Genomic DNA, 111,401 nt, shown 5'->3' on the forward strand with positions numbered 1-111,401 from the left:
GGTCAGGAAGGCGTCCCGTTCGGCGACCTCCAGCAGGCCGTAAAGGATCGCCTCCGCGAGCGATCCGCCGAGGGCGCAGCCGTTGGAACACTCGTAGGCGAAGCCCCGGTCGGGCCGCGCGCCGAAGTAGACGGACGTCTCCGGCACCAGCACCGGCCCGCCCCGCCGGAACGAGTGCCCCCAGACCCAGGCGGTCTCCCGCGCCGGGTCGAACCGGGTGAACCAGAAGCCGGGCCGGTCGTACCAGTCGTCCGGATACAGCCCCAGGAGGCGCGGGTCGAGCGCCTGGCCGGCGATGTCGTCGTAAGCGGCCCTGACGGTGGTCCGCCGCCCTCGCGGGGAGAACCCGGCCAGCCGTTCGAGCGCCTCGGCGACGGCGGTCGCCTTCGCGGCGGGCACGTCCTCGCACCGCCCGAACCCGTGGTGGCTCTCGTGGGCGGCTCGCGCGGGGTTCAGCCGCGCCACGGCGACCGCGCCGTCCCGCGCGTCGGCCTCCACCGACCGCACGACACCGGTCTCCCGGTCGACGTAGCGGCGTTCGAGCTCGGCGAGATCGAGTGTGCCGACCCGGAACCCCGACACCTTCGGCTGCGGTGTGAAGACGACGGGCCGCGGCCCGTCGGGCGGCCGGTCGCCGCAGACCGGGCAGAACGGGTCGGGCAGGAAGGGGTGGCGTGCCAGCGTGCCGGTCAGCACCGGCATCCGCAGCATCGCGCCGCTCGTCAGCGCCGTCGACGGGTCGGCCAGCAGGTGCTCGACCTCGTCGGCCACCAGTTCGCCGACCGTGCCGGCCACGAGGGAGGTGAGGAGGGCAGGCCGGTCGCGCAGGCGTACCGAAAAGTGCTCCCGGTTCCCGGCCCGCCGCCGCTCCACGCAGGTGGGACAGCCCGGCCGCCCGGGAAACGCGGCAGGACCGATCACGACATGTCCGGCTTCGGTGTGCACGGGCAACCACGGGGACCCGTAACGCCGCCGCCCGATGTCGTCGGCGTCACTGGCGACCACCACGACCCCGCTCGACCGCACCCGCGCCCTGACCGCCTCGAACAGCCGCCCCGACCCCACCACGTCGGTGATCACGACATCACCCGCGCCACGAACGCCGGCCCGTCGACGGGCAGCGAGACGGCGGCCCCGCCGACCGGAAACCCGTCACTCGCCCACCGCACGGGCGGTGTGAGCCCGGTCTGCGCCCGCAGCAACACCCGCTCCAGCCCGTCGTGCAACCCGAGCGCCACGAGGGGCGGCCGGCCCGCCACCTCGAACCGCAGCACCGCCGACCCCGGCACCTCCCGCACGACCGGCACCTCCCCGGCCGCCACCACCTGCCGCCAGAGCGGCTCGTCGTCCGGCACGGCCACCTCACCGCCCGCCGCCGATCCCGCCGCCTCGGCCTCGAGCCGCTGCCGGTGCGCCGCGGATACGGCGTCCTCCCAGGTCAGACCCGCTCCGATGAAACCGTCGCCGACCGCGAACACCGCCAGCAGACACCGCAACCGCGCCGTGTCGTGATCCGCCCCCCACCCGACGACCTCACGGTCCCCCACGAGCGCCCGCATGACGGAGAGGGGCCCCTGCGGATAGCCACCTTCGTCCAGTACCGAGATGACCCCCATGCGCGGATCCACCAGATCACGACAGAGCCCGAAAAACCGTTCCCGAACGCCCGCCTCACCCGAGACCCCGGACCCGCCAACCCCCGCCGCACCGGGGCGCTCCGAGCTCCCCTCGCCAGTACCAAAGCCCTCGCTGCCCGCCGACCTCCGCGAGGTGGAGACCGGTCCGGACACCTCTGCGTCCCTCCGCGAGGTGAGTGCTGGTCCCGGCATCTCCACGTCCCTTTGCCGACCGGGGGCCGGTTCGGACACCTCCACATCCCGCCGCGAGGCGGAGGTTGGTCCTGAAACCTCAGCTTCTCTCGGTGATGCGGGGGCGGGGGCTGATGCCGAAACCCCCACGTCTTTCCGCGAGGCGGGGATCGGTTGGGATGCCTGTGCGTCCTTCCGCGAAATGGGGGCCGGTTCCGCCACCTGCGCATCCCTTCGCGAGGCAGGGACCGGTCCGGATATCTGTGTGTCCCTCTGCGAGGCGGGATCTCGGCTGGACACTTCTGCCGGGTTCCAGCGCAGGCCCGCGAAACGGTGGATCGTGCTGTCCAGGGTGCGCAGATCAACGCGGGTGAACGCCCGTCGCGCCGCCACGAGCCCTGTCACCGCCGCGAAGACCCCCAAGGCCACCTGGGACGCCACCACGCGGGGGACCGCGCCGCGCAACCAGTCGCCTCGTGTTCCCTCGCGGAGGGACAACCGCTTCCACCCGGTGGCCGCGTCGGTCTCGCCGGGCGGTCCCGCTGAGGTCAGCCAGGCCTCGTCGTCACGGATCAGCACCTGCGCCAGCACCACGTCGGCGGGGCAGGCGAGCGCCTCGGCCAGCAGTTCGTCCCGGGAGGTGCTGACCTGCACCAGGACGTCCTCGCCCGAGGTCACCACCTCGCGCCAGCCCACCGACCGGAGACACTCGACCAGCGCCGGGACCAGCGCCGGGACCAGCACCCCGGTGCCCGTCACGCGCAGGGCCGAGTTCCGCACCCGGGCGAACCGGCCCGGATGGCCGGCGAACGCGATCTCGGCCGCGTAGGTCTCCAGGTCCTCGGCGGACAGCCCGTGATCGGCGGCCCCGGTGTCGTCGACGACGAAGCGCAGTTCGGCCAGGCGTCCGACGAGGCCGGTGACCAGCTCGCGCTGGGTCGCGGGCAGGCCCGAGGTCAGTTCGCCCAGGGTCTGGGCTCCGTCGAGGCGTGGCGCCAGCCGTTCGAGCAGGGCCAGCGCGTGGGGTCCGCGCAGTGTCGCCGCCCCGTGATCCCCGTGAACGTGAACCCCACCGGGGCACTCGACCCACCGCACGTCAGCGCGTAATCGGGGCCGAATCATCTCCATATTGAGTGGGAGCGCTCCCATATGCTCAGAATACCGCCGACCGAATTACCTCACAAGGCCCTTGTTTCAGTTTATGACAATCTCGCCGACTGCGGGTGATCTGCTCTAACGTCTGACGTGGCCTTTTCCGGCGAAACGCCACCTCTTCATCCGCCCGAGGAAATGGCCTATCCGAAATTGGCGCGAATAGGAATTGACAAAGCCGGTCCCGCTCGTTACCGCTCCAGCTCTGGAAACCCATTCACCGCGCGAGCTGCCGAGGCCGCTGATCGCCTATTCGAAGGGCCACCCTGACGTGGGGATCGGATCGCGAACGATGAAGCACGGGTGGATCCCCGCCACCCAGTCGACGGACAACCGGGCCCGGAGGCGTCGACGAGCGCCATCAGGTCATGACGCCGATTCTCGCGCTTCCCCGGGGGCCGATCGCCACCGCATCGTGTCGTCCCAGATGATGGGGTTCATGCCCTTCTCTGATCTCCCGTTGCCCCAGGTGCGCCACTACACCTCCACCGTCCCCGAGCCCGACGACTTCGACGACTTCTGGGCCGCGACGCTCTCCGAGACCCGCTCCCACGAGCTCGCCCCCGTCTTCTCTCCCGTCGTCACCGGGCTGACCACGGTCGACGTCTACGACGTGGTGTTCCAGGGGTGGGCCGGGCAGCCGGTCCGTGCGTGGTTCCTCGTTCCGGCAGGCGCCGAGGCGCCGCTTCCGTGTGTGGTGCAGTACCAGGGGTACGGCGGCGGCCGGGGGCTGCCGCACCAGTGGCTCTACTGGCCGAGCGCCGGCTACGCCCTCCTCGTCATGGACACCCGCGGCCAGGGGAGCGGCTGGTCGCTCGGCGACACCCCCGACCCCGAGGGCTCGGGACCGGCCCACCCGGGGTACATGACCCGGGGCATCGGCGACCCGGCGACCTACTACTACCGGCGCGTGTTCAGCGACGCGGTCAGGGCGGTCGAGACGGTGCGGCAGCATCCGCTCGTCGACCCGGCCAAGGTCGCGGTCAAGGGCGCCAGCCAGGGCGGCGGGATCACCCTCGCGGTGGCGGGGCTGCTCCCCGACGTGGTGGCGGCCATGCCGGACGTGCCGTTCCTGTGCGACTTCCCGAGGTCGATCCGGGTGACGCCGAAGGACCCGTACACGGAGATCGCCCGCTACCTGAAGGTCCACCGCGCCGAGGTCGCGACGGTCGAGCGGACGCTGTCCTACTTCGACGGCGTCGCCTTCGCCAGGCGTGCCGCCGCCCCGGCGCTGTTCTCGGTCGGGCTGATGGACGAGATCTGCCTCCCCTCGACCGTCTACGGCGCCTACAACGCCTACGCCGGCGCGGCCAAGCACATGGAGGAGTACGAGTTCAACAACCACGAAGGCGGCGACGAGGCGCACCTGCCGGTGCAGTTGGCCTGGCTGAAGTCCTGGGCGTAGTCAGCCCAGCAGCGCCGCCGTCTCGGCGGAGACGGGCGTGGCCAGCACCGACGCCACGACGTCGATCACGTGGCTGGTGAACAGGCGCTCGTCCCTTCCCTCGCTGGTCTCGGCCCGCCGGGCCAGTTCGCTGTACGTCATCCGGATCGCCGTGAGCCGCCGGTGCAGGCGGGTCACGGCGATCTCGGGCAGCAGCGGCCCGACCATCTCCCGCCACCGGTTGACGCTGGTCGGCTGCGCCGTCGAGGCCCGCAGCGCCGAGGGCGACGCCCGGCGGACCACCTGGTCGAGCAGGCGCAGATACCGCCGCCCCTCCACGTCGGCGAGCTTGGCGGCCAGCGGCCGGACGAACGCCCCCGCCAGCGCCCGCAGCGGCTCGGCGGGCGGAGCGGCCTCGAAGGCGTCGAGGAGCGCGTGGCGGGCGTACTCGACCGGCGGATCGTGCCGGGCGAGCACCGCGCGGAGCAGGCCGTCGCGGTCGCCGAAGTGATACTGCAGCGCCGAGGCGTTCCGCTGCCCCGCGGCGGCGTTGATCTCCCGGAGCGAGACCGCGTCGACGCCCCGGTCGGCGAACAGCTCCTCGGCGGCCAGGACCAGCCGCAGACGTCCATCGGCCGCCACGGAATCTCCCTCTGTTAAAAGTTAAGGCGTTCGCATTAATATTACGCGTATGGCCATCGACTTCACGCTCGATCCCGAGCACGAGGAGATCCGCCGCCGGGTCCGCGCGTTCGTCCAGGACGTCGTCGTCCCGGCGAAGACCGAGGGCCTGTCCCGCGACGACTACCTCCGCACGATCTTCGCCCTGCGCGAGAAGGCCAAGGCCGAAGGGCTCTGGCTGCCCCACATGCCCAAGGAGGTCGGCGGCATGGGCCTCGGCCACGTCGCGCTGGCCATGGTCCAGTCGGAGGCGGCCAAGACGCGGCTCGGCCCGTGGGTGCTCAACTGCCAGGCCCCCGACGAGGGCAACATGCACACGCTGCACCACTGGGCCGACGAGGCGCAGAAGGAGAAGTACCTCACGCCGCTGCTCCAGGGCCGGGTCATGTCGTGCTTCGCGATGACCGAGCCCGAGGTGGCCGGCTCCGACCCGACGCTGATCCGGACGACCGCCGTCCAGGACGGCGACGAATGGGTGGTCAACGGCCACAAGTGGTTCATCTCCAACGCCCGCCGGGCGAACTTCGCGATCCTCATCGCCCGCACCGAACCCGACGTCCCGGAAGGACAGCGCGGCGCGACCACGGCCTTCCTCGTCGACATCCCCTCTCCGGGCTGGACGGACGTGCGGGAGGTCGAGACGATGCACGGCTCGACCGGCCACAGCGAGATCGTGATCGAGGACCTGCGCCTTCCATCGAGCCAGATCCTCGGCGGCCGGGGCAACGGCCATCGCCTGGGCCAGTACCGCCTCGGTCCCGCCCGGCTGGCCCACTGCATGCGCTGGATCTCCCAGGCCGAGACGGCGCTCGACATGATGGTCGACCGGGCCCTCAACCGCTACAGCCACGGCTCGCTGCTGGCCGACAAACAGGGCATCCAGTGGCTGATCGCCGACTCGGCGATGGAGCTCTACCAGTGCAAGCTCATGGTCCTGCACGCCGCCTCGAAGATCGACAAAGGCGACGACTTCCGCACCGAGGTCTCCATGGCCAAGCACTTCGTCGCGGGCAGTCTGAACCGCATCGTCGACCGGGCCATCCAGGTCCACGGCGCGCTGGGCTACTCGACCGACACCCCGCTCGCGAGCATGTTCCAGCACGCCCGCTGGGCCAGGTTCGCCGACGGCGCCGACGAGATCCACCAGATGCGCATCGCCGAACGCACCATCGCCGCCTATCGTGACACCGGCTCCACCAGGGCCGCGACCGGAGGACTGCCGCTGTGAGGATCGCTTTGGTCACCGGAGGAAGCAGCGGCATCGGCGCCGGCGTCGCCCGCCGCCTGCGGGAGTCGGGCACGACCGTCGTCGTCGCGGACGTCGCCGAGCCCGCCGACGTCCACTGCGACGTCTCCCGCCTGGAGGACAACCTCAGGGCCGTCGACCACGTGATGGACCGCCACGGCCGCCTCGACCTGGTCTTCCTCAACGCGGGCGTGGCCTCCGGCTGCGGGGTCGGCGACGACTTCGACCCGGCCCTCTACCGCCGCGCGATGGGCGTCAACCTCGACGGCGTCGTCTTCGGCGTGCACGCCGCCCTCCCCGCCCTGAAGGCCTCCGGCGGCGGCACCATCGTCGCGACCGCCTCGATGGCCGGCATCGTCGGCATCCCCGTCGACCCGATCTACGCCGCGAACAAGCACGCCGTCGTCGGCCTGGTCCGCTCGCTCGGCGTGTCCCTGGAACCCGACAACATCAGGGTCCAGGCCCTCTGCCCGTCCTTCGCCGACACCGCGATCCTGGGCGACAGCCGCGTGATGCTCGAAGCCGAGGGCTTCCCGATCATGGAGGTCGCCGACGTCGTCGACGCCTTCGAGAAACTCCTCGCCGGCGAGGGCACCGGCGAGTGCTGGTTCGTCGTCTCCGGCCGCGAGAGCGAACCCTTCACCTTCCGCCGCGCCCCGGGGCCACGTCAAAAGCCATGAGCTTCTTCCGTTACGGCTCACGCCTACCCCGGCCCCGGCCGCCGTCTCCGGCGAGCACCGTATCCGGCGCTCACCACCCGCTCCCGCCTCTCCCCGTCACGGGGTGATCCCTCGGTATGCCCCGGAAAACCATGTGCGCCGGTTCGTGGGGGTTCGTTAGGGTGCGGGCATGACCTGGCGACATTGATCCACACCTGAGTCCCGTTTCGCCCGGCGTCTCTACGCCCTGGCGTTCTTCGAGGAGTTCGTCCTCCTCTATCCCGTCTACGCGCTCCTCTTCGCCGACCACGGGCTCTCCGCGGGCCAGATCTCGACGCTGTTCGTCATCTGGTCGCTGACGTCGTTCCTGCTGGAGATCCCCTCCGGCGCGTGGGCCGACGCCTTCTCGCGCCGCCGCCTGCTGGTGCTGTCGCCCCTGCTCACCGCGGCGGGCTTCGGGCTGTGGACGTTCCTGCCGGGCTACTGGTCGTTCGTGGCCGGGTTCGTGCTCTGGGGCGTCGCGACCGCGATCAGCTCGGGCACGTCGGAAGCCCTGGTGTACGAGGAACTCGCCCGCCTCGACGCCTCCGGCGCCTACCCCCGGATCACCGGCCGCGCCGAGGCCGTCGGCACCACCGCCATGATGATCGCCAGCGCCGTCGCGGGCCCCGCCATGGCGTTCGGCGGCTACCAGGCGGTCGGCGTCGCCTCCATGGCCACCCTCGTGGCCGCCGCCCTGATCGCCCGCACCCTCCCCGAGACCCGCGAGCAGCCCGAGGAGGCCGACGGCTACCTCGACGTGCTCAGAGCCGGGTTCCGCGAGGTCAGCAGGTCGAAGACGCTGCTGCGGCGGCTGGCGCTGGTCTCGGCGGTGACCGGGCTGTCGGCGTTTGACGAGTATCTGCCGCTGCTCGCCCAGGGCACCGGCGTCGGCGACGAGGCGGTGCCGCCGCTGATGGTCCTGGTCTCGGCCGGGTTCGCGATCGGCGGGTTCCTGGCCGGGCGCGGGCTGCGCTGGGCCGGTCCGATCACCTGCGCGGGCGGCCTGGCGCTGATCGCGGGAGCGGCCGTCCGGAGCCCATGGGGGTTCGTGCTGGTCGCCGCCGCGTTCGGGGCGATCCAGTGGGCCATCGCGGCGGCCGACGCCCGCCTCCAGGACGGGCTGTCGGACCGCTCACGCGCGACCGTGACCTCGATGTCGGGCCTGGGCACCGAGGTCATGGCGGTCCTGACCTTCGCCTTCTACGGCCTCGGGTCGGAGCTGGCCCCGTCGTGGGTGCTGTTCGCGGCGCTCGCGGCGCCGTACACGATCATCGGGGCCTTTCAGGGCCGCAGCGCCGAGAAGAGCACCTGATCGTGCCACGCGCCCTCCCGCCACTGCGCCCGGCGCAGCACCCCCTCGCGGACGAACCCGGCCTTCTCCAGCGCCCGCTGCTCGGCCACGTTCTCGGCGTCGGTGAACGACTGGATCCGCTCGGCGCGGGTGTGCGCGAACAGGTAGGCGGCGAGCTGGACCTGCGCCTGCGTGCCGATGCCCTTGCCGCGATAGCCGGAGAACACGCAGATCCCCGTCGACCAGCACCAGGAGGTCAGATCGGGCCCCCACGAGTTCATCCACCACGTCACCCACCCGACCACGACCCCGTCGCCCTCGATCGTGAGCCGCCCCGAGTCGGGACTGAGGAACCCGTTCTCGGCGAACTCCCGGAGGAACGGCTGCGGCGAGCGGTGCCCGAACCACTGGTACTGGCCGGTGCCCTCCCGATCGGAGCGTTCCCGCTCGAAGAGATCGAGATCCTTGGCCCGGACCGGGCGAAGTGTGACCTCCATGGGGACTCCTTTCATGCGGGTATGACGCAATCTTCCTCTTATCGGGCCCGGGTTAGGGTGGAATCCTGCCCGCCATCGAACCGGAGGGGGCCACATGTTCGAGGACACCCGGGCTTTCAGCGGGTTCTCCGTCGTCGACATCGGCGCCGCCAGGAAGTTCTACGAGGAGACCCTCGGCCTGCGCGTCTCGGAGAGCAACGGGATGCTCCGCCTGCACATCGCCGGCGGCCACGACATCCTCGTCTACCCGAAGCCCAACCACGTCCCGGCCGAGTTCACCGTGCTGAACTTCCCGGTGCCGGACATCGAGGCGGCCGTCGACGAACTCCGCGAGCGGGGCGTGGAGTTCCTCGTGTACGGCGGCACCGACGAGAAGGGCATCTACCGCCAGAACGGCCCATTGATCGCCTGGTTCACCGACCCGGCCGGGAACGTCCTGTCGGTGCTCCAGGACGGCTGAGGCCCGGAAAGATTCGTACGGAAACGGAAACCCCCGGTCCACCGGCCCCACTCTGGCAGGGATGGACCGATCCCCGCGCGAGCGCGCCTTCACCGCGATCTACGACCGGCAGGTCCGGGGGGTCGCCGCCTGCCGCTGCGGCCAGGTGGACGTCGAGGACCTCCACGAGAACCTGATCGCCGCCTACCACGACCACGCCCCCTGGGCGCCGTGGGCGGACCATGTGGGCTGCGTGCCGCTCGGGGGCCCTTCGGACGAGCAGGTCCGCCGCCTGCTGGACCGGGTGGCGGCCGGGCTGCCGTCCCGGGACCGGCGTCTCTACGACCTGGTCTTCCGCCGGGGCGCCGACTGCCGCGAGGTTGCCGAGACCTGCTGCGTGGACCTGCCGAGGGCGGGGTCGATGCTGCGCGACCTGCGCCGGGCGGTGACGGGCGGCTTCCGGCTCCTGGTGCTGGCCAGGGAGGCGCCCGAATGCCTGGTCAGGGCCGGAACGGCCGTCGAACGGCACGTGCGGGCCTGCCACGAGTGCGAGAAGAGGGCCGAGGAGGCGCTGCGGCCCTACCTTCCGGCGCTGGTGCCGGTGCTCCTGCCGGGGATGCGTGAGGAGATGCTCGCCAGGATCGCCCGGCCCGCCCGCGGACTCCGGCCGGTCTGGCAGCAGGCGGGCGCGGTCGTGCTGGTGGTGGCGGCGCTGGTGCTGCTGGCGGCATGGGCGGGGGCGGCGGTGTGACGACCGCGCCGGACCGGGTCCCCCTGTTGGCCGCCCTGTCGACTCCTGATCGCCGCGCGGCCCTCAGCCGCCGATCCGGTCGGCGTGGTCGCGGGCGAACTCCGGGAAGGTGCGGCCCGGCCGGCCCGTCACCTCGGTGAACGTCGGGGTGGTGTAGTCGCCCCAGCCCGCGTCGTAGGCCCGCAGGTACTCCGTCGTGACGGCGGCGTCCCACTCCTTCATCCCGGCGTTCAGCAGCACGGGGTAGGCGTCGTCGGGGCGCACCGGCTGGAAGGCGAGTCTGCCGCCGGCCACCTCGGACAGGGTGCCGGTCACGTCGCGCAGCCGGACCGACTCCGGGCCGGTGATCGTGTAGGTCTGCCCGTGGTGCGGCGCGGGGTCGCGGAGCACGGCGGCGGCGAAGTCGGCGATGTCCCGCACGTCGATCATGCCGACGCGGCCCTCGCCGGGAGCGCCGTAGAAGGTGCCGCCGCTGACCGAGCCGAGGACGTTCTGCATGAAGTAGGCCGGGCGGACGACGGTCCAGCCGAGGCCGGAGGCGGCGAGTTCGAGGTCCGACAGGGCGTGCAGCCGTCCGTTGCGGGTCGGGGCGTCGTGGCCGGCGCCGATGGCCGACATGCGGACGACGTGGCGCACCCCCGCCTGCCGGGCGGCCCAGACCGCGTTGCTGCTGGCGTGGGTGGCGTCGGGGCCCATGGCGGTGAGCAGCCAGACCTTGTCGACGCCCTTGAACGCCTGGTCGAGCGTCTCGGGGTGGTGCAGGTCGCCGACCGCCACCTCGACGCCCGCGGGCGCCTTGGCCCGGTCGCGCACCAGCACCCGCAGATCCTCGGTGCCCCGAAGCGAGTTCAGCACCTCCCTGGAGACGGTGCCGTTGGCTCCGGTGATGAGAATGGTCATCGCGATGTCCCCTTTTCCGGTGATCGTGTACGCCCCGACGATATAGTAAGAAATAGTGACAGTCAAAATTAGTGACTAAATGGAGGTCGGCCATGCGACGGAGCGAGCGCAAGCGGGAGCGGCCCGACCTGGGGATCCTGTCCGGCCGCACGCTGTTCAGCCTGCAGAAGGAGCTGTTCACGCGCCTGTCGGAGCTGGGCCACGCCGACGTCAGGCCCCGGCACGGCGCGGTGCTGGCCTACCTCGACGCCGAGGGCAGCCGGGCCTCCGACCTGGCCGCCCAGTCGGGCCAGCACAAACAGGTGATCGGCACCCTGGTCGACGAACTGGTCGCCCTCGGGTACGTCGAACGCCGCCCCGACCCGGCCGACCGCCGGGCCAAACTCGTGGTGCCCACCGAGCGGGGCCTCGACCACATGGAGAAGTCGGACGCCGTCCTCGTGGAGATGGAGGCCGAGCACGCGCGCGCGGTCGGCGAGGAGGCGTACGCGGAGTTCAAGCGGGTCTTCCAGCTGGTCGCCGAACGGTCCGCCGGACCGGCCTGAGCCCTGGTCAGACGTCGAGTTCGAGCCGCGACAGCGGCTCGACCAGCTCCTCCTCCTCGTACGCCAGGTGCGACAGCAGCGCCTCCGACAGCGCCGTGACCTGACCACGCACGACGTCGAGCCCCGATGGCTCGGTCACCATCGCCACCAGCGCCGCGTCGAGCCCGGTCAGCAGGCCGGCGATGACCTCGTGCTCGGCCTCCAGCCGCTCGATCACCGGCGCCAGCGACTCCTGCGCCGCCACCAGCCCGGGGAACATGTGGGCGTCCTCGATCGAGTGGTGGACGGTCAGCACGCGGCAGTACGACGCGCAGAAACTCCCCAGCGTCCAGTAGTTCTGCCGCATGGTCAGCTCGTTGATCAGCGACCGCACCGCCCCCGCCTCGGCCCGCCCCTCGGCGACCTGCTCCACGGCCTCGACGATGCGGGCCAGCTCCTGCCGCAGATGATCGTGGATGAGGACGAGCCGGTGGCCGATCTGCCGCTGCCGGGGCGAGAGCGCGGCCAGATCCCGCTTGGGCGACCGGGGCCGGGACGCGTCGTCGATGACGGTGGCCGTCGTGGGGGGCTTCATCGGTTCAGGACTCTCCCGGCGCGGATAATTGGGGTCCAACGCTACCAAGAGAGCAGGTCAGGTCATGTCGGTGCTCGTCGCGTTCAGCGTCACCCCCATCGGCGCGGGCGAGGAGGTGGGGGAGTACGTCGCCGAGGCCGTCCGCGTGGTCCGCGCCTCCGGCCTCCCGAACCGCACCGACTCGATGTTCACCACGATCGAGGGCGAGACCTGGGACCAGGTGATGGCGGTCGTGCAGGCGGCGGTGGCCGCCGTCGAGGCTCGCTGCGACCGCGTGAGCCTGGTCCTGAAGGCCGACATCCGCACGGGCGAGCCGGGCAGGATGACGGAGAAGGTGGCGTCCGTCGAACGCCACCTGTCCTGACCGCCTGGGACTATCCCTCGATGGTCCGGCGAAGTGCTCTCCAGGTGGCCAGTTCCCTGTTCTGGGCGATGGCGAACAGCAGGCGTCCTTCCGTGGCGACGTCGAGAGGAGAGACCGCGTTGCGTTCGAGGCCGGCCGCGTAAGCTCGTCGGATTCGCACCAGCGACTCACCTTCCGGCGGCTGCTTGAAAACGCCGACGAATATCGAGCGCCCGCTCGATCCCAGAGATGACCACTCGCCGCGGATGGGAACTCCGGCGAGGAAATGATTCTCGGGGAGAGGCTCCGGCGCGGACCAGAACAGGGGATCGTCGCGATACTCCCGCAAGGTCACCTCAGTCAGGTTCCTGGCCACGTCCTCCCACTCGCGATCGAGCACCGCCGGCTCGGGAGGAAGGATGACGTCCGGGGGCTCTGCCACCAGGCGCTCGCTGTAGGCGGGTTGATGGTCCTGGCGATCCTCGGGAACGGGCTCCACATCCTTGTCGGGATCCGTGTGAAACAGACTGACAATGGTCTTGTCTTCGAGTATCGACGCCCAGCTCAGTGCGAGGGGACACCCTTCGTATTCACTGGATGACGTCCATGCGTGTAATTTCTTCAGGAATTTCCGCTTGTCTTGGGTGATGCGTTCCGAACCGTTCCGTCGGCCTTTCGCCTCACCGACCAGGAGGCGGCCGTCCGGCAGGTTGATCAATAGGTCCGGCCTGGAGTTCCCGCCGCTCGGACCTTTCGGGGTCGTGGCCGGCATCAGGTCGAAATGCTGCACCTGGAACGGTTCGAGCCGCTCTTGGATGATCAGGCTTTCCAGGCTCGCCGTCAGCAGCCCGAGACCCGCACTCGTGATGACGAACGACTTGATGTGCAGGGACGAGCAGTCGAACGCCCTGCTTCTGCGCAAGGAGTGAACGCCGCCTGTTTCGGTGTTGTCAAGCGCGGTGGCCAGCAATTGGGATTCGAGCATCAGCGAGAAAAAGGATCCGCTTATGCTCCCGGCATGGGAGGCGCGCCCGTTGACCACCACGACCCGGGCCAGGCTGATCGCCAGATCCAATTTCTCGCCTGGCCTGATCGGATCACGCGGGCCCAGGGTGGGGGTCCATTCATGCCTGACGAACGTGACGATTCCCATGCCGGGGATGATAGTGCCAGGTCATGACGCTCCAACGGAGGAAAAGTGTTCTCCACCGGCGTCAGGCCGAGACCATCTTCACCACGTCGAGGGCGCAGCCCCAGCTCATGCTGACCCCCACGCCGCCGTGCCCGTAGTTGTGGATCAGCCGGCCCTGGTCCACCTGCTGCTCCTCCAGCCGGATCGACGGGCGCCCCGGACGCAGCCCCACGTCCACCTTGATCACGCGGGCGTCGGCCAGGCGCGGCTCGATCTCGGCGCAGCGCTTGACGATGTCGGCCGTCTGCCGGTCGTCCGGCTCCAGGTTCCAGTCGCCCCGGCGCGCGTTGCCGCCCAGGACCACGCGGTCGCCGTGCGGGAAGAAGCCGGTCCAGTCGTCGTCGGGGCCGACCTCGTAGAAGAACTCGGTCAGGCCGGGGTTCTCCACGACCACGTGCTGGCCGCGCACGGGGGTCACCGAGTCGTCGCAGGCCAGGGTCCCGCCGGCCACGCCGGCGCAGTTGATCACCACGGGGGCGGCCGAGGTCGGCTGTTCGAGGGAGGCCACGGTGCACACCTCGATGTCGCCGCCCGACTTGCACAGCCGGTCGACCAGGTAGTCGAGGTAACAGGGCATGTCCGCGACGGGGCTGGTCATCCAGAAGCCCGCCGGATATCCGGCCAGCTCCTCGGGGGAGCACTCGGCGAAGCCGGGCAGGCCGGGGGCCCAGTCGGGGGGCTGCGGTCCGCGCCGGGAGACCATGCGGCCACGGGCGGCGGTGACGCCCGTGTGCGGGCGGGTCGCCAGCTCGTCGAAGATCTCCAGGCTGACCTGCCGCCACCGCACCGCGTCCTCGTGGGGCTCCGCCGTGACGGGGCCGCCGAGGAGGGCGCCCGCGACGGCCGAGGTGGTCCGGCGGGGGACCTCGGCGGTCCAGACGACGGTCCGGAGACCGGCCTCGTTCAGGGCGATCGCCGTTGTGAGGCCGACGACGCCTCCACCCACCACCACGACATCGGTCATCTGGAAAACCCCCTTGAGAGCGGATGGATCGGGCACTTCCCGTAAAAAGGCCCCGCATGCACGAGTCCCGCCCCTCACGTCGAGGGGCGGGACTGTGGTGCCTTTCAGTGATCGGCCGGGGCGGCCAGCCGATCGGCTTCCCAGTGGAGGGCCTCCACGAGGACGAGCTCCAAACGGAGATCCTCGTCCAGGAGGTTGTCCAGGACTTCCATTCGGGCCTCCCTTGCCAGACAGGACGCCTCAGGTGTCACTGAGGTTCACCCGCGTTGAACCTTCGTTATCCGCCCCGCGTATCCCCGAGCGTGCTGACTGTTTCGCGCCATGCCGCCCTTGCCGTCGCCGCCCTGGCCGTCGTGTCGCTGTCCGCCTGTTCGGGTGGCGACTCGCCCGCGGGGGTGGCCTACCAGGAATCCGACCCGCTTCCGGCCGCGGCCGCCAAGGTGGACGCGGGGCCCGCGCCGACCGTCGAGGAGCTCGCCGAGAAGGTCGGGTGCAAAGTGAAGATCCAGGTCGACGCCGAGGACCTCCGGACCGGGGCCTGCTCGACCAAGGCCGGGGAGTTCTTCGTCAACACCTTCGCCACCGAGAAGGGCAAGGACGCCTGGATGGACCAGGCGCCCGAGTACAACCCGCATCTCGTGGGGCGGCTCTGGACCGTGCTCGGGACCCGGGAGACGCTCGACAAGCTGCGGCCCGACCTGGGCGGGGACCTGCATCTCAGCGACCACCGGGTGACGCCGAAGGCGGTGCCGTCGTCCCCGGCCGCGTACTGAAATGATCTTGTGATTGAGTTCGGTGCGTGGCATTCCTCGTCCTTGCCCTGGTGGGGGTCGCGACGGGGATCGTGAGCACCGTCGTCTCGCTCGCGTCGATCGTCTCCTACCCGGCCCTGCTCGCCTTCGGGCTGCCGCCGCTGGCCGCCAACGTCACCAACACCGTCGCGCTCACCTTCACCGGGCTCGGGTCGGCGGTCGCGTCGCGGCCGGAGCTCAAGGGGCAGGCGCCGCTGGTGTGGCGGCTGCTGACCGCGACGGCGCTCGGCGGCGCGACCGGGGCCGCGCTGCTGCTGCTCACGCCGCCGCGCGCGTTCGAACTGGTCGCGCCCGTGCTGGTCGCGGGCGCGTCGCTGCTGCTGCTCCGGGCGCCCAGGTCCGCGGCCCTCCACGGGGCGAGCCTCTATGCGGGCGTGTACGCCGTCGCGATCTACACCGGCTATTTCGGGGCGGCCGGCGGGGTGATCATGTTCGCCATCCTGGCGGCGGCGCTCGACCAGAGCCCGGCCCACGTCAACGCGGTGAAGAACGTCATCGCCATGGGGTCCAACGGCGTCGCGGCCGTCGGGTTCGTCCTCTTCGGGCCGGTGCGGTGGGACGTGGTCGTGCCGCTGGCCCTCGGGATGATCGTCGGCGGCTGGATCGGGCCCTTCATCGCCCGGCGGCTGCCGGGCCAGTCGCTGCGGATCCTGACCGCCGTGGCCGGGCTGGCCGTGGCGGTCAAGCTCGCCCTCGACACCTACACCTAACGGCCCAAACCGGCTTCGCGGGCCTGGACGATCGCCTGGGCGCGGTCGGCGACCTGGAGCTTGGCGAACACGTTCGACACGTTGTTGCGGACCGTCTTCGGGGCCAGGCAGAGGCGCTCGGCGATCTGCCGGTTCGACAGGCCCGCCGCGATCAGCTCCAGGACCTCCCGCTCGCGCGCGGTGAGCTGGGGGAACGGCTCCGCCGGGAGGCGGGCGAAGAACCGGGTCACCCGGGAGGCCAGCGCCGGGCCGAAGATCACCTCACCGCCCGCGACGGCTTTGACCGCGCGCAGGATCTCGGTCTGGTCGGCGCCCTTGACCAGGTAGCCGCGGGCCCCGGCCCGCATCGCCGAGAAGACGCTCTCGTCGTCGTCGTGCATGGTCAGCACCAGCACGCCGGCCTGGGGGAGCTCGGCCACGATCCGCTGGGTCGCGGTCACGCCGTCCATGACGGGCATCTGGAGGTCCATCACGACGACGTCCGGGCGCAGGTCGAGAGCTTTGGCGACCGCCTCGCCGCCGTCGGCGGCGGTGCCGACCACGTCGACCTCGCCGGTGGAGGCCAGCAGCATGCGCAGCCCGTCGCGGTAGACGGGGTGGTCGTCGGCGATCAGCACCCGGGTCACGCGGGCACCGCCAGGGGCAGCACCGCGTGCACCCTCGTCCCGGCCGGACCGGCGGTGATCGTGCACCGGCCGCCCAGTTCCTCGGCGCGTTCGCGCATGGCCAGCAAGCCCACCCCGGTCCCTTCTCCCGTGCGCGCGTCTCCGGGGCGCAGGCCGCGCCCGTCGTCCACGATCTCGACCTCCAGCGTGCCGCCGGTCGCGGTCAGCCGCACCTCGCAGCGGGCCGCCCGCGCGTGCCGGGTCACGTTCACCATCGCCTCACACCCGATCCGGTACGCCGCCACCTCCGCCGCCGCCGGGAGCCCGGACAGGTCGCCGTCGGCGGACACCACGATCGGCACCGTGCCCTCGCCGAAGCGCTCGGCCGCCTGGCGCAGGGCCCCGGCCAGGCCGAACTGGTCGAGCGCCGGGGGACGCAGGTCGTGGACCAGCCGCCGGACGTCGGCCAGCACCGTCGACAGGTCGCCGCGCACCTGGCCCAGCGCCTCCCGGGCCAGCGCCGGGTCGCGGTCCATCAGGTTCCCGGCCGCCTCGACCTTCAGCGCCGCCGCCGCCAGCGTCGGGCCGAGGCCGTCGTGGAGGTCGCGGCGCAGCCGCCTGCGCTCCTCCTCGACCCCGCCGACCAGGCGTTCGCGGCTCTGCTGGAGCTCCTCGGTGAGCGCGGTGGCCCGCACGGCCGCCGCCGCCTGCCTGACCACGTCGGCCAGCAGCCGCTGGTCGGCCTCGGCCAGCCGGGTCCCGGCCCGGGGGACCAGGGTCAGCCTGCCGATCTCGACGTCGCGGTAGGCGAACGGCAGCACGACCACCCCGTCGTCGCGCCGCGCGCCGTGCTCGACGGCCATGACCCCGCCGCCCGCGCGGTCGAGCTCCACCCGTACATAAGGGGACCGGAAGGCCGACGCCACGGCGGTGGCCACCGCGAGCAGCAGCTCCTCCGGGCCCGCGCTCTCCTCCAGGCGGCGGGCCAGCGCCGACACCACGTCATAGGGCTCGCCGCGCAGCAGCCCGCCGACCCTGCGCTGGATCCAGGTGCGCAGCGGGGCGTAGAGCACCGCGACCACCCCGGCCGCCAGCACCGCCGCCGCGGGCTCCTCGACCAGGACGCTGAGGCCCGCGAAGACCGCCACGTCGATGCCGACCACGGTGGCGGCCAGGGCGCCGTACACGAGGGTCCAGCCCAGGACCGGGTCGATGTCGTAGAGCCGGTAGCGGCCGACCGCGACCAGCACCGCGGCGGCCAGCGCCACGGTCGTCGCCACGAACACCGCGTCGGCCGGCAGCCACCCCGCCACCAGGGGCGCGGCCAGCAGCAGCGCGTTGAGCAGCCCGGCCAGCAGCATCCAGCGCAGCTGCGCCCGCCGCATCCGGCCGGCGCCCCGGAACCGGGCCGCGAACGCCGCCACCGACACCACCAGCGTCACCGCGATCAGGACCGGCGCGAACCCCAGCAGCACCCGCCACACGTCGTCGGGCAGGCGCGCGATCGCGACGTCGAGCCCCGGCCACGACGCCCCCGGCTCCACGACCCGCCACGGGACGGCCAGGAACACCAGCACCGCGAACCCGGTCCCGGCCAGGCTCAGCCGGGCCGGCCACCGCCACCGCGCCGACGGCAGCCGCCCGTCGGGGAAGAACAGCAGGACGAGCACCGGCACCAGGTTCATGAACGGCCCGAGCCGCGCCCCCGCGTAGAAGGCGGGCGCGGTCAGCGGCAGCGCGCCGCCGTGCCGGGTGATCGACCAGGCCGCGTACGCCGCCCCCACCCCGTTCAGCGCGGTGGTCAGCCCGCCCGCGAGCAGGATCCAGGTCATCGCGTGGCGGGGCAGCCGCAGCGCCAGCACCGCCCCCGCGACCGCCAGCGCCACCCCGGGCACCGTCGACGACCACGAGGTGAACGCGATCGGGCCGGGCCGGGCCGCGTCCCCCGTGAGGAGGTCCGCCCACGTCGCCGACACCGCCGCGACCAGGCAGAACGCCGAGATCGCCAGGGCGGCCAGGGCGCGGCGCGAGACGGAGGGGAGCATCCGGAAAGCGTGCCACACGACCGGACATTCCCGGCAGGGACCGGAGTCCCGGAAAGGACGGGACACCCGCTCCCTGGCCGCCCGGGACGGGAGATCGCCAATGTGTGCCCCATGAACTCCACTCTCACCGCGCAGGTCCGCCCGGCCGGCCTGCTCCTCGCCTTCGGCGCCACCGCGTGGGCGATCGGCACGCTGATCGTCGGCGACAGGATCTACGAGGGCATCCAGACCCTCGACACCGTCACCGGCATGCTCTTCGTCGTCGGCGTGCTCGCCTGGATCGTGGTCGTGGCCCGGCTGCGGCTGGCGGGCGACGGGGTGACCCGCTTCCTCCCGTACGTCCTGATGGCCACGCTGACCGGCGCGTTCGTGCTCAACGCCCTGTCGTTCGGCTACGCCACCCACGACGAGTTCCCGCTCTGGCTGGCCGTGGTCGACGCCTGCTGGCCGCTCAGCCAGCTGCTCCTGCTGGTGCTCGGGATCGTCATGGCGGTCCAGAAGCGCCTGGAGGGGGCGCTGCGCTGGCTGCCGCTGCTGGCCGGGGCGTGGTTCCCGGTCACGATGGCCGCCTCGATCCTGGGCGGCGACACCTTCAGCGTGATCGTCAGCGCTGTCTGGCTGGTCGGCACGTTCGGGGTGCTGGGCGTCCTCGTCGCCGCCCAGCCCCACCGTCTGCGCTAGAGGGTCCGCCTCGCCATCAGCGTGGACAGCCCGATGAGCTCGGCCGCCGGGCGGGGCGCGCAGCCCGCGTCCGCCAGGTGGGCGGCGGCCCGCGCGAGCAGGCCGTCGGCGGTCTCGCGGCACCAGTCGCGGCCACCGGCCCGCTCCACCAGGTCGGCGGCCCTGGCCAGCTCGGCCTCCGACAGGACCGCGGCCGACCGGTAGATCTCGGCCAGCTCCACGGCCTCGTCGGTCGTGGACGTGAGCGCGGCCACCACCGGCAGCGACTTCTTCCGGTTGGCCAGGTCGGAGAAGACCGGCTTGCCGGTCACCGCCGGGTCGCCCCAGATGCCCAGCAGGTCGTCGGCCAGCTGGAACGCCAGCCCGAGCTCGGCCCCGAAGGCCCGCAGGTGCCCGACGGCCGTGGCGTCTGCGCCCCCGTAGAGGGCGCCGAGCGCGCAGGCGCACGCGATCAGCGCGCCGGTCTTCGACCCGGCCATCCGCATGCACTCGGGCAGGGTCACGTCGGCCCGGTCCTCGAACCCGACGTCGGCGCTCTGGCCGTCGAGCAGGTCGAGCACCGTGGCGTTCAGCAGCCCGGCCCCCTCGTGGGCCAGCGGATGACCGCTCTCGGCCAGCCGCGCGAACGCCAGCGACACCAGCGCGTCCCCGGCCAGGATCGCCTGGCTCACCCCGAACACCCGCCACGCCGTCGGTCGGTGCCGCCGCGTCGCGTCGCCGTCCATCACGTCGTCGTGCAGCAGCGAGAAGTCGTGGACGAGCTCGACCGCCACCGCCGCCGGCAGCGCCCCCTCCGCCGATCCGCCTGCCGCCTCGGCGGCCAGCAGGGCCAGCGCGGGGCGGACCGACTTGCCGGAACCGGTGGTGATCGGGCGGCCCCGCTCGTCCCACCAGCCCATGTGGTAGCCGGAGATGTGCCGCATCGACGCGGGCAGCGAGTCGACCGCCGCCCGGAGCGCCGGCCGCACCAGGTCACGGCTCCACGCGAGCACCTCCGCGACGTCGCGAGCCCCCGTCTCGGTCGTCGTCATCGGTGCCCTAGCTCGACGTTCTCCAGGACGCCCAGCGCGTCGGGGATGAGGATCGCGGCGGAGTAGTAGGCGCTGACCAGGTAGTTGATCACCGCGCGGTCGTCGATGCCCATGAACCGCACGTTCAGGCCCGGCTGGTATTCGTCGGGGATGCCGGTCTGGTGCAGGCCCACCACGCCTTGGTTGTCCTCGCCCAGGCGCATGGCCATGATCGAGGTGGTCCGGGCCTCGCTGATCGGCAGCTTGTTGCACGGCAGGATCGGCACGCCCCGCCAGGCCGTCAGCCGGACCCCCTCCACCTCGACGCCGGTCGGGTAGACGCCGCGTTTGGTGCACTCACGGCCGAACGCGGCGATGGCCTGGGGGTGGGCCACGAAGTACTGCGTCTTGCGGCGGCGGCAGAGCAGGTCGTCCATGTCGTCGGGGGTGGGCGGGCCCGACCGCGAAGGGAGGCGCTGCTTCAGGTCGGCGTTGGCGAGCAGCCCGAACTCGCGGTTGTTGACGATCTCGTGCTCCTGGCGCTCGCGCAGCGCCTCGATGGTGAGCCGGAGCTGCTGCTCGACCTGGTCCATCGGGTCGTTGTAGAGGTCGGCGACGCGCGAGTGCACCCGCAGGACCGTCTGGGCGACGCTCAGCTCGTATTCACGGGGTGAGGTCTCGTAGTCGACGAACGTGCCCGGTAGCGCGGCCTCGCCGTGGTGGCCGGCCGCGAGCGCGATCTCCGCCTGGCCGTGGCGGTCCTGCGGCCTCTCCGGGCTGTTCCGGTAGGCCTCCACATGGGCCTGGAGCGTCTCGTAGCGGTCGGTCAGTTCCTGGAACGCGCGCCGGTCGAGCGTCAGCACCGTGCCCGCCGTCGTGGCCTTCACGGTGAAGTCCCACGTGCCGGGGGCGAGCAGGGCGTGGTCGCCGACGTGGTCGCCGTCGCCGAGCAGGCCGAGCGCGGTCTCCCCGCCGTAGGCGCCGGCGCCGACCTTGGTGAGCTTGCCGTGGGCGACCAGGATCACCTCGTCGGCCTGGTCGCCCTGCCCGGCGATGACGTCGCCGGCGGCGAAGTCACGCTGGGCGAAACGGCCCGCGAGCGCCTCCAGCGCCTCGGGGTCGTCGAAACCGCGAAGGAGGGGGAGTTCGGTGAGCTCGGCCGGGATGACCCGGACCTGGCCTGACTGGACGGTGAAGGTGACCCGGCCGTCGCCGACGGCGTAGGACAGGCGGCGGTTGACGCGGTAGGCGCCGCCGGAGACCTGGACCCAGGGCAGGACCTTGAGCAGCCACCGGCTGCTGATGCCCTGCATCTGGGGGACGGTTTTGGTGGTGGTGGCCAGTTTTCTGGCCGCCGCCGTGCCCAGGCTCAGTTGATCGTTCACGCCACTCCCTTGCTGATGGTAAACAAAAAGGGCGGCCCGAGGAATTCACGCACGGGCCGCCCTGGGGGAACCATTTGTTAATGACCGACTTCGACGTTCTCCAGAATTCCGACGGCGTCGGGGACGAGGATCGCGGCCGAATAGTAGGCGCTCACCAGATATTTGATGATGGCCTTCTCGTCGATGCCCATGAAGCGCACCGACAGCGACGGCTGGTATTCGTCGGGGATGCCGACCTGGTGGAGGCCGACCACCCCCTGCTTCTCCTCGCCGAGCCGCATCACGACCATCGAGGAGGTGCGGGTCTCGGTCACCGGAAGCTTGTTGCAGGGCAGGATCGGCACCCCGCGCCACGACGGGAAGTGGTGCCCCCCGACGTCGACGCTGGCCGGGTAGACCCCGCGGGCGCTGCACTCGCGGCCGAAGGCCGAGATCGCGAGCGGGTGGGCCAGGATGTACGACGGCTCCCGCCACACCAGCGACAGCAACTCGTCGACGTCGTCGGGGGTGGGCGGGCCCGATCGGGTGTGGGTGCGCTGCTTGAGGTCGGCGTTGGCGAGCAGGCCGAACTCGCGGTTGTTGACGATCTCGTGTTCCTGGCGCTCGCGCAGCGCCTCGATGGTGAGCCGGAGCTGCTGCTCGATCTGGTCCATCGGGTCGTTGTAGAGGTCGGCCACCCGCGAGTGCACCCGGAGCACGGTCTGGGCGACGCTCAGCTCGTATTCGCGGGGTGAGGTCTCGTAGTCGACGAACGTGCCCGGCAGGGCGGTCTCGCCGTGGTGGCCGGAGGACAGCTCGATGGCGTGCTCGCCGTATTCGTCCTGCGGCCGGCCGGAGCCGGCCTGGTAGGACTCGACGTGGGCGCGCAGGGTGTCGGACTGCTCGACGAGCCGCTCGAACTCACTGCGGGGGAGGGTCAGCAGGGTGCCGGCCGTGGTGGCCTTGACCGTGTAGTCCCAGGTGCCGGAGGCCAGCAGGGTGTGGTCGCCGAGATGGTCGCCGTCGGCCAGCAGGCCCAGCGCCACCTGGTCGCCGTAGGGGCCGGTGCCGATCTTGGTGAGCTTGCCGTGGGCGACCAGGATCACCTGGTCGGCGGGCCGGCCGGCCTCCACGATGACGTCGCCGGGGGAGAACTCGCGCTGGGTGAAGCGTTCGGACAGGGCGGTCAGGGTGTCGGGGTCGTCGAAACCGCGGAGCAGGGGGAGTTCGGTCAGTTCGGCCGGGATGACCCGGACCTGGCCTGACTGGACGGTGAAGGTGACCCGGCCGTCGCCGACGGCGTAGGACAGGCGGCGGTTGACGCGGTAGGCGCCGCCGGAGACCTGGACCCAGGGCAGGACCTTGAGCAGCCACCGGCTGCTGATGCCCTGCATCTGGGGCACGGTTTTGGTGGTGGTGGCCAGTTTCCTGGCCGCCGCCGTGCCCAGGCTCAATTGCTCGTTCTCAACGGTCAACTCGTCTCCTGTTCCTGCCGCGAAGCGAAAACAATTCAGGGGGCCCGCGCGAGAAACCTCATTGGGCTGGCCGAACGGATCAATAATGCAGGGGCGATCTTCGGAGTGTCAATTACGAGTTTGCATTCGAATGACTCGACCACAAAATAGGGAAATAGCCCGTGATTCTCCGTAGTGGGTCCGTTACCCTTTTTGGGAGATTCTTCCCGTGTTAACCTCTGAGCGGGTCGCGTCTGTGGGGTCGGGGCCCGGTAGGAGGCGAGGGCCGTGCAGCAGCGTGCACTGGCGACCCGTGAACGGCTGCTCCGCGCGGCCGCCGAGATCTTCGCGGCCAACGGGTACGCCGGTACCAGCCTGACCGAGATCCACGAGCGGGCCGGCGTGACCAAGGGGGCGATCTACTTCCACTACCCCAACAAGGAGTCGGTGGCCGAGGCGATCGTCGAGCGCCAGCTCGAACGCTGGCCCGCCCTGGTCCGGCGCTTCTGCACCGAGGAGTCCGACCCGGTCGTCATCGTGGTCGCGCTGACCTTCGCCATCACCAGGGCGTTCCGCGACGAGCCGGTCATGCGGGCCGGCGCCCGGCTGGCCCTCGACCGCAACGTGGGCGCCTGGGAGATCGCGTTCACCGAGGTTTTCGAGGCGGCCGAGCGGGCCGGCGAGCTCGCCGAGGGCGTCACCGCCGAGGAGGCCGCGCGCGTCGTCGTCGGCTCCTTCTTCGGCGTCTTCCAGGTCAGCGACACCATGGGCCGCGCCGACACCGAGGAGCGGCTGCGCGAGATGTGGCGCGTCGTGCTCTTCGGGATCCAGGCCGAACCCTCGCCCCGGACCACCGTGCGCCGGGCCGAGGCGCTCGCCCTCACCTGACGGACAGGATCTCCTGTCCCCCCTTCAGTTCGCCCCGAGTCGGCCCTATAAAAATACATTCCGGTCGGTTTTTTTCGGGGACGTCACTGAAGGGGCCGTCATGGAACGGATCGGCACGCTGGCCAAAGCCATGATCGTCCTGCGCACTCTGGCGACCTCGCCGGAGCCGGTCAGCCTCACCACCCTGGCACGCCAGGTCCAGATGCCCAAGTCCACGGTGCACCGGCTGCTGGCCGCGCTGGAGGCGGACGACCTCGTCGGCCGCACCGGCGCCGACTACCGCGTCGCGGCCACCCTGCGCACCTACGCCCAGCCCGAGCGGGTCCGCCAGTTCCAGTGGCTGCGCCGCATGGCCACCCCCCACCTGCTGGAGCTGTACGACCACACCCACCAGATCGTCTCCATCGCGGTCCTGACCGACCGCCAGGCGGAGTACGTGATGACCCTCTACCCCCGGACCCACTCCAGGGCCCTGTGGCGGACCGCCGAGCTCGCGCCGGTCCACTGCACGGCGGCCGGCAAGGTGCTGCTGGCCTACCAGGGCGGCCCGCCCGACCTCCGGGTGCCGCTGCGCCGCCACACCGACCGCACCATCACCGACCCCGGCGTCCTGGAACGCCAGCTCGCGGTGGTCCGCCGCCAGGGCGTGGCGTGGTGCGTCGAGGAGTACGTCCAGGGGCTGAGCGCGATCGCGGTGCCGGTGCTGGGCGTGCCGAACTTCGGCGTGGTCGCGGTGGGGGTCTCGGGCCCGATCAGGGTCCTGCAGAACGGCTCGGCCGAGGCGGAGGTCCGGCGCGCGGGCCACGAGCTGGCGGTGACCCTCCGGGCGGCCCGCCTGGCAGGCTAAGGGCCCATTTGTTCCAATATTTGGAACCAGTCGTGGCTCCCCGATTCGCCCCGTCCTACGCTCACGGTCCCAGAGCACGCCCCCCTCGGATCGAGGAGCGCCCCATGCCTCCGCAGCGGATCTGCGCCGCCGTCCCGCACCCCCGGCTCCTGTCCGGGCTCGCCCCGAATCCTCCACGCGGCCGGGCATCCGCGCGGCCGGGTGAGTCCGGGCAGGACACTCCCGCGCCGGACGCGCGGGACGCCCGGGTGATCGACGCGCGCACCGACGACGTCTACTACGGGCCCGTGCTGCGGCGGGCCGTCCAGCGCGTCACGCTGCGGCTGGCCCGGCTGCCCCAGGGGCTGCTGATGCTGGCCGCGCCCGCCACGGCCGAGGTGATCGTCACCTACCTGGCCGCGCTGCGCTCGGGGCGTCCGGTGGCGCCGGTCGATCCACGGCTCGTCCGGTCCCGCGCGGCCGAGCTCGTGACCCGGTTCGCGCCGGCCGCCCTGCTCGGGGCGCCGGGGGCGCCACCGCCCGGATACCGCGTCGACGGGCGCGCCTGGGTGCGCACGGACCCCGGCGCCCCGGTCCACCCGGATCTGGCGGTGGTGCTCCTGGACGGGCCCGGCGGGATGCGCCTGTCCCGCCGGGCCGTGCAGGCCGAGGGGGAGGCGGTGGCGCGGGCGCTGCGCATCCGCTCCGGCGAGGCCACCCTGACCAGCCCGCCCCTGTACACCGGCGCGGGCCTGGCGCTGCTCAACGCCCACCTCGCCGCCGGGGCGGCCGTCGTCGCGGCCGAGGGCTCGGTGGCGGGCGCGGAGTTCTGGGCCGCCGCCGAACGCTGGGCGTGCGGGTCGTTCGCCGCCTCGCCGCGCGTCTTCGCGCTGCTGCGCCGCCTCGGCTGGGCCCCCGTCCGGTCGCTGCGGAACCTCACCATGATCGGCGGCGCGCCGCCGGAGGGCTTCTCCTCCCTCCTGTACGGCGTCGCCGCCACCCCGCCCGGCCGGTCCCGCCCCGGTTCCGTGGGCCCGGCGCTGCCCGGCGGACGGCTGTCCATCGTGCGCGGCGAGGTCGTCTACGAGGGCGACACCGTCGGCATGGGCTCCGTCCGCTCGGCGGCCGACCTGGCCAGGGGCGACGACCTGCGCGGCGTGCTGCGCACCGGGGAACGGGGGCGTCTCGACGCCGACGGCTACCTCCACCTCGCCCGCGACCACGACTACGGCGACCTGTTCGACGCCGTCGTCCTGGACCCGGGGGCCTGACCGCGTCAGGTCAGCAGCCGCACCAGGTCGACGCGGGAGCGGATGTCGAGCTTGGCGAAGATGTTGCGCAGATGGTGTTCCACCGTCCGGGGGCTCAGGTAGAGCTGGGCCGCGACCTCCCGGTTCGTCGCCCCGTCGGCGACCATCCGGGCGATCTGGAACTGCTGGGCGGTCAGTTCCTCCGCCGCCTTCGGCCGGGTCGTCCTGACCGCCTCGCCAGCCGCGCGCAGCTCGCTCCGAGCCTGGTCGACCCAGAGCCGGGCCCCGTACCGCTCGAAGGTGTCGAGGGCGCTGTACAGGTGCTCGCGGGCCGCGCCCGGCCGCCGGTCGCGGCGCAGGGCGGAGCCGTACAGCAGCTCGGTCCTGGCCGTCTCGAACTCGGAGAAGCCCTGGTGGTGCAGGTCGAGGGCGGTGCGGAACAGTTCGTCGGCGGCGCCGGTCGGGGCGAGCAGGGCGCGGCAGCGCACGGCGAGCGCCCGCCGGTCGGGGCTGCCGGTGCTCTCGGCCCAGCGCTCGAAGACGCGCGAGGCGCGGGCGGCCTGGTCGCGCTCGCCGGTGCGGGCGGCGGCCTCGACGAAGTGAGGGGTCGCGCTGACCTGCACGACCAGATGGGTGTTGCGCACGTCGGCCCGCGCGGTCGGCCGCAGCCGGTGGACCGCCGCCGCCGGGCGGCCCGAGGCCAGGTCGATCTGGGCGAGCGCCCAGTTGCCGAGGGCTCCGGCGATGCTCACCCCGTGGGCCCCGGCGACCTCGATCGCGGCGCGGGCCCGCGTCTGGACGGTCTCCTCGTCGCCCTGCACCGCCGCCATCATCGACAGCCACCCGAGGTGCTGCCCGGCGCTGCCGCGCTGGCCGGTCTCCTGCGCCAGCCGCAGCCCCTCCGAGGCGTTGGCGGCGGCCGAGGCGTACCGGCCGAGCCAGTACTCGCTGTTGATCGCGAACTCCAGCACCTGCGGCACGGTCGCCACCGCGCCCAGCGCGCGGGCCGTCTCGACCGCCCGGGTGGAGAGCCGGAACGCCTGCGCGTCGTCGCCCAGCATCAGGCTCGACACGGCCGCCCACACCAGCACGGACGGGCTGTGCACCAGCGGCGCGAGCTCGACGACCCGGCGCAGCGGGCCCGCCGCCTCGGCGTGGCGGCCCCGGAACGACTCGGCCATGCCGGTCAGGTACTCGAACATCAGCCGGATCGCGGGCGGGTCGTCGTCGCGCCGCAGCGTCAGGGCGTCGCGGGCGATGACGACGAACCGCTGGTGGTCCCCGGCCAGGTAGCTGGCCTCGGCGGCGCGGACCAGCGCGCGCACCGCCATCGTGCGGTCGCGTTCGAGCAGGGAGGCGGCGACCGCGAGGAGCTCGTCGCGGGCGAAGCTGGTCTCGCCGCCGCGTAACTCCAGCCGGGCGCGGATGCTCTCGGCCTGCTGGCGGAGCTCGGCGGAGATGGTGCCGCTGCGGAGCCGGTCGAGCAGGGCGTGCGCCCGGTGCGGGCGGCCTTCGAGCCGGGCGTACTGCGCGGCGGCGGCCAGCCGGGTGGCCTTGGTGTCGTCGCGGGTGCTCAGCTCGGCGGCCCGTTCGTAGGCGAGCGACAGTTCGGGGAACGGGCAGGGCGCGCCGGTCGCGGTGGCGGCGGCCTCCAGTTCGTCGGCCAGTTCCTCGGGCGGCCCGTCGAGCGCGGCGGCCCGGTGCCAGGCCCGCCGGAGCCGGTGGTGGGCCAGTGCCCCGGCGAGCGACCGGTGCGCGGCGCGCCGGGCCAGCAGGGAGGCGTTGTGGTAGACGACCGGCCCGGCCGCCGGGTCGCGGAACCGGAACCGCTCCCCGCTGACCTCGACGATCCCGGCCCGCTCGGCCGCCTCCAGCGCGGTGAACGGATCGCCGTCGAAGGCCTTCAGCAGCGTGGCCGGGTCGAGCCGGGGGTCGGCGGCCAGCAGGAGCAGCAGGTCCCGCGTCGGGCCGGGCAGGTTCGCGATCTGGTTCGCGTACGTCCGCCACAGCCGCCCCTCGCGCGGCAGCGTCGCCGGAGGGGCGGCCGTCCCGGCGAGCTGCTCGGGCGTGAGGGCGAGGGCGAGTTCGGTGAGCGCCAGCGGGTTCCCGCGCGCGATCTGGTCGAGCGCGGCCCGCACCTCGTCGGGCAGGCCGCCGCTGACCAGGTCGTCGGTGAGCTCGTGGGCGGCCCGTTCGTCCAGGCACTCCACCGCCCTGACCGGCACCGCCCCGGCCCAGACGTCGGCCCGCGCGCCCAGCAGGAGCGCCACCGGTTCACCGGCCAGGCGCCGGGCGGTGAACAGCAGCGCCTCGCGGCTGGGCGCGTCGAAGTGGTGCAGGTCGTCGACGACCGCGACCACCGGCCGTTCGGCCGCCGCCAGGGACAGCAGCGTGAGCACCGCCGCCGGGACGACCAGCCGCCCCGTCGGCGTCCCCAGGTCGAGCGCCTCGGTCAGCGCCTCGCCCTGGGCGGCCGGCAGCGCGGCGAGCCGGTCGCGGAGGGGCCGCAGCAGGCCGTGCAGCCCGGCGTAGGGGAGTTCGCGTTCGCACGCCACCCCCCGCGCGCGCAGGACCAGCAGGTCGGCGGCCTCGGCGGCGCAGACGTCGAGCAGCGCCGACTTGCCCGTGCCCGCCGCGCCGACCAGCAGCAGGGCGCCCCCCGACCCGGCCCGCGCCCCGGCGAGCAGCCCCCGGAGGGCGGTCAGTTCGGCGTCGCGGCCCCGCAGCGGCGGGAGCCCGGGGGCGGATGAGGCGGGGAGGGCTGCTGACATCACCCCAGTGTCACGGTCACCTGTCATCCCTGAAAGAGAGATGTGCAAGGAATGTCACGATTTGTTCTGACACCGGTCTCCACCTGCGGTGAAACTTTCGATGACCGGCCGAGACTGGTGATTTCACCGATGCGCGACGGGGCCGCCGCTGCCAAGACTCATGCACCGCTCCGTAGGGGGCTCAGTGAGAAGAGGGTGCGCATGCTGGAGATCGGGCGGCTGACCGTGCGGTTCGGCGGCGTCACCGCGCTCGACGCCGTCGGCCTGGTCGCCGGCCAGGGCGAACTGGTCGGCCTGATCGGCCCGAACGGCGCCGGCAAGAGCACCCTGTTCGACTGCGTGACGCGCCGCCGCGACCCCGACGACGGGATGGTCCTGGTCGCTGGTCAGGACGTGCTAGGCCTGCCGCCGCACCGGGTGGCGGCGTGCGGCATCGCGCGGACCTTCCAGCACCCGGCCGTCTTCCCCCGCCTGTCGGTGCGGGAGAACGTGATGACCGGCGCGCACCGGTTCGGGGCCGGGGGGTTCTGGCGGGCGGCGTTCGCGTGGGAGCGGGAACGGCGGCTCCGCGCCCGCGCCGACGAGGTGCTCGACCTGTTCGGCCTGCTCCCCCTGGGCGACCACCCCGCCGACGGGCTGCCCTACGGGGTGCTGAAACGGGTGGAGATCGCCCGCGCGGTCGCCGCAGAGCCCCGGTTGCTGCTGCTCGACGAACCGGCCGGCGGGCTGGGCCCGGAGGAGGCGCTGGCGCTGGCGGGCCTGATCCGCGACCTGCACCGGGCGACCGGGATGACGGTCGTGGTGGTCGAGCACCACATGGAGTTCGTGCTGGGCCTGTGCGAACGCCTCGTCTGCCTGGACGTGGGCCACAAGATCGCCGACGGGCCGACGTACCTGGTGCGCCGCGACCCGGCCGTGATCGCGGCCTGCCTGGGGGCGCGGTGAGCGGGCTGGAGGTCGCCGGGCTGCGGGCCGGCTACGGCGCGGCGCGGGTGCTGCACGGCGTGGACCTCGTGGCGGCAGAGCGGGAGATCGTCGTCGTCCTCGGGCCCAACGGGGCCGGGAAGACGACCCTGCTCAGGGCCCTGTCGGGGCTGGTGGCCGCCCGGGGCGCGGTGCGGGTCGGCGGGGTGCCGGTGCTGGGGCTCGCGCCGGAGGAGATCGCCCGGCGGGGGCTCGGGCACGTCACCGAGGAGCGCGGCGTGTTCGCCCCGCTGACCGTGGAGGAGAACCTGCGGGCCGGGGCGTTCGCGCGTCCGTGGCCGCGCCGGGGCGTCGACGACGACCTGGCGCGCGTGTTCACCTACTTCCCGGTCCTCCAGGCCCACCTCCGGCAGCCCGCCGGGACCCTCAGCGGCGGCGAGCAGGGGATGCTCGCCATCGGGCGCGCGCTCATGGGACGGCCCCGGGTGCTGCTGCTCGACGAGCCCTCGCGCGGGCTGTCGCCGGGGCTGACCGCGCGGCTGTTCCAGACCCTCGCGGCCATCGCCGGGCGCGAGGGCGGCACGATCGTCGTCGCCGAGCAGAACGCCCGCGCCGCCACCCAGGTCGCCCACCGCGTGCGCACCCTCGACGCCGGGCGGCTGGTCGCGTGATCGGCCAGGTCTTCCACGGGTTCGGGACCGGCGCGGTCTACGCCGCGCTGGCGCTGGCCCTCGTGCTCGTCCACCGCTTCACCGGCGTCGTCAACTTCGCCCAGGGCGAGCTGGCCATGGTGTCGGCCTACGTCGCGTGGCAGCTCGTCGACGCCGGGCTGTCCTACTGGGTGGCGCTCCCGCTCACCGTCGCGGTCGCGTTCGGCGCGGGCGCGCTGGCCCAGCGGCTCGTCATGCGGCACGCCGGGGACGCGGCGCTCATCATGACCATCGGCCTGTACGTCTTCGTCCACGCCCTGGCCGCGCAGATCTGGTCCTCGGCCCTGCGCACCTTCCCCAACCCCTTCCCCGGCGGCCCACTCGGGATCGTCGGCCCGCTGGGCGTGGTGGCCGCCGTGCTCGCGCTGCTCTACCTGGTCATCCGGCACAGCGGGGCGGGCCTGACGCTCCGCGCGGTCGCGGCCGACCCGCGCGCGGCCCGCCTGTCGGGGATCAGGGTCGGCCGGGTGCACGCCCTCGGCTGGGGCCTGGCCGCCGCGACGGGCGCGGTGTCGGGCGTGCTGATCGCGCCGGTCGTGTTCCTGGAGCCGGGGATGATGGGCGGCGTCCTCGTGTCGGCGCTGGCCGCCGCCGCGGTCGGCGGGTTCGTCAACCCCGTGGGCGCGGTCGCGGGCGGGCTGCTGATCGGGGTGGCCGAGACGCTGGCCGGCACCTACCTGTGGGCCGACCTGCGGGTCGTGGTGCCGCTCGCGATCATGCTGGTGGTGCCGGCCGTCCGGCTGAGCGCCTTCTCGCGGGTGCGGGCATGAGCGCCGTCACCGGGCATCCCACCGGGCACCCCACCGGGCATAGGCGCCCGGCCGTGGGGGAGCTGGCCGGAGACCGGCGGCGGTCGTGGCCCTATCCCCGCACGACGCTCGGCGTGGCCGCCGCCGCGGCCGTCCTGGTGCCGTTCGTGCTGCCGCCCTACCCCCTCTACCAGGTCACGCTGGTCCTGGTGTACGTCGTGGCGCTGCTGGGGCTCGATCTGGTGGCCGGGCACGGCGGGCAGGTCTCGCTGGGCCACGGCGCGTTCTTCGGGATCGGGGCCTACGCGGCGGCGATCCTCCTGTGGCTCGGCGTGCCCTATCCGGTGACGCTGCCGGTCGCCGGGCTGGTCGCCTACGGGCTCGGGCACGCCTTCGGACGGCCCGCGGTCCGGCTGAGCGGGGTCTACCTGGCCGTGGTGACGTTCGCGGTGGCGGTGGCCGTACCGCCCCTGATCAGGCGGTTCGCCCCCGGCGGCGCGATGGGGCTGCCGGTGCGGACCCCGGGCGCGCCCTCCTTCACCGGCCTGGCCGACGACCAGTGGGTCTACCTGCTGGTCCTCGCCGTCGCGGCGGCGGCGTTCGCGGTGATGCGGTCGGTGGTGCGCTCACGCGCCGGGCGGTCGCTGGCGGCGCTGCGGGCCGACCCCGGCGCGGCCGAGCTGCTCGGCATCCGGCCCGCCGCCACGCGCGCCCACGCGTTCGCGGGGTCGGCCATGTACGCCGGCCTGGCGGGGTGCCTGTTCACCTGGACGACCGGGTTCGTGGCGCCCGAGTCGTTCACGGTGAACCTGTCGATCACGCTGCTGGCCGGGATCGTGATCGGCGGTCTCGGCACCGTGTCGGGCGCGGTCGTCGGGGCGGTCGTGGTGACGTTCCTGCCCGCTCCCGGGCTGGTCTCGGGGCTGGCGCTGATCCTCGTGCTCGCCGTCGCGCCGGGCGGCGTGACCGGCCTGGCCCGTCGGGCGCCGGCGCTGTTCAGGAAGGACGGGCCGTGAGACGACTGGCGCTCGTGGCGCTGCTGCTGGTGTCGGCGTGCCGCCTGACCTCGGCCGACGTGGTCCTGAGCAGTCCGGCCGAGTGCGCCGGGCAGCGGGCCGACGGCCTGTCGCCGGACCGGGTCGTGGTCGGCGGGATCTATCCGCTGTCGGGCCCCGCCTCGGCCTACGCGGCGGTCGCGCAGGGCGTCTCGGCCTATTTCGCCTGGGCCAACGCGCGCGGCGGGGTGGCCGGCCGCCAGGTGGAGTTCCTGGTCCGCGACGACGGCTACCAGCCCGCCCGCGCCGTCGAGGAGGCCCGGCGGCTGGTCGACTCCGACCGCGTCTTCGCGCTGTTCCAGACGCTCGGCACCCCCTCCACCGCCGCCGTGCGCGGCTACGCCGACCGGCGCGGCGTGCCGCAGCTCTTCGTCGCCTCCGGCGCGTCGGACTGGGGAGACGCCTCCTACCCGTGGACGATCGGCTTCCAGCCCACCTACGCGGCCGAGGCCCGCGTCTACGCCGAGCACCTCCTCAGGACCCGCCCCCACGCCACCGTCGCGGTGCTCTACCAGAACGACGACTTCGGCCACGAACTCCTCACCGCCTTCGAGGAGGCCGTCGCCGGGACGGGCGTCGAGGTGGTGGCGCGGCGCAGCTACGAGGTGATGGACGCCGACGTCCAGGCCCAGATGGCCGACCTGGCCGGGTCGGGGGCGGGCGTCTTCCTCAACGTCGGCACGCCCAAGTTCGCCGCCCAGGCCCTGGCCGCCGACGCCGCGATGACCGGCTGGAACCCCCTCCACCTGCTCAACGGCGTCGCCAACACCCCTTCGCTGATCGCCGCCGTCGGCCCCGCGGCCCTGCGCGGCGTGCTGACCACGAACTTCTACAAGGACCCGGCCGCCTGGCCCGACGACCCGGCCGTCAGGACCTACCTGGGCGCGGTCGGCAAGTACGTCCCGGAGGCCGACCCGTCGAGCTCCCAGGTGATGTTCGGCTGGACGTCCGCCGCCGCGTTCGCCGCCACGATGGAGCGGATGGAGTGCCCGTCCCGCGAGGGCCTGATGGCCGCCGCCCGGCACCTGCGCGGCGTGGAGCTCGGCACCCTGCTCCCCGGCATCACCCTCTCCACCTCACCGGACGATCCCTATCCCGTGGAGGAGCTGCGGGTGTTCCGGTTCGCCGACTCGCGGTGGGAAGCGGTTTAATCTGGCACTTGTGAGTCACATTCACGTTGACCGGAAGGTCCTGGAGGCGGGCGCGGTCTACCGCAACCTGCTGGTGGCCTCGACCGGCCTGGTGCCCGACGAGCCGACCGTCGTGACGACCGGCTGCGGCGTCGAGGCGCCCTACGCGCAGACCTCGATCCGCCCCGAGAGCGTGACCTGCCTGCCCTGCCGGGAACACGCCGCCGCGGAGCACCTCCGCTACGCCGACCAGGTGAGCCGGCTCGCCCGGATGACCGGCTCGGTCGTCAGCGCCGAGGAGGCCGGCGAGGCCGCCCGCTGGGCCCGGGAGACGGCCGCGAAATTCGCCGGCTGATTCCGCCGCCGACAGCGCCATGACGCCCTGACATCTGGTGATCATGGGATGATCAGCGGGGATTCGGGGAGACGTGGTGGTTGAACGGTTGCTGCTCGACATCGATCTCGATGGCGACGGGCGGACGACTCTGACGGTGGGGCCCGCGGGGAAACCCGCCGTTTTCGCCTGCCCGCCCGACCCGCCCGACCTCCGGTGGTACCTGGAGGACTACCTCCGCGCCCCCTACGGCCTCGACTCCAGCCGGGGCCTCGCCGAGGCCGCCCGCCTGGCCGAATGGGGCGAGGCCCTGTTCGAGGCCGTCTTCGGCCCGGCCGACCGGCACGCCGCCTACGAGGCGGCGCGGGCCGGGGAGGAGCCCGTCGAGCTGGTGATCCGGTCGTCGGCGGACTGCCCCGACCTGCCGTGGGAGCTCCTGCGCGATCCCGGGCGCGGGCGGTTCCTGGCCCTCGACGGCGTCGCGGTGGTCCGCGGCGAGCCCGGCGCCGACCCTGGCGCCGACCCTGGCGAGCCCGTGCCCGGGGCGGGGGAGCGGCTGCGGGTGCTGGTCGTGCTCTCCGGGGGAGATCGCCCGATGATCGCCCGGCCGCTCCTGGAACGGCTGGGCGAGGCCGTCGACCTCGTCGTCCTGCGGCCCGCCACCGTGGCGCGGCTCCGCGAGACGCGGGCGGAGGACTTCCAGGTCGTCCACTTCGACGGCCCCCCGGACCCGCACCTGGTCGCGGCGCTGCCGGACGTGCCGCTGGTGATCGCCGACGCCGCTCTGCCCGAGGTGGGAGCCGGGTCGGTGGTGGCCCTGCCCCACCGGATCGACGCGACGGCCGGGGCCGACTTCCTGGCCTGCCTGTACACGCGGCTCATCGCGGGGGACACCGTCACCGCCGCCGTGGCCGCCGGACGCGCCCGGCTGGCCGACCGGCCCGACCGCCCGAGCCCCCGGGGACCGCTGCCGCTGAGCGACTGGATGATCCCCGTCCACCACCTCCGGCGCGACACGTGGTTCCCCGGCCTCGCCGGAGGCACGCCCGAGTCCGCCCCGACCCGCTTCGTGGGCCGCGACGACCTCTTCCACGAGCTGGAGGAGGTCGTCCACCACCACAGGGCCGCCCTCCTGCACGGCCCGGCCGGAATCGGGAAGACCGAGCTGGCCCGCGCGTTCGCCCGCTGGTGGCGCGCCACCGGCGGAGCCGACGAGCTGCTCTGGCACACCGTCCGGCCCGGCTCCGGCCCCGACGAGGTGATCGCCGCCGTCGGCGCCCCCTTCCTCGGCCGGGAGTTCACCCGCGCCGACCGCGCCGAACGCCGCGAGATGGTGCGGGGGCTGCTGGCCGGGCGGCGGCTGCTCGTCGTCCTCGACGACGCCACCCCCGAGGTCGTCGGCGCGGTGACCGGCGCGGTGACCGGCGCGGTGACCGGCGCGGTGACCGGCTCGGAGGGCAGCGCGGTCCTGCTCGTGTCCCGCACCTCCGAGATGGGCGGCCTGCCCCGCGTCGAGGTGCCCGGCCTGACCGCCGAGGAGGCGAACAGGTACGCCGACGACCTGCTCCGGGGCCGCCCGGCGGCCGTGCCGCGCCGCCAGCGGTGGCTGTTCAACGACCTGATGACGGCCCTGGACGGGCACCCCCTCGCCCTGCGGCTGATCCTGCCCCGGCTGGAGGACACCGAGCCCGAGGACCTGCTGGCCGCCCTGCGCGACGACGGCAAGACCCCTCTCGACGCCGCCGCCCTCTCCACCGTCGCCCGGCTGTCGCCGGACGACCGGCGGCGGCTGGGCGCGGCGTCCCTGTTCCCGGGGGTGGTGATCGCCGACGTCCTCGGCATGATGTCCCACTTCTGGTCGGCCCCCGGCGCCCTCCTCGGCCTCGACGCCCCCGCCTGGCGCGCGGTCCTCGACCGCGCCGTCGCGGCCGGTCTGCTCACCCGGGTCCACGTCGACACCGACACCGGCCCCGGCCTCAGCACCGGCGCGGCGCTGGCCATGGCCCTGGGCCTGTACGACCTCCACCCGGCCCTGCGCCCTTTCCTGGCCGACGGCTGGCGGGCCGTGGACCCGCGCGACTTCGAGCGCCAGTACGCCGCGACCCGCTTCTCGCTCCTGGAGGCCACCGCCGGGTTCGCCGACCGGCTCCGCCACCAGCTCACCGAGGGCGACACCGAGATGGCGACCCGGGTCCTGCGCGTCCAGTACGACAGCCTGGCCGGGCTGTTCGGCGCCGCCCTCGACGCCCGCCAGTGGCACAGCGCCCTGCGGATCGCGGCCGTCCTCACCGCGCGCTGGTCCGGCGACCTCGACGAGGAGGGCCGCGAGTGGACCGCCCGCGCCCGCCGCACCCTGGAGTTCGCCGGCGGCATCGCCCCCGCCGTCGACGGCCCGGCGGGCGAACTGTGGTTCTTCCTGGTCGCCGGGGACGCCGAACGCCACCTCGCCGCCGGACGCCTCACCGACGCCGGCGAGGCCTACCAGGCCCTCCTGCGCGCGCTCCCGCAGCGCCCGGTCAGCGCGTCCCTGGTCGCCGTCCAGCACCAGCTCGGCCGGGTGGCCGAGGAGCGGGAACGCTGGGACGAGGCCGAGACCTGGTACCGCACCGCCCTGACCGGCAGCGAGGAACTCGACTACCGCCCGGTGATGGCGAGCAGCCGCCACGGCCTGGGCCGGGTCGCCCACGAGCGGGGCCGGTTCGACGAGGCCGAGTCGTGGTACCGCACCTCGCTCGACGTCGACGGCGCCCTCGGCGACCGGCGCGTGTCGGCGGCCACCTACCGCCAGCTGGTCCGGCTCGCCGAGGACCAGAACTCACCGGAGCGCGCTCTCGAGTGGATCCTGCGCTGCACCGGGCTCACCGGCCGCGACCCGGCCGAGATCGGCGACCGGTGGCGCGAGCTCACCGGCACACCCCTGCCGTCCTCGGTCCGCGACCACCTCGAATGGGCGCGGCCGGGCGGGGACGACCCCGCCCGGCCGGGCCCCTGATCTACGCGGGCGGCGGGACCTGGTAGGTCTTGGCCAGGTCGGAGATCGCGTGGTCCTTGAAGATGACCGCGCCGCCGATCGCCTCCTTGTCCGGCTTCACGATGTACGACGACAGCGACGCCGGCTTGTCGTACACGGAGAAGTCCATCGGCGTCCCGCCGAAGCCGCCCTCCCAGGCGTTCTGCGCGCGGTGGGCCTTGATGATGCCCTCCCGCGAGAGGTCCTTGGCGGTGCAGGCGGCCTTGAGGGAGTCGCCGATGATGACGGCCTGCGTGTACCCCGACGCCACGCCCGAGTCGAGCGGCTGCCCGGCGAACTTGGCCTCGTAGTCCTTGATGAGCTTCTCGTACACCGGCAGCGGGGCGGAGATCGGCGCCCCGGCCGTCACCACGTAGTAGTCCTTGAGCAGGGCCGGCGCGGCGGGCGTGTCGAGGAGCAGCGGGCTGTACGCGGAGTTGCTCCCCACGAACGGCACGTCGAGGCCGGAGGCGAGGGACACGCCGACCAGCGAGGCCGCCTGGCGGGGCCCGACCGACACCAGGATCGCCTTCACGCCGGCCTTCTTGAACGCCGTCGCCTGCGCGGTCATGTCCTGGTCGGTGGCCTTGATCTTCTGCTCGACCAGGGTCAGGCCGTTCTTCTCCGCGGCGAACTTCGACCCGTTCAGGGCGCTCTCGCCGTAGTCGCCCTCGAAGTAGAGGTGGCCGACCTTGTCGCCCGACTTGATGCCCTTCTCCTTCATCAGGAAGTCGACGCCGTTGATCATGTCGACGTCGTAGGTCGTCCCGGTCACCTGGATCGCGTCGCTGCCCAGCAGCGACGTCGCCCAGGCGTTCGGGATCGTCAGGATCTTGTCGGCGGTGATCTTCTCCTTGAGCGCCGTCACCATCGGGGAGCCGATGAACTGCGGGATCGCCGCCGTCCGGGGCGCGACCTCCGCGTAGGCGGCCATCGCCTTCTGGACGTCGTAGCCGTGGTCGCGGACCACCGTCTCGATGGTCCGGCCGCAGATGCCGCCGGCGGCGTTGAGCTGCTCGAAGTACATCTGCTGGGCCTGCGTGACGCTCTTGCCGAGCGAGGCGTAGGGGCCGGTCAGGTCGGTGAGGAGGGACAGGGTGATGGTCGTCTCGGTCACGCCGGGACCGGTCTTCACCCCGTCGCCGCCGGTCGCGGTGGCCGGGGCCGCCCCGCCGGTGGCCTTGTCGCTGGCGCAGGCCGACGCGGCGAGCGCCAGGGCCGCGACGACGACCGCGGCCTTCCTGTTACGGGACATGCGGACTCCTGGTTTCTGGTGAGGGGGAAGGGGAGGAGAGGGGCAGCCGCAGGCGCGGCGGTCTGAGGCGGATCTTCCTGAAGAGCCCCAGAAGGCCGCCCGGCAGGAAGAGGACGACCGTGACGACGGCCGCGCCGTAGAGGATGCGGGCGGCCTCGGCGGGGGAGACACCCCCCGGTGTCCCCGGGGCGGCCACCAGCGGGATCGAGTCGCTGTACTTGGTGAGCAGTTGCGGGAGCAGGGAGACGAACATCGCGCCGACGACCGCGCCGCCGACCGACCCCAGTCCGCCGATGACGATCATGGCCAGGTAGTCGAGGGACAGCAGCACGCCGAAGTACTCCGGCACGGTCCGCTGGAAGACCAGTGCCAGCAGGACGCCGGCGAGGCCCCCGTACATGCTGGACAGGACGAAGACCCCGGCCCGGTAGCGCGCGACCGGCACCCCCATCACGCCGGCCGCGATCTCGTGGTCGCGGATGGTGTTCATGGCCCGCCCGGGACGGCCCTTCAGCACGCCCTGGGCGAAGACCATCGCCAGCGCGACCAGGACCAGCCCGAGGAACCACAGGCGCTCCAGCGTCCCGAAGGGCACCTGGAGGACGATCAGCGACGGCGTGTCGCCGAAGGAGAGGCCGAACAGGTTCAGCTCCGGCACCGCCCGGCCGTTGAAGCCGCCGGTGAGGTGCTCGGCGTTGAACAGGACGTGCTGGCCCCCGAAGATCAGCGCGAACGTGGCGATGCCCAGGTAGGCCCCCTTGAGGCGGCCGGCGATGGGGCTGAACAGCCCTCCGGCGACCCCGGCGACCAGCACCGCCAGCACGGCGGCCACCCCCGTCGGCAGGCCCATCCCGCTCAGCCGGGCGGTCGGCTCGGCGGAGAAGAACACGTAGGCGTAGGCCCCGACCGCGAGGAAGAACGCGTGGCCCATCGAGAGCTGGCCGGTCGCCCCGGTGAGCAGGTTGATGCCGATCGCCCCGATCGCCGCCGACATCGCGAACAGGCCGGTCTGGAGCCAGAAGCCGTCGAGGTAGAAGGGCACCAGGGCGAGCACGACCACCACGCCGGTCCAGGCGAGAAACCTATACACGCGCCAGCTCCTTCGTCCCGAACAGCCCGGCGGGCCGGATGAGCAGGATCACGAGCATCACCAGGAACGGCGCCACGTCGCCGATGCCGCGGCCGAGGAAGGCCATGTCGTTCTGGTAGCCGCTCATCATCGACTCGGTCACGCCGATGACCAGGCCGCCGACCAGCGCCCCCGTGGTCGAGTCGAGCCCGCCGAGGATCGCCGCCGGGAACGCCTTCAGCGCCACCAGCGACGTGCTCCGGTCGAGGCCCGGCGTCGGGAAGACGCACAGGAACAGCGCGGCCACCGCCGCCAGCGCGCCCGCGACGGCCCACGCGCTCATCGACACCCGGCCGAGCCGCACGCCCATCAGCGCGGCCGTCTCGGCGTCCTCGGCGGCGGCGCGCATCGCGACGCCCCAGCCGGTGTACTTGAACGCCAGCAGGAACGCGGTGATCAGCAGCGCGGCCGTCACCAGCGCCACGATGCGGGTCTCGGCGAGGGTCACCCCGCCGAACCGGACGACCTGGCTGCCCCACGGGTCGCCCATGGCCAGCACGTCGGTGCCGATCTGCCGGGTCAGCTCGGTCGTGATCACGATGTCCACGCCGATCGTGACGATCGCCAGCACGCTGTGCGAGGCCACATTGGCCCGGCGGATCACCAGGAACTCGATGGCCGCGGCGACCAGCGCCGCCGCCGCGATCCCGATCAGCAGCGCCGCCCAGAAGCCCACGACGGGCCACAGCCGCGCCACCAGATAGCCGCCCGCCAGGAGCAGCGAGGCGTGCGCGAAGTTCACCACCTCGGTCGCCTTGAAGATGATCACGAAGCCGAGCGCGATGAGCGCGTACACGGCTCCGATGGAGATCCCGTTGACGAGCAGCTCCACGAACGTGGTCACGTGCCCTCCGTCCCGAGGTAGGCGCCGATGACGGCGGGGTCGGCCTGCACCTCGGCGGGGGTCCCGTCGGCGATGCGCCTGCCGAAGTCGAGCACGGTGACCCGGTCGGCCAGCCGCATGACCATGCCCATGTCGTGTTCGACGAGCAGGATCGAGATGCCGAGGCTGTCGCGCACCGACAGGATCAGCTCGGCCATCTCCTGGCGTTCGCCGCTGTTCATCCCGGCCACCGGCTCGTCGAGGAGCAGGAGCCGGGGTTCCATGCAGAGCGCGCGGGCCAGTTCGACCCGTTTCTGCACGCCGTAGGGCAGCAGCCCCACCGGGGACGCGAGCCGTTCGGTCAGCCCCACGAACTCGGCGATCTCGGCGACCCTCGCCGCGTGCCTGGCGGCCTCGCGCCGGGCGTTCGGGAGCCGCAGCCCCGCCGAGACGAACCCCGACGAGGTGAGCCGGTGGCGGCCCAGCAGCAGGTTGTCGTGCACCGGCAGCCGGGGTGACAGGGCGATGTTCTGGAACGTCCGGGCGACGCCGAGCGCCGCGATCCGGTGCGGCTTCAGCGCGGTGAGCTCGGCCTGGCCGAACCTGACCGAGCCGGAGGTCGCCTTGTAGACGCCCGACAGCACGTTGAAGCAGGTCGACTTCCCGGCCCCGTTGGGCCCGATGACGGCGTGCACGGTCCCCGGCGCGACGGTGAAGCTGACGGCGTCGAGCGCGGTGAGCCCGGCGAACCTGACGGTCACGTCGCGGACTTCGAGGGGTTCCATACCGTCCGGTTGGTATGCAGCGGTCATGTCACGACCACCTGGAGAGGGTGCGCGTCCGGAGCGTGCCCTCCACGGCGTCGGCGATGCCGAGGTAGCGTCGGCGCACCTCGTCGCTCGCCCTGAGCTCGGCGGCGGTCCCTTCGAGGACCACCTCGCCGACCTCCAGGACGTACGCGTGCGACGCCAGCGACAGGGCCATCGCCACGTTCTGCTCCACGAGCAGGACCGAGGTGCCCAAACTGTTGATCTCCTTGATCGTCTCGGTGATGCGGGCCGCCATCAGCGGCGCCAGCCCCAAGGTGGGTTCGTCGAGCAGCAGCGTCGTCGGCCCGGCCATCAGCGCCCGCCCGATGGCGAGCATCTGCTGCTCGCCGCCCGACAGCAGCCCGGCCCGCTGCCTGGCCCGGTCGGCGAGCACCGGGAAGAGTTCGACGACCTGGTCGTGGGCCTTCGCGTACTCGCGGCGCGGCCGTCCCAGGCCGCCCGCCCGCAGGTTCTCCTCGACCGTCATCCGGGCGAACACCCGGCGTCCCTCCGGCACCTGGACGACCCCGCGCGCCACCACGGAGGCGGCGGCCAGCCCGGTCAGCCGCTGGTCGCCCAGCGTCACGGCGCCCTGGCAGCTGCCCCGGTGGAACCTCAGCGTGCCGGAGATGGCCCGGAGCAGGGTCGACTTGCCCGCGCCGTTCGCGCCGAGCACGGCGACGATCGACCCGGACGGCACCCGCATGGACACCCCACGCAGCGCCCGGACCGGCCCGTAGCCCACCACCAGATCGCTGACAGCGAGATCGGCCATGCGTGATTCCTCCAAGAGCGTCGGTGGTGCACACCAAACCCCGCGCGTGCACCGTCGTCCAGATGCCCCGGTGAAGTCGCGACCCCTGCCCACTCATGACGTGACGCCGTTGTGCAACCGCACAACGGCGTGTCACGAAACGAAACCGAACCTTGTTCCGGAAGGAGGCGGGTGGCAGGTTGGGGAGATGCGCTCCCCCACGCAGTCCCACCATGACGCGGAGGTCCGTGAGCTGCTGCGCGGCGCGGCCGAGGCCATGCTGGACCGGCTCCCGGAGCTGACCGACGAGCTGGTGACGCGGGTGCGCGGCGGCGACGAGGCCTACTGCACGTTCGTGCCCGCCGACGACCACTGGCAGAGCACCCTCGAAGGGCTCCGGATCGGCATCTCCTCGATCCTCCAGGCCCGGCACGAACGCCGCGACCTCCCCTTCACCGAGTCGATGGCCCGCCGCCGCGCCGAGCAGGGGCTGCCGGTCGACTCCCTGATGCGCATGTACCGGCTGGCCGCCCAGGTGATGTGGTCGGCGATCGTCGACTACGTGGAGAAGGAGCGGCCCGACCGCATCGGCGTGCTGGCCCGGGTGCCCACCCACGTCTGGCACGCCATCGACCGCCAGGCGCTGGTGGCCGGGAACATGTACCGCAGAAGGGAGCAGGAACTGCTCAGGCGCAACCACGAACGCGTGAACGCCCTGCTCGACGCGCTGCTCGACGGCACCTCCGACGCCGGGGTGGTGCACGGCGCCTCGGCCGCGCTCGACCTCCCCGAGCGGGCCCGCTTCGCGGTGGTGACGGTGCGTTTCCCCATCCGTCACGACCACGAGAGCACCCGCCTGCCGGAGAAGATCGGCCGGATGCGGCTGATGTGGCGGATGCGCACCGGCCACGAGGTCGGCGTCGTCGCCCTCGGCGACGCCTCGCTCGACGACCTGACCGAGGGCCTGCGCCTGGTGGTCAGCGGGGTGGCCGGGGTGAGCCCGGTCGTGGAGAGCCTGGTCGACCTCGGCGACGCCCACCGGCTGGCCGAACTCGCGATGCGGACCTGCGTCGACAGCGGCCCCGAGATCGCCCGCCTCGACCAGCGGCTGCCCGCCGTGCTGGTCATCTGCCAGCCCGAGATCTCGGGCCACCTGGTCGGGGGAGTGCTCGGCCCGCTGCTCGCCCTGGAGGGCGCCGACCGGGAGGTGCTGCTGACGACGCTGGAGACCTGGCTCCAGTGCGAGGGGTCGGCGGCCCGCGCGGCCGGGCGGCTCTACTGCCACCGCAACACGATCATCAACCGGATCCGCCGCATCGAGCAGCTCACCGGCCGGTCCCTGTCGCGCCCGCGCGACATCGTCGACCTCACCCTCGCCCTGGACGCCGTCCGCCTCTTACCCCTCTGATGGAGAGCGCTCTCCGCTAAAGTGGCGGTCATGAGGGAAGATCGGGTGGCCTCACCCACGCTGGAGGACGTGGCACGGGCCGCCGGGGTCTCCCGGGCGACGGTATCGCGCGTGATCAACGGCATCCGCAACGTCGACCCGTCGATCCAGGAGGCGGTCCGCCGGGCCATCGCCGAGGTCGGGTACGTCCCCAACCGGGCCGCCCGGCAACTGGTCACCGGGAAGACCGGGTCGATCGCGCTGATCGTCTCCGGCGCGGGCCAGTTCTTCGCCCGCGTCTTCACCGACCCCTTCTTCGGCCGCGTCGTCGAGGGCATCAGCGGCCACCTGCGGCCGCTCGGCGTGCACCTGGTCCTGATGCTGGCTGAGGCCGCCGACGCGCGGACCCAGGTCGTCGACTACGTCCGCGAGGGCCACGTCGACGGCGCGATCCTGGTCACCACCCACGCCGACGACCCCCTCCCGGCGATGCTGGCCGAGTCGGGCACCCCCGTCGTCCTGTTCGCCCGCCCCGACCAGCCGATCCCCATCTCCTACGTCGACCTCGCCCACGGCGCCGGCGCGCGCATGGCCGCCGACCACCTGGTCGCGCGCGGCTGCGAACGGGTCGCGACCATCTCCGGCCCGCTCGACGTGCTCGCCTCGATGGAGCGCCAGTCGGGCTTCCGCGAGGCGATGGCCCGCCACGGCCACGCCTACGTGCCGAGCGTGGCCGGCAACTTCACCAAGGAGAGCGGCGAGACGGCCATGGCCCGGCTGCTCGACGACCACCCGAACATCGACGGCCTGTTCGTCGCCAACGACCTGATGGCCCAAGGCGCGCTGGAGGTCGCCGCCGCGCGGGGCCTGCGCATCCCGGCCGACCTCAAGGTCGTCGGCTTCGACGACAGCACGGCCGCGCTGGCCTGCCGCCCGCCGCTGACGACCATAAGGCACCCCGTCGAGGACATGTCGGCCGAGATGTCCAGGCTGCTGCTGGCCCAGATCGAAGACCCGGCCCGGCGCCCGAAGTCGGTCATCTTCGAGCCCGAGCTGGTCGTGCGCGAGTCGGCCTAGCGGAACAGCCGGGCCGGGACCGCGTCGGCGATGGCCCGGTAGCCGGCCGGGTTGAAGTGCAGGTGGTCGCCGGTGTCGTAGGCGGGCAGCATCCGGCGCGGGTCGGCCGGGTCGCGGGTCACCCGGTCGAGGTCGACGACGGCGTCGAACCCGCCGCCCGTCCTGATCCAGTGGTTCACCCTCTGCCGGGTGGCCTCGCGCAGACCGGCCGGGTCGTCGTAGCCGGTGTTCCCGCCGAACGGGGTGATCGTGGCGCCGTACACCCTGATGTCCTGGGCCCGCGCCCGGACGGCGATCTGCTCGTAGGCGGCGATCAGGTCGGCGGCGACCTGGTTCTGGGCCGCCTCGGTCGCCTCGGCGGTGCCGATGTCGTTCACGCCCTCGAAGACCAGCAGCCACGCGACGCCGGTCGTGGCGAGCACGTCGCGGTCGAGCCGGGCCAGCACGTTGGGGCCGAGGCCGTCGTTGAGGACCCGGTTGCCGCCCGCCGCCTGGTTGAGCACCGGCACGTCGCGCAGCCGGTCGAAGAGGAGGTCGGGCCAGCGGTCGTTCCCGTTGGTGGTGGAGCCGCGCCCGTCGGTCAGCGAGTCGCCGACCACGACGACCGCCCTGGCGTCGGAGGTGGTCTCGACGCCGCTGAGGAAGTACCAGTGGTCGGTGGGCGTGGCCCCGGGCAGGTCGGTGTCGGCGACGTGGTCCCCGGCGAGGAGGTGCGAGGTCGTCCGGGACCCCGGATGCGAGGTCACCTCGGTGGAGGCCTGGCCCTGGGCCAGGTACAGCGTCACCGTGAGGTTGGTCCCGTCGGCGACCGGGAAGGTCAGCGGGTCGGAGATCGCCGGCGCGCCGATCGGCACGGTGACCGAGGCCCGCCCCTGGAAGGTCACCGGCCGCGACGACCCCGGCCGGATCGCGGCGACCCCCGCCCGGCCGTCCGCCGGCAGCGCCACCGCGACCTTGGTGATGGGCAGCGCGGCCCCGCCGAACGCGTTGGAGAACCGCAGCCGGAGCTGCCGGCCGCCCTCGGTGACCCGGACGGTCTGCCGCAGCGTCGTGTCGGGCATCACCAGGTTCTCCTGGGTGAACGGCGCCGGGGGCAGGTTGTGCGGCTCGGTGAGCTGCGGCATCGCCGTCCAGGTGTGCACCCAGTCGGCCTTGCCCGACCCGAGGGCGGGCGGCGCCGCGAGCAGGGCGAGGGCGAGCACCGCCACCAGCAGTAATCTGACGCGTTTCATCCGTGGTCCTCCCGATCGTCCGGATCGCAGGAGGGCTCAGTGTCAGACGCCTCTCAACTGTGCGTCAACCTGAGCTGAAACGTTCAGGGCTTGGGCCACGGGTTGGCCTTGCAGCCGCGCAGCGAGATCGTCTGCTGGACCATCACCGGCGCGGGCCTGCCCCGGGCCGGGCAGTCGCGGTGGCCGTGGCCCAGGCCGTGGCCGACCTCGTGGCTGATCACGTACTTCCGGTAGAGGTCCAGGTCCTTGTACGTGTCCGCGCCGAACGCCCATCTCCTGGCGTTGATCACCGCGCGGTGGCCGTTCCAGCAGGAGAGCTGGCCGAAGGTGCGCAGCGGCAGGCACTCGCGGTTGGTCGTGCCGGGACTGGACAGCGCGACCCGGAGCCGGGCCGGGCCCTTCGACACCCGCTCGAACCGCCCCCAGCCCCGGGGGTCGTTGAGGATCTCGTGGACGGCCGTCGCGAACTCGTCCAGATCGAAGGGGAGGCCCTTCTCGACCTCCACCATGTAGGTGATCACCGGGCCCTTGCCCTCGCGGGGCTCGGCCTCGCCGCCGGCGGTGCGGAACTTCCCCGAGCCCTTCTCCGGCACCTTGAGCTTCTTCGGCTTCGTCGGCGGCGGCGGCGGGATCGGCGCGGGCGGCGGGAGGAACGGCCGCGCGATCACCGGAGACGGCGACGGCGGCGGCGGAACGGTCCCGACCTGCGCCACCGGTTCCGGGACCTCCTCGGACGGCAGCGCGAAGCCCCAGGTCACCGCGCCCACCACGGCGATCCCGGCCGCCGCGAACAGGACACGGTGGTTCACGACCCTCCCAAAACGAACTGAAGGTGATCATACGGGAGGAGATCATCCACACAGTTACGGTTGGGGGGTATTGCTGGCGCTTTCCGATGAATCGTGGGCGTAGTCCGAATTTGCGAACTAGAGTCCCCAGTATCGGGCGGGCATGGAGGACAAACGGGTGGAACGTTCCCCTGAGACGATCACCAATGACCTTTTAGCCGTCGTCACCCGAGAGCTCGGATACCGGGAGAAGCCGGGACAGCACACCAAGTACGGCGCGTGGTACGCCGAGACCGTCAAGGATCCGCAGTACCGCAACGCCGCCTGGTGTGACATGTTCATCGCCTGGGCCGCGGACAAGGCCGGAGTCACCGACTACGTCGGGTCCTTCGCCTGGACGCCGTCGCACGCGCGCTGGTTCGAACAGCGCCAGGCCTGGACGGACACCCCCGAGCCGGGAGCCCTGGTCTTCTTCGACTGGGCGGGTGGCGACGACATCAAGGGCATCGATCACGTGGGCATCGTCGAGAGGGTCGACGGCGGCAAGATCCATACGATCGAGGCGAACGTCGACAAGGTATGGCTCAAGCGAAAGGTCCGCGACGAGAGCAAGGTGGTCGGCTACGGAGTGCCGCGCATGGTCAAGCCGGACCTCACGGTCGAGCCGGGCGACGTGACCCTCGCGTTACGGCCCGACGCCGTCAGCGCCACCACGAGCCAGGCGGCCGGGGTCGACCCGGTCGCGGCGATGGCGACCGGCGTGCTCGTCGTGGCGGTCGGGGTGAGCCTCATCTTCGGCGGCTTCCACGTGAAGAAGATCGCCTTCTCCGAGGGCCGCCACCGCCGCAGGCAGAAGCCGGCCCCGGTGGAGCCGCCGCCGTCGCTGGGAGCGTCCCTGGAGGCGGCGGAGCGGGCGATGGCCTCGGTGGCGGTCCGGGTCTCCTCCAGCCGCCGCTCCCGGCCCTACGAGTAGGCCGGATCAGCCGTCGGCCGCCCAGGCCCACGTCTTCTTCAGCACCGCCGCGACCCGGGCGAAGCGCATCGCGTCGAGGACGGCGCCCTCGCGGCGGATGTCGTCCTCGTTCATCTCGAAGACGCGGTCGAGCCGGAGGAAGGACGGCCGGGCGTCGCCGCCCCAGACGCCGAGCGGGAGCCATTCGCGCGGGTCGTCGCCGCCCTTGCTGGAGAGCATCATGCCGAGCAGCCGCCGTCCGTGGCGGCCGACGACCAGCAGCGGGCGGTCCTTGCCCCGGGACGGGTCCTCCTCGTAGGGGACCCACGTCCAGACGACCTCGCCCGGGTCGGCCATGCCGTCGAGGTCGGGCGAGTACTCCATGAACGCGGCCCGGTCGATCCGGTGGACCTCGCGGACGGCGCCCCGCGACGGGCGCGGGTCCTCTCCATGATCACGCACGATAAGCACCTTATCGGACGGTACGCACCCAATACGGGTCGTCATAGAGGACCGCTCCCGAGTCGTCCATGAGCTGGTCGGGCGCCGAGATCAGCTCGACCTCGCCCTCCTCCCGGAGCTGGAGCAGGACGTCCCGCACGCGGGGCCCGACCGGCAGCCGCCCCGGCGCCAGGTTGAGGCGTTCGCGCACCAGGTCGGCGAGCTCCGACAGCCGGAACGGCCGCCCCGGCAGCAGCGCCAGCACGACCCGGACGGGGATGACCGACTCGGCCTCGACGTGCGCCAGCTCCCACACGAGCTGAGGCCCCCGGCGGCCGGTCCCGGCGCAGGCCAGGCAGCGCCGCCGCCAGCCGGGGAACGGCTCCTCCTCGGTGGTGCCGAAGCAGGCCGTGCAGAGATTGGCCTCGGACGCGTGCAGCTCCGCCGTCACCTGGTCGGGGAGCTCGGCCCCGCACGAGCAGGAGTAGGGCGCGTACGACATGGTGTGCTGCTTTTTCTCCTGGTTCATCCCTTGGCACTGTAGTTGCTGATGGTGCGACACGGGCGGGTCCTGACCAGCACGTGAACGTGTTGTGACACCATTCCTCGTATGCGAAAAACCGGATGGCTTGTCGCGGGGGCACTCGCCGCTGGTGTCGCGTGGAAACTCCGCGACATCCCCGAGTCGATGGGCGCCGCCCCCGCGGGCGAGCGCGCCGATCGGGTCCGCCGTTCCCCGCAGTTCCACGGCACGGCGTTCGCCAACTCGGCGCCCGCCGTCGTCACCCCGCGCGAGGAGACCGCCAAGATCCTCCGCGACCTCCTGTTCGGCCGCGAGCAGCGCCGCCCGCGCGGCGTCATCCCCGTGGTCACGCCCTCTCCCGACCCCATCAGCGACCTCGACCTCGTCTGGTACGGCCACGCGACCGTCCTGGTCGAGATCGAGGGCCGCCGGGTCATGTTCGACCCGGTCTGGAGCGACCGGTGCTCGCCGGTCCCCTTCGCCGGGCCCGCCCGCACCCACAGGCCGCCGACGCCGCTCGACATGCTGCCCCGGCTCGACGCGATCGTGATCTCCCACGACCACTACGACCACCTCGACATGCGGACCGTCCAGGCCCTCATCGGCTTCCAGGACGCGCCCTTCGTCGTCCCCCTCGGCGTGGGCGCCCACCTGGAGAAGTGGGGCGTGCCCGAGTCGCGGATCGTCGAGCTCGACTGGAACGAGAGCGTGACCGTCCGCGGCCTGGAGCTGACCGTCACCGAGGCCCGCCACTTCTCCGGCCGCGCCTTCACCCGCAACACCACCCTGTGGGGGTCGTGGGTCGTGGCCGGGGAGCGCCGCAAGGTCTTCTACACCGGCGACTCCGGCTACTTCGAGGGCTACGCCGAGATCGGCCGCCGCCACGGCCCGTTCGACGCGGCGCTGATCCAGATCGGCGCGTACAGCGAGAGCTGGCCCGACATCCACATGACGCCCGAGGAGGCGGTCCGCGCCCACCTCGACCTGAACGCCGGGCTGCTGGTGCCGGTCCACTGGTGCACCTTCACGCTGGCCTTCCACGCGTGGGGCGAGCCGGTCGACCGCCTGTGGCGGGAGGCGAAGGGCCGGGGCGTCCACCTGGCCGTGCCCAGACCCGGCGAGCGCTTCGCGGTCGACGAGCCTCCGCTTGTGGACGGCTGGTGGCAGCAGATCCAATAGGCTGTCGGCTTCCGTGAAAGCGAAGACCGGGGGAGTAGCCACGTGGCCGAGAAGGTCGTCCTGATCGATGATCTCGACGCGTCCGAAGGGGAAGACGTCTCGCGGCGGGAGTTCCGCCTGCTCGACAAGTTGTTCGCGATCGACCTGTCCGAGGCCAACAACGAGCGCCTCGCCGAGGCGGTCGGCCTGATCGAGCTCGCGATCGAGAAGGGCCGCGAGGTCAAGCAGGCGGGGCGGGGCCGCAAGCCGGCCGAGCCCAGCAAGCTCCAGGGGTTCACCAACACCGACGTCCGCGAGTGGGCCAGGGCGCAGGGCATGGAGGTCCCCGCGCGCGGGAAACTGCCCGAAGACGTGATCGACGCCTTCGTGGCGGCGCAGCGGGAGCCCGTGGAAGGCTGATCGCGTGCGGATCGACCTCCACAGCCACAGCACCGCCTCCGACGGGACCGAGCGCCCCGCCGAGGTGGTGTGGCGCGCGAAGGAGGCCGGTCTCGACGTGCTGGCCCTCACCGACCACGACGGCGTCGGCGGCCACGCCGAGGCGCTGGCCAACCTGCCCGACGGCCTGACGCTGGTGCCCGGCATGGAGTTGTCGTGCCGCCGCGACGGGATGAGCATCCACATGCTCGCCTACCTGTTCGACCCCGACCACCCGGGCCTGTCCCGGGAGACCGCGCTGATCCGCGAGGCCAGAGACGGCCGGGCCGCCGAGATGGTGGCCCGGCTGGTCGCCCTCGGCGTCCCCATCACCCTGGAGATGGTCGAGGAGATCGCGGGCGGGGGAGTGATCGGGCGCCCCCACGTGGCCCGCGCGATGGTGGCCGTCGGCGCCGTGGCCGACTTCGAGGAGGCCTTCTCCAACCGCTGGATCGGTTCGGGGGGCCGGGCCCACGTGGCCCGCTACGCCCTCGATCCGGTGCGCGCCGTGGAGCTGACCCGCGCGGCGGGCGGCGTGGCGGTGCTGGCCCACCCGCGTTCGGCCAAACGCGGCCGGGTGGTGCCCGACGAGTGGATCGCCGACATGGCGGCGGCCGGGCTGGCCGGGATCGAGGTCGACCACCGCGACCACACGACGACCGCGCGCGAGGAGCTGCGCGGCCTGGCCAAGGACCTCGGGCTGATCGTGACGGGGTCCAGCGACGACCACGGGGCGCTGACGGGTCACCGCCTGGGCTGCGAGACCACCGCCCCGGAGGCCTACGAGGCGCTGCTCGACGCCGCTTCGTAGTCCCTGAGCGTGATCGCGGTCGCGGCCCTGCGGATCGGCTCGGTGACTCGCCTGATCATGCGGTTCCGGCCCGGCAGGCGGGGCATCAGGCGCAGCATGAACATCTGGAACCGGATCTGCCCCGCCGACTTCAGCACCATCCCCTTGAGGTTGCTCGCGGCGAGCTTCTGGTTCTCCTCGACGAAGTGCCGCATGTCGCTCTCGTAGGCGGCGAACGCGGCCTCGTGGTCGCCGGCCGCGGCGGCGAGCGACCCCGCCAGGACGTATGCGCCGACCAGCGCCAGGCTGGTGCCCTGCCCCGAGGCGGGAGAGGGCCCGTAGGCGGCGTCGCCGACCAGGACCACCCGGCCGGACGACCAGCGGTCCATGCGCACCTGGCTGATCGAGTCGAGGTAGAAGTCGGGCGCCTCGCCCATGGCGTCGAGGAGCCGGGGCACCTCCCAGCCCTGCCCCGCGAAGGCGCCGGCGACCAGCTCCCGCTGCCGGGCGACGTCGCGGCGGTCGTACCCGAGCGGCTCTGAGGAGAAGAGGAACATCGCCTTGGCGTCGGCGCTCCGCCCGGTGCTGTACATCCCGGCGCTGCGGCCCGGCGCGGGGTGCATCATCTCCGTCCGGTCGAGGCCGAGGTGGTTGGGCACGGTGCAGATCGAGATGTAGTGGCCCAGGTCGTGGAGGTACGCGGACTCCTCGCCGAAGGCCAGCGCCCGGACGTTGGAGTGGAGCCCGTCGGCGCCGACCACGAGGTCGAAGGTCCGCGCGGGCCCGTTCTCGAAGGTGACCCGCACCCCGTCGGCGGTCTCCTCCAGCGCCGTGACGGAGTCGTCGAAGAGATATTCGACGTCGTCCCTGGTCGCGTCGTGCAGGATCCGGGCCAGGTCGCCGCGCATGATCTCCACGTCGTCGCCCTCGCGCCCGCCGAAGAGCTGGGCGTCCATGCCGGCCAGCTGCCTTCCGGCCGCGTCCACGAACCGCGCGATCCGCATGTCGGTGCCGTGCCGGACCACCTCCTCGCGCAGCCCCATGCGGCCGACGACGTCGAGGGCGGCCCCCCGGACATCGATCTTGTACCCGCCGGTCCGCAACGCCGGCGCGCGCTCCACGACGGTCGGGTTGAAGCCGTGCCTGCGCAACCAGAAGGCCAGGGCGGGCCCGGCGACGCTGCCGCCGGAGATCAGGATGTTGGTCATGGCACGACTGTACAAACGTCTCAATCGATTGTCTAGCACGTTTGTGCAAGACATCTGTACGACTGATCGCTATGCTCGTGAGCATGGGAAATCGGGAAGACCTGCTCGCCGGCGCGAAGCGATGCCTCATGGAGAAGGGCTACGCGGCCACCACCTCGCGCAACATCGCCGAGGCGGCCGGCGTCAGCCTCGCCGCCATCGGCTACCACTTCCGATCGACGAAGGCGCTGCTGAACGAGGCCCTCATCGAGGCGATGGACGACTGGGGCAAGGAGATCGAACGCGCCCTCACCACCGAGGCGCCCCCCGGCTCCACCCCCTTGGAGCGCTTCGAGGCGATCTGGACGCGGATCATCGAGTCGTACGTCCGGCTCAGGCCCTTGTGGGCCATCCAGTTCGAGCTCATCGCCCAGATGGACCGCCTGCCGGAGGTGCGCGAGTCGTTCGCCAACGCCAACCGGCAGGCCAGGCTGGGCCTGGCGGCGCTGTTCGAGAACCTCGACCCGGTGGCCGACGAGCGGAAGGCGATGGCGGTCGGGGCCTTCTACCAGGCGCTGCTCGGCGGGCTGGCGACCCAGTGGCTGGTCGACCCCGACAGCGCGCCCTCCGCCCAGGACCTGGTCCAGGCACTCCAGGTGATCACGGCGGTCACGCGGCCGTGACGACCGCGACCGGGCACCGGGCGTGATGGAGCAGCCCGTGACCGACCGACCCGAGGGCGAGGGCGCCGAACGGGTTGAGCCCGCGCGAGCCCACGACCGCCAGGTCCGCCGTGGCGGACTCCCCGCACAGGAGGTTCACCGGGTGGCCGTAGACGTGGGCGTAGTCGGCCGGCACCTCGGGCCACCGCTCCCGCTGGGCCGTGAACCTCTCCTCCACGTAGGTGGTGCGCTCCTCGTACACGGTGTGGATCAGGTTGTCGTACATGGTGCCCACCGACGAGAAGGGCGGCGGCTGCCACGAGAAGACGACCTTGAGCCCGGCGCCGCGCCGCCCGGCTTCGGCGAAGGCGAAGTCGAGCGCGACGTCCGCCTCCTCGGTTCCGTCGTAACCGACCAGGATCCGCCCGTACGTGACCAGTGCCGGTTCACGCACCACCACGACCGGGCCGGGCACGTGCCCCGCCAGCCCCTGCCCGACCGACCCGAGGAGCAGACCGGCGAAGCCGCCCATGCCGCGGCTGCCGATCACGATCGCGTCGGCCTTGTCCGCCTCCTCCTTCAGCCAGGTCACCACGTCACCCGTCGCGGAGTCGGTGGCCGTCTCGATGCCGGGTTCCCGGGCGCGCGCGAGCCGCTCGGCGGTGACCAGAACCTCCTGGCCGTACGAGTGCTCGATCTCGGTGAGCCGTGTGGGCATGAGGCCCGTCCAGCGTTCCCTGACGTGGACGATGCGCAGAGCGGCGTTCCTGCGGGCGGCGTCGGCCGCGGCGTACTCCACGGCGGCGAGCGCGGACACGGACCCGTCGACACCGGCGACGATCAAGGTCATGTTCATCCCTTTCGATCGGCCATGACGGCAGTTTATGCGGGGGGCATTTCGGCAGGTGAAAGGGTGTCAGGGCTCTTGCTAACCCCAAGCGGCGGGCGGGAATCCTTCGAGGAATCCCGGCTGGGCGATGTCGAACCGATGGGTGTCACGGGCCGTTCTCAAGGTCATGTGGCGTCGAATAATGATCGTTCTCATCCTGCTGACCGGCACCCTGGTGATCGGCTCAGCCCCGGCCTACGCGTGTGACTGCGTGACCTCGGACGTGCCTGAACGGGTGGGCTACTCGGATCTGGTCATCACCGGGAAGGTCACGGCCTTCAAGCGCACCAGCGCGACACAGCCGGTGTGGTACACGTTCCGGGTCGACCATGCCTACAAGGGCCGGCCGAAGGTCACCCTGAAGGTGTCGACCTGGGGCGACGAAGCGGGGTGCGGCGTGAAGTTCTCGCGCGGCGCGCGGTATCTGGTGTTCGCGCACAAGTTCCAGGGCCGCTTGGGCACCAACCTGTGCGACGGGAACATGAAGGTCGCCCAGGGCAAGGGCCCCATCACGGCCGAGGACCTGCCGAAATGGGCCGACCCGAAGACGATCAAACAACTGGGCAAACCACGCAAAGTCCGCTGACCACCGCCTCGGTTCGGGCGGGCCGATATGCACAGGGCGCATGCCGCGAATGCTCCGCTGGACACCGCCCCGGCTTGGGCGGCCAATAGGCGCAGGGTGCATGCCGCGACCTTCGCTGGACACCGCCCCGGTTCGGCGGCCGACCGGGGCGGCTCAAGGTCGGCGCTCGGTCGCTGCGCGTATGTGAGCGCCGTCGGCGGTGGAGTCGCATCTGCTGCACGCCGCCGCCGACGGGATGACCTGGTGGTTTCTCGCCCTCGGGGCCTATGCGACTGTGCAGGTGCTCCCGTTGACGGTGAAGGTGGACGGCTTCGGGTTCGTTCCGGTATGGGCTCCGGTGAAGCCGAGGTGGAGGCTGTCGCCTGGGCGGATCTCCGAGTTCCACGGCATGTTCGCCGCCGTGACGGTCGACCCCGACTGGGTCCAGGTGGCGCTGTATCCCTGGGTCACCTGCTGGCCCGCGTCCGCGAAGGTGAAGCGCAGGGTCCAGGCGGGGACGGGGGTCGTGCCGGTGTTCTTCAGGACCATCCACGTGCTCATCCCGGTGTCCCAGCCGCTCGTGTTGTAGGTCACCTCACACGTGGGGGTCGGGGTCGGGCTGGGGGTCGGGAAGCCGGGCCGGGCCAGTACCGGGGTCACCGCCGACGGTCTGCTGACGTTGCCGGCGGCGTCCCTGGCGACGACCGTGTAGTTGTAGTACTGGCCGGTCACCAGGCCGGTCTCGATGAAGAAGGTCTGGGTGGTGGTCCCGGCCTTGACCCATCCCTGCTGCGGTGACTCCCGGTAGACGTCGTAGGCGGTCACGCCGACGTTGTCGGTGGAGGCGTTCCAGCAGAAACCGGTGCCGGGGAAGTCGAACACGCAGTTGTCCCGTACGTTCGCCGGCTGCGACGGCGGGGTCTCGTCCGAGGTCGGCGACGGCGTGGGAGTCGGTGAGGGCTGCATGCCCGTCGTCGCGGTGACCGTGATGAAGTCCGACGGCTCGCTGCGGTTGCCGGACGCGTCGACGGCCATGACGTACAGGGTGTAGCCGCGGCCCATGACGCCCGTCGTGCCCGCGATGGTGCCGGTCGTCGTGGTGGCCAGCCTGAAGCCCGTGGCCTCCAGCACGTACAGCTCGTACCTGGCGATGGGGCCCGCGTCGTCCGTCGACGGCTGCCAGCAGATGCTGGCGTAGCCGTACTGCTGACCAGGGGCGCTGGGCGGCGGACACGACAGGAGCCCTGTCGGGCGCGTCGGAGGTGTGGTGTCCGCGGCGTACGCGGGGAGGGCTGCGGTGAGCGCGAGCAGAGCTCCGGCGACCAGCGCCAGTCGGGCCTTCATGACCAGGATGCTGAAGGGCGACGGTGATCGCGACAACCATCGGTCGCGCGATCCGGTGCTCGTGCAGTTCAACCGGTGGGCCCGCTGAACCTTTCAGAGGCCGAACTGCTGGGTGATGCCGCCGATGAAGGTGGCGTCGTCGCTGGCGGCGCGGGCGGCGAGCAGGCCGGCGGCGTACGGGCCCGAGGTGTAGCGGAGCCGGTCGGTGCCGTCGGTCACCGCCTGGTAGACGGTCTCGGCGACGACTTCGGGTTCGTCGCCCCCGGTGCTCATCTGTCCCTGCGCGGCGAAGAACGCTCCGACGAGCTTCTGGTACTCGGTGAGGGTCTCGTCGTTGGTGAAGTCGAACGAGCGGCCGCCGAAGTCGGTGTTGACGAAGCCCGGCTCGACGATCTTGACCTTGACGCCGATCGCCGCGAGTTCGTAGTGGAGGGCCTCGCTCAGTCCTTCGACGGCGAACTTGGTGCCGTGGTAGAGCGTGCCGAGCGGGAAGGTGACCTTGCCGCCGATGGAGGAGATGTTGACGACGGTGCCGCCGCCGTTGGCGCGCAGGTGCGGCAGGACGGCCTTGGTCGTCTCCAGCAGGCCCAGGACGTTGACGTCGAACTGGCGGCGGATCTTGTCCGTCGGGGTCGCCTCCAGCAGGCCGTAGGCGCCGTATCCCGCGTTGTTGAGCAGGACGTCGATCCGGCCGAACCGCTCCAGCCCGGCCTCGACGGCCGCGGTGATCGACGAGGGGTCCTGCACGTCGAGCCGGGTCACGAGCACGTTGTCCAGCGCGGTCAGCTCGGTCTCGTTCTCGGGACGGCGCATCGTGGCGATGACGTTCCAGCCCTGCCGGTGGAAGTGCCTGGCGGTCGCCCGGCCGATGCCGCTGGAGCTTCCGGTGATGAGGATCGTGCTGGTCATGGTGGTCTCCGTGTGTCGATGCGTCCACCGCCTCGGTGGCGATGTCCGCAACGTTAGGCGCGGAGGCGCGTCAGCGGACTAGCGGATGACGCCCTTCTGCTTGCCGTTCGCGCCAACCGAAGCTGGCGTCTTCTGCGAGTGGCGTGGCGTCTCCGGCATGCGGCCCGTCGGCGCGGAGACCTAGCATGGAGGGATGGCGTCAGAGCGGTTCACCCTCGACCCCGGCACCCGCGCGCTCCTGCACGACCTCGGGATCTCCGTCGCCCGGGTGCTGCGCCGGGCGCAACTGCCCGCCGGCGTCTTCGCGCAGGGACCGGTCACGATGACGGTCGAGGAGTACTACCGGTTCTGGGACGCCGTCGACGCCGAGGCCGCCGACCCCGACCTGGCCGCCAGGATCGGGCGCACCATAGCGGTCGAGTCGTTCAACCCCCCGATCTTCGCGGCGCTGTGCAGCGCGAACCTGCGCACCGCCGCCGAACGCATCGCCGCCTTCAAGCCGCTCATCGGCCCGGTGCACCTCGACGTCACCGCCGGCGAGGGCGGACTGGTGATCCGGTTCCGCTGGCCCGGCGGCCCGCCGCCACCGAGGCTGCTGGTCGCCGGCGAGTTCGCGTTCTGGGTGGCGCTGGCCCGCATCGGCACACGGCTCGACGTCTACCCGACCCGGGTCGCGATGCGCGGGGCTCCACCGCCTTCCGCCGAGCTGACCTCCTACTTCGGCACGCCAATCCGCGAGGCCGAGACCGACAGCGTGACCTTCTCCGCCGTGGACGCCTCCCGCCCGTTCCTGACCGAGGACGAGTCCATGTGGACCTTCTTCGCCCCGGAACTGCGCCGCCGCCTGTCCGAGCTGGAGGCGTCCGCCACCACGGCCGACCGCGTCCGCGCGGCCCTCCACGAGCGCCTGCCTGCGGGCGAGAGCTCGATCGACGCCGTCGCCGCCCAGCTCATGCTCAGCCCGCGCACGATCCAGCGGCAGCTCCAGACGGAAGGCACCAGCTACCAGGCCGTCCTCAGCGACACCAGGGAGAAGCTGGCCCGCCGCTACCTGGCCGACCGCTCGCTCACCACATCGCAGATCGCCTACCTTCTGGCCTACGACGACGCCAACTCCTTCTACCGCGCCTTCCGCCGCTGGACCGGACTCACCCCCGACACCGCCCGGACCCGGGACGCAGGAGTCTGACCGCCGACCCGAGCACACTCCGCCACGGCACCAGTGCCCAAGGTGGCGTCGTATGCCGGTCAGAGGGGCAGCCGCAGGACGCGTTCGCCCTCGTGGTCGGCGCCGGTGTCCTGGAAGCCCAGGCGCAGGTAGAAGCCCATCGGGGAGCCGGTCTCGCCGGGGTGCACGCTGGTGAGGAGTTCCGTGGCGCCGGGGCGGGTGCTCAGGTAGCCGCCCAGCGCGGCCAGCGCGGCCCGGCCGTACCCGCGCCTCTGATGTTCGGCGTCTACGAGCAGGCGCCACAGGAAGTACGGGCCGAGGATCCCCGGGTCGCCCGGTGGGACGTTGTCACTGATCATGAGGAAGCCGACCGGTGTCTCGTCGGCGTAGATCGCCCAGTGACGCGGCATCGCCTCCGGGTATCGCTCGGCGTCGGCTAAGGAGTCGGCGACACTCGCCACGTACTCCTCCTGCGCGGGAGCGACCCGCAAGGCCGTCACCTCGGCGCGGTTGTCATCGGTGACGGGACGGAGCGTGACGTCGGCCATGAGGGGGATCATGCCACGAGGTGCGCGGGTGACCCATCGTGTGAGGCCTCCAAACGAGCGAGCGAACAGCGGCTTCCTGACTCCGCTATGACCCGACGTGAGCTTCTGACGGGACTACTTAAACCACCGATCGTGCTGATACTTGGCCGCCTCAGGTCCGTCGAGTTCGTGTGTCGTGTTGTTGAGCCGCACAAGGAACACCGGTCCCTTCGCACCGCTTTTGGTCTTGTTCGTATAGACCGGACTTGAGGCTGGTGCGACGTCGATCCGGGCGACCGTGTGGTCGTCGATGGCGCCGAACGCGACGGTCGTGTTGGCCGTCACGGCCTTCCCGAAAATCTGGATGAGCAGCCCAGTCAGCCACTGCTCCCACGCGTCGGTGTTCTTCTTAGAGAAGACGGTCAGATCCTCCTCCAGGCCCAGCACCGACCCGTCGTCCTGGACGCCGACGAGCAGCGTCCCGCCGTGGCCGTTCATGAAGCCGGCGATCGTCTTGATCACCGCCCATTCCATGGCCCAGTCCTTCAGCCCGGTGTCCAGGTTCTTGCGGCCGGTCGACTTGAACTCGACGACCTTGCTCTCCCCGGCCTTGATCAGCGATTGGATACCGCGCGCCAGGGAGGCGCCGCCGAGCTGCCCGGCGAAAGGGCTGCCCTGACCTTCGCTCCGGTTCACCGGCCGACCGGTCGCGTCTTCGATCTGGCGGATCAGGCGTTCGTAACGCGCGTCGAAGACGGCCGCGAAATCGTCTTGGCGGAGGGCGACCGGGTCGATGTCGTGGCTGGTGATGATCGCGTCGAGGTCCTGGGCGTCGACAGGTACGCCGGTCTCGATCGCGGTCAGGTACTTGCTCGGTGCGTTCGTGCCGATGTATCCCCAGGTCTGCCCGTCGATGGCGGTCTTGTTGACGATGCAGTTGGCGTAGCCGGCGTCGATGCCGTTCGCCGTGCACCACTTCTGCGGGAAGACGTGCCGGATGTCGATCGAGTCGGCCGCATACGCCTTCGCATCGATCGTCTCGCCGGTACGGAAGTCGCGACCGCCGCGCTTCATCATGAGGGCGTAGAGACCTTTGTAGGCGGCACTGTTGCGGGTGCGCAGCCCCAGCAAACGTTCGGCCTGGAACTGCGACTCGTGAACTGTGCGCGGTTCCTCGCCGTCATCGTTGATCCAAGCGAGCACATCCTGCAGATCATAGGCAAAGCGGGTCTCGGTGCTACCTCCATAAAGCTCACCGAACACGCCACACCAGAACCACTGACGTAGTTTCGCGCTCGGAACCGGAGTGAACGCGGCCTCGCCGAGCAAGGTGAGAATCGCCGTTAGAGGGACGAGCTGGGTGCTGTAGGGGAGATCACGCGCCCGGAAAATACGCTCCTTGTGGAAGAACCGCACGACCCCCTTCAGCGTCTCGGTGACGTCATCGGCCCAGCGGCGGTATTCGCTCAGCGGAAGCGACAACATGTCGCGGCGCTTGGCGGACACCGCAGAGCTACGGTCACGCCCCCGGGTGCGCTCCTCCCAGCGGCTACGGGTCCAGAGCAGTGTGACGATCTGCAAGAACGTCGTGGCGTCCAGGTCCACGAGCAGCGGCTCGTCCGCCCAGGTCGCCTGCCGGCGCTCCCAGTCGTCGCGCAACTTGAAGTTCTCCGCGGCATAAGTCGCCGTAAGCAGCTCGAAGACCGTCAGCTCGACGCCGCCGGTGTTCACCTTCTCGAACACCTGGCAGACGGCTTCTTTGGTCGTCTGCTGGTGAAGTGCGATCCGTGGAACGCTGTACTGCAGGAACGGCAGGATCAGCGCCTCCTGGAATCTCTGCCAGATCATCACCTGCTCCTGCGCCGGTCCTGCCATCAGATGGGCGATCTGCCAGCTGGTGGTGGCAGCAGGGTCGAGAACGATGTCGAGCGGGAAGAGGCCAGACTTACCGGCCCGCACCTGTGTCTCCGTTGTGGAGGCGTCGAGAATGACCTCACCACGAGCGTTCAACCTCCGCTTGTCCATCGGTAACGACAGGATTGCGTCATTCCGGTCCGAGTCCGGGGTGATGCACGCGTCGATGTCGGCGAAGTACCAGCGCTCGATGTCGTTCTTCCGGGTGTCCCGGGTCGGGACCGGTTTCCCCGAACGCAGCGCCAGGTAGAGCGAGGTCGTACGCTGCTGCCCGTCGAGCAGTAGGTACTTGGGCTCGCTCACCGCAAGCATTTTCGGTACACCTTCGAGCGGCCGGGGCTGAAATCGCACGTCGGCGTTTCCGGTTTCCAGCGTCATCACGGCACCGATCGGGAACGAGCGGGAAACCGACGCCAGCAAACTCACGATGTGGTCGTCGTCCCAAACCCATCCGCGCTGGAAATCGGGCAGCTGTAACACGCCCTGATGTGCTTGGCCGAGAAGGTCTGCCAGCGGAATGTCGCCACTGTCGAACGTCTTCGCCATTCCGGATCCCTCTCCATTGACGCGCCTCGCGACAGGGTAGAGGAAAGCGCCCATGTGGATGGCGCAATGAAGAATGTCCGAAGAGCCATTCCTGCATGCGGGATGCGCTTGCCAGACAGCATCTTAGACGTGGACCGGGAACACCTGCCCGCCGCGGGCGGTCCGGCCAGACCAGTACTTGGGCGGCCTGGCCGGACAGGGGGAGTACGGCTGCGAGCAGCTCATCCGGGCCTGGATTCAGAGGCCTTCCGGGCCTCCTGCGATCGCGTCGCGGCAGAGCAGGCACGCCGTGTCGGCGCAGCGGGTGATGTCCTGGTCGGCGGTGATGGCGGCCGTCGCGGCGGCGAGGACCTGCTGGGCCGAGTAGGCGCGCCAGTGCGAGGCCGCCACCGTGGCGGGCCGGGCGAGAGGACCGAGGACCGCTTCCAGCCGGGGGAACCCTTCGGAGCAGGAACCGACCTCCACCATGCGGATCTCGCCGTTCTCGTCACGTGCCCACCTGCGGAAAAGCCGGCGGCCGGACCACTGTTCGGCCAGGTGCAGGGCCGTCATGCGGTTGAGGCCCACGCCGACGAGCAGGATCGTGCCGTCGCGGGCGGCCAGTTCCCGGATGGGGCCGTACACGTCGTCGGGGGTCTGGGCGTTCATGAGTTCGGTCGCCTGCGGGCCGACGGCGGCGAAGGAGTTGAGCGGGTGCCTGCCGCGCACCGCGTCGGCGCGTCCGACGAGCACTGCGGGCAGGGCGCCCAGGTGAGGATTGATCAGGCCGCAGTCCACGCTGTAGGCGGTCTCCTCCGAGGCGGGGATCGGTGGGGCGGTGTAGTCGAGGCCGTTGCGCGCCGGCCGCATGGTGGCGGGGGCGGGCAGGCTGAACTGGGGCTCGGTGAAGGCGGGCACCATCACGGTGCATCCGCGCTCCAGCAGCGCGTCCAGCAGGGTGTCGGCGCCGACGGTCGTCCCGAACGACCGCAGCGACGTGTGCAGCAGGACCGGGCGGCCCTCGAGGCGCAGGCTGTCGAGGGCGGTGCCGAGGTGTTCGGCGAGGAGCATGGGGACCTCCATGGGGTCAGGCGAGGTGGTCGGCGTCGGCGATGCGGCCCCGCAGGAGTTCGTTCAGCGCCTGCCGGCTCGCCTCGGTGTCGGGGTGGTCGTCGCCCAGGGTTCGGCTGCGGCGCTCGACCACCCGCCGGTAGAGGGCTTCCGCCTCGGCCCAGCGGCTTTGGCGGGCGATCGTCCAGGCGAGCTCGTGCAGGGTGAGCAGAGTCTGGGGATGGTCGGTCTCGAGCGCCCGGCGCAGGTCGAGGAGGCGGCGGTACATGGCCTCGGCCTCAGCCCATCTGCCCTGCCTGGCGGTGATCCAGGCGAGTTCGTGCTCGGTCTGCAGGGTCTGTGGGTGGTCCTCGCCGAGGACGCGCCGCCGGTCCGGCAGAACGTTCTCGAAGGCGGTGCGCGCCTCGTCGAGGCGGCCCTGCCGGGCGATCGCGTGGGCCAGCTCGTGGCGCGTGGTCAGGGTGGCCCGCGCGTCGGGGCCCAGGTGGCGCAGGCTGTCGGACAGGGTGTCCCGGTAGCGCTGTTCGGCCTCCGCCCACCTGCCCAGGCAGGTGGCGATCCAGGCGAACTCGTGGCGGCTCTCCAGAGTGGCGGGATGGGACTCGCCGAGCACACGCAGCCGGATGCCGAACACCTCGCCGAACATCGCCTCCGCCTGGGCCGGCTTTCCTCCGTAGGCGACCGCCCAGGCGAGGTTGTGCCGGACGCTGAGCACCGCGGGATGCTCCTCGCCCAGCGCCGGACAGCGGGCCAGGGCGGCCCGGCACAGGATCTCGGTGGCCTTCCCGGCGCCGCTGCAGTTGAAGGCCCCGGCCATGTGGGCCACGGCGTCCATGAGCAGCGCGAGGTGCTCCGTGTCCACCTGTCCGGCGGCGTCGTCGAGCAGTGCCAGCAGGTGCTGGCCGAGCTGCCGGTAATGGGGCCAGCGGTCCGGCGTCCAGTGGTCCGGCTGGTCGATGCGGAGTTCCTTGAGCGCGGCGGCGAGCCGCTCGACCGCGGTGTGCCAGACCTCCGATCCCTCGATGTGGGCGCGGTTGGTGGCGGTGACGACGGGATGGAGCGTTATCGCGGTGGAACTCCGCTCGATCAGGCCCACGTCCCTCAGCCCGTCCAGCGCCTCCGCCAGGCCGGTCGCGGGGAGGATGCGCGTCGGGATCGACGTGGACGCGTAGCAACTCGCGAGTCGCAGCAGCGTCCGGGCCTGGGGGAGGCCGTGGCGGGCCAGCCCGTCGAGGGAGATCTCCGTGGTGCGGGCCACCATGGTCCCGGTGACGTCGTCGAGCGCGTGGGCGTACGAGGCGAAGGTCGGCCACTGCGCGGTCTCGGAGCCCAGGTAGGTCCCGGCCAGGGTGAGGGCGAGCGGCAGTCCGTCGAGCCGGCGTGCCAGGTCCTGAGCCTGGGTCTCGTCTCCCGCGTCCGGCGCGAGATCGCGCAGGACCAGGGCGGCGTCGGTCGTGCTGAGGCGGCCGACCACGAAGCACCGAGCGGCTCCCCACACACGCGGGTCGGTCTCCCTGCTGGTCACCACGACCAGACCGCGACGGGACGCGCGCGCCCAGCCCCGGCTGTCCTGCACCCCCGCGGGTGAGTCGGCCGCGGCGAGCATCCAGGGGTCGTCGGCGTTGTCGATGACGAGCAGCCACTCCTGCGGGGCGTTCTCCAGCAGGCGCCAGAGCCGGTCGGAGGCGTCGGCCGTCCCCTTGGTGATCGATTCGTGGTCGGTGTGGGATCCGCCCAGGTCACGCGCCACTTCGGCCAGGTCCGCGAAGAATCCGGCCTGGTCGGCGGCGGAGATCCACCACACCTGTCGGTCCCAGCCTCGCGCCTGCTCGGCCAGGGCCGCGGCCAGTGAGGACTTCCCGGTCCCGCCCTGTCCCATGAGAACGGCCGGGCCGTCCTCGGGCCGGCGCGCCAGGGCCACCAGCGTCTCCAGCAGGTCGCGGCGGCCGCGGAGTCCCCCCTGCGGGCCTCGCACCACGGCGGGTTCCTCCACGATGTCCACTTGCCGATCGATCCATGTCCTCAGGTCGTCCAGGCCACGTTCGGTATCGAAGGGGGCGAACTCATCGGTGGCGTGGGCCCGCCGGTAGAGTTCGGCGAGTGTGAGCGGTGTCGGCTCCTCGCGGTTCATGGAGCGGGCTCCTGTCCTTCTTCGTCGTCGTCGAGGAACGGCATCAGGTGGCCGATGTCGGCTCTCAGTTGCCTGCGCGCCTCCCGCAGGTGTCCGCGGACGGTGCTCGGGGTCACGCCGAGGTGCTCGGCGACCTGCTCGGTGGTCCACGACCTTCCCCAGACCAGGGAGGCGACCGCCTGCCGCATCGGGGGCATCGAGGCGATCACCCTCCGGCACCCGTCCAGGGCGATCGCGAGTTCGGCACGGTGGCCGACGTCGTCGTATCGGGTGTGTGGGTGGGGGACGTCGTCGGTCAGGGGCATCACGTCCGGTCTCCTCCTGAGATCGAAGCTCTTGTTCTTGAGCACCCGGCGCAGCCACCGTCTGCGTCGGTCGGGACCGTGGAGGCCGACCACCTGCCAGGCGTGGATGGCCTCGTGAAAGGTCGTCTGCACGAGATCCCACGCCTCGGACGCCCGGCCCCCGAGGGTCCAGCAGGCGTACCTGTGCAGGTCGGCGGCCTCCTGCCGGTAGAAGTCCTCCACCTGCTCGCGTTGCCTCTTGGTGAGTTCCGGCCGGGATGCGGAGGGCTCCACGTCATGTCCTTGACTGCCGGCTGTGCTGGTCGGGGTCGGTTCCCCAGACCAGATGGACGGCAGGTTCCCGCGAGGCGTTCCGCCAGATCGTGATCAGCCCGGCGGGGGCCGTGCGGGCGAGGGCGAGGAGGGTGCGTCGCGCCTGCCATTCGGCGAGCAGGCGCATGACGGTCCAGGCCGTCAGCGTGCCCGCGATCAGTGCGGTCGACTGCGTGGCGATGACGCCCGCAGCGAGAGCGGCCAGCGCCGCCCACGTGTCGTGCTTGGGGGAAGTCAGCAGCATCACACTGCACTGTCGTCTGAACGGCCTCCGGCGTTTGGTCGTCCCGACGAATTCGCCGGGACGCTCCCCGCGGACACCGCCACATGTCCGTCGCGGGACGGCTGCTCCCGCCAACCCCGCCGACGTGGTCACCTCGGCCCGCGTCTCCTGGCGGTCCCGGCTGGCCGACTTCGAGACCTTCTACGCCCGCACCCAGCCCTGGATCGCCGAGGCCGCCGTCAGCGAGTACGGCCACCCCGTCACCGACCGCGACCTGCTGCGCGCCCTGTCACCGCTGCGCGCGTTCGACTCCACGAGGCCGAACAGGTGATGGCGGCGGCCGCCGCCCGTGGCGTGCCGTGTGACCGGCTGATCTTCGATGACGAGGGGCACGAGTTCCGGCGGCCGGCCAACCGCGTCAGCTATGTCACCACGGTGACCGGGTGGCTCTCCGACCGGCTCAACCCGCCCTGTCCTCGGAAACCCGAGGATTGATGGGCACGAACCGTCCTGCCCGGCTTTCCCACCTGTGCGGAGCTTCCCTGAGGTCTGGGCTTCAACGTGAAGTCGCCAGGAACGAGAGCGCGAAGTCCGACGCCAGGCCGTGCCAGTAGCCCGGATTCCGCAACATCGCGTGGTTCTCCCCGGGCACGTCCACCACCTCGACGTCCCTGGTCACCTCCCGGGCCCGCTCGGCGTAATAGTGCGTCGCCCGAGGAGAGGTCATCCGGTCTTCCGTCCCGTGCGCCAGCAGCAACCGCCGGTCCCGCAGTTGCTCCACCGGCTCACCCTTGGGCAGCCAGGGCGCCAGCGCCGCCACCCCCCGCACGTTCGGGTGCCCGGCCACCCGCAAGGCGGTCCGCGCGCCCATCGAGTGCCCCACCATCACCACCGGGACGTCGATCCCGTGCGCGAGCCGCACCTGCTCCAGCACCTCCGTCACGTCCGCGACCGGCGAGGGAGCGGGCCCGTTCCAGCCGCGCACGCGATACCGCACCCGCCACACCGCCACGCCCCGCCGCGCTCCGGCGTTCCGCAGCGCCCAGGCGAACGGCACCATCCGCAGCACGGCCGCCTGCCACGCCGTCGTGGGGGCGAGACTGGTCTCCCGGCCACCATGGAGCACCAGGGCGACGAGACGGGTGGCGCCGTGGGCGGGATGTACGGTCGTGTGCGGCATGCTCTCCATACCATCGCATTCGGAGCAGTGGCCGGAACGGATGGCTTCTACGGCAGGGTCAGCACCCGGGGCCCGTCGTCGGTGATCGCGATGCTGTGCTCGGCGTGGACGGCCTGGCTGCCGTCGACCGTGTGCAGCGCCCAGCCGTCCCGGGCCGTGCGGTAACGATCCTTGCCCCCGGCCGTGAACATCGGCTCGATCGCCAGCGTCATCCCCGCCTTCAGCACCATGCCCCGCCCGGGCCGCGCCTCGTTCGCCACGTGGGGGTCCTCGTGCATGTGCCGGCCGATGCCGTGACCGCCGAAGTCCTGCGGGATGCCGTAGCCGGCGGCCCGCCCGACGGACGCGATGGCCGCGCCGATGTCGCCCAGCCTCGCCCCGGGGACGGCGGCGGCGATGCCCGCGGCCAGGGCCTTCTCGGCGGCGGCGATGAGGTCGAGGTCGGCCTGGCTGCCGGGGCCGACGATGACGGTGAAGGCCGAGTCGCCCGCCCATCCGTTCAGGTAGGCGCCGCAGTCGACGCTGAGCAGGTCGCCCTGGCGCAGGCGGTAGCCGTCGGGGATGCCGTGGACGATCACGTCGTTGACCGACGCGCAGATGACCGCGGGGAAGGGGGTCGGCGCGAAACCGGGGTGGTAGTGCAGGAAGGCGGGTTTGGCGCCGTGTTCCCGGATGACGGTGGCGGCGATCTCGTCGAGCTCGGTCAGCCGCACGCCGGGGCGGATCGCCTCCCGGACGGCGGCCAGGGCGCTGCCGACCACCCGTCCGGCTTCGCGCATGGCCTCCAGTTCGGCGGCCGTCTTGATCTCAACCATGGTTTTCTCCCGTGAGCCCAATACTTATACCGGTATTGTTATCACAGCTTGCTATGATCCCGAGCATGGTCCGACCACCACTCACCGAACTCGACCACGAGCGCGGCAACCGCCTGGGCGCCGTCCTCCGCCAGGCCCGCGGCGACCGCAGCATGACCGAGGTCGCCGCCACCGCCGGCATCAGCCCGGAAACGCTCCGCAAGATCGAGACCGGCCGCGTCCCCACCCCGGCCTTCTTCACCGTCGCCGCCCTGGCGGCGGCCCTGGGCATCTCCCTCGACGTCCTCGCCGAGATCGCCACCACGGAGCGAGCCGCCTGACCACTCCGCCGCCCCGCTCCGGCCGCCCGCCGTAGCGGGCTGTCCCGCCGCACCTTCAAAAGCTTTCTCCGTTACGGCTCCGCCTGGCCGGCCATACGACCAGCTCCAGCCATATGTGGGCGAAAGTGGCGTGCTGGAGTGGCCCACACGGTAGAGGGGCCGCACGCTGGCGGAACGCTGCCCAGGCGAGGGGGAGCGCCCGATCCTCAAGCGCGCTGCAAGGCCGCCGCCCGACGGTGACTGCGCATCAGTCGTCAGAAGGCGCCGGAGGAAACGATGTCCCCCCTTGAGAAGATCACCCGCGTGGCCGCCGCGCTCGGGGCCGCCGCCACGGCGGCCCTGGCGCTGGCCGCGCCCGCACACGCCGCCGACGAACCCGGCAAGCTGACCGCCCGCCTGACCGTCACCGAGCTCAAGACGGGAAACGACTGCCGCGTCCTCACCGTCGGCAAGATCGGGATGACCAACGCCCAGGCGCAGTACCTGATCGACAACGGCGCGACGGCCCGCGTCGAGATCTGGGGCGAGGACCCCGCCTACGACAACCGCATGTACAAGGGTCCCAAGGCCTCACTGAGCGCGGTGTCGGACAAGAACGGCGGCGGGCTGTTCATCGTCTCCGACCTGACCCTCTTCTGCGCCAAGTACCTCGACGAGGACAACGGCCCGCTGCTCGACATCGGCGACGAGGTCTACACGAAGATCATCTTCGAAGGCCCCGGCTACCCGCGCATGACGAAGAAGTCGAACGTGGTCCACGGCTCCTACGGCCTGTTCGGCACCTGATCGGCAAGCCCGACCACCGCCCGCTGCCGGCGGAGAAACGAGCGCGGCCGCCCGACCCTGACAAGGTCGGGGCGGGTCCCGGTCGTTGCCGGGCGGCTCCGCCGTTGCGGGCCGCCCGGGTCAGGCGTGGGTTCGGAGAACCACCTGGGTCAGCGCTTCTTGCGGCCGTCGTCGGTGAGGCCCGCGCGGCGCAGGGCCTCGGCCATCGCCCCGCTCGGCGGCGGGGACGACTGGCGCCGGTCCTGCTGCTGGCGCTGCTGACGCGGCTGGCGGTCCTGGCGGGGCTGCCGGTCGCCGCCCCGCTCCTGGCGCGGGGCCTGGCCGCCCTGGTTGCGGGCGGGCTCGTCCTCCAGGCGCAGGGTCAGCGAGATGCGCTTGCGCGGGATGTCGACGTCGAGGACCTTGACCCGCACGATGTCGCCCGGCTTCACCACGTCGCGCGGGTCCTTGACGAACGTGTTCGACATGGCCGACACGTGGACCAGCCCGTCTTGGTGGACGCCGACGTCGACGAACGCGCCGAAGGCGGCCACGTTGGTCACGACGCCCTCCAGCAGCATGCCCTTCGTCAGGTCGGAGATCTTCTCGACGCCCTCCTTGAAGGTGGCCGTCTTGAAGGCAGGTCGCGGGTCGCGGCCGGGCTTCTCCAGTTCGCCCAGGATGTCGGTCACCGTGGGCAGGCCGAAGGTGCCGTCGACGAAGTCGGCCGGCTTCAGCGAGCGCAGCGCGGCGGTGTTCCCGATGAGGGTGCGCAGGTCGCTGCCGGTGGTGGTGAGGATCTTGCGGACCACCGGGTAGGCCTCGGGGTGGACGCTGGAGGCGTCGAGCGGGTCGTCGCCGCCGGGGATGCGCAGGAAGCCCGCGCACTGCTCGAACGCCTTCGGGCCGAGGCGCGGGACCTGCTTCAGGGCCGTCCGCGACCGGAACGGGCCGTTGGCGTCGCGGTGCTGGACGATGTTGTCGGCCAGCGTCGAGCCGATGCCCGACACCCGGGTCAGCAGCGGCGCCGACGCGGTGTTCACGTCGACCCCGACCGCGTTCACGCAGTCTTCGACCACGGCGTCGAGCGAGCGGGAGAGCTTCTGCTCGGCCAGGTCGTGCTGGTACTGCCCGACGCCGATCGACTTCGGGTCGATCTTGACCAGTTCGGCCAGCGGGTCCTGGAGCCGCCGGGCGATCGAGACCGCGCCGCGCAGCGACACGTCCATGCCGGGGAGTTCCTGGGAGGCGAACGCCGACGCCGAGTAGACCGACGCGCCGGCCTCGGAGACCATGACCTTCGTCAGGCCGGGCACCAGCCCGACCAGCTCGCCGGCCAGTTTGTCGGTCTCGCGGGAGGCGGTGCCGTTGCCGATGGAGACCAGCTCGACCTGGTGCTTCTGGCAGAGCGCCGCCAGCACCGCGAGCGACTGGTCCCACTGCCGCTTGGGCTCGTGGGGGTAGATGGTCGCGGTGTCGAGGACCTTGCCGGTCGCGTCGACCACGGCCACCTTCACGCCGGTCCGCAGGCCGGGGTCGAGGCCCATCGTCGCGCGGGTCCCGGCCGGGGCGGCCAGCAGCAGGTCGCGCAGGTTGGCCGCGAAGACCCGGACCGCCTCGTCCTCGGCCGCCTGCCACAGGCGCATCCGCAGGTCGATGCCCAGGTGGACGAGGATGCGCGTCCGCCACGCCCACCGCACGGTGTCGCTCAGCCACTTGTCGCCCGCGCGGCCCTGGTCGGAGATGCCGAACCGGGCCGCGATGCGCTGCTCGAACGTCGTCGGGCCCTCGGCCGGCTCCTCGGGCTCCAGCGTGAGGGTGAGCGTCTCCTCCTTCTCACCCCGGAACATCGCCAGGATGCGGTGGGAGGGCAGCTTGGTGAACGGCTCGGCGAAGTCGAAGTAGTCGGAGAACTTGGCCCCGGCCTCCTCCTTCCCCTCGCGGACGGACGAGATGAGCCGCCCCCGCGTCCACATCGACTCGCGGAGGGTGCCGATCAGGTCGGCGTCCTCGCCGAAGCGCTCGATCAGGATTGCGCGGGCGCCCTCCAGGGCCGCCGCCGCGTCGGCGACGTTCTCGCCGATGAACTCGGCCGCCGTGGTCGCCGGGTCGAGCGTCGGGTCGCCGAGCAGCTTGTCGGCCAGCGGTTCGAGACCGGCCTCGCGGGCGATCATCGCCTTGGTGCGGCGCTTCGGCTTGTAGGGGAGGTAGATGTCCTCCAGGCGAGCCTTCGAGTCGGCCGCCATGATCTGCGCCTCGAGCGCGTCGTCGAGCTTGCCCTGCGACCTGATCGACTCCAGGATCGCGGCGCGGCGCTCCTCCATCTCCCGCAGGTAGCGCAGCCGCTCCTCCAGCGAGCGCAGCTGCGCGTCGTCGAGCATTTCGGTCGCTTCCTTGCGGTAGCGGGCGATGAACGGCACCGTCGCGCCGCCGTCGAGCAGATCGACGGCCGCGGTCACTTGCCGCTCACGTACGCCGAGTTCATCGGCGATCCGCTGGTTGATCGACTGGATCACGATCTTCCTTCTCCCTAGGCTCCGGCCCATTCTGCCGGACCCGCGTCCCCGCCGAGCCTGGTCGGCCACAGCCGGGTGGTGCAGTCGTCGGACGTCGTGGCCAGCAGATGGCCGTCCGGATGGAAGGCGGCGCCGTTGACGGCGGAGGTGTGGCCGGTGAGGCGGTGCAGTTCCGCGCCGCTGGTCGTGTCCCAGATCTTGACCGTACGATCACCGCCCCCTGTCGCCAGCATCCCGCCGGTGGCGTCGAACGCGACCGCCCGCACCTCTGCGGTGTGGCCGGTCAGGTCGCGGGCCGCGCCGGTCCGCCGGTTCTCCAGCCTGACCGCGCCTCCCGGCAGGGCCGTCGCCACGAGGTGGCCGCGGGCCGCCATGGCGTCGACGACGAGGTCCTCGCCGGCGAAGACCGCGAAGACGCCCGGCCGTTCGCCGAGCGGGCGGCCCGAGACGGTGTCCCACAGGCGGACCGTGCCGTCTTCGCCCGCTGCGGCGATCGTGTCGCCCGAGGGGTGGAAGGCGATCGAGGTGATCGGCGCGAGGTGCCCGGCCAGCGGTTCGCCGAAGAACCGCCGCGTCTCCGGGTCCCACAACCGGACGGTGTGGTCGGCGCACGAGGCGGCCAGCAGGTGGCCGCCGGGGTGGAAGGCGACGACCGGGCCGCCGGGCAGCGGGTCGCCGATCTGGTCGCGGGTCACCGGGTCCCACAGCCGCACCGCCTTGTCGGCGGTGGCGAGCAGGTGGCCGCGCGGGTGGAAGGCCACCCCGTGGACGGGCGCGTCGTGCCCGGTCAGCCGTCGGGCGACCACCGCCGAGGTCATCCGGTTCTCGAGTTCCTCGACCCGGGCGGTGAGGCGGCGGACCAGGTCGTCGCGCTCCTCCAGCCGGCGGTTGAGGTCGTCGCGGACCCGCCGGGCCACGGCGTGGGTGTGCTGGAGGGTGACCAGCGAGCGGCGCAGCCGGGCGACGCGGTCGGGGGCCTCGGCCTCGGGGAGGCCGCCGACCCGCCACCGCAGGACGGAGCCGCCGTCGTCGACGCCCACCAGGAGCGAGGGGCTCAGGGCCACCGCCTGGACCACCCCCGGATGGCCGGTCAGCCGGGCGAGGGGGGCGGCGCTCAGGTCGTACAGGGAGATGGAGTCGTCCCAGTTGACCGAGGCCAGCACGTCGCCGCACCCGGCCAGCCCGGACACGGGTTCCGGGATGATCACCTGGCCGTCGACCCGGGCGAGGCGGTCGGCGCCGACGACCACGAGCTGCCCGGCGAGGAAGGCGACGCCCTCGCCGGGGAGGGGGTCGCCGAGCGGCTGGGCGGTGCCGGTGTCCCAGAGGCGGACCGTGCCGTCCTGGGCGGCGCTGGCCAGCAGGTGCCCGGCGGGGTGGAAGGCGATCTCGGTCACCCGGCCGGTGTGCCCGGTCAGCGGGTCGCCGACCGGCATCCGGGTCACCGGGTCCCACAGGCGGATCGAGTGGTCCCAGCCCGCGCTGGCCAGCAGGTGGCCGTCGGGGTGGAAGGCGACCGCGGTGACCACGTCGTCGTGGCCCTTGAGCGGTTCGCCCACCGGCCGGCCGTCGAGGTCCCACAGGCGGACGGTGCCGTCTTCACCCCCCGCCGCCAGCAGGTGGCCGTCGGGGTGGAAGGCCAGGGTCATCGTGTACGGGGACCCGCTCATCTCCACGCCGGTGGAGTAGCGGACGAGCCCGGAGTCGTCGGAGGTGGCGATCAGATCGCCGCCGGGATGGATGGCCACCCCGGCGACGGGGGCGGAATGGCCGGTCAGCGGTTCGCCGAAGGGCGTGACGGTTACGCGCATATGACCGGCAGCATTCCAGATTGTCAGGATTACGGCAGGAGAACGAGCCGTCCGCGCAGTCCGCCTTCGGCCATCCGCGTGTGCGCGGCGGCCGCCTCGGTGAGCGGATAGGTCGCCGCCACGGGGACCTTGACCTTGCCCGCGTCCACCAGCTCCACCAGCGCGTCGAGCTGCTCGCGCGCCGAGTGGGCCCACATGACCTGCGACTCGATGCCCCTGCCGTCCTCGGGGCCTCCGTCGACGACCACCGCGATGAACTTCCCGCCGTCGCGCACGGCGTCGTGGGCGGGCTGCACCAGCCGCGCGGGGTCGACGGCCGCGTCCACGCCCTCGGGCAGCAGTTCGCGGACCAGTTCGATGTCGTCGACGAAGTAGTGGGCGCCGAGCTCGCGGACGTAGGCCTCGTCGCCGGACCGGGCCAGGGCGACGACGGTGAGACCGCGCAGCGTGGCGAGCTGCACCAGCATGGCGCCGACGCCTCCGGCGGCCCCGGTGACCAGCAGCGTCGAGCCCTCGGGCAGGCCGAGGAGGTCGAGGCACTGCCACGCGGTCAGGCCCGGCAGGGGCAGAGCGGCCGCCCGCTCGGCGGGCCACTCGGCGGGGACGGGCGCGAGCTCGTCGACGGCGATGACCGCCTGGTCGGCGTAGGGGCCGAAGTCGCGGTTGAAGCCGCCCCACGTGGAGGCGGCCAGGACGCGGTCGCCGACCTCGACGCCGGTGACGTCCTCGCCGAGGGCGTCCACGACCCCGGCGACGTCGCAGCCCATGCCGGTCTGCTCGCGCGCGGGGGCGCCGTGCATCAGCAGGCCGCCGCCGCGGATGAACAGGTCGACGGGGTTGACCGCCGCCGCCTCGACCGTGATGCGGACCTGGCCCGGTCCCGGCTCGGGGGCCGGAACCTCCACGGTCAGCAGGGCCTCCGGGCCCCCGTACGTCCTGACGACCACCGCGCGCATCGGTTCTCCTCCAGTGAGTCCGGGGGTCCCTGAGGCGATGATCGTAGTAGATATTTCAACCAATAGATCGAAAAAGGGACCCCGGACATAATGTCCGGGATCCCGTGATTTCACGTGATTATGCGAGGCCGTTCTTCATGGCCGTGATGAGTTCGCCATTGCTCGTGTCACCGCTGAGTTCCCAGAAGAACGAGCCGCCGAGACTCTGGTCCTTCGAATAGGTCATCTTCCCGGTGATCGTGGACGGGGTGTCGTAGCTCCACCAGTTGCTGCCGCACTTGGCGTAGGCGGTGCCCGCGATGGTGCCGGTCGGCGGGCAGGTGTTCTTGAGGACCTTGTAGTCCTCGTTGCCCGCCTCGTAGGTGCCGGGTGCCGCGCCGGTGGCGCTGCCGCCCGGGGTCGCCTGGGTGACGCCGGTCCAGCCCCGGCCGTAGAAGCCGATGCCGAGCAGCAGCTTGGACGCCGGCACGCCCTTCGACTTGAGCTTCTGGATCGCGTTGTCGCTGTAGAACCCGGCGTTGGGGATGCCGGAGTAGCTGGTCAGCGGCGAGTGCGGGGCGGTCGGGCCCTGCGCGGCGAACGCGCCGAAGTAGTCGTAGGTCATGACGTTGTACCAGTCGAGGTACTGCGCGGCGCCGCCGTAGTCGGCCGCGTCGATCTTGCCGCCGGAGGTGCCGTCGGCGGTGATGGCCGCGGTGACCAGGTTGTTGCTCCCGAAGCGGGTGCGCAGCGCCTGCATCATGTTCTTGAAGGCCGCGAAGCCCGAGGCGTCACAGGACAGCCCGCAGGTGTTCGGGTACTCCCAGTCGATGTCGATGCCGTCGAACACGTCCGCCCAGCGCGGGTCCTCGACCAGGTTGTAGCAGGAGTTGGCGAAGGCGGTCACGTTCTGCGCGGCCTGGCCGAAGCCGCCCGACCAGGTCCAGCCGCCGAACGAGAACAGGATCTTGATGTTCGGGTAGGCGGCCTTGAGCTTGCGGAGCTGGTTGAAGCTGCCGCGCAGCGGCTGGTCCCACGTGTCGGCCACGCCGTCGACGCTCTCGGCGGCGGTGTAGGCCTTCTCGTAGTCGGCGTAGCTGTCGCCGATGGTGCACTGGCCGTTCTGGACGTTGCCGAACGCGTAGTTGATGTGCGTCAGCTTGCTGGCCGAGCCGCTCGTGACGATGTTCTTCACGTGGTAGCCGCGCTGGTAGACGCCCCACTGCACGAAGTAGCCGAGCAGCTTCTTGTTCCCGCCGGTCCCCGTCTGCGAGGTCGTGCCGGTGACGCTGCCCGACAGGCCCGACTGGTTGTTCGCGGCGTCGCGGGCGCGGACCTGGTAGGTGTACGCGGTGTTCGCGGAGCGGCCGGTGTCGGTGAAGGAGGTGCCGGTCACGGTGGTGACGAGGGTGCCGCCCCGGTAGACGAGGTAGCCGGTGACGCCGACGTTGTCGGTCGAGGCGTTCCACGACAGCGAGACGCTGTTGCTGGTCACCCCGGTCACCGTCAGGCCGCCCGGCGTCGACGGCGCGGTGGTGTCGGGGCCGCCCGTGCCGCTGGTCGTGCCGGTGACGCTGCCCGACAGGCCCGACTGGTTGTTCGCGGCGTCGCGGGCGCGGACCTGGTAGGTGTACGCGGTGTTCGCGGAGCGGCCGGTGTCGGTGAAGGTCGTGCCGGTCACGGTGGTGACGAGGGTGCCGCCCCGGTAGACGAGGTAGCCGGTGACGCCGACGTTGTCGGTCGAGGCGTTCCACGACAGCGAGACGCTGCTGCTGGTCACGCCGGTCACCGCGAGGCCGCCGGGCGTGGAGGGCGCGGTGGTGTCGCCGCCGCCGGTGCCGCCGGTGACCTGGATGGCCGACACGATGGCGTAGTTGGCCCCGCCGTTCATGTTGAACTGCACGTTGAGCTGGCCGTCGCTGACGGTCGCGGTGTAGGTGCGATCGCAGGCGGTGAGCGCGCCGCAGGCGGCGAACACGTCGAAGGCCGACTGGACCACGGTGTTCTCGACGCGGATGTCGAACTTCCGCTGCCCGGCCGCGTTCGCCCAGTCCTCGACCATCTTGACCGTCACCTGGTAGGTGCCGTTGGCGACGTCGAACTTGTAGCCGCCCCAGCCGCTGAAGAGCTGGTAGTTCTGGTAGAGCGCGTCGTCGGTGGTGCCGCCGATCGCGCTGCCGGTGGAGCCGGAGCCGTAGGACGTCTCATAGCCCCAGCTGCCGCTGGAATAGGCCTTGTCGGCGAGCCAGGCGTTGCCGCCGCCGTCGGTCAGGGCCGGGCCGTTGGCGTTGGCCCGCAGGGGGACCGTCACCGCGCCGTAGGCCGCGCTCTGCGCGAACATCAGCGGCAGGATCAGCGCACCGATCGCCAGTAAGAGGGTCAGGAGTCTTCTCATCGTGCTACTCCACGTCCGGGGGGAAGGGGATGCGGCGGGGACGCGCCGGGAACAGGGGGTTCCCGTCCAACTAATAGGAAGCTTTCCTTTTAATTAGAGTGAACGTAACCCGCGTCACACCCCCCGTCAATGGGCGGAGAGCGATCGCCAGATCGGGCCGGGGAGCAGCGCGGCCGCCTCGTCCAGGTCGAGGCCGGGAGCCCCGGCGAACACGCGCCGGGAGGTCTCCGCGAGCGGCCCGACGAGCAGCATCTCGATCAGCGCCGGCGGCAGGTCGGCGACCGTCCCGGCCGCGACGTGCGGGGCGAGCCAGGCCGTCAGGCGCTCCATGCGCGGGGCCTTCCCGGCCGCGATCGCGGCGGCGTGCGGCTCGATGAGCGGGGCGGCGTGGATGAACCGGGCCCGCGCGCTCTCGTCGCGGGCGAAGGCGAGGTAGGCGCGCACGATCGCGTGCACCCCCTCCTCCGCCGTGGAGGTCCGCTCCACCGCCGCGACGAGGCCGGTGAGCAGGTCGTCCATGCACTCGGAGTAGAGCGCGGCGGCGAGCCCGTCGAAGCTGCCGAAGTGGTGGTAGAGGCTGCCCACGCTGACGCCGCTGCGCGAGGTCACCGCGCGCAGCGTGAAGTCGTCGTCGGTGAACGCCTGGAGCGCGGTGTCGAGCAGCCTGCGGATCGTGGCCTCGCTGCGGGCCTGCCTCACGCGATCCCCGACAGCTTCTCCGCCTGCTCCCAGAGCTGCGCGCCCAGCTCGTGGTCGACGCTCATCGGGATCTCCGTCAGCTCGTCGTAGTAGCGGCCGGTCGTCTGGGCCGTGGTCAGCGCGACCACGGGAGCGGCGCCCTGGGCGGGGGTCTTCCAGAACCGCTTGGCCGCTTTGAGGAGCAGCCCGACCGGGCCCTTCCGGTCGCCCAGGCCGGTGTTGATCACCCCGGGGTGCACGGCGTCGATCGTCAGCCCCCGGGCCCGCCAGCGCTCGGCGAAGATCGGCAGCACCGCCACGTTGCAGAGCTTGGTGTCGGCGTAGGTGCGCAGCGGGTGGAAGTCGAGGCCGTAGGGGGTCCGGCCGGGGTCGGCCCTGCCCTTCACGTAGAGGCCCGCGCTGACCTGCACGACCCGCCTGAGGCGGCCTTCGAGCAGCCGGTTCAGGGTGAACGGGGCCAGGTGGTTGACCGCGAACGCCTCCTCCAGGCCGTCGGCGGTGAGGACGCGCCTCGACGGCCACAGGCCCGCGTTGTGGACCAGCACGTCGATCTCCGGGCAGGCCGCCCCGAGCCGGTCGGCCAGCTCCCGCGTCCCGGCCACGGTCGACAGGTCGCCCTGGACCAGGACGGCCTCGCCGGGCAGCGACCGCACCGCCTGCTCACCTTTGACCGCGTCGCGCGCGACGACGACCACCCGGTGTCCCTGCCGCGCGAGCTCGGCGCAGACGGCGAGCCCGATGCCCCGGTTGCCTCCGGTGACCACCACGTTCATGGGCGGAGCATAAATTAGAGCGATTCTTTAGAGCAAATCTCTAAACCCGGGTGAGGATCCCGTCGACCGCCGCCAGGGCCAGCGTCTTGTAGCCGACGCTGTCGAACAGCACGGTGACGCGGTCGGGGTCGGCGCTCATCACGGTCCCCTCACCCCAGGCGCTGTGCTCGACCTTCGACTGGACGGGGAACGGGCCGTCGTCCTCCTTCGGCGGCGGCGCGGCCTGCGCGGCCTCGTCGCGACAGGTGTCGCAGGTGCCGCACGCCTGGCCGTAGGGCTGGCCGAAGTACTCCAGGAGGAAGCGCCGGCGGCAGCCGGTCGTCTCGGCGTAGCCGCGCATCATGTCGAGGCGCGACTCGTCGACGCGGTGGCGCACCTCGTCGAGTTCGACGGCCTTCTCGACCGCCTTCTCCGCGGTCAGCCTCTTGCGGGTCCAGCGCAGCTCGCCGGGGGTCAGCGCGCCCGCGCGCTCCAGCAGGTTGGCCAGGGAGGTGAGCTTCGTGGTGGCGATGCCCAGCAGCTCGCGCAGCTCTCCGGCGGGCACCGTGCCGCCGTGCTCGCGGACCAGCACCGCGATGCGCAGCAGCAGCTCCGGGTCGGCCCGGCCGCCCGCCTGGAACCGCCGCAGGCCCAGGTCCTCGGGGCGGTAGAAGAGGATCGCCTCGGCGGGCTCGCCGTCGCGGCCGGCCCGGCCGATCTCCTGGTAGTAGGAGTCGGGCGACTCCGGCGGGCTGGCGTGCAGCACCCGCCGCACGTCGGGGCGGTCGATGCCCATGCCGAACGCCGAGGTGGCGACCACGACGTCGAGCTCCCCGGCCGCGAACCTCTCGTGGGTGCGGTTGCGGTCGGCGGTCTTCATCCCGGCGTGGTAGGGCTCGGCGCGCTTGCCGGTCAGCAGGGCGCAGTACTCCTCGGTGTCCTTGCGGGTCGGCACGTAGATCAGCGTCAGGCCCTCGCTCCGCTGGGCGTACTCCACCAGCGCCTTGCGGCGGTCGTCGTCGCTGGTGAACCGGCGCGCCGACAGGGTGATGTTCGGCCGGTCGAAGCCGCGCACGATCTCCACCGGGTCGCGCAGCCCGAGCGACCGCACGATCTCGGCCCGCACGTTGGGCGCGGCCGTCGCGGTCAGCGCCACCACCGGCGGATGGCCCAGCTTCTCGATCACCTGGCCGAGCCGCAGGTAGTCGGGGCGGAAGTCGTGCCCCCACGCCGACACGCAGTGGGCCTCGTCGATCGCGATCAGCGACGGCCGGGCCGCCGCCAGGCGCTCCACCACCTCGGGCTTGGCCAGCTGCTCCGGCGACAGGAACACGAACTCGGCCGTCCCGGCGGTGACCTGGTCGAGGCCCTTGTCGACCGACTGCGTCGAGTTGACCGCCACCGCGCCGGTGCCCGCCTTCAGCAGGCTCATCACCTGGTCGCGCTGCAACGCGATCAGCGGCGACACCACGATCGTCGGGCCGTCGATCAGCAGCGCGGGCACCTGGTAGACGGCCGACTTGCCGCCCCCGGTCGGCATCACCAGCAGCACGTCGCGCCCGGCCACCAGATGCCGCATGGCCTCCTTCTGGCCGGGCCGCAGCCCCTGCCAGCCGAACACGCGCCGGGCCGTCGACCCGAGCCGGAACTTCGCGAGCGTCCTCTTCATGGCCGCCCTCTATGCCCGGGCGCGGGCGGTTCAGGCCGGTCGGAGCGGGGTTCGTTCGGTGACCAGCGCCAGATCGGTCTCGACGGCGTGCGCGGTGGCCTGGAGGTGGGCCAGCAGACCCGGCTTGACCTGGCCGGTCATGGCCACGTTGACGGCCGCGACGACGTGGCCGTCCCGGTCGCGGATCGGCACGCCCAGCGCCCGGAGCCCCTCCTCGAGCTCGTCGACGACGATCGCGTGGCCGTCGGCGCGGGCCTTGCGGATCAGCGCCCTGACCGCCCCGGGGTCGGTCACGGTGTGGCGGGTCAGCGGTCTCAGGTCGCCCAGGTCGGCGTCGTCGGCGAGCAGCACCCGGCCCATCGACGTGGCGTAGGCCGGGAAGCGGGTGCCGACCGTGACGTCCACGCTCATGATCTTGTACGCCGGCGCGCGCGCCACGTAGCGGATGTCGGTCCCGTCGAGGACCGCCACCGACGCCGACTCGCCCACCGCCTCGGCCAGCGCGGTCAGGTGGGGCGTGGCGATCTCCCCGAGGGTCAGCGACGACAGCCGGGCGAACCCCAGCTCCAGCACCTTCGGCCGGGCGACGAAGCGGTTGCCCGACCGGGCGGCGTAGCCGAGCGCCACCAGCGTCAGCAGCGCCCGGCGGGCGGTCGCCCGCGCCAGGCCGGTGGCCTCGGCGATCTCCGACAGTGTGCCGCCCAGCGCGGTGAGCACCGCCAGCCCCCGCGACAGCGACTGGACCGGGGTGTCGCCGGGGATCTCGATCGGCCGCGCGGGCGACGGCTTGTGGGCGGCAAGCAGGTGCTCCATCCGGGCCGTGTCGAGCCGGGGGAGCGCCAGGCCGGCCAGCGACTCGACGGTGTGGCGGCTGGTGTGGGAGACCACGCTGACCGCGCAGACCACCCGGCCCTGGCAGCGCACCGGCACCGCGACCGCGATCAGGCCCGGCTCGATGAGCTGGTCGTCGAGGGCGTGGCCCCGGCGCAGGGACGCCACGGCCCGGTCGCGGAAGTCCTGCTCGGCCGCGACGTCCGGGGTCACCACGGTCTCGTGGCAGCCCGTCCGCCAGCGCGCCCACCTCGCCTCGGTCCACTCGGCGGCCAGCAGCGCGCCCGCCGCGCAGCGCTCGGCCGGGAGAAGGTCGCCCACCCGGAACGTCAGCGAGCGGCTGCGGCGGCGGGGGAGCTGGGTGACGAACCGGACCGCCGTGCCGTCGGCCACGGCCAGCGAGACCGACTCGTCGAGGTCCTCCGCCAGCCGCCGCGCCTCCGGGCCCAGCGCGTCGGGGACGCCGCTGCCCGACAGATAGGTGTTCCCGATGGCCAGGACGCGGGGCGTCAGCCGTACCGACCGATCGGGCCCCGGCGAACGGGCGAAGCCCATCGCGACCAGGGTCGCCAGCACCCGGTCGACGGTCGAGCGGGCGAGCCCCGTGGCGCGCGTCAGGTCGCTCGGGCGGCACGGCTCACCCGCCGCCATCGCCTTCAGAACGGCGAGCCCGCGCTCCAGCGGGCCCACCGTCGCGTCGACGGGGTCGTCGGTCATTGACACACGTCCAAAGGGGGTAGCAGACTCCTGACCTATCGCAAATGTGAACAATAGTTCACCAGGCGAACAAATGCTATCTCAGCAGGGAGAACATGGCGGAGATCCGTAGCCTGCGGGACGCGGTGGCCGAGCTGGTGCACTCGGGCGACACCGTGGCGATGGAGGGGTTCACCCATCTCATCCCGTTCGCCGCCGCACACGAGGTGATCCGGCAGGGCGTGACCGACCTCACGCTCGTCCGGATGACCCCCGACGTCATCTACGACCAGCTCATCGGCATGGGCGCGGCCCGCAAGCTGGTCTTCTCGTGGGGCGGCAACCCCGGCGTGGGCTCGCTGCACCGCTTCCGCGACGCGGTCGAGAACGGCTGGCCGCGCCCCCTCGAACTCGACGAGCACAGCCACGCGGGCATGGCCAACCGCTACGTCGCCGGGGCGTCCCGGCTGCCGTTCGCGGTGCTGCGCGGCTACCGGGGGAGCGACCTGCCGTCGCGGTCGGAGACGATCTCGACCGTGGTGTGCCCGTTCACCGGCGAGGAGCTGGCGGCGGTGGCCGCGATCAACCCCGACGTGACCGTGATCCACGCCCAGCGCGCCGACCGCGAGGGGAACGTGCAGCTCTGGGGCCTGGTCGGCGTCCAGAAGGAGGCCGCGCTCGCCGCCTCCCGCGTCCTGGTGACGGTCGAGGAGATCGTGGACGACCTCACCCCCGCCCCCGGCGCGGTGGTGCTGCCGTCGTGGGCGGTCGACGCCGTCGCGGTGGCCCCCAACGGGGCCCACCCCTCCTACGCGGCCGGGTACACCGTCCGCGACAACGACTTCTACCAGGCGTGGGACGCCATCTCCCGCGACCGGGACACGTTCCTGGGCTGGATGCGCGAGACCGTGTTGGCGGCGTCATGACCTGGACCCCCGACGAGCTGATGACCGTCAACGCCGCCCGCGCCCTGGCCGGGGCCCGGACCTGCTTCGTCGGCATCGGGCTGCCCAGCGCCGCCGCGAACCTGGCCCGGCGGACCATCGAACCCGGGCTGGTGCTCATCTACGAGTCGGGCACCCTCGGCTCCAAGCCGTCGCGGCTGCCGCTGTCGATCGGCGACGGCGAGCTCGCGGACACGGCCGACGCGGTGGTGTCCGTACCGGAGATCTTCAACTACTGGCTCCAGGCCGGGCGCATCGACGTCGGCTTCCTCGGCGCCGCCCAGGTCGACCGGTACGCCAACGTCAACACCACCGTCATCGACCGGGGACCCGGCAGGCCGGAGGGCCGCCTGCCCGGCGCCGGCGGCGCGCCCGAGATCGCGGCGAGCTGCGGGAAGGTGTTCCTGGTGCTGCGTCACTCGACCCGGAACCTGGTCGGGACGCTCGACTTCGTCACCACGGTCGGCCACGGCGACGGCCCGGGATCCCGCGAGCGCCTCGGCCTGCCCGGTGCGGGCCCGGTCGCGGTGATCACCGACCTCGGGATCATGCGGCCCGACCCGGTGACCGCCGAGCTGACCCTCACCGACGTCCATCCCGGCGTCAGCCCGGAACAGGCCGTCGCCGCCACCGGCTGGCCCCTCGCCGTCGCCGCCGACCTGCGCGTCACCGACCAGCCCACCGAGGCGGAGCTGACCGCGCTGCGCCGCCTCACCTGAGGCGGATCCACCAAGGAGAAGAACCCTGATGCCCGACCCGCAGGACGTGATCTCCCGCGAGATCGCGGAACTCGCCGCCAAGTCCGACGGGGCCGACCACCCCGCGCGCGACTACCCGCCCTACCGCTCCAGCGGCCTGCGCCACCCGCACCGCCCGCTGGTCGCCCCGCCCGAGGCCTACGCCGAGCTGCGCGGGCCGGTCTTCGGGGCGACCGACGTGACCCCGCTCGACGCCGACCTCACCCGCCAGCACCCGGGCGAACCGCTCGGCGAGCGGATCACGGTGACCGGCCGGGTGGTCGACCGCGACGGGCGGCCCGTCCGCCACCAGCTCGTGGAGGTCTGGCAGGCCAACGCGTCGGGCCGCTACCCGCACCAGCGCGACCAGCACCCCGCGCCGCTGGACCCCAACTTCACCGGCACCGGCCGCTGCCTGACCGACGCCGACGGGGTCTACGCGTTCACCACGATCAAGCCCGGCGCCTATCCGTGGAAGAACCACGTCAACGCCTGGCGTCCGGCCCACATCCACTTCTCGGTCTTCGGCACGGCCTTCGCCCAGCGCCTCGTCACCCAGATGTACTTCCCGGGCGACCCCCTGTTCGCCTACGACCCGATCCTCCAGTCGGTCACCGACGAGAAGGCCCGCGCCCGGCTGGTGGCCGCCTACGACCACGACCTGTCCCAGCCGGAGTGGAGTCTGGGGTACAGATGGGACATCGTCCTCGACGGCCCGTCGGCGACCTGGATGGAGGAAGGCCGATGAGACCCACCCCTTCACAGACCGTGGGCCCCTTCTACGGCTACGCCCTGCCGTTCCGCGACGGGGGAGACCTGGTGCCGCCCGGCCACCCGGGCGCGATCTCCGTCCACGGCCACGTCTACGACGGCGCGGGCGACCCCGTCCCCGACGCGCTGCTGGAGTTCTGGCAGGCCGACGCCGAGGGCAGGCCCGGCTCGATGCGCCGCGACGAGGTCGACGGCTCCTTCGCCGGGCGCGACGGGGTGACCCTCACCGGCTTCGGCCGCGTGGCGACCGGCCTCGACGGCCACTGGGCGATCCGGACGGTGCGGCCCGCCGCCGTGCCCTACATCTCGGTCTGCCTGTTCGCCCGGGGCCTGCTGCACCACCTGTACACGCGCGTCTACCTGGAGGACTCCGGCGACGCGCTGCTGGAGTCGCTGCCCGCCGACCGGCGGTCGACGCTCGTCGCCCGCCCCGAACGCGACGGGGTGTACCGGTTCGACGTCCGCATCCAGGGCGACGCGGAGACGGTCTTCCTCGACCTGGGCTGAACCCGGAGGTTCTCTTGATCGCGGCTGACGGCCTACTCGGCCCGGCCTGGGCCGGCACCGCCGCCGACGAGGCGACGGCCGACCCGGCCGTGCTCCGCGCCCTGCTCGACGCGGAGGCGGCCCTGGCCCGCGCCCAGAACCGCCCCGGCCTGGCCGGGGAGATCGCGTCGGCCGGCGACGGCCTGGTGGCCGCGCACAGCGGGGGCAACCCGGTCATCCCGCTGGTCGGGGCGCTGCCCGAGGGCGCCCACGACGGCGCGACCAGCCAGGACGTCCTGGACACCGCGCTCATGCTGGTCGCCGCCCGGACCCGGCGGCTGATCCTGGCCGACCTCGCCGCGACCGCCGGGACGCTGGAGGCGCTGGCCCGGGAACACCGGGACACCCCGATGCCCGGCCGCACCCTGACCCAGCACGCCGTCCCGACCACCTTCGGCCTGAAGGCGGCGGGCTGGCGGTCGCTGGTCCTCGACGCCCACGAGCGGCTGGCCACGGTGACCCTGCCCGCCCAGCTCGGGGCGGCGGGGGGCACGCTGGCCACGCTCTCGGTCCCGCTCATGGAGCGGTTCGCCCGGGAGGTGGGGCTGGCCGCGCCGGTGCTGCCCTGGCACGTGCTGCGCACCCCGATCGCCGACCTCGCCGGGGCGCTGGCGTTCTGCTGCGGGGCGCTCGGCAAGATCGCGGCCGATGTGCTGGTGCTGTCCCGTACGGAGGTCGGCGAGGTCGCCGAGGGAGCGGGCGGCGGCTCGTCGGCGATGCCGCACAAGAGCAACCCCGTCCGCGCCACCCTGATCGCCGCCTGCGCCCGCCAGGCCCCCGCCCTGGCCGCGACGCTCTACGGGTCGATGGCCGCCGAGGACGAACGCCCCGCCGGGGCCTGGCACGCCGAATGGGAACCGCTGCGCGCCCTGCTCCGCCTGGCCGGGGGAGCGGCCGCCCACGCCAGGGACCTGACCGGCGGCCTCCAGGTCCGCCCGGCGCGCATGCGCGAGAACCTGTCCCTGACGGGAGGCCTGATCGTGGCCGAACGCGTCATGGCCGAGCTGGCGCGGACGATCGGCGCGAAGGCCGCGCGGGAACTCCTGGAGAACGCCTCCCGCGAGGCGGCCCGGTCGCGGATGCCCCTGCGCCAGGCCATGGAGTCCGCCGGCCTCGGACCCGCGGTCTTCGACCCGACCGGCTACCCGGGCGCGGCCGGGGAACTCGTCGACCGAGCACTCGACCGTCCCCTCAAGGAGATCGCCGATGTTGAACTTCCGCGTTGACGGCCCCGCCCACGCCCCGGCCCTGCTCCTCGGCCCGTCCCTGGGCACCTCGCTCCGCGTCTGGGACGCCCAGGCCGCCGCGCTGTCACGGCACTTCAGAGTCGTCCGGTACGACCTGCCCGGCCACGGGGGGTCGAAGGTCGTCCCGGGAGCGACCTCGATGGAGGCCCTGGCCACTCTCGTCCTCGGCGTCGCCGACGCCGCCGGGGCGGACGCCTTCCACCACGCCGGCATCTCCCTGGGCGGCGCGATCGGCGCCTGGCTGGCCCTGCGCCACCCCGGCCGGGTCCTGTCACTCACCATGGTCTGCTCGGCGGCCAGGTTCGGCACCGAGGAGAGCTGGCACGAACGCTCGGCCCTGGTCCGCGAGCACGGCACCCAGGCCCTCGCCGAAGCGGCCCGGGGCCGCTGGTTCACCGCGAACGCCGGCGAGGCCGCCGTCCAGGCCATGATCGACGACCTGCTGGCGGTCGACGACGAGGGCTACGCCGAGTGCTGCGAGGCCCTGTCGGGCTACGACATCCGCGCCGACCTGGCCAACATCACCACGCCGGCCCTGGTCGTCGCCGGGCGCGACGACCCGGCGGTCCCGCCGCCCGTGGCCCGCGAACTCGCCGACGGCATCCCCGGCGCGACGCTGCACGAACTCCCCGGGGCCGCCCACCTGGCCCCGGTCGAGCGGCCCGGCGCCGTGCTCGCCGCGATGCGCGCCCACCTGCCGCGGGCCGACGGCATGGCGGTGCGCAGGGCCGTCCTGGGAGACGACCACGTCGACCGGGCGGTGGCCGGCACGACCGACTTCACCGCCGACTTCCAGGACCTGATCACCCGCTACGCCTGGGGGGAGATCTGGACCCGGCCCGGCCTCGACCGCAGGACGCGCAGCTGCGTCACGCTCACCGCGCTCGTCGCGGGCGGCCACCTCGACGAGCTGGCCATGCACGTCAGAGCGGCCGTCCGCAACGGCCTCACGCACGACGAGATCAAGGAAGTCCTCCTCCAGACCGCGATCTACTGCGGAGTCCCGGCCGCCAACGCCGCCTTCGCCGTCGCCCGACGCACGCTAGGGAACCTCGAATGACCCACACCACGGTCGCGATCATCGGCGCCGGCCCGGCCGGTCTGCTGCTGGCCCGCATGCTGCACACCGCCGGGATCGACTCCGTCGTGCTGGAGAGCCGGGACCGCGCCTACATCGAACAGCGCCAGCGGGCCGGGATGCTCGAACAGGCGACGGTCGACGCGCTGCGCGAGTGCGGCGCCGGAGAACGGATGAACCGCGAGGGACTCCCGCACCGGGGGATCGAGCTGCGGTTCGACCGCCGGGCCGTCCGCCTCGACTTCCCCGCGCTGACCGGCGGCAGCACCGTCATGATCTACGCCCAGACCGAGATCGTGAAGGACCTGGTCGCCCTCCAGCTGGAGGAGGGCGGCCCGCTGCTGTTCGACGCCCCGGCCACTGGCATCGGCGACGGCTACGTCACCTACCGCCACGACGGCCAGGAGAAGACCCTCACCTGCGACTTCGTCGTCGGCGCCGACGGCTTCCACGGCATCTCCCGCGCCGCCGTGCCGAACCGGCGCTCCTACGAGGGCGACTACCCCTACTCCTGGCTCGGCGTGCTGGCCGACGTCGCCCCGTCGACCGACGAGCTCATCTACGCCCACTCCCCGCGCGGCTTCGCGCTGCACAGCATGCGCTCCCCGACGGTCAGCCGCCTCTACCTCCAGGTCCCCAACGACACCGACCCGGACGACTGGTCCGACGACCAGATCTGGGACGAGCTCGACGCCCGGTTCGCCGTCGACGCCGACTGGAAGCTCGCCCGCGGGCCGATCACCGCCAAGGCCGTCACCCCGATGCGCAGCTTCGTCACCGACCCGATGCGCCACGGCCGCCTGTTCCTGGCCGGGGACGCCGCCCACATCGTCCCGCCGACGGGGGCCAAGGGCCTCAACCTCGCCGTCGCCGACGTGGTGGTGCTGGCGCGGGCGCTGGAACACTGGCGGCGTACCGGCAAGGACGATCTGCTCGACGCCTACGGCGACACCTGCCTGCGGCGGGTCTGGCGGGCCGAGCACTTCTCCTGGTTCATGACCACGATGCTGCACCTGGCCCCCGGCCAGTCCGACTTCGACACCCGCCTCCAGCTGGCCCAGCTCCACCGCATCGCGACCTCCGAGGCCGCGGCGGCGGAACTGGCCCTCAACTACACGGGGACGGTCTGACCAGGCCATATACCCGGCCTATACCGGCCGTTCCTAGCTTCTGCTGCCAGTGATCCCTACTCGGGGAGGAAGGCGCACAGCAGCCGGTCGTCGCCCTCCTGCCAGAGCGTGCCGATCTCGGTGAAGCCCGCCTTGGCCAGGGCGGTCACGTGGGTCTCCAGGTGGAGCGACTCGAAGCCGTGGTGGGCGGCCATCGCGCGGCGCCTCTCGCGGTCGGCGTGCAGGTCGGTGAGCACGGGGTCCTCCTCGACCGCCGCCCACCAGGCCGCCCAGTCCTCGGGACGGCCCTCGGGGAAGCGCCGTTCGGTGGCACGGACGGCGAGGGCGCGTTCGAGCGCGGCCAGGCGGGTGCCCTCGGCGGAGGCGAGGTGGTCGCCGTTGAGGAACACCCCGCCTGGCCGCAGCACCGAGGCCAGCTCCCGGTAGAGCGCGGTCAGGGCCTCCTCCGGGAGCCAGTGGAGCGCGGTCGTGCTGACGGCGGCGTCGGCGGGACGGGGCAGCCCGGCGACCGCGCTCCACCCCTCGACGCGCAGGTCGGCGTCGACGAACCGGATGCCGTCGTAGGCGGCGGCGCCGAGCGCCATCAGCAGCGGGTCGGTGTCGATGCCGACCACGGCCGCCCCCGGCAGGCGCTCGCCGAGCCGCGCGCCGAGCGAGCCGGGCCCGCAGCCGAGATCCAGGACGAGCGGGTCGGCCCGCCCGGCGGTCTCGGCCACGGCGTCGACGAGGGTGTCGAAACGCGCCTCCCGGCTGGGCATGTAGCCCTCCTGCTGGCGGTCCCAGCGGTCGAGCCAGCGTCGGGCGTGGGCACGGGTCAGCGTCACGGCTGCTCCTTGAGGTAACTGTTGTATAGGCTGTCGACGGTTACCGTAGGCCGGAAGGATGTAACTGGTCAAGTGAACTTCAACAGTCACACCGATGCGGTCGTGGGGATGGCAGTGACCCTGGTGAACACGCTGACCCCGGGGGAGCGGCGGGGGCGGCCCTACGCCGTGCCGCCGAAGGAGGAGCTGTCCGCCGTGCTGGGCCACGACCTGACCGACGACGACGTGGCCGAGCTGGCCGGATACGCCGCCGAGCTGCGCGTCGCCTTCCTGGGTGACGTCGACCGCGCCTGCACGACGATCAACCGCCTCCTGGTCGCCACCGACGCCCGCCCCCACCTCACCGGCCACGACGGCGAACCCTGGCACCTGCACTTCCACGGGGCCGGCGGCACCTGGGGCGGCAACTGGACCGCGTCGTGCGCCACCGCGCTCGCCATCGTGCTGGGCGGGGAGTTCCACGACCGGCTGGGGGTGTGCACGGCGGAGCGGTGCGACCGCGTCTTCGTGGACGTCTCACGGAACGGCACCCGCCGCTTCTGCTCCACGGCGTGCCAGAATCGTACGAAAACCGCTGCTTTCCGGGCCAGAAGCTGACTTTTCGTCATTCCAGCGCGGTAACGGCGACAGGAACGTTCCGCAAAGGGCGATACCTTCGTTGTCATGCGACTTGGTGTCCTCGATGTCGGTTCCAACACGGTGCATCTCCTGGTGATGGACGCGCACCCCGGGGCCCGCCCCCAACCGGCCTTCTCCCACAAGGTCGACATGAGGCTCGCCGAGCACATCGACGACCACAACCTGTCCGCCGAGGGCGCCAAGAAGCTCGGCGACTTCGTCGAGGAGGCGCTGCGCTTCGCCGAGGACAAGGGCTGCGAGGAGCTGGTGGCCTTCGCCACCTCCGCCGTCCGCGAGGCGCGCAACGGCGAGGAGGTGCTGGCCCTGATCAAGGACCAGACCCAGGTGGACATCCAGGTCCTCTCGGGCGCCGACGAGGCCAAGCTGACCTTCCTGGCGGTCCGCCGCTGGTACGGCTGGTCGTCCGGCCGCCTGCTGGTCCTCGACATCGGCGGCGGCTCCCTGGAGATCGCCTCCGGCATCGACGAGGCCCCCGACGCGGCCGTGTCGCTGCCGCTGGGCGCCGGGCGGCTGACCCGCGACTGGTTCACCCAGGACCCGCCCGCCCCGGAGGAGATCCGCGCCCTGCGCCGCCACGTCCGGACCGAGATCGGCCGCCGGGTCGGCGACGTGACCCGCTACGGGCCGCCCGACCACGCGGTGGCGACGTCCAAGACCTTCAAGCAGCTGGCCAGGATGGCCGGGGCCGCGCCGTCGAGCGAGGGGCCCCACGTCCGCCGAAACCTGTCCCACGAGTCGGTGTCCACGTGGGCGGCGCGGATGGCCGAGATGCCCGCCGACCGCCGGGCCGCCCTGCCGGGGGTGTCGGCGGGGCGCGCGGGGCAGCTCCTGGCCGGAGCACTCGTGGCGGATGCGACGATGGACCTGTTCCAGGTGCCGGTGCTGGAGATCTGCCCCTGGGCGCTGCGCGAGGGCGTGATCTTCCGGAGGCTCGACGGTCTGGGGGGTTCTGACCTCGCCCCTGAGTAAGGAATGAGAATGGTCATACCGGGCAAAACGGCCGCATGATCGAGCTACTGGGTATCGCCGCCATGCTCGCTTCGATCCTCGTGATGGCATTAGCGGCACTTCTCATCATTTCGGTGCTGATGATCCTGGGACTGGTCGTGATGGCGGTGAGCACGTTGGTGCCCCGCCGTCGCGTTCATCAGGAAATATCAGGACACCACTTACAGCGAGCGGAAAACAGTAGGTTCTGGGGGAGCCGACCTGACAGGAGACCCGGTGAGCAACCCCAGGATCGACACGACCGTCCCCCATTCGGCCCGGATGTGGAACTACTGGCTGGGCGGCAAAGACCACTACGAAGTTGACCGGGTCGCCGGCGACCAGTTCGCCGAGGCCTTCCCCGACATCGTGGCCATCGCCCGGCTGTCGCGCTACCTCCTCGCCCGGGTGGTCCGCCACCTGGGCGCCGAGGCCGGGGTGAACCAGTTCCTCGACATCGGCGCCGGGCTGCCCACCGTCGACAACACCCACGACCTGGCCCAGCGGATCGACCCCACCGCCCGGGTCGTGTACGTCGACAACGACCCCCTGGTCCTGTCGCACGCCCGCGCCCTGCTGGTCGGCACCCGCGAGGGCGTGACCGGCTACATCGACGCCGACCTGCGCGACCACGAGGCCATCCTGGCCGGGGCGCGCAAGTCCCTCGACTTCGACCGGCCGGTGGCGCTGATGCTGATGGGCATCCTCGGCTACATGACCGACGCCGACAAGCCCTATGAGATCGTCCGGGCGCTGATGGACCCGCTGCCCTCCGGCAGCTACCTGGTCGTCTGGGACGGCTCCAACGTGGTGACCGGCGAGGCCCTCGACAAGGCCCAGGACGACCTCAACGAGGGGCCGGGCGCGCCCTACACGCTGCGGGACCAAGAGGAGATCAGCCGCTTCTTCGACGGCCTGGAGCTGGTCGAGCCGGGGGTCGTGCCGATCACCCAGTGGCGTCCCGACGCCGACCCGTTCGGCCCGCCGCAGCCGGTCGACGCGCTGGTGGGCGTGGCCCGCAAGCCCTGACGCGCGTCACAGGGCCTCCACGCACCGCCGCAGGATGGCGCCGGTCTCGGTGGCCGGGGCGGCCTCCGTGGCGGTCTCGTTGAGCAGGTGCAGGTAGGGCTGGACGTCGCCGCGCTTCGTCACGTACTGCGCGTCGGCCAGCCGCTCCAGGTAGACGACGTCGGGCAGGGTGCTCTGCGGGAAGCGCAGCAGGGTGACCGGCCCGATCCCGCGCGAGACGTACCCCGAGTCGAGCGGCACGATCTGGATCGTCACGTTCGGCAGCCGGTTCATCGCGTCGAGGTGGCGCATCTGGTCGCGCATCACGCCCGCGCCGCCGACCACGCGGCGCAGCGCCGCCTCGTCGACGACCGCCCACAGCTTGACCGGGGCCGCCCCGACCAGGATCCGCTGCCGCCGCATCCGCAGCTCCACCCGGCGCTCCGCCAGCTCCGGGTCCTGGGCCCGGTGGGCGTGGGAGACGACCGCGCGGGCGTAGCCGGGGGTCTGGAGCAGGCCGGGGACGAACTGGATCTCGTACGTGCGGATCAGCTCCGCGTCCGGCTCCAGGCCGAGGCAGCCCTCGAACCAGGAGGGCACGACGTCGCGCAGCGGATGCCACCAGCTCGGCTCGTTGGCCCGGCCGGCCAGCGCCATGAGCGCCTCCCGCTCCCGCTCGTCGAGCACGCCGTAGAACGTGAGCAGGTCGGCGACGTCACGGGGCTTGAAGGTGGCCTGGCCCGTCTCCATCCGGCTCATCTTCGAGGCCGAGGCCCGGATGTGCCACGCGGCGTCGTCGCGGCTGATCTCCCGCGCCTCCCGCAGCTCCCGCAGCTGCGCGCCGACGAGCAGCCGCAGCGCGGTCGGCCCGGGGACGCGGAGATCCTCGCCGGCACGGCGAACAGGCGACATCGCTCTCCTCCCCGAGGGCGGCCGGCACGGACGGACCCGGTGATACTGCCACGCGAATCCGTCCGAGGGCGTCATTTCCTGGCATTGTCCAACGATGTCGCCAATATGGACATGATGAAAATGCGCGCTTATTGCGCCGATATTTTCCTATATCGATTTAGCCGGAACACCCCTCGTCAGGGAGTGGGCCTCGGCTTGGAGACCTCGTTGACGTGCTTCTCCCTGGGCTCGGCGGAGATCTGGTCCTGCGGGGGCGCCTCGACCGTCACGTCCGTCCCGAAGTCGGTGAAGTCCGTCGCGGTCGTGTGGCCGTCGGCGAAGGTGAGCTCCAGGTGCCTGATCCGGTCCTGCCCGTCGATGTCGACCACGCCCGACACGCCCCTGTCCAGGTTGAAGGTGTAGCGGGTCCCGGCGGCCACCGGTCCCTCCTCCCGCACCTCGGTCGCGGCGCGCAGCTTGGCCAGGGCGGCGGGCGGGTCGAGCGGCAGCAGCTTCACCAGGCCGGTCTCGGCCGGGGCCGCCCTGAGCTCGTCGTCGGGGCGCGGCCCGGCGTACCAGGTCGCCTCGCCGGGGTCCTTGCCGTAGATCGTCTCGCCGACGAACCTGGTCTCGCCGCCGTCGTCGCGGACGATCACCCCGACCCGCCGCGCGGGGTCGAAGGCGCCCGTGAAGGTCCGGTCTCCCGACGTCGTCGCGATGCGGTAGCTCTCCGCGGACGTCGTCTCCACGGCGGCCATCACCTGCGCGTTCGCCGACGGGGTCGTCCCGGGCAGGACCAGGACCAGCGCCGTCGCGGCCGCCGCCACGGTGGCGGTGACCGGCAGCCACAGCCGGTTGCCGCGGGGCCGGGCCGGCGTCAGCCGGATCCCCGGCGGCCGGTCGGCGCTGGCCTGGGCCAGCAGAGTGCGGATTTCGTTCTCCGGCATCAGAGCCTCCTCGTCTCGGTGGTTCACCGGAGCACACTCCCTTCGTCCTCGCTCTGGTTGACGAGCCGCCGCATCGTCCGCAGCCCCCGGTGCACGTGTGCCTTGACGCTCCCCGCCGAACACCCCATCAGCTCGGCCACCTCCGCCTCCGGCAGGTCGGCGAAGAACCGCAGCACCAGCGCGGTCCGCTGCCGCGCCGGTAACCGCCGCAGCGCGGCCCGCACCTCCTCGGCCACCACGTGGCCCTCCGACAGGTCGCCCGGCGCGACCTGCTCGGGCAGGTCGGCCCGGGGGATCTCCCGCCGCCACCGCGCCCGCCACCACGACCGGTGGGTGTTCACCATGATCCGCCGCAGGTAGGCGTCCGGCCCGCTCGTGGTGTCCAGCCGGTGCCAGACCGCGAGAAGCTTTCCCAGCGAGGTCTGCACGAGATCCTCCGCCGCGTGCCAGTCGCCCGTGAGCAGCACGGCGGTCCTCAGATGGTGGTCGCCCCGGCGCCGCACGAAGTCCGCGAAATCCGCGTCCACCCGCGCTCCCTTCTCTCGGATGTGTGCCGACCACGGACACGCCGCGGGACCCGTCCCGCGTTGACAACCGATGGGAGCTTTCCGGGGGGAGAAGTGACGGCGCCGGCGGCGGCCGCGAGCAGGCTAGTCGCGCTCCTCGGTCAGCGCTTCCAGCATCTCGGTGAGGTGGGCGACCTGGGTCTCCAGTCCTCTGACCCGGGCTTCCAGCTCCGCGACTGTCACCTGCTGGTACGCGCTGGCGATCTGCCTGCTCATGGTGCCTCCGGCGGGCGGATATCGAGTCGCACGCCCAAACGGCGCGCCAATTTAAGCCTCACTTCCCTGTATATCCCGGTTCGCACCTAGGGGAGGTAAAGTCTCGCGCCGCAGTAACCTGCGGGGATGAACGTGTGGCAGGTCCCCGCAAAAATCGTGGCCGCGAAGGCCGCCGGGACCCTGATCTGCTTGCTCCTGATCGGTTACGGCCTGCTGTCCGGCGACGGCCGCATGGTGGTCCTCGTCGGGATCGCGGCGGTCGTGCTGGCCGGGTTCACCGTCCGCGACCTGCTGGCCCGGGTGCGCCTGGCCGCCGACCCGGGCGGCGTCGTCGTCGTGGCGGGCTTCGCGGGCCGCCGCCGGATCGCGTGGGGCGAGATCGAGCGCATCCGCGTCGACGAACGCACCCGCTACGGGATGCGGACCGCCCTCCTGGAGATCGACACCGGCGACGACGTCCATCTGTTCAGCCAGTACGACCTGGGCGAACCCGTGGTCCCGGTGGCCGAGACGCTGATGAGGATGCGTCCGTAACCCCCTGGTCGAAATCTCCCCATGTGTGATCATTGCCACATGCGGATCGCCGACATCGCCGGGACGGAACTGTTCGCCGAGGGGCCGCGCCAGATCGTCCGGGTGACCCTCGAAGGAGATCACCCCGCCGAGGTGATCATCACCGGCGAGGCCCGCGGCGCCGCGACGGGGTCGGGCGTGGTCGAGGTGCCCGTGACGACGGAACGGCGGCCGGGCGAGACCGCCATGATCACCGTGACCGCCGGCGGCGAGAGCCGATCGGCCGAATTCGAGATCGCCGAGCCGGGCTGGACCGTCTGGATGGTCTCCCACTTCCACTACGACCCCGTCTGGTGGAACACCCAGGCCGCCTACACCACCACGTGGGACACGGCGGGCGAGGCCGCCCAGGCCAGCCGCTCGGCCTTCCAGCACGCCGGTTTCGAGCTCGTCCGGCTCCACCTGGAGACCGCCCGGCGCGAGCCCGGCTACAAGTTCGTGCTGGCCGAGGTCGACTACCTCAAGCCCTTCTGGGACGCCTGCCCCGAACACCGCGCCTACCTGAGGAGGCTCCTCGCCGAGGGCCGGGTCGAGATCATGGGCGGCACGTACAACGAGCCCAACACCAACCTGACCGGTGCCGAGTCGACGATCCGCAACCTCGTCCACGGCGCCGGGTTCCAGCGCGACGTCCTCGGCGGCGACCCCCGCACCGCCTGGCAGCTCGACGCCTTCGGCCACGACCCCCAGTTCCCGGGGCTGGCCGCCGCGGCGGGGCTGACGTCGAGCTCCTGGGCCCGCGGGCCCTTCCACCAGTGGGGGCCGATGCTGGGCGGCGGCGATCCCCGTCTCATGCAGTTCCCGGCCGAGTTCGACTGGGTCGCGCCCTCCGGCCAGGGGGTGCTGACGCACTACATGCCCGGCCACTACAGCGCGGGCTGGTGGATGGACTCCTCGACGACGGTCGACGAGGCGGCGGCCGAGGTCCTCAAGTGGTTCCTCGCGCTGAAGCAGGTGGCGGCCACCCGCAACGTGCTGCTCCCGGTCGGGACCGACTACACCCCGCCCAACAAGTGGATCATGGACATCCAGCGGGAGTGGAACGCCCGCTACGTCTCGCCCCGCTTCGTCTGCGGGCTGCCGAGGGAGTTCTTCGCCGCCGTCCGGGCGCAGCGGGAGGCGTTCCTGCCGCAGACGCGGGACATGAACCCGGTCTACACCGGCAAGGACGTCTCGTTCATCGACACCAAGCAGGTCCAGCGCCGGGCCGAGGTCCTCGTCGCGGACGCGGAGAAGTTCGCCACGCTGGCCGCCGTCGAAAAACGGGCCGACTATCCCTTCGCGCTGATGGACAAGGCCTGGCGGCAGCTCGTCTACGGCGCCCACCACGACGCGATCACCGGCTCGGAGTCCGACCAGGTCTACCTCGACCTGCTGACGGGGTGGCGGGAGGCGTACACGATCGGTTCCGAGACCCTCGACGGCGCGCTGCGCACGCTCAGCGCGGGGCTGAGCGGGGTGGTGGTCTGGAACCCGTCGTCGTGGGCGCGGACCGACCTCGTGAGGGCACGGCTCCGGTTCCCGGCCGGCTGGCGCGGGATCGCCGAGGCGGCGCTGGTCGAGAACGCCGTCCTCGACGACGACGGGTGCCTCGCCGAGGCCGACGTCACCTTCCTGGCCGACGACGTCCCGCCGCTCGGCTACCGGACCTTCTCCTTCACCCCAGGCGGCAACGCCGGCTGGCTCCCCGCCGGGGGCACGACCATCGCCAGCGCCGCGCACGCCATCACCGCCGACCCCTCCAAGGGCGGCGGGGTGACGAGCTGGCGGGCCGGCGGCCGGGAGCTCCTCCAACCCGGCCAGGTGGGCAACGAGCTGGTCGTCCACGACGAATATCCCGCCCACCCGAAATTCCACGAAGGGCCGTGGCATCTGGTGCCCAAAGGGGTGCGGGAGGGGTCGTCCGCGCATCCGGCCGAGGTCGTCGCCGAGCGGTCCGCCCTCGGGGAGCGGCTCGTCGTCAGGGGCGGGTTCGGGCCGGTCAGGTACGTCCAGGAGATCACCCTGTGGCACGGCCTCACCCGCGTCGACCTGGTCACCCATCTCGACTTCGACGGCGCCGACCAGCTCGTCCGGCTCCGCTGGCCGGTGGAGATCGACCAGGCCCTCCCCGTCAGCGAGGTCGGCAACGCCGTGGTCGGACGGGGTTTCGCGCTCATCGACGCCGACACCGCCGACCATCCGTGGACCCTCGACAACCCCGCCTGCCACTGGTTCGCCCTGTCCGCCACCTGCCGGATCGGCTCGCGGCCCATCGGCGTGGCCGAGATCGTCGCCGGGCCGGACGTGCCGGTCGGGAAGCTCCGGGCGCTCGCGGCCGCCCTGGTCAGGCAGGGCGTCACGGCCACCGTCTCCCGGGCCGACGGCCCCCGCTACGGCGATCTCGCGGTCGACTCCAACCTGCCCGACGTCCGGATCGCGGTCGGCGAGACGCCCTGGCCGAAAGGGTGGCATCCGGCCGCCAGGCCGCTCGCCGAGGTCTGGGTCCCGAGCGCCGACCTCAGGGCCCGCGACGCGCTCCCGGTCCTGTCGATCGGCGCGGACGACGTCGACGCGCTGATCGACGACCTGGCCGACGCGGTCGTCGAGGTCGCGGGGGAGACGTACGAGCCGTACACGGTCGGGCTGATCAACCGGGGCATCCCGGGCTTCGCGGTCGAGCCCAACGGCGCGCTCAACCTGTCGCTGCTGCGCTCCTGCACCGGCTGGCCGTCCGGCATCTGGATCGACCCGCCGCGCCGGACCGTCCCCGACGGCACCAACTTCCAGCTCCAGCACTGGACCCACAGCTTCGAGTACGCCCTGGTGGCGGGCCCCGGCGACTGGCGCGAGACCGGCCTGGTCCGCGAGGGCCACGACGTCAACCACCCACTGACCGCCCTCGACCAGGGCGTGAGCGGCGAACCGGCCGCCGCCTCCCTCCTCGACGTGCCCGGCTCCATGGTCCTGACCGCGCTCAAACCGGCGGGCAACCCCATCGCGACCGGACGACTGCCCGAGGGCGTCACCGGGATGACGATGCGGCTGTACGAACCGCATGGGCGTACAGCGGACATCGACCTGCCCGGATGGCGGCGCACCGACCTCCTGGAGACCCGCTCCGAGCCCGACGGCCCGGTGACCGGCATGGACGTGGTCACCTACACCCGCGACGCCGTCGGCGGTGGAGTCGCTCCGGCGGCCGAGCCGTTCCAGCCTGTCTTCACCCGCTACTGGCTGCACAACACCGGCCCCGCCCCGATCGGCAACCTGCCGCTCGCCGTCCACCTCACCCCCGAGACCGTCACGGTCGCGTCGTCGCTGGTGGAGGACCGGGTCGCCGGGACGGTCACGCTCGACGGCGCGGTGACCCGCGACTTCACCCTCGAACCGGGGGCCCACGTCGCCTGGCCCAACGAGGGCTGGACCACGGCGAGCCTGAAGTACCAGGGCCAGACCTTCGAGGACCGCCTCGGCGAGGCCACCCTCGACGCGGCGACCGAGACCACGCACGTCGCCGTCCGCGCGGGCGAACGGTCGGAGATCGTGATCCGGCTGACCTGCGACGTCCCCGTGCAGGCCCAGCTGATCAGCCCGTGGCACACCTACGACCTGCTCCCGCTCTGGAACACCGGCGCCGATCCCGGGACTGCCGAGCTCCGCTTCCCCGTCGTCGGCGGCCACCGGCCGGGGAAGTGGTGGGCGCTGGTCAAGCTCGCCTACGGCGGGAAGGTCCACTACACCGAGCCGGTCACCGTCGAGGTCCTGCCGTGATCGCCGCCCGGGTGGGCGACGAGGTGATCTCGGTCGCCGAGGTCGACGAGCGCGCCCGCCTGCTGTACGACGGCCCGCTCGCCGCCCGCCTGCCCCACCCCGCCTCGCCCGAGGGCCGCAACCTGCGCCGCTGGCTGGTCCAGCTCATGACGATGGAGCGGGTGGTGGCCCAGGAGTGCGACGTGAGAGGCGACGCCGGGCCTGCCGCACTGTCCGTCACCCTGCCGCTCGCGCTGCGGACCGGGGGAGTGGTCGCCTCCGTCCTGGCCACCCCGGCGGGTCAGGCGCTGTTCGCCCGCGTCGAGGCCGACGTCCCGCCCGGAGAGGTGCGCGCCTATTACGACCGCAACCGCGACCGCCACCCGGGCCCGTTCGCGCGGGAGTCGGCGGGGATCGCGGCCCAGCTCGTCCAGGCCCGGAGAGAGGCGCTGTTCGCCCGGTGGCTGGAGCGGCGGCACCGCGAGAAGGTCACGCTGATGCCCGGTTTCGAACATCCGGGCGACCCGCGCCAGCCGGATGCGACACACCGTCACTGAGTCGTGCATTTCATGACTCGTCCTGAGCCGGGATGGGGAATGATTTCACCATGGGACGGCAGCTCAGCGCGCTCGACGCACAGTTCTTGAACTTCGAGACCGCCACGAACGTGGCGCACATCGCCAGTATCGCGGTGCTGGAGGACGCGTCGGTCACCCGCGCCGGGATCATCGAGCTGCTCCGCTCCCGGCTCCACCTGGCCCCGCCGCTGAAGCGCCGCCTGGTGCGCGTCCCCTTCGGCCTCGACCATCCTTACTGGGACGAGTCCAAGGACGTCGACTTCGACTACCACGTCAGGGAACTGGCCCTCCCGTCGCCGGGCGACGACCACCAGCTCGCCGAGCAGGTGGCCCGGCTGCACGCGCGCAGGCTCGACCGCAATCGCCCCCTCTGGGAGATGTACCTGGTCCACGGCCTGGAGGGCGGCCGGTCGGCCATCTACACCAAGGTCCACCACGCCGCCATCGACGGCATCGCCGGCGCCGAGGTGCTGGCCGCCCTGATGGACCTGTCCCCGGAGCCCCGCGAGGTCCCGCCCCCGCAGGAGCCGCCGGTCACCGCCCCGGAGCCCGCGCTGATGCTGGGCCGGGGCGTCGAGCGGTTCCTCGACAGCCCGCAGGCCCTCCTGAGGTTCGTGGCCGGGGCGATCCCCCGGCTCGACGAGATCCCCGTGGTGTCGCAGATCCCCGGCACCGGCATGCTGGCGCGCTTCATCCGGGGCGCGGGCTGGCCGGGCGACACCGGCTCGGTCCTGCCGGACCTGCCGAGGGTGACGGTCCCCGCGACGCCGTTCTCCGGCCCGATCTCCGGGCACCGCCGCTTCGCCTTCGGCAGGCTCGCGCTGGACGAGGTCAAGAAGGTCAAGAACGAACACCACGTCACCGTGAACGACGTCGTCATGGCGGTGGCCGCCACCGCCCTGCGCCGCTGGCTGTCCCAGCGCGACGAGCTCCCGGTCGAGCCGCTGGTCGTCGGCGTCCCGTTCTCGTCGAACGTCCGGCCCGAGCTGGGCAACCAGGTCCTCCTGGCCACCACCACGCTGCCCACCAACGTGCCCGACCCGCAGGCCCGCCTGAAGATCATCAGCGCGAACATGGCGACGGTGAAGGAGCGCTTCTCGGTCGCCCCGGCCCGCTGGCTGCTCGACTTCAGCCAGGCGATGCCGGCCGCGCTGAGCGGCCTGGCCGACCGCGCCGCCTTCCGGCTCGCCTCGGGGACCGTCTCGGCGATGAACCTCATGGTGTCGAACGTGCCGGGGCCGCAGCTCCCGCTCTACATCCTGGGCTCGAAGATCGTCGCCCACTATCCGCTGTCGGTGATCACCGACGTCAGCGGCGGCCTCAACATCACGGTCTTCTCCTACGACGGCTACCTCGACGTCGGCATCGTCGTCGACCGGGACATGGTCCCGGACGTGTGGGACTTCATCGACTACATGGAAGACGCCCTGGCCGAGCTCTGACCCTTGCGCCGCCATCGCTATTCAGCGTTACTATGTACCAGTAGCTAGTGACGCTGCATAGTCGGAAGGGGGTGCCGTGGGCAAGCAGCTGACGGAGATGCTCAAGGGAACACTTGAGGGCATCGTCCTGGCGATCCTGCTCGGCCGGCCGGCCTACGGATACGAGATCACGGCCTGGCTGCGCGACCAGGGCTTCGCCGACATCGCCGAAGGCACCATCTACGCCCTGCTGGTCCGGATCGAGCAGCGCGGCCTCGTCGACGTGGAGAAGGTCCCGTCCGAGAAGGGGCCGCCGCGCAAGGTGTACTCCCTCAACGCCACGGGCCGCGCCTACCTCGACGAGTTCTGGGCGAACTGGAGCTTCCTCGCCGACCGGCTCCACCACCTTCGTGAAGGAGAACACCAGTCATGACCGCCGAAACGGGCGAGCAGAAGGGCCGCCTCCAGCGCTACCTGGAAGTGCTCGTCGGGCCGCTCGACCAGAAGAAGCGCTACCGCGAGTTCAAGGCGCGGACCGAACGGCTCCCCCCGGGCTACCGCACCGCGATCGAGGCGCTCCAGCGCTACATGCTCTACTTCGGCCCGGGGAAGGCCGACAGCCTGCTGGAGATGCTCGACGACCTGGCCGACCTGTTCGAGCAGAGCGTGGCGAGCGGGACCCCCGTCCGGGCCGTCGTCGGCGACGACCCCGTCGCGTTCGCCGAGGAGTTCCTCCGGAACTACCCGGAGGGCCAGTGGATCAGCCGGGAGCGCGCCCGCCTGACCGACGCCATCAACCAGGCCGCGGGCGACCGGCCCTGAGCGCGGCGACCAAGCCAGTCGCAATCGTGTTCCAAGTCGCGATCCCTACGGTCGTGGCCATGAGGAAGACACTGACCGCCTTCGGCCTGGCCGCTCTCGTGATCACCGCCCCGAGCCCGGCCGGGGCCGCCGCAGGCATCCACTGGGGCCCCGTCGAGTCGACGAACGGCCGCGCGTCGGCCGACGTGTGGATCACCCCGTTCACAGCCGAGACCTTCGTCGTGTACGGCAAGCTGCGCGACCGGGCCCCGTCGCACTGCGCCTACATCCGGGCCCGGTTCCACTACGCGGGCGGCGGCACCGGCTGGAGCCGGGTTAGGGCGACGTGCTCGACGGCGGCCTTCCGGCTGAGCTCCGACGGGCGGATCAGGCGGGCCGACGTGAAGGTCTGCCTCTACAAGGCCAAGACCACCTCGCGCTGCTACACCGAGAAGATCACGCCGGAGATCATCGCGGGCTGGCCTCAGTAGCCGGGGGCGGCGAACCAGGACCCGTTCCCCGACTTGCCGGTCACCGCGCCGACGCAGCGGTAGGAGTGGTCACCGGCGGCGAACGCCTCTTTGGTCGGCGGCAGGACCTCGGCCGACCACTGTCCGGCCGCCACCTTCGCCGCCGCCCCCTGCCGGGAGGCGAGCAGCGTCGTCTTCGAGCAGAGCTTGGCGACCGTGGGGTGCTTGGCCAGATCGTTGGCGTTCCAGGTGATGGCGTCCGACGGCATCGGCGCGATCGCGAACGTCTCGTAGGCGTGGTTGGCCGCACACCCCACCCGGGGCGAGGTGACGGACCCCTGGAGGCTGAGGATGCTCTCCCAGCACTCGGGCTCCTTCACGCAGGCGGCGCCCTCGGCGACCTCGGCCGCCGCGCACTTCTCCGTGTACGTCGCCACCTTCGCGGCGGCCCCGGCTCCGGCCCCTGCTTCGGCCCCGGTCTCGGTGACGGTCTCGGCGGGCGCGCCCTGGCCCTCGATGACGTAGTAGGCGACGCCGCCGCCCAGTAAAAGGGCGAAGAACACCGCCGCGATGATGAACCCGGCCGCCGACGACCGCCGCGCGGGCGGATGGTAGCCGGGCCGCTGCCCCGGGTGGGTCGGCGCGTAGTGCTGCGCCGGGCCGTGCTTGGGGCTGAAGGTGGCGGGCCCGCCGACCCGCACGTCCCGGAGCGGGGGCCGCAGCGGCGGCGGCTGGTAGGGCGGGGGAGCGGGCACCGGCGCCACCGGCCGCGCGGCGGTCGCGTTGCCGTCGGCGTCGAGCGCCGCGAGGGCGTCGCGCAGCTCGGCGGCGGTCTGCGTCCGCTGCGTGGGGTCGGTGACCAGGGCGTGCCGCAGGACGTTGAGCAGCCCCTGCGGCACGCCGGGCACGTCCGGCACCGGCTGGCGGTGCAGCGCCATGATGACCGCGATGTTGGCCACGCCGTTGGCGGGGAAGCGGGGCGGCCGCCCGTTGAGCAGCGCGTAGAAGGTGGCCGCGAGCGAGTAGACGTCGCCCTGGGCGGTCGGCTCGACCAGCTCGAACGCCTCCGGCGGCGCGTAGGCCGGGGTGAGCGACTCGCGGGTCACCGACAGCTCGGCCCCCTCGCCCTTGGACGGCATCGTCGCCAGCCCGAAGTCCGAGAGGGCGACGTGGCCGTAGGCGTTGAGCAGGATGTTGGCCGGTTTGATGTCCCGGTGGAGCACCCCGTTGGCGTGGGCGGCGGCCACGGCGTCGGAGATCTTGATCCCGATGTCGCGCACTTCACGTACGGAGAAGGGCCCGTGGTTCTTGAGCCGGTCGGCGAGCGACCCGCCCGGGCACAGCTCCAGCACCATGAACGGACGCCCGTCGCCCAGGACGCCGGCGTCGTAGACGTCGGCGACGTTGGGGTGACCCGACAGGGCCCCGGCCGAGGTGACCTCGCGCATGAAGCGCCGCCGGTCACGATCGTTGACCAGGACCCGGTTGTCGATCTTCAGCGCGACCTCGCGGCCGACGGCGAGCTGCCGGGCCCGGTACACGATGCCGAACCCGCCCTGGCCGAGGATGTCGAGCACCTCGTAGCCCTGGACGAGCGGGGCGCTCGCCTCACTCATGAGTCGGGACATTACCGTAGAAGTTCACTCTCCGAAGCGGGACAACCGCCCCTTGGCCCGCGCGTGCCGCAGCGTCGCGGAGTAGAGCCAGAGCGCCACCGCGACATACCCGGCGTCGAGCGCGATCGCGAGCCCGAGCGTGTCCCACGGGACGGGCGCGCCGCCGAGCACCGCCCGCATCCCCTCGAAGACGTGCGAGGCCGGGACGGCGGCGGCGATCCACTGGAGCACCTCGGGCAGCACGCTCACCGGGTAGAAGACCCCGGCGATCGGCTGGAACACGAACACCAGGCTCCACGCGATGACCTGCGCGCCCTCGCCGAACCGCAGCACCGCCGAGATCGCCACGAGCGCCAGCGCCCACCCGAGCACGAGCAGCACCGCCACGAACGGGACGAGCCCGATCCCGACGCTGAACAGGCCGAACCCGTAGAGGACGTAGGCGAGCGTCGTCATCACCGCCAGCCCACCGGCGATCTTGATCAGCGAGAACAGGACCAGCCCGGTGACGTACTCGCCCGGCGTGACCGGGGTGACGTGGAGGTTGATGAGGTTGCGGCTCCAGACGTCCTCCAGGAACCCGATCGACACCTCGTTCGACGCCCGGTGGAGCACCTGCCAGAGCAGCACCGCCCCGAGCAGCATCGACACCACGAAGGGCACCTTGTTGGCCTGGAGGAACAGGGTGACGTACCCCCACACCACCAGCTCGATGACCGGCCAGAACAGGATCTCGAACACCCGGATCGGGCTCCGCCGCATCGCGGCCAGGTCCCGGTAGACCACACCGGCGACACGCCGCCGCCGGGCGCTGATTCCGTGCGGCTCGAAGGCGATGGCCGTCACGCCGGCACCCCCTCTCTCGCGACCTTGAGGAACACCTCTTCGAGGTCGACGACCCCGAAGTGCTCGGCCAGCCCCGCGGCCGACCCGCTGGCGACGACGCGCCCGGCCGAGAGGAAGTGGATGGTGTCGCACATGCGCTCGACCTCCCGCATGTTGTGCGACGTGATGAGCAGCGCCTTGCCGGTCTCCCGGGCGACCGTGACGAGCAGCGCCCGGATGCGCTCGCCCGCGTCGGGGTCGAGCGCGGCCGTCGGCTCGTCGAGGATCAGCAGCTCGGGATCGTTGAGCAGCGCCTTGGCCAGCTGGACCCGGGTGTGCTGACCGGAGGACAGGTCCCCCGTCCGCCGCTTGAGCAGCGGCCCGATCTCCAGCAGCTCGGTCACGTCGTCGACCCGCTTGCGGACGTCCCGCAGCGCGTAGAGCCGCGCGAACGAGTTGAGCACCTCCCGGACGTGCAGCACCCCCGGCAGCCCGAGGTAACTGGCCGAGAAGTTCACCCGGCTCAGCACCTCCGTCCGGTGGCGCTGGAGGTCGAGCCCGAACATCGTGACGCTGCCGGAGTCAGGGGTGACGAGCCCGAGCAGCATGTGAAGAGTGGTGGACTTCCCGGCGCCGTTCGGCCCGAGAAGTCCGGTGATCTCGCCCTGCCCGACGGTGAGACTGACCCCGTTCACGGCATGGACCGGCCCGAACCGTTTGGTCAGGGATTGGGCTTCAAGGATGGCCACCGGGCAACGATCCGTCGCCGCCGATCCCCGCCGCAACGCATTTTCGCCGCCGCCCGCCCAGAGCTCTTCTCCGTTACGGCTCCCGCCTGCCGCGCCACCGACCGACCACGGGAGCCGATACTGGCAGGATCCAGAACCTGCGTGGGAGGGCCGGCCCGATGCTCCGCGAATACCTACGAGCGACCAGCCCCGACGGCGATCCGCAGGAGGTCACGGCGGTAACGGGGATCACCCCCGACCGGACGTTCCGGGCGGGCGAGATCGGGCCGTCCGGCGAGCCGCGCACGTCCACCGTGTGGTCGGCCGCCATGACGCGCGGGCCGGAGGACCTGCGTCAGGAGATCCTGGACTTGGCCCCCGACATCTTGACGCGGTTGCGTGCGCTCGTGGATCGGGGCTGGCGGCTCTCCCTGATGCTGGGCCCGGCGTCCGCCGAGGACGACCCCGACATGACCAGAGGCTTCGATCTCCCCCTGGAGGAGATGTGGTCGGTGCTCCGCGCCGGGAAGCCGGAGTGGCCCCCCGTCCCGGCGATGAGGGAGGACTTCATCGCCCGCGACCTGGCGGCCTGCGGTGTACGGCTGATCGAGATCGCGACGGGGACCGGCGTGCCGCCGCAGATGGCCGCCCGGATCGCCACGGCCGGTCCCGAGGACGGCAGGCGGGATCAGATCTTCGAGGTGGACGACCCCGATCTGGCCGCCGCGTTCAACCGCGCCTGGCACGCGACGGCGGTCGAACACGGCCTGTTCTCCGACGGGGAGCGCTTCCTGATCGCGCTGGAGCCGGGTGTGGACCCCGACTACTTCCAGGCCCGTGAGGAGTCTGAGGGGTCGCACCGTAATCCGCGATGGTGGGAGATGGTGTGGGTGCTGGTCGAACTGGAACCCGGCTGGGACCTGGGAGGAGCGGGCTCGCGCTCCCACGTCCTGGGATCCCATGGCCATCCGGCCTTCGACCTGTCCTCGGTCGACGGCTCGGTCTTCGTCGGCGCCACCTGCTGGGAGGACGACACGCTGAGCCTGATGGTGCTCCCGCACCCCCACCGCGCGCAGACTCTTCGCGGGCAGGCACTCAGGCTCCTGGAAGGGCTGAACCTGGACTCGGAGGAGGAGGACCTCAGGAGGTGGCTGGCGCGGGAGCGGTGAGCCCCGTGCGCCCCAGCAGGTGGACGGCCGCCGCGCACGCCATCCCCACCCCCGCCAGCGCCACCCACAGAACGGGGGTGAGGTCCAGCAGCGCCCCGACCGCCAGATTCCCCACCGTGATCCCCACCCCCGCGATCGACTGGTAGAGCCCGTAATGGGTCGCCACCAGCCGCCCCCCTGACAGCGCCACCACCGTGTCCATCTCGAACGGGTAGGCCAGCGCCGTCCCCACCCCCAGCAGCGCCGCGCACACCAGCACCGCCCCGATCCACGTCGTCACCGTCAGCGGCAGGAACGCCGCCCCCATCAGCGCCAGCCCCGTCGCCATGGCCTGCCCCGGCGTCCACCGCGCGCGGGCCCACGCCGTGATCCGCACCTGCCCGAGGACGGCGACCCCGCCCGACACCACGAACAGCAGCGCCACCCCGCCCGTGTCGCCCAGGGCCAGCGGCAGCGCCAGGTACACCTGGAACGACATCACGTAGGACCCGGCCATCGCGCAGGAGAACAGCACGAACGGCCGGTTGGCCAGCACGGTCCGCCAGTCGCCCAGCACCCCGGTCTCCGACCGGGAACCCGCGCGGGGCGGCAGGGCGAGCACCTGGACGACCGTCAGCAGCGCGAACAGCCCGGCCGCCACCGCGCAGACCAGCCGGAAGTCGGCCGCCATCAGCGCCAGCCCGATCAGCGGCCCGAGCAGGATCCCGGCCTGGTAGAAGACGTTGAACAGCGCGAAGGCCTCCACCCGCCGATCGGCCGCGCCGAGGGCGAGATAGGCGCGTACGGCCGGATTGAACAGCGCGCCCGCGAACCCGGTCAGCACCGAGGCGGTGAGCAGGACGGGCAGCGACGACGCGAACCCGAGCAGCCCGAACCCGGCGGTCCGCAGCAGGCACCCGGCGATGATGACGGGCCGGTAGCCCAGCCGGTCGGCGAGCGTGCCGCCCAGCAGGAACAGGCCCTGCTGGCTGAGGTTGCGCACGCCGAGCACCAGCCCGACGGTCCACCCGGCCATCCCGAGGCCGCCGGACAGGTGCCCGGCCAGATAGGGCATGAGCATGTAGAACGCCACGTTGATGGTGAACTGGTTGACCATCAGGAGGCGCACCGGCCGGTCGTAGGAGCTCCAGTTCACCGTGTCACCATCCGCGTCCACCGGACCACCTCGGCCTCGTCGGCCGACTTGATCTCATCGGGCTCGTCGGCGGGTGGCCGGTCGAGCAGGCCGTGCTCGGCACAGAAGCCGTCATCGTAGATCGTCGCGTGGTAGCGGGCCGGTCCGTCCGGGAAGACCGCGACGACCCGGGTGCCGGCGGGCGTCGTCCGGGCCAGCCACGACGCCACGACGGTGACCGCGCCGACGCTCCAGCCGCCGGTGGTGAAGTGGGTGGCCGCCAGGGTGCGGCAGGCCCAGACCGCCTCGTGCGGGGCGACCCAGTGGACCTCGTCGAACGCCTCGTGGGCGACGTTGTGCGGGTGGATGCTGCTCCCCAGCCCGCGCATCAGCCGGGGCCGCGACGGCTGCCCGAAGATCGTCGAGCCGACGGAGTCGACCCCGACCAGGCTCACCGGGCGGGGCAGCGCCTTCGTGATTCCGGCCGAGTGGCCGCCGGTCCCCACGCTGCACACCAGCACGTCGACCCGCCCCACCTGCCCGACCAGTTCGGCGGCCAGCCCGGCGTAGGCGTCGACGTTGTCGGGGTTGTCGTACTGGCGCGGGCAGTAGGCCCCGGGATGCTCGGCCAGCAGCGCGGCGACCCTGTCGAGCCGGGCCCGCTGCCACCCGCCGGCCGGATGCGGCGCCGTCACCGTCTCGACCCGCACCCCGTAGGCGGCCAGCAGCCGGTGGACCAGCGCCTCCATCCCGGGATCGGTCACGACGGTGACCGGATGGCCGTGGACGATCCCGGCCAGCGCCAGCCCCAGCCCGAACGTCCCCGACGTCGACTCGACGATCATCGCGCCCGGCGCGAGCTCGCCGCGGGCGCGGGCCCGTTCGACGATGTGCAGCGCGGCCCGGTCCTTGAGCCCGCCGGGGTTGGCCCCTTCGAGCTTGGCCCAGAACGGGGCGAACGGCTCGCCGACCAGGCACACCGGGGTGCCGCCCACCAGGTGAGAAGCCATAGTCACTCAACGTAACAGTCCGGCGACACGCCGCCCCGGATGGCGGCGGCGGGTGTCGCGCCCGGCGGATAATCGATCGCCCCCCTCGCACCGAAGGAGGAGGGGCCGTGACCCTGTCACGCCGCGCGATGCTCACCGGCCTGCCGCTGTCGCTCATGGCCGCCCCGGCGGCGCTCGCCGCCGTGCGGCCCCCGGCGGGGACGCCGCAGCAGATCGCGCGGAACGAGCCCTTCTGGCGCACGGTCGCCGGTCAGTTCCGGGTCAGCCCCGACTTCGTGAACCTGGAGAACGGCTACTTCGGCAGCATGCCCGAGCCGGTCAGGCTCGCCTACCACGCCCACGCCGACCGGCTCAACGCCGAGAACAGCCGCCTGCTCCGCACCCAGTACCGGCAGAGCGCGGACGAGATCGCCGCCCGCGTCGCCGCCCTCCTCGGCGTCACGAAGGAGGAGATCGCCTTCACCAGGGGCGGCACCGAGGCCCTCCAGAACCTCATCACCGGCTACCGGAGACTGACCCCCGGCGACGCCGTCATGTACGCCGACCTCGACTTCCACACCGGCCAGTCGGCCCTGAACTGGCTCGCGGCCCGGCACGGCGCCCGCGTCGAACGCCTGACCGTCCCCGAACCGGCCACCCGCCAGGCGGTTCTGGACGCCTACGAGGCGGCCCTCACGAGGACCCCCAGGCTCAGGCTGCTGCTGCTGAGCCACCTGAACAACATCACCGGCCTGGTCGCCCCGGTCAGGGAGATCGTCGCGATGGCCCGCGCGAAGGGCGTCGACGTCATCGTCGACGCCGCCCACTCCTGGGGCCATCTCGACTTCACCCTCCCGGCCCTCGACGCCGACTTCGCCGTGTTCTCCCTGCACAAGTGGATGGGCGCACCGCTGGGCAGCGGCTTCCTCTACATCCGCAAGGACCGCCTCCCCGACATCGACCCCGTCTTCGGCGACGACACCCAGCGCGCCGACATCCGGTCGAGGGTCCACTCGGGCACCATGGACGTCGCCCCCATCCTCAGCGTCGGGGCCGCCCTCGACTTCCACGAGACCCTCGGCGCGCCGGTCAAGGAGGCCCGCCTGCGCCACCTGCGCGACCGCTGGGTCCACCAGGTCAGCGACCTGCCCGTCGAGATCCTCACGCCGGAGGACCCGTCGATGTACGCCGGGATGACCGCCTTCCGCCTCCCCGGCCGCACCACCGAGGCCGGCAGCACCGCCGTCGTCGACCACCTCTACGACCGCCACCGCATCTTCACCGTCCGCCGCGGCGGCCTCGCCAAGGGCGACTGCGTCCGCGTCACCCCGGCCCTGTTCACCGCCGCCGCCGACGTCGACCGCCTCGCCGCCGCCCTGCGGGAGCTCAAGATCTGAAAAGCTTCTCTCCGTTACGGCTCCGCCCGGCCGGCCACCCGACCACCCTGGGGCGTCACAGAGTGGGCAGGTCGTCCAGAGCCGTCCGGGCCTCGGCCGCCACGGCGTGGCCCGAGTCGGCGGCGACCTGGTAGGCCGCCCTCGCCGCCTCGATGTCGTCGCGGTTCTCGTAGCAGACGCCGAGGAAGTAGGCCGCTTTCGGGGCGAAGTGGGGATGCCCGGAGCCGACCGCGTAGAGGAAGGCCGCCTCCTCCCCGGCGCTGTCGCCCCGGTCGCCGAGCATCACGCCCAGGTTGTAGGCGGCCCACGGCGCCTGCGCGGGATGACCCGAGTCGATGGCGGTCTGGTAGGCGGCCCGCGCGCCCTCGTGGTCGCCCTGCTCGTCGAGGACGAAGCCGAGGTTGTAGGCCGCCTGCGGGCTGTGTTCGGGGTGGCCCGCCTCGACCGCGCGGCGGTAGGCGGCGATCTCGCCGGGGACGTCGCCCAGGTCGCCCAGCAGGACGCCGAGGTTGTAGGCCGCCATCACCGACCGGTCGGGGTCGCCCAGGTCGACGGCGATCTGGAACGCCGCCCGCGCGCCCTCGTGGTCGCCGTGCTCCACCAGCAGCGACCCCAGGTTGTTGGCCGCCGCCGAGGCGTGCCGCCGGTGGCCCGAGTCGACGGCCACCCGGAAGGCCGCCCGCGCGGCCGGGAGGTCGCCCCGGTCGCCGTGGACGATGCCGAGGTTGTAGGCCGCCATCGGCGCGTAGTCGCGGTGGCCGGTCGCCATCGCCCGCCGGTAGGCGGCGATCTCGCCGTCGACGTCGCCCAGGTCGCCGAGCAGCACGCCCAGGTTGACCAGGGCGCTGGGCGTCTCGTCGGGGTGGCCCGAGTCGACGGCCGTCTGGTAGGCGGCGCGGGCGCCCTCGAAGTCGAGCGCCTCGTAGAGCAGGTCGGCCAGCCGCATGGCCGCGTCGGGGGCGTGGTCGGGGTGGCCCGAGCCGATCGCCACCCGGTAGGCCTCCCGCAGCCCGTCGGCGCAGCCCCGGTCGCCCGGGTCGTCGAGCCCGGCCGACGCGGTGGCGGCCACGATCGCCTGGTCGAGCAGCTCGTCGAGCACGTCGGGGGTCAGCGCCGCCAGGTCGGCCTCGGTGAGGTCGTCGAGGTAGACCAGGCCGGGCGTGCCCCCGGCGAACGGCAGCCCGTCGTCGACCAGCCCGGCCAGCTGCGTCCCGGAGGAGGGGAGCAGGACGGGGGTGTCGGCGGGCAGGGCCGAGCGGATCGCCTCGAACAGGCGCCCGGCCGCGGCCGGACCCCGGACCAGCACGAAAGGGTGGGGCGGCCCGCCGGCGGTCAGCGCGGCGCGGATGTCGGCGTCGCCGGAGGCGGGGGACGGGGGCGTGCTCGCGGCGCCGAAATGGGCGTGGCCGAGCTGTTCCAGACGCGGAAGCATGGGACCCTCCAGGACGGCGGTGCTGCGTGGACGTGGTCGCCGGACCGCGCGGGTCAGCCGGATCGTGCGCTCATGTCATGCCTCCACCTCAGAGACTATCCGCGCCGCACCCCTGGCACGCCGGTGCTCCACCACGAGCATGCCGACCAAAATCAGCACCAGGACCGCCAGCTGTGCCATCGCCGACCACAGTCCGGTCGCGGTCGCCACCAGCGCGGCGATCGCGGCCAGCCCCCTGATCCGGGCCTGGCGCAGCGCGAGCACCCGGCGGAACCAGAAGTCCCCGGCCAGATACAGCGCCACCCCCGCCGACAGCATGATCGCCGCCGACGGCTTCAGCGGGTCGAGCGGATGCCCGATGACCTTCTTGATCCCGCCCGACACCGCGACGACCCCCAGCAGGATCGGGATGTGCCCGTAGAAGTAGGCGCCGAGGATCATCCGCGTCCGGCGGACCGGCTCCGCCGACGCCAGCGCGTGCTCGGCCGCCACCTCGTCGTCGCCGCCGAAATACGCCCACCACAGGCACGCCGCCAGGCACAGCCCGAGCGCCCCCGCCACCCCGAGCCCCAGGTCGACGTCGAGGTCGGCCGCGCCGATGCCGATCGCCAGCATCGACTCGCCCAGCACGACGATCACCAGCAGCCCGTGCCGCTCGACCACGTGGGGGGCGCGGAGCGTGAAACCCTTCTGCCCGATGAAATAGGGGCTGCCCCAGAGGAGGACCATCGCCGCCGCCCACAGCAGATAGGTGTACGGCGCGGACGTGAACGCCGCCGCCCCGATGAGCGCCGTGGCCGCCAGGTTGAACGGGATCACCCGCACGATCGCCCGGGTCGCCTGGAGGTAGAGCGCCCCGTGAACCACGATGAGCAGCAGATATCCGACCGCGAACGCCACGCCGCCGCCGTCGAACGTGCCGGGGATCGCGAGCGCCATCAGCAGGAACCCGGTCATGCCCAGCAGCACCAAAACGCGGCGCGCCGGTCGTACCGGCGGGACGGAGTTGAGCAGCCAGACGTAACCGGAGTACATCCACCACATCACCCCGAACACCAGCAGGACCCGCAGCGCGCCCTCCAGGGGGACGCCGGCCTCCAGCCCGTCGACCAGGACGTGGGTCAGCTGGGTGATCGTGAAGACGAAGACCAGGTCGAAGAAGAGCTCAAGGGTGGAGACCCGTAACTCGGGCTCGGGGGTCTGCTGTTCGGCCGGTTCGGCGAACCAGGCGGGAAGCCGCATTTCAGCGCCTTTCTGTAATTGTGTAATCATCCCACCAGATAGGTGTGCATCCTGGCGACCAGATTTGTCCGGATGTTCAGGCCATCTGGATGGTCGGAGTACGATCGCCGCATGAACGTGCTGCACACCCTGCGCTGCATGGGCGTCACGACCCTGGCGCGGGTGGCCGAGGCCGCCGGGCTCGGCGAGTCCGACGTCCAGTCGGAGCTGATCGACCTGGCGGTGGCCGGGCTGGTGACCTACGAGCCGGGAGACTTCGGCGGCTGGGGCGTCACCCCGGCAGGCAAGACCGCCGACGCGGCCGGGGTCGCCGCCGAACTCGACGCGGCCGGCACGAAGGCCGGCGTGGCCGGCGCCCTCGGCCGCTTCCTGCCGCTCAACACCGAGCTGCTCGACCTCTGCGAGGCGTGGCACCTGCGCTCGGGGACCATGAACGACCACGGCGACCCCGGCTACGACGCCCGCGTCATCGCCCTGCTCGCCGACCTCGACCGCAGGGCGGGCGTGGTCCTCGCCGCGCTGACGGACGCCCTGCCCCGGTTCGGCAGGTACCGCGTGCGGCTGACCGAGGCGCTGAGGCGGGTCGAGGCGGGCGAGACGCGGTTCTTCACCGACGACATGGCCTCCTACCACGTCATCTGGTTCCAGCTCCACGAAGATCTGCTGGTCACCCTGGGCATCCCGCGATGAGGTGGATCCATCCCCTCACGTCGGGGGAGCCGGCCGACGTGGTCGGCGGCAAGGCCCACGGCCTGGGCGTCCTGATGCGCCTGGGCCTGCCCGTCCCCGCCGGATTCGTCGTCGGCACGGCCGCCTGCCGCGCCTACCTCCGCGACGGCCGCCTCCCCGGCGGTCTCGCGGCGGAGCTCGCCACCGCCGTGGCGGGCCTCCCCGCAGGCCGGGTCTCGGTACGGTCCGGCGCGGGCGTCTCGATGCCCGGCATGATGACCACCCTGCTCGACCTGCCCGCCGACGACCTGACGGACGCGGTCACCGAGGTCTTCGCGTCGTGGCACACCCCCCGCGCCCGCACTTACCGCGACCTCCACGGCATCCCCCACGACCTCGGCACCGCCGTGACCGTCCAGACCATGGTGTACGGAGACCGCGACCCCCGCAGCGGAACCGGCGTCGCCTTCACCCGCGACCCCACCACAGGAGACCCGGTCCCCTACGGCGACGTCCTGTTCGGGCGGCGCGGCGACGCGGTGGTCTCCGGCCGCGAACACCCTCGCCCCCTGAGCGACCTGGCCGGCCGCGAGCCCGAGGTGCAGGCCGGTCTGGCCCACGCGATGGCCGCCGTCGAAGCGCACTA

The 111,401-nt window shown here is 72.1% G+C and carries 109 protein-coding genes (2 of these 109 running past the window's edge); 54 read left to right on the forward strand and 55 right to left on the reverse strand.

Annotated elements, in window-relative coordinates; genetic code table 11:
• Together AW270_RS01290 and AW270_RS01295 are read right to left on the reverse strand one after the other, a co-directional pair.
• Positions 1–1,080, reverse strand: partial view of a TOMM precursor leader peptide-binding protein gene (locus tag AW270_RS01290; protein WP_061289431.1) — the 5' portion only. Its footprint begins 732 nt before the window's first position; the window shows 1,080 of its 1,812 coding nt (coding positions 1–1,080); it begins with the start codon at positions 1,078–1,080; its stop codon lies beyond the left edge, outside the window.
• Positions 1,077–2,936, reverse strand: coding sequence for a hypothetical protein (locus AW270_RS01295; protein WP_157521604.1), 1,860 nt, complete (start codon positions 2,934–2,936; stop codon positions 1,077–1,079). The genes AW270_RS01290 and AW270_RS01295 overlap by 4 nt, the downstream gene beginning before the upstream one ends.
• 463 nt (positions 2,937–3,399) lie before the next feature.
• Here AW270_RS01295 and AW270_RS01300 point away from each other — a divergent pair, with 463 nt between their 5' ends.
• The gene (locus AW270_RS01300) at positions 3,400–4,365 is read left to right on the forward strand and encodes an acetylxylan esterase (protein ID WP_061289437.1); all 966 of its coding nucleotides are present in this window, start codon (positions 3,400–3,402) and stop codon (positions 4,363–4,365) included.
• Here AW270_RS01300 and AW270_RS01305 read toward each other — a convergent pair whose 3' ends face one another.
• Positions 4,366–4,986, reverse strand: a complete 621-nt coding sequence (locus AW270_RS01305) for a TetR/AcrR family transcriptional regulator (RefSeq protein ID WP_061289440.1) — start codon at positions 4,984–4,986, stop codon at positions 4,366–4,368.
• A 49-nt stretch (positions 4,987–5,035) separates the two neighbouring features.
• Here AW270_RS01305 and AW270_RS01310 point away from each other — a divergent pair, with 49 nt between their 5' ends.
• The 3 genes from AW270_RS01310 to AW270_RS01320 all read left to right on the forward strand — a co-directional run bounded on the left by AW270_RS01310 (position 5,036) and on the right by AW270_RS01320 (position 8,284).
• The gene (locus AW270_RS01310; protein WP_061289443.1) at positions 5,036–6,253 is read left to right on the forward strand and encodes an acyl-CoA dehydrogenase family protein; all 1,218 of its coding nucleotides are present in this window, start codon (positions 5,036–5,038) and stop codon (positions 6,251–6,253) included.
• Positions 6,250–6,951 carry an SDR family oxidoreductase gene (locus AW270_RS01315; protein WP_061289446.1) on the forward strand — a complete coding sequence of 234 codons (702 nt, stop codon included), beginning with the start codon at positions 6,250–6,252 and terminating at the stop codon, positions 6,949–6,951. The genes AW270_RS01310 and AW270_RS01315 overlap by 4 nt, the downstream gene beginning before the upstream one ends.
• Positions 6,952–7,177: 226 nt before the next feature.
• On the forward strand, positions 7,178–8,284 hold the full coding sequence (locus tag AW270_RS01320) for an MFS transporter (RefSeq protein ID WP_061289449.1): 1,107 nt from the start codon (positions 7,178–7,180) through the stop codon (positions 8,282–8,284).
• Here the strand turns inward: AW270_RS01320 and AW270_RS01325 are convergent.
• Positions 8,254–8,760, reverse strand: coding sequence for a GNAT family N-acetyltransferase (locus AW270_RS01325; RefSeq protein ID WP_061289452.1), 507 nt, complete (start codon positions 8,758–8,760; stop codon positions 8,254–8,256). The genes AW270_RS01320 and AW270_RS01325 overlap by 31 nt on opposite strands.
• A gap of 94 nt (positions 8,761–8,854) precedes the next feature.
• On the opposite strand from AW270_RS01325, the gene AW270_RS01330 reads away from it, so the two are divergent.
• Both AW270_RS01330 and AW270_RS01335 read left to right on the forward strand, forming a co-directional pair.
• Positions 8,855–9,220: a VOC family protein gene (locus AW270_RS01330; RefSeq protein WP_061289455.1), complete on the forward strand. Its 366-nt coding sequence runs from the start codon at positions 8,855–8,857 to the stop codon at positions 9,218–9,220.
• A 61-nt stretch (positions 9,221–9,281) separates the two neighbouring features.
• Positions 9,282–9,950, forward strand: a complete 669-nt coding sequence (locus AW270_RS01335; RefSeq protein WP_061289458.1) for a hypothetical protein — start codon at positions 9,282–9,284, stop codon at positions 9,948–9,950.
• A 63-nt stretch (positions 9,951–10,013) separates the two neighbouring features.
• On the opposite strand, the gene AW270_RS01340 is transcribed toward AW270_RS01335, so the two are convergent.
• Complete coding sequence (locus AW270_RS01340) at positions 10,014–10,850, reverse strand: SDR family oxidoreductase (RefSeq protein ID WP_061289460.1); 837 nt, start codon at positions 10,848–10,850, stop codon at positions 10,014–10,016.
• A gap of 92 nt (positions 10,851–10,942) precedes the next feature.
• On the opposite strand from AW270_RS01340, the gene AW270_RS01345 reads away from it, so the two are divergent.
• Positions 10,943–11,395: a MarR family winged helix-turn-helix transcriptional regulator gene (locus AW270_RS01345; RefSeq protein WP_061289464.1), complete on the forward strand. Its 453-nt coding sequence runs from the start codon at positions 10,943–10,945 to the stop codon at positions 11,393–11,395.
• A gap of 7 nt (positions 11,396–11,402) precedes the next feature.
• On the opposite strand, the gene AW270_RS01350 is transcribed toward AW270_RS01345, so the two are convergent.
• Positions 11,403–11,969, reverse strand: a complete 567-nt coding sequence (locus tag AW270_RS01350; RefSeq protein WP_061289467.1) for a hemerythrin domain-containing protein — start codon at positions 11,967–11,969, stop codon at positions 11,403–11,405.
• A gap of 64 nt (positions 11,970–12,033) precedes the next feature.
• Between AW270_RS01350 and AW270_RS01355 the strand changes: the two genes are divergently transcribed.
• Positions 12,034–12,333: an MTH1187 family thiamine-binding protein gene (locus AW270_RS01355; protein WP_061289472.1), complete on the forward strand. Its 300-nt coding sequence runs from the start codon at positions 12,034–12,036 to the stop codon at positions 12,331–12,333.
• A 10-nt stretch (positions 12,334–12,343) separates the two neighbouring features.
• Here the strand turns inward: AW270_RS01355 and AW270_RS01360 are convergent, their stop codons facing one another.
• Together AW270_RS01360 and AW270_RS01365 are read right to left on the reverse strand one after the other, a co-directional pair.
• Complete coding sequence (locus AW270_RS01360; RefSeq protein WP_061289476.1) at positions 12,344–13,465, reverse strand: hypothetical protein; 1,122 nt, start codon at positions 13,463–13,465, stop codon at positions 12,344–12,346.
• A 61-nt stretch (positions 13,466–13,526) separates the two neighbouring features.
• Positions 13,527–14,468, reverse strand: a complete 942-nt coding sequence (locus AW270_RS01365; RefSeq protein ID WP_061289479.1) for an FAD-dependent oxidoreductase — start codon at positions 14,466–14,468, stop codon at positions 13,527–13,529.
• Between the two features lie 302 nt (positions 14,469–14,770).
• On the opposite strand from AW270_RS01365, the gene AW270_RS01370 reads away from it, so the two are divergent.
• Positions 14,771–15,241: a hypothetical protein gene (locus AW270_RS01370; protein WP_061289482.1), complete on the forward strand. Its 471-nt coding sequence runs from the start codon at positions 14,771–14,773 to the stop codon at positions 15,239–15,241.
• Between the two features lie 26 nt (positions 15,242–15,267).
• Positions 15,268–15,990, forward strand: a complete 723-nt coding sequence (locus AW270_RS01375) for a sulfite exporter TauE/SafE family protein (protein ID WP_061289485.1) — start codon at positions 15,268–15,270, stop codon at positions 15,988–15,990.
• On the opposite strand, the gene AW270_RS01380 is transcribed toward AW270_RS01375, so the two are convergent.
• Together AW270_RS01380 and AW270_RS01385 are read right to left on the reverse strand one after the other, a co-directional pair.
• Positions 15,987–16,616: a response regulator transcription factor gene (locus AW270_RS01380; protein ID WP_218009047.1), complete on the reverse strand. Its 630-nt coding sequence runs from the start codon at positions 16,614–16,616 to the stop codon at positions 15,987–15,989. The two genes, AW270_RS01375 and AW270_RS01380, sit on opposite strands and share 4 nt — an antisense overlap.
• A complete protein-coding gene (locus AW270_RS01385) occupies positions 16,613–18,640 on the reverse strand; it encodes a sensor histidine kinase (protein ID WP_061289488.1) in 2,028 nt (675 codons plus the stop codon). Before AW270_RS01385 ends, AW270_RS01380 begins: the two co-directional genes overlap by 4 nt.
• A 111-nt stretch (positions 18,641–18,751) precedes the next feature.
• On the opposite strand from AW270_RS01385, the gene AW270_RS01390 reads away from it, so the two are divergent.
• A complete protein-coding gene (locus AW270_RS01390) occupies positions 18,752–19,321 on the forward strand; it encodes a hypothetical protein (RefSeq protein ID WP_061289490.1) in 570 nt (189 codons plus the stop codon).
• On the opposite strand, the gene AW270_RS01395 is transcribed toward AW270_RS01390, so the two are convergent.
• The 3 genes from AW270_RS01395 to AW270_RS01405 all read right to left on the reverse strand — a co-directional run bounded on the left by AW270_RS01395 (position 19,318) and on the right by AW270_RS01405 (position 23,170).
• A complete protein-coding gene (locus AW270_RS01395; protein WP_061289493.1) occupies positions 19,318–20,352 on the reverse strand; it encodes a family 2 encapsulin nanocompartment cargo protein polyprenyl transferase in 1,035 nt (344 codons plus the stop codon). The two genes, AW270_RS01390 and AW270_RS01395, sit on opposite strands and share 4 nt — an antisense overlap.
• The gene (locus tag AW270_RS01400) at positions 20,349–21,716 is read right to left on the reverse strand and encodes a family 2B encapsulin nanocompartment shell protein (protein WP_245674520.1); all 1,368 of its coding nucleotides are present in this window, start codon (positions 21,714–21,716) and stop codon (positions 20,349–20,351) included. The genes AW270_RS01395 and AW270_RS01400 overlap by 4 nt, the downstream gene beginning before the upstream one ends.
• A gap of 77 nt (positions 21,717–21,793) precedes the next feature.
• Positions 21,794–23,170, reverse strand: coding sequence for a family 2B encapsulin nanocompartment shell protein (locus AW270_RS01405; RefSeq protein WP_061289499.1), 1,377 nt, complete (start codon positions 23,168–23,170; stop codon positions 21,794–21,796).
• Positions 23,171–23,437: 267 nt separating this feature from the next.
• Between AW270_RS01405 and AW270_RS01410 the strand changes: the two genes are divergently transcribed.
• The 3 genes from AW270_RS01410 (at position 23,438) to AW270_RS01420 (ending at position 26,134) form a co-directional block, all read left to right on the forward strand.
• Positions 23,438–24,037, forward strand: a complete 600-nt coding sequence (locus AW270_RS01410) for a ScbR family autoregulator-binding transcription factor (protein ID WP_061289502.1) — start codon at positions 23,438–23,440, stop codon at positions 24,035–24,037.
• Between the two features lie 100 nt (positions 24,038–24,137).
• On the forward strand, positions 24,138–24,884 hold the full coding sequence (locus AW270_RS01415) for an IclR family transcriptional regulator (RefSeq protein ID WP_061289505.1): 747 nt from the start codon (positions 24,138–24,140) through the stop codon (positions 24,882–24,884).
• A gap of 104 nt (positions 24,885–24,988) precedes the next feature.
• A complete protein-coding gene (locus tag AW270_RS01420; RefSeq protein ID WP_157521606.1) occupies positions 24,989–26,134 on the forward strand; it encodes an acyl-CoA synthetase family protein in 1,146 nt (381 codons plus the stop codon).
• A 5-nt stretch (positions 26,135–26,139) separates the two neighbouring features.
• Here the strand turns inward: AW270_RS01420 and AW270_RS01425 are convergent, their stop codons facing one another.
• Positions 26,140–28,884: a helix-turn-helix transcriptional regulator gene (locus tag AW270_RS01425; RefSeq protein WP_063819048.1), complete on the reverse strand. Its 2,745-nt coding sequence runs from the start codon at positions 28,882–28,884 to the stop codon at positions 26,140–26,142.
• 201 nt (positions 28,885–29,085) lie between these two features.
• Between AW270_RS01425 and AW270_RS01430 the strand changes: the two genes are divergently transcribed.
• The 7 genes from AW270_RS01430 to AW270_RS01460 all read left to right on the forward strand — a co-directional run bounded on the left by AW270_RS01430 (position 29,086) and on the right by AW270_RS01460 (position 36,778).
• On the forward strand, positions 29,086–29,829 hold the full coding sequence (locus tag AW270_RS01430; RefSeq protein ID WP_061289509.1) for an ABC transporter ATP-binding protein: 744 nt from the start codon (positions 29,086–29,088) through the stop codon (positions 29,827–29,829).
• Positions 29,826–30,479 carry an ABC transporter ATP-binding protein gene (locus tag AW270_RS01435; protein WP_061289512.1) on the forward strand — a complete coding sequence of 218 codons (654 nt, stop codon included), beginning with the start codon at positions 29,826–29,828 and terminating at the stop codon, positions 30,477–30,479. Before AW270_RS01430 ends, AW270_RS01435 begins: the two co-directional genes overlap by 4 nt.
• A complete protein-coding gene (locus AW270_RS01440; protein WP_061289515.1) occupies positions 30,476–31,288 on the forward strand; it encodes a branched-chain amino acid ABC transporter permease in 813 nt (270 codons plus the stop codon). Before AW270_RS01435 ends, AW270_RS01440 begins: the two co-directional genes overlap by 4 nt.
• A complete protein-coding gene (locus tag AW270_RS01445; RefSeq protein ID WP_061289520.1) occupies positions 31,285–32,283 on the forward strand; it encodes a branched-chain amino acid ABC transporter permease in 999 nt (332 codons plus the stop codon). The genes AW270_RS01440 and AW270_RS01445 overlap by 4 nt, the downstream gene beginning before the upstream one ends.
• Positions 32,280–33,473: an ABC transporter substrate-binding protein gene (locus AW270_RS01450; protein WP_061289523.1), complete on the forward strand. Its 1,194-nt coding sequence runs from the start codon at positions 32,280–32,282 to the stop codon at positions 33,471–33,473. The genes AW270_RS01445 and AW270_RS01450 overlap by 4 nt, the downstream gene beginning before the upstream one ends.
• A 10-nt stretch (positions 33,474–33,483) precedes the next feature.
• Positions 33,484–33,807 carry a hypothetical protein gene (locus AW270_RS01455; RefSeq protein WP_245674521.1) on the forward strand — a complete coding sequence of 108 codons (324 nt, stop codon included), beginning with the start codon at positions 33,484–33,486 and terminating at the stop codon, positions 33,805–33,807.
• Between the two features lie 76 nt (positions 33,808–33,883).
• Positions 33,884–36,778, forward strand: a complete 2,895-nt coding sequence (locus AW270_RS01460) for a tetratricopeptide repeat protein (protein WP_157521607.1) — start codon at positions 33,884–33,886, stop codon at positions 36,776–36,778.
• Between the two features lies 1 nt (position 36,779).
• Here the strand turns inward: AW270_RS01460 and AW270_RS01465 are convergent, their stop codons facing one another.
• The 5 genes from AW270_RS01465 to AW270_RS01485 are packed head-to-tail and all read right to left on the reverse strand — an operon-like array spanning position 36,780 to position 41,587.
• Positions 36,780–38,051, reverse strand: a complete 1,272-nt coding sequence (locus tag AW270_RS01465) for an ABC transporter substrate-binding protein (protein ID WP_061289532.1) — start codon at positions 38,049–38,051, stop codon at positions 36,780–36,782.
• Positions 38,041–39,141 carry a branched-chain amino acid ABC transporter permease gene (locus AW270_RS01470; RefSeq protein ID WP_061289535.1) on the reverse strand — a complete coding sequence of 367 codons (1,101 nt, stop codon included), beginning with the start codon at positions 39,139–39,141 and terminating at the stop codon, positions 38,041–38,043. The genes AW270_RS01465 and AW270_RS01470 overlap by 11 nt, the downstream gene beginning before the upstream one ends.
• The gene (locus AW270_RS01475; RefSeq protein ID WP_061289538.1) at positions 39,134–40,024 is read right to left on the reverse strand and encodes a branched-chain amino acid ABC transporter permease; all 891 of its coding nucleotides are present in this window, start codon (positions 40,022–40,024) and stop codon (positions 39,134–39,136) included. The genes AW270_RS01470 and AW270_RS01475 overlap by 8 nt, the downstream gene beginning before the upstream one ends.
• The gene (locus tag AW270_RS01480; protein WP_061289541.1) at positions 40,021–40,788 is read right to left on the reverse strand and encodes an ABC transporter ATP-binding protein; all 768 of its coding nucleotides are present in this window, start codon (positions 40,786–40,788) and stop codon (positions 40,021–40,023) included. Before AW270_RS01480 ends, AW270_RS01475 begins: the two co-directional genes overlap by 4 nt.
• Positions 40,789–40,816: 28 nt before the next feature.
• Entirely contained in the window at positions 40,817–41,587 is a 771-nt protein-coding gene (locus AW270_RS01485; protein ID WP_061289544.1) for an ABC transporter ATP-binding protein, read from the reverse strand.
• Positions 41,588–41,774: 187 nt separating this feature from the next.
• On the opposite strand from AW270_RS01485, the gene AW270_RS01490 reads away from it, so the two are divergent.
• Positions 41,775–42,974 carry a PucR family transcriptional regulator gene (locus tag AW270_RS01490; RefSeq protein WP_061289547.1) on the forward strand — a complete coding sequence of 400 codons (1,200 nt, stop codon included), beginning with the start codon at positions 41,775–41,777 and terminating at the stop codon, positions 42,972–42,974.
• Positions 42,975–43,004: 30 nt separating this feature from the next.
• Positions 43,005–44,030: a LacI family DNA-binding transcriptional regulator gene (locus tag AW270_RS01495; protein WP_061289550.1), complete on the forward strand. Its 1,026-nt coding sequence runs from the start codon at positions 43,005–43,007 to the stop codon at positions 44,028–44,030.
• Here the strand turns inward: AW270_RS01495 and AW270_RS01500 are convergent.
• The gene (locus AW270_RS01500; protein ID WP_061289553.1) at positions 44,027–45,262 is read right to left on the reverse strand and encodes an SGNH/GDSL hydrolase family protein; all 1,236 of its coding nucleotides are present in this window, start codon (positions 45,260–45,262) and stop codon (positions 44,027–44,029) included. The genes AW270_RS01495 and AW270_RS01500 overlap by 4 nt on opposite strands.
• Before the next feature lie 83 nt (positions 45,263–45,345).
• Positions 45,346–46,071, reverse strand: coding sequence for a DUF3152 domain-containing protein (locus tag AW270_RS01505; protein WP_245674522.1), 726 nt, complete (start codon positions 46,069–46,071; stop codon positions 45,346–45,348).
• A 157-nt stretch (positions 46,072–46,228) separates the two neighbouring features.
• Between AW270_RS01505 and AW270_RS38350 the strand changes: the two genes are divergently transcribed.
• A complete protein-coding gene (locus AW270_RS38350) occupies positions 46,229–47,023 on the forward strand; it encodes a CHAP domain-containing protein (protein WP_245674523.1) in 795 nt (264 codons plus the stop codon).
• Positions 47,024–47,029: 6 nt separating this feature from the next.
• On the opposite strand, the gene AW270_RS01515 is transcribed toward AW270_RS38350, so the two are convergent.
• Entirely contained in the window at positions 47,030–47,464 is a 435-nt protein-coding gene (locus tag AW270_RS01515; protein ID WP_061290142.1) for a type II toxin-antitoxin system PemK/MazF family toxin, read from the reverse strand.
• Between the two features lie 10 nt (positions 47,465–47,474).
• A complete protein-coding gene (locus AW270_RS01520) occupies positions 47,475–47,972 on the reverse strand; it encodes a hypothetical protein (protein ID WP_061289559.1) in 498 nt (165 codons plus the stop codon).
• A gap of 81 nt (positions 47,973–48,053) precedes the next feature.
• Here AW270_RS01520 and AW270_RS01525 point away from each other — a divergent pair, with 81 nt between their 5' ends.
• Genes AW270_RS01525 through AW270_RS01535 form a run of 3 tightly spaced genes read left to right on the forward strand, consistent with a single transcriptional unit; the run spans position 48,054 to position 50,373 of the window.
• Positions 48,054–49,145, forward strand: coding sequence for an MBL fold metallo-hydrolase (locus AW270_RS01525; protein ID WP_061289562.1), 1,092 nt, complete (start codon positions 48,054–48,056; stop codon positions 49,143–49,145).
• 42 nt (positions 49,146–49,187) lie between these two features.
• On the forward strand, positions 49,188–49,544 hold the full coding sequence (locus AW270_RS01530; protein ID WP_061289565.1) for a histone-like nucleoid-structuring protein Lsr2: 357 nt from the start codon (positions 49,188–49,190) through the stop codon (positions 49,542–49,544).
• Between the two features lie 4 nt (positions 49,545–49,548).
• A complete protein-coding gene (locus AW270_RS01535) occupies positions 49,549–50,373 on the forward strand; it encodes a PHP domain-containing protein (RefSeq protein WP_061289568.1) in 825 nt (274 codons plus the stop codon).
• Here the strand turns inward: AW270_RS01535 and AW270_RS01540 are convergent.
• Positions 50,343–51,560 (reverse strand): FAD-dependent monooxygenase, encoded by a 1,218-nt coding sequence (locus AW270_RS01540; protein WP_061289570.1) that lies wholly within the window; start codon positions 51,558–51,560, stop codon positions 50,343–50,345. The two genes, AW270_RS01535 and AW270_RS01540, sit on opposite strands and share 31 nt — an antisense overlap.
• A gap of 83 nt (positions 51,561–51,643) precedes the next feature.
• Between AW270_RS01540 and AW270_RS01545 the strand changes: the two genes are divergently transcribed.
• A complete protein-coding gene (locus AW270_RS01545; protein WP_061290145.1) occupies positions 51,644–52,222 on the forward strand; it encodes a TetR/AcrR family transcriptional regulator in 579 nt (192 codons plus the stop codon).
• On the opposite strand, the gene AW270_RS01550 is transcribed toward AW270_RS01545, so the two are convergent.
• Positions 52,209–53,051, reverse strand: a complete 843-nt coding sequence (locus AW270_RS01550) for a universal stress protein (protein WP_063819069.1) — start codon at positions 53,049–53,051, stop codon at positions 52,209–52,211. The genes AW270_RS01545 and AW270_RS01550 overlap by 14 nt on opposite strands.
• Positions 53,052–53,232: 181 nt before the next feature.
• On the opposite strand from AW270_RS01550, the gene AW270_RS01555 reads away from it, so the two are divergent.
• On the forward strand, positions 53,233–53,676 hold the full coding sequence (locus AW270_RS01555; RefSeq protein ID WP_061289576.1) for a hypothetical protein: 444 nt from the start codon (positions 53,233–53,235) through the stop codon (positions 53,674–53,676).
• A 264-nt stretch (positions 53,677–53,940) separates the two neighbouring features.
• On the opposite strand, the gene AW270_RS01560 is transcribed toward AW270_RS01555, so the two are convergent.
• Together AW270_RS01560 and AW270_RS01565 are read right to left on the reverse strand one after the other, a co-directional pair.
• A complete protein-coding gene (locus AW270_RS01560) occupies positions 53,941–54,999 on the reverse strand; it encodes a cellulose binding domain-containing protein (RefSeq protein ID WP_082801210.1) in 1,059 nt (352 codons plus the stop codon).
• A gap of 93 nt (positions 55,000–55,092) precedes the next feature.
• Positions 55,093–55,908: an SDR family oxidoreductase gene (locus AW270_RS01565; protein WP_061289585.1), complete on the reverse strand. Its 816-nt coding sequence runs from the start codon at positions 55,906–55,908 to the stop codon at positions 55,093–55,095.
• A 193-nt stretch (positions 55,909–56,101) separates the two neighbouring features.
• Here AW270_RS01565 and AW270_RS01570 point away from each other — a divergent pair, with 193 nt between their 5' ends.
• Positions 56,102–57,097 carry an AraC family transcriptional regulator gene (locus AW270_RS01570; RefSeq protein ID WP_061289588.1) on the forward strand — a complete coding sequence of 332 codons (996 nt, stop codon included), beginning with the start codon at positions 56,102–56,104 and terminating at the stop codon, positions 57,095–57,097.
• A gap of 59 nt (positions 57,098–57,156) precedes the next feature.
• Here AW270_RS01570 and AW270_RS01575 read toward each other — a convergent pair whose 3' ends face one another.
• The 6 genes from AW270_RS01575 to AW270_RS01600 form a co-directional block, all read right to left on the reverse strand.
• Positions 57,157–57,624 carry a GNAT family N-acetyltransferase gene (locus AW270_RS01575; protein ID WP_061290147.1) on the reverse strand — a complete coding sequence of 156 codons (468 nt, stop codon included), beginning with the start codon at positions 57,622–57,624 and terminating at the stop codon, positions 57,157–57,159.
• A gap of 114 nt (positions 57,625–57,738) precedes the next feature.
• Positions 57,739–60,063, reverse strand: coding sequence for a GmrSD restriction endonuclease domain-containing protein (locus tag AW270_RS01580; RefSeq protein WP_061289591.1), 2,325 nt, complete (start codon positions 60,061–60,063; stop codon positions 57,739–57,741).
• A gap of 237 nt (positions 60,064–60,300) precedes the next feature.
• The gene (locus tag AW270_RS01585) at positions 60,301–61,113 is read right to left on the reverse strand and encodes an AAC(3) family N-acetyltransferase (protein WP_061289594.1); all 813 of its coding nucleotides are present in this window, start codon (positions 61,111–61,113) and stop codon (positions 60,301–60,303) included.
• A gap of 16 nt (positions 61,114–61,129) precedes the next feature.
• Positions 61,130–63,244 carry a tetratricopeptide repeat protein gene (locus AW270_RS01590; RefSeq protein ID WP_061289597.1) on the reverse strand — a complete coding sequence of 705 codons (2,115 nt, stop codon included), beginning with the start codon at positions 63,242–63,244 and terminating at the stop codon, positions 61,130–61,132.
• The gene (locus AW270_RS01595; RefSeq protein ID WP_061289600.1) at positions 63,241–63,822 is read right to left on the reverse strand and encodes an RNA polymerase sigma factor; all 582 of its coding nucleotides are present in this window, start codon (positions 63,820–63,822) and stop codon (positions 63,241–63,243) included. Before AW270_RS01595 ends, AW270_RS01590 begins: the two co-directional genes overlap by 4 nt.
• 1 nt (position 63,823) lies before the next feature.
• The gene (locus AW270_RS01600; protein ID WP_061289603.1) at positions 63,824–64,105 is read right to left on the reverse strand and encodes a hypothetical protein; all 282 of its coding nucleotides are present in this window, start codon (positions 64,103–64,105) and stop codon (positions 63,824–63,826) included.
• A 124-nt stretch (positions 64,106–64,229) separates the two neighbouring features.
• Between AW270_RS01600 and AW270_RS40950 the strand changes: the two genes are divergently transcribed.
• A complete protein-coding gene (locus AW270_RS40950; RefSeq protein ID WP_061289606.1) occupies positions 64,230–64,415 on the forward strand; it encodes a hypothetical protein in 186 nt (61 codons plus the stop codon).
• A 225-nt stretch (positions 64,416–64,640) separates the two neighbouring features.
• On the opposite strand, the gene AW270_RS01610 is transcribed toward AW270_RS40950, so the two are convergent.
• Both AW270_RS01610 and map read right to left on the reverse strand, forming a co-directional pair.
• A complete protein-coding gene (locus AW270_RS01610; protein WP_061289609.1) occupies positions 64,641–65,264 on the reverse strand; it encodes an alpha/beta hydrolase in 624 nt (207 codons plus the stop codon).
• Positions 65,265–65,311: 47 nt separating this feature from the next.
• Complete coding sequence (gene map / locus AW270_RS01615; protein ID WP_061289611.1) at positions 65,312–66,079, reverse strand: type I methionyl aminopeptidase; 768 nt, start codon at positions 66,077–66,079, stop codon at positions 65,312–65,314.
• 65 nt (positions 66,080–66,144) lie between these two features.
• Here map and AW270_RS01620 point away from each other — a divergent pair, with 65 nt between their 5' ends.
• Entirely contained in the window at positions 66,145–66,399 is a 255-nt protein-coding gene (locus AW270_RS01620) for a helix-turn-helix domain-containing protein (protein ID WP_174549832.1), read from the forward strand.
• Between the two features lie 276 nt (positions 66,400–66,675).
• Entirely contained in the window at positions 66,676–67,185 is a 510-nt protein-coding gene (locus AW270_RS01625) for a hypothetical protein (RefSeq protein WP_061289615.1), read from the forward strand.
• Positions 67,186–67,334: 149 nt separating this feature from the next.
• Here AW270_RS01625 and AW270_RS01630 read toward each other — a convergent pair whose 3' ends face one another.
• From AW270_RS01630 to AW270_RS01665, 8 genes are all read right to left on the reverse strand, one after another.
• On the reverse strand, positions 67,335–69,710 hold the full coding sequence (locus tag AW270_RS01630; protein WP_061289618.1) for a Tex family protein: 2,376 nt from the start codon (positions 69,708–69,710) through the stop codon (positions 67,335–67,337).
• Positions 69,695–71,491 carry a hypothetical protein gene (locus AW270_RS01635; RefSeq protein WP_061289621.1) on the reverse strand — a complete coding sequence of 599 codons (1,797 nt, stop codon included), beginning with the start codon at positions 71,489–71,491 and terminating at the stop codon, positions 69,695–69,697. The genes AW270_RS01630 and AW270_RS01635 overlap by 16 nt, the downstream gene beginning before the upstream one ends.
• Positions 71,492–71,520: 29 nt before the next feature.
• Positions 71,521–72,447, reverse strand: a complete 927-nt coding sequence (locus AW270_RS01640; protein ID WP_061289625.1) for an NADP-dependent oxidoreductase — start codon at positions 72,445–72,447, stop codon at positions 71,521–71,523.
• A gap of 118 nt (positions 72,448–72,565) precedes the next feature.
• Positions 72,566–74,821 (reverse strand): glycosyl hydrolase family 18 protein, encoded by a 2,256-nt coding sequence (locus tag AW270_RS37370; RefSeq protein WP_082801211.1) that lies wholly within the window; start codon positions 74,819–74,821, stop codon positions 72,566–72,568.
• 126 nt (positions 74,822–74,947) lie between these two features.
• Positions 74,948–75,520: a TetR/AcrR family transcriptional regulator gene (locus AW270_RS01650; RefSeq protein ID WP_061289628.1), complete on the reverse strand. Its 573-nt coding sequence runs from the start codon at positions 75,518–75,520 to the stop codon at positions 74,948–74,950.
• Positions 75,517–76,293 (reverse strand): SDR family NAD(P)-dependent oxidoreductase, encoded by a 777-nt coding sequence (locus tag AW270_RS01655; RefSeq protein ID WP_061289631.1) that lies wholly within the window; start codon positions 76,291–76,293, stop codon positions 75,517–75,519. The genes AW270_RS01650 and AW270_RS01655 overlap by 4 nt, the downstream gene beginning before the upstream one ends.
• Before the next feature lie 40 nt (positions 76,294–76,333).
• Positions 76,334–77,941 (reverse strand): RecQ family ATP-dependent DNA helicase, encoded by a 1,608-nt coding sequence (locus AW270_RS01660; RefSeq protein WP_061289634.1) that lies wholly within the window; start codon positions 77,939–77,941, stop codon positions 76,334–76,336.
• Between the two features lie 30 nt (positions 77,942–77,971).
• Complete coding sequence (locus AW270_RS01665; protein WP_061289636.1) at positions 77,972–79,489, reverse strand: IclR family transcriptional regulator domain-containing protein; 1,518 nt, start codon at positions 79,487–79,489, stop codon at positions 77,972–77,974.
• A 95-nt stretch (positions 79,490–79,584) separates the two neighbouring features.
• On the opposite strand from AW270_RS01665, the gene AW270_RS01670 reads away from it, so the two are divergent.
• From AW270_RS01670 to AW270_RS01700, 7 genes are read left to right on the forward strand one after another with little or no spacing between them, the layout of a single operon-like run.
• Positions 79,585–80,394, forward strand: coding sequence for a CoA transferase subunit A (locus tag AW270_RS01670; RefSeq protein WP_061289640.1), 810 nt, complete (start codon positions 79,585–79,587; stop codon positions 80,392–80,394).
• Positions 80,391–81,131, forward strand: a complete 741-nt coding sequence (locus AW270_RS01675; RefSeq protein ID WP_061289643.1) for a CoA-transferase subunit beta — start codon at positions 80,391–80,393, stop codon at positions 81,129–81,131. The genes AW270_RS01670 and AW270_RS01675 overlap by 4 nt, the downstream gene beginning before the upstream one ends.
• Positions 81,132–81,159: 28 nt before the next feature.
• Entirely contained in the window at positions 81,160–81,897 is a 738-nt protein-coding gene (gene pcaH / locus AW270_RS01680; protein WP_061289646.1) for a protocatechuate 3,4-dioxygenase subunit beta, read from the forward strand.
• Positions 81,894–82,427: a protocatechuate 3,4-dioxygenase subunit alpha gene (gene pcaG / locus AW270_RS01685; RefSeq protein ID WP_082801212.1), complete on the forward strand. Its 534-nt coding sequence runs from the start codon at positions 81,894–81,896 to the stop codon at positions 82,425–82,427. The genes pcaH and pcaG overlap by 4 nt, the downstream gene beginning before the upstream one ends.
• 14 nt (positions 82,428–82,441) lie before the next feature.
• Positions 82,442–83,692 carry a lyase family protein gene (locus AW270_RS01690; protein ID WP_061289652.1) on the forward strand — a complete coding sequence of 417 codons (1,251 nt, stop codon included), beginning with the start codon at positions 82,442–82,444 and terminating at the stop codon, positions 83,690–83,692.
• On the forward strand, positions 83,673–84,773 hold the full coding sequence (pcaDC, locus tag AW270_RS01695; RefSeq protein WP_061290152.1) for a bifunctional 3-oxoadipate enol-lactonase/4-carboxymuconolactone decarboxylase PcaDC: 1,101 nt from the start codon (positions 83,673–83,675) through the stop codon (positions 84,771–84,773). The genes AW270_RS01690 and pcaDC overlap by 20 nt, the downstream gene beginning before the upstream one ends.
• Positions 84,770–85,921 carry a 4-hydroxybenzoate 3-monooxygenase gene (locus tag AW270_RS01700; protein ID WP_061289656.1) on the forward strand — a complete coding sequence of 384 codons (1,152 nt, stop codon included), beginning with the start codon at positions 84,770–84,772 and terminating at the stop codon, positions 85,919–85,921. The genes pcaDC and AW270_RS01700 overlap by 4 nt, the downstream gene beginning before the upstream one ends.
• Positions 85,922–85,977: 56 nt before the next feature.
• Here AW270_RS01700 and AW270_RS01705 read toward each other — a convergent pair whose 3' ends face one another.
• Positions 85,978–86,745, reverse strand: coding sequence for a class I SAM-dependent methyltransferase (locus tag AW270_RS01705; RefSeq protein ID WP_063819051.1), 768 nt, complete (start codon positions 86,743–86,745; stop codon positions 85,978–85,980).
• Positions 86,746–86,853: 108 nt separating this feature from the next.
• Between AW270_RS01705 and AW270_RS01710 the strand changes: the two genes are divergently transcribed.
• From AW270_RS01710 to AW270_RS01720, 3 genes are all read left to right on the forward strand, one after another.
• Positions 86,854–87,342 (forward strand): CGNR zinc finger domain-containing protein, encoded by a 489-nt coding sequence (locus AW270_RS01710; RefSeq protein ID WP_245674525.1) that lies wholly within the window; start codon positions 86,854–86,856, stop codon positions 87,340–87,342.
• 66 nt (positions 87,343–87,408) lie between these two features.
• Entirely contained in the window at positions 87,409–88,353 is a 945-nt protein-coding gene (locus tag AW270_RS01715) for a Ppx/GppA family phosphatase (protein ID WP_061289662.1), read from the forward strand.
• A gap of 255 nt (positions 88,354–88,608) precedes the next feature.
• Positions 88,609–89,400 carry an SAM-dependent methyltransferase gene (locus AW270_RS01720; protein WP_275477739.1) on the forward strand — a complete coding sequence of 264 codons (792 nt, stop codon included), beginning with the start codon at positions 88,609–88,611 and terminating at the stop codon, positions 89,398–89,400.
• Positions 89,401–89,406: 6 nt separating this feature from the next.
• On the opposite strand, the gene AW270_RS01725 is transcribed toward AW270_RS01720, so the two are convergent.
• From AW270_RS01725 to AW270_RS41695, 4 genes are all read right to left on the reverse strand, one after another.
• Positions 89,407–90,291: a helix-turn-helix domain-containing protein gene (locus AW270_RS01725; protein ID WP_061289667.1), complete on the reverse strand. Its 885-nt coding sequence runs from the start codon at positions 90,289–90,291 to the stop codon at positions 89,407–89,409.
• Between the two features lie 176 nt (positions 90,292–90,467).
• Positions 90,468–91,217, reverse strand: a complete 750-nt coding sequence (locus AW270_RS01730; protein ID WP_157521612.1) for a hypothetical protein — start codon at positions 91,215–91,217, stop codon at positions 90,468–90,470.
• Positions 91,218–91,240: 23 nt separating this feature from the next.
• Positions 91,241–91,744 carry a SigE family RNA polymerase sigma factor gene (locus tag AW270_RS01735; RefSeq protein WP_061289674.1) on the reverse strand — a complete coding sequence of 168 codons (504 nt, stop codon included), beginning with the start codon at positions 91,742–91,744 and terminating at the stop codon, positions 91,241–91,243.
• Between the two features lie 123 nt (positions 91,745–91,867).
• Positions 91,868–91,999: a hypothetical protein gene (locus tag AW270_RS41695; RefSeq protein ID WP_275477740.1), complete on the reverse strand. Its 132-nt coding sequence runs from the start codon at positions 91,997–91,999 to the stop codon at positions 91,868–91,870.
• Between the two features lie 126 nt (positions 92,000–92,125).
• Between AW270_RS41695 and AW270_RS01740 the strand changes: the two genes are divergently transcribed.
• The 7 genes from AW270_RS01740 (at position 92,126) to AW270_RS01770 (ending at position 99,595) form a co-directional block, all read left to right on the forward strand.
• The gene (locus tag AW270_RS01740; protein WP_061289677.1) at positions 92,126–92,533 is read left to right on the forward strand and encodes a PH domain-containing protein; all 408 of its coding nucleotides are present in this window, start codon (positions 92,126–92,128) and stop codon (positions 92,531–92,533) included.
• A 39-nt stretch (positions 92,534–92,572) separates the two neighbouring features.
• Positions 92,573–96,325 (forward strand): glycoside hydrolase family 38 N-terminal domain-containing protein, encoded by a 3,753-nt coding sequence (locus AW270_RS01745; protein WP_061289680.1) that lies wholly within the window; start codon positions 92,573–92,575, stop codon positions 96,323–96,325.
• Entirely contained in the window at positions 96,322–96,861 is a 540-nt protein-coding gene (locus tag AW270_RS01750; protein ID WP_061289683.1) for a DUF7158 domain-containing protein, read from the forward strand. The genes AW270_RS01745 and AW270_RS01750 overlap by 4 nt, the downstream gene beginning before the upstream one ends.
• A gap of 50 nt (positions 96,862–96,911) precedes the next feature.
• A complete protein-coding gene (locus AW270_RS01755) occupies positions 96,912–98,324 on the forward strand; it encodes a WS/DGAT/MGAT family O-acyltransferase (protein WP_061289686.1) in 1,413 nt (470 codons plus the stop codon).
• 76 nt (positions 98,325–98,400) lie between these two features.
• A complete protein-coding gene (locus tag AW270_RS01760) occupies positions 98,401–98,736 on the forward strand; it encodes a PadR family transcriptional regulator (protein WP_061289689.1) in 336 nt (111 codons plus the stop codon).
• Positions 98,733–99,125 carry a DUF1048 domain-containing protein gene (locus AW270_RS01765; RefSeq protein ID WP_061289691.1) on the forward strand — a complete coding sequence of 131 codons (393 nt, stop codon included), beginning with the start codon at positions 98,733–98,735 and terminating at the stop codon, positions 99,123–99,125. Before AW270_RS01760 ends, AW270_RS01765 begins: the two co-directional genes overlap by 4 nt.
• A gap of 59 nt (positions 99,126–99,184) precedes the next feature.
• Entirely contained in the window at positions 99,185–99,595 is a 411-nt protein-coding gene (locus AW270_RS01770; RefSeq protein ID WP_157521614.1) for a hypothetical protein, read from the forward strand.
• Here the strand turns inward: AW270_RS01770 and AW270_RS01775 are convergent.
• From AW270_RS01775 to AW270_RS01785, 3 genes are read right to left on the reverse strand one after another with little or no spacing between them, the layout of a single operon-like run.
• Positions 99,589–101,190: a serine/threonine-protein kinase gene (locus tag AW270_RS01775; RefSeq protein ID WP_061289695.1), complete on the reverse strand. Its 1,602-nt coding sequence runs from the start codon at positions 101,188–101,190 to the stop codon at positions 99,589–99,591. The genes AW270_RS01770 and AW270_RS01775 overlap by 7 nt on opposite strands.
• A gap of 24 nt (positions 101,191–101,214) precedes the next feature.
• Positions 101,215–102,036: an ABC transporter permease gene (locus AW270_RS01780; protein ID WP_061289698.1), complete on the reverse strand. Its 822-nt coding sequence runs from the start codon at positions 102,034–102,036 to the stop codon at positions 101,215–101,217.
• Positions 102,033–102,764, reverse strand: coding sequence for an ABC transporter ATP-binding protein (locus AW270_RS01785; protein WP_061289700.1), 732 nt, complete (start codon positions 102,762–102,764; stop codon positions 102,033–102,035). The genes AW270_RS01780 and AW270_RS01785 overlap by 4 nt, the downstream gene beginning before the upstream one ends.
• A 158-nt stretch (positions 102,765–102,922) precedes the next feature.
• On the opposite strand from AW270_RS01785, the gene AW270_RS01790 reads away from it, so the two are divergent.
• Positions 102,923–103,912, forward strand: a complete 990-nt coding sequence (locus AW270_RS01790) for a DUF4279 domain-containing protein (protein WP_061289703.1) — start codon at positions 102,923–102,925, stop codon at positions 103,910–103,912.
• Here AW270_RS01790 and AW270_RS01795 read toward each other — a convergent pair.
• Together AW270_RS01795 and AW270_RS01800 are read right to left on the reverse strand one after the other, a co-directional pair.
• A complete protein-coding gene (locus AW270_RS01795; protein WP_245674526.1) occupies positions 103,884–105,068 on the reverse strand; it encodes an MDR family MFS transporter in 1,185 nt (394 codons plus the stop codon). The two genes, AW270_RS01790 and AW270_RS01795, sit on opposite strands and share 29 nt — an antisense overlap.
• Positions 105,044–106,036: a PLP-dependent cysteine synthase family protein gene (locus tag AW270_RS01800; RefSeq protein WP_061289706.1), complete on the reverse strand. Its 993-nt coding sequence runs from the start codon at positions 106,034–106,036 to the stop codon at positions 105,044–105,046. Before AW270_RS01800 ends, AW270_RS01795 begins: the two co-directional genes overlap by 25 nt.
• Positions 106,037–106,143: 107 nt before the next feature.
• Here AW270_RS01800 and AW270_RS01805 point away from each other — a divergent pair, with 107 nt between their 5' ends.
• On the forward strand, positions 106,144–107,412 hold the full coding sequence (locus AW270_RS01805; protein WP_061289709.1) for an aminotransferase class V-fold PLP-dependent enzyme: 1,269 nt from the start codon (positions 106,144–106,146) through the stop codon (positions 107,410–107,412).
• 55 nt (positions 107,413–107,467) lie between these two features.
• Here the strand turns inward: AW270_RS01805 and AW270_RS01810 are convergent, their stop codons facing one another.
• Positions 107,468–108,844, reverse strand: coding sequence for a tetratricopeptide repeat protein (locus AW270_RS01810; protein ID WP_061289711.1), 1,377 nt, complete (start codon positions 108,842–108,844; stop codon positions 107,468–107,470).
• Between the two features lie 75 nt (positions 108,845–108,919).
• Positions 108,920–110,086 (reverse strand): low temperature requirement protein A, encoded by a 1,167-nt coding sequence (locus AW270_RS01815; RefSeq protein WP_061289714.1) that lies wholly within the window; start codon positions 110,084–110,086, stop codon positions 108,920–108,922.
• A 111-nt stretch (positions 110,087–110,197) separates the two neighbouring features.
• On the opposite strand from AW270_RS01815, the gene AW270_RS01820 reads away from it, so the two are divergent.
• Both AW270_RS01820 and AW270_RS01825 read left to right on the forward strand, forming a co-directional pair.
• Positions 110,198–110,776, forward strand: a complete 579-nt coding sequence (locus AW270_RS01820) for a transcriptional regulator (RefSeq protein ID WP_245674527.1) — start codon at positions 110,198–110,200, stop codon at positions 110,774–110,776.
• Positions 110,773–111,401, forward strand: partial view of a PEP/pyruvate-binding domain-containing protein gene (locus AW270_RS01825; protein ID WP_061289720.1) — the beginning only. 694 nt of this gene lie beyond the right edge of the window; 629 of the gene's 1,323 nt are visible here — the first part of the coding sequence; the start codon lies at positions 110,773–110,775; its stop codon lies off the right edge, out of view. Before AW270_RS01820 ends, AW270_RS01825 begins: the two co-directional genes overlap by 4 nt.

The sequence above is a fragment of the Herbidospora cretacea genome, assembly GCF_001570605.1.
Lineage (GTDB): Bacteria > Actinomycetota > Actinomycetes > Streptosporangiales > Streptosporangiaceae > Herbidospora > Herbidospora cretacea.

Bases quoted from the DNA above. Each gene is read 5' to 3' on its own strand.
- AW270_RS01390 (WP_061289490.1), top strand. From the start codon at position 18,752: ATGAACTCCACTCTCACCGCGCAGGTCCGCCCGGCCGGCCTGCTCCTC.
- AW270_RS01495 (WP_061289550.1), top strand. From the start codon at position 43,005: ATGAGGGAAGATCGGGTGGCCTCACCCACGCTGGAGGACGTGGCACGG.
- AW270_RS01385 (WP_061289488.1), bottom strand. From the start codon at position 18,640: ATGCTCCCCTCCGTCTCGCGCCGCGCCCTGGCCGCCCTGGCGATCTCG.
- AW270_RS01350 (WP_061289467.1), bottom strand. From the start codon at position 11,969: ATGAAGCCCCCCACGACGGCCACCGTCATCGACGACGCGTCCCGGCCC.
- AW270_RS01715 (WP_061289662.1), top strand. From the start codon at position 87,409: ATGCGACTTGGTGTCCTCGATGTCGGTTCCAACACGGTGCATCTCCTG.
- AW270_RS01730 (WP_157521612.1), bottom strand. From the start codon at position 91,217: ATGCCGGAGAACGAAATCCGCACTCTGCTGGCCCAGGCCAGCGCCGAC.
- AW270_RS01330 (WP_061289455.1), top strand. From the start codon at position 8,855: ATGTTCGAGGACACCCGGGCTTTCAGCGGGTTCTCCGTCGTCGACATC.
- AW270_RS01635 (WP_061289621.1), bottom strand. From the start codon at position 71,491: ATGCGCGTAACCGTCACGCCCTTCGGCGAACCGCTGACCGGCCATTCC.
- AW270_RS01755 (WP_061289686.1), top strand. From the start codon at position 96,912: ATGGGACGGCAGCTCAGCGCGCTCGACGCACAGTTCTTGAACTTCGAG.
- AW270_RS01560 (WP_082801210.1), bottom strand. From the start codon at position 54,999: ATGAAGGCCCGACTGGCGCTGGTCGCCGGAGCTCTGCTCGCGCTCACC.
- AW270_RS01580 (WP_061289591.1), bottom strand. From the start codon at position 60,063: ATGGCGAAGACGTTCGACAGTGGCGACATTCCGCTGGCAGACCTTCTC.
- AW270_RS01820 (WP_245674527.1), top strand. From the start codon at position 110,198: ATGAACGTGCTGCACACCCTGCGCTGCATGGGCGTCACGACCCTGGCG.
- AW270_RS01355 (WP_061289472.1), top strand. From the start codon at position 12,034: ATGTCGGTGCTCGTCGCGTTCAGCGTCACCCCCATCGGCGCGGGCGAG.
- pcaG (WP_082801212.1), top strand. From the start codon at position 81,894: ATGAGACCCACCCCTTCACAGACCGTGGGCCCCTTCTACGGCTACGCC.
- AW270_RS37370 (WP_082801211.1), bottom strand. From the start codon at position 74,821: ATGAGAAGACTCCTGACCCTCTTACTGGCGATCGGTGCGCTGATCCTG.
- AW270_RS01485 (WP_061289544.1), bottom strand. From the start codon at position 41,587: ATGGCCGATCTCGCTGTCAGCGATCTGGTGGTGGGCTACGGGCCGGTC.
- AW270_RS01365 (WP_061289479.1), bottom strand. From the start codon at position 14,468: ATGACCGATGTCGTGGTGGTGGGTGGAGGCGTCGTCGGCCTCACAACG.
- AW270_RS01540 (WP_061289570.1), bottom strand. From the start codon at position 51,560: ATGACCAACATCCTGATCTCCGGCGGCAGCGTCGCCGGGCCCGCCCTG.
- AW270_RS01325 (WP_061289452.1), bottom strand. From the start codon at position 8,760: ATGGAGGTCACACTTCGCCCGGTCCGGGCCAAGGATCTCGATCTCTTC.
- AW270_RS01600 (WP_061289603.1), bottom strand. From the start codon at position 64,105: ATGCTGCTGACTTCCCCCAAGCACGACACGTGGGCGGCGCTGGCCGCT.
- AW270_RS01660 (WP_061289634.1), bottom strand. From the start codon at position 77,941: ATGAAGAGGACGCTCGCGAAGTTCCGGCTCGGGTCGACGGCCCGGCGC.
- AW270_RS01575 (WP_061290147.1), bottom strand. From the start codon at position 57,624: ATGGCCGACGTCACGCTCCGTCCCGTCACCGATGACAACCGCGCCGAG.
- AW270_RS01790 (WP_061289703.1), top strand. From the start codon at position 102,923: ATGCTCCGCGAATACCTACGAGCGACCAGCCCCGACGGCGATCCGCAG.
- AW270_RS01550 (WP_063819069.1), bottom strand. From the start codon at position 53,051: ATGACCTTGATCGTCGCCGGTGTCGACGGGTCCGTGTCCGCGCTCGCC.
- AW270_RS01545 (WP_061290145.1), top strand. From the start codon at position 51,644: ATGGGAAATCGGGAAGACCTGCTCGCCGGCGCGAAGCGATGCCTCATG.
- AW270_RS01565 (WP_061289585.1), bottom strand. From the start codon at position 55,908: ATGACCAGCACGATCCTCATCACCGGAAGCTCCAGCGGCATCGGCCGG.
- AW270_RS01630 (WP_061289618.1), bottom strand. From the start codon at position 69,710: ATGGGCCGGAGCCTAGGGAGAAGGAAGATCGTGATCCAGTCGATCAAC.
- AW270_RS01480 (WP_061289541.1), bottom strand. From the start codon at position 40,788: ATGGAACCCCTCGAAGTCCGCGACGTGACCGTCAGGTTCGCCGGGCTC.
- map (WP_061289611.1), bottom strand. From the start codon at position 66,079: ATGGTTGAGATCAAGACGGCCGCCGAACTGGAGGCCATGCGCGAAGCC.
- AW270_RS01670 (WP_061289640.1), top strand. From the start codon at position 79,585: ATGGCGGAGATCCGTAGCCTGCGGGACGCGGTGGCCGAGCTGGTGCAC.
- AW270_RS01675 (WP_061289643.1), top strand. From the start codon at position 80,391: ATGACCTGGACCCCCGACGAGCTGATGACCGTCAACGCCGCCCGCGCC.
- AW270_RS01555 (WP_061289576.1), top strand. From the start codon at position 53,233: ATGATCGTTCTCATCCTGCTGACCGGCACCCTGGTGATCGGCTCAGCC.
- AW270_RS01815 (WP_061289714.1), bottom strand. From the start codon at position 110,086: ATGCGGCTTCCCGCCTGGTTCGCCGAACCGGCCGAACAGCAGACCCCC.
- AW270_RS01765 (WP_061289691.1), top strand. From the start codon at position 98,733: ATGACCGCCGAAACGGGCGAGCAGAAGGGCCGCCTCCAGCGCTACCTG.
- AW270_RS01300 (WP_061289437.1), top strand. From the start codon at position 3,400: ATGCCCTTCTCTGATCTCCCGTTGCCCCAGGTGCGCCACTACACCTCC.
- AW270_RS01335 (WP_061289458.1), top strand. From the start codon at position 9,282: ATGGACCGATCCCCGCGCGAGCGCGCCTTCACCGCGATCTACGACCGG.
- AW270_RS01395 (WP_061289493.1), bottom strand. From the start codon at position 20,352: ATGACGACGACCGAGACGGGGGCTCGCGACGTCGCGGAGGTGCTCGCG.
- AW270_RS01425 (WP_063819048.1), bottom strand. From the start codon at position 28,884: ATGTCAGCAGCCCTCCCCGCCTCATCCGCCCCCGGGCTCCCGCCGCTG.
- AW270_RS01620 (WP_174549832.1), top strand. From the start codon at position 66,145: ATGGTCCGACCACCACTCACCGAACTCGACCACGAGCGCGGCAACCGC.
- pcaDC (WP_061290152.1), top strand. From the start codon at position 83,673: ATGTTGAACTTCCGCGTTGACGGCCCCGCCCACGCCCCGGCCCTGCTC.
- AW270_RS01700 (WP_061289656.1), top strand. From the start codon at position 84,770: ATGACCCACACCACGGTCGCGATCATCGGCGCCGGCCCGGCCGGTCTG.
- AW270_RS01340 (WP_061289460.1), bottom strand. From the start codon at position 10,850: ATGACCATTCTCATCACCGGAGCCAACGGCACCGTCTCCAGGGAGGTG.
- AW270_RS01610 (WP_061289609.1), bottom strand. From the start codon at position 65,264: ATGCCGCACACGACCGTACATCCCGCCCACGGCGCCACCCGTCTCGTC.
- AW270_RS01570 (WP_061289588.1), top strand. From the start codon at position 56,102: ATGGCGTCAGAGCGGTTCACCCTCGACCCCGGCACCCGCGCGCTCCTG.
- AW270_RS01745 (WP_061289680.1), top strand. From the start codon at position 92,573: ATGCGGATCGCCGACATCGCCGGGACGGAACTGTTCGCCGAGGGGCCG.
- AW270_RS01465 (WP_061289532.1), bottom strand. From the start codon at position 38,051: ATGTCCCGTAACAGGAAGGCCGCGGTCGTCGTCGCGGCCCTGGCGCTC.
- AW270_RS01430 (WP_061289509.1), top strand. From the start codon at position 29,086: ATGCTGGAGATCGGGCGGCTGACCGTGCGGTTCGGCGGCGTCACCGCG.
- AW270_RS01360 (WP_061289476.1), bottom strand. From the start codon at position 13,465: ATGGGAATCGTCACGTTCGTCAGGCATGAATGGACCCCCACCCTGGGC.
- AW270_RS01520 (WP_061289559.1), bottom strand. From the start codon at position 47,972: ATGAACCAGGAGAAAAAGCAGCACACCATGTCGTACGCGCCCTACTCC.
- AW270_RS01490 (WP_061289547.1), top strand. From the start codon at position 41,775: ATGCGCTCCCCCACGCAGTCCCACCATGACGCGGAGGTCCGTGAGCTG.
- AW270_RS01500 (WP_061289553.1), bottom strand. From the start codon at position 45,262: ATGAAACGCGTCAGATTACTGCTGGTGGCGGTGCTCGCCCTCGCCCTG.
- AW270_RS01420 (WP_157521606.1), top strand. From the start codon at position 24,989: ATGCCTCCGCAGCGGATCTGCGCCGCCGTCCCGCACCCCCGGCTCCTG.
- AW270_RS01665 (WP_061289636.1), bottom strand. From the start codon at position 79,489: ATGACCGACGACCCCGTCGACGCGACGGTGGGCCCGCTGGAGCGCGGG.
- AW270_RS01585 (WP_061289594.1), bottom strand. From the start codon at position 61,113: ATGCTCCTCGCCGAACACCTCGGCACCGCCCTCGACAGCCTGCGCCTC.
- AW270_RS01640 (WP_061289625.1), bottom strand. From the start codon at position 72,447: ATGCGCGCGGTGGTCGTCAGGACGTACGGGGGCCCGGAGGCCCTGCTG.
- AW270_RS01590 (WP_061289597.1), bottom strand. From the start codon at position 63,244: ATGAACCGCGAGGAGCCGACACCGCTCACACTCGCCGAACTCTACCGG.
- AW270_RS01740 (WP_061289677.1), top strand. From the start codon at position 92,126: ATGAACGTGTGGCAGGTCCCCGCAAAAATCGTGGCCGCGAAGGCCGCC.
- AW270_RS01725 (WP_061289667.1), bottom strand. From the start codon at position 90,291: ATGTCGCCTGTTCGCCGTGCCGGCGAGGATCTCCGCGTCCCCGGGCCG.
- AW270_RS01625 (WP_061289615.1), top strand. From the start codon at position 66,676: ATGTCCCCCCTTGAGAAGATCACCCGCGTGGCCGCCGCGCTCGGGGCC.
- AW270_RS01415 (WP_061289505.1), top strand. From the start codon at position 24,138: ATGGAACGGATCGGCACGCTGGCCAAAGCCATGATCGTCCTGCGCACT.
- pcaH (WP_061289646.1), top strand. From the start codon at position 81,160: ATGCCCGACCCGCAGGACGTGATCTCCCGCGAGATCGCGGAACTCGCC.
- AW270_RS01445 (WP_061289520.1), top strand. From the start codon at position 31,285: ATGAGCGCCGTCACCGGGCATCCCACCGGGCACCCCACCGGGCATAGG.
- AW270_RS41695 (WP_275477740.1), bottom strand. From the start codon at position 91,999: ATGAGCAGGCAGATCGCCAGCGCGTACCAGCAGGTGACAGTCGCGGAG.
- AW270_RS01655 (WP_061289631.1), bottom strand. From the start codon at position 76,293: ATGAACGTGGTGGTCACCGGAGGCAACCGGGGCATCGGGCTCGCCGTC.
- AW270_RS01800 (WP_061289706.1), bottom strand. From the start codon at position 106,036: ATGGCTTCTCACCTGGTGGGCGGCACCCCGGTGTGCCTGGTCGGCGAG.
- AW270_RS01310 (WP_061289443.1), top strand. From the start codon at position 5,036: ATGGCCATCGACTTCACGCTCGATCCCGAGCACGAGGAGATCCGCCGC.
- AW270_RS01810 (WP_061289711.1), bottom strand. From the start codon at position 108,844: ATGCTTCCGCGTCTGGAACAGCTCGGCCACGCCCATTTCGGCGCCGCG.
- AW270_RS01295 (WP_157521604.1), bottom strand. From the start codon at position 2,936: ATGGAGATGATTCGGCCCCGATTACGCGCTGACGTGCGGTGGGTCGAG.
- AW270_RS01525 (WP_061289562.1), top strand. From the start codon at position 48,054: ATGCGAAAAACCGGATGGCTTGTCGCGGGGGCACTCGCCGCTGGTGTC.
- AW270_RS01775 (WP_061289695.1), bottom strand. From the start codon at position 101,190: ATGAGTGAGGCGAGCGCCCCGCTCGTCCAGGGCTACGAGGTGCTCGAC.
- AW270_RS01345 (WP_061289464.1), top strand. From the start codon at position 10,943: ATGCGACGGAGCGAGCGCAAGCGGGAGCGGCCCGACCTGGGGATCCTG.
- AW270_RS01710 (WP_245674525.1), top strand. From the start codon at position 86,854: ATGGCAGTGACCCTGGTGAACACGCTGACCCCGGGGGAGCGGCGGGGG.
- AW270_RS01770 (WP_157521614.1), top strand. From the start codon at position 99,185: ATGAGGAAGACACTGACCGCCTTCGGCCTGGCCGCTCTCGTGATCACC.